At 71.8% G+C, this 108613-nt stretch carries 123 protein-coding genes and 1 tRNA gene (1 of these 124 cut by a window edge); 57 read left to right on the top strand and 67 right to left on the bottom strand.

Features of this window, described 5'->3' with window-relative positions:
* Nucleotides 1–116 precede the first annotated feature (116 nt).
* From AB0C87_RS03110 to AB0C87_RS03120, 3 genes are all read right to left on the bottom strand, one after another.
* Complete coding sequence (locus AB0C87_RS03110) at nt 117–569, bottom strand: hypothetical protein (RefSeq protein WP_345171144.1); 453 nt, start codon at nt 567–569, stop codon at nt 117–119.
* A 141-nt stretch (nt 570–710) separates the two neighbouring features.
* Nucleotides 711–1328: a rhomboid family intramembrane serine protease gene (locus tag AB0C87_RS03115; RefSeq protein WP_345171146.1), complete on the bottom strand. Its 618-nt coding sequence runs from the start codon at nt 1326–1328 to the stop codon at nt 711–713.
* Nucleotides 1329–1401: 73 nt separating this feature from the next.
* Nucleotides 1402–1731 (bottom strand): WhiB family transcriptional regulator, encoded by a 330-nt coding sequence (locus AB0C87_RS03120; RefSeq protein ID WP_345171147.1) that lies wholly within the window; start codon nt 1729–1731, stop codon nt 1402–1404.
* Nucleotides 1732–1880: 149 nt separating this feature from the next.
* Between AB0C87_RS03120 and AB0C87_RS03125 the strand changes: the two genes are divergently transcribed.
* A complete protein-coding gene (locus AB0C87_RS03125; protein WP_353833813.1) occupies nt 1881–2333 on the top strand; it encodes a GNAT family N-acetyltransferase in 453 nt (150 codons plus the stop codon).
* Between the two features lie 23 nt (nt 2334–2356).
* On the opposite strand, the gene AB0C87_RS03130 is transcribed toward AB0C87_RS03125, so the two are convergent.
* Nucleotides 2357–2752 carry a nuclear transport factor 2 family protein gene (locus AB0C87_RS03130; protein WP_345171149.1) on the bottom strand — a complete coding sequence of 132 codons (396 nt, stop codon included), beginning with the start codon at nt 2750–2752 and terminating at the stop codon, nt 2357–2359.
* A gap of 63 nt (nt 2753–2815) precedes the next feature.
* Here AB0C87_RS03130 and AB0C87_RS03135 point away from each other — a divergent pair, with 63 nt between their 5' ends.
* Nucleotides 2816–3373, top strand: a complete 558-nt coding sequence (locus AB0C87_RS03135) for a TetR family transcriptional regulator (protein WP_353833809.1) — start codon at nt 2816–2818, stop codon at nt 3371–3373.
* A gap of 95 nt (nt 3374–3468) precedes the next feature.
* Nucleotides 3469–4965, top strand: coding sequence for a CYTH and CHAD domain-containing protein (locus AB0C87_RS03140; RefSeq protein ID WP_345171153.1), 1497 nt, complete (start codon nt 3469–3471; stop codon nt 4963–4965).
* A 47-nt stretch (nt 4966–5012) separates the two neighbouring features.
* On the opposite strand, the gene AB0C87_RS03145 is transcribed toward AB0C87_RS03140, so the two are convergent.
* The 5 genes from AB0C87_RS03145 to AB0C87_RS03165 are packed head-to-tail and all read right to left on the bottom strand — an operon-like array spanning nt 5013 to nt 9672.
* A complete protein-coding gene (locus AB0C87_RS03145) occupies nt 5013–5810 on the bottom strand; it encodes an SDR family oxidoreductase (protein ID WP_360576272.1) in 798 nt (265 codons plus the stop codon).
* 3 nt (nt 5811–5813) lie between these two features.
* Nucleotides 5814–6266, bottom strand: a complete 453-nt coding sequence (locus AB0C87_RS03150) for an SRPBCC domain-containing protein (protein WP_360576274.1) — start codon at nt 6264–6266, stop codon at nt 5814–5816.
* On the bottom strand, nt 6263–6673 hold the full coding sequence (locus tag AB0C87_RS03155) for a metalloregulator ArsR/SmtB family transcription factor (RefSeq protein ID WP_360576276.1): 411 nt from the start codon (nt 6671–6673) through the stop codon (nt 6263–6265). Before AB0C87_RS03155 ends, AB0C87_RS03150 begins: the two co-directional genes overlap by 4 nt.
* A gap of 49 nt (nt 6674–6722) precedes the next feature.
* Nucleotides 6723–7595, bottom strand: coding sequence for an NUDIX domain-containing protein (locus tag AB0C87_RS03160; RefSeq protein ID WP_360576278.1), 873 nt, complete (start codon nt 7593–7595; stop codon nt 6723–6725).
* Nucleotides 7588–9672 carry an RNA degradosome polyphosphate kinase gene (locus tag AB0C87_RS03165; protein WP_345171163.1) on the bottom strand — a complete coding sequence of 695 codons (2085 nt, stop codon included), beginning with the start codon at nt 9670–9672 and terminating at the stop codon, nt 7588–7590. Before AB0C87_RS03165 ends, AB0C87_RS03160 begins: the two co-directional genes overlap by 8 nt.
* Before the next feature lie 198 nt (nt 9673–9870).
* On the opposite strand from AB0C87_RS03165, the gene AB0C87_RS03170 reads away from it, so the two are divergent.
* Entirely contained in the window at nt 9871–11355 is a 1485-nt protein-coding gene (locus AB0C87_RS03170) for a pentapeptide repeat-containing protein (RefSeq protein WP_360576281.1), read from the top strand.
* Between the two features lie 145 nt (nt 11356–11500).
* On the top strand, nt 11501–11737 hold the full coding sequence (locus tag AB0C87_RS03175) for a hypothetical protein (RefSeq protein ID WP_258944924.1): 237 nt from the start codon (nt 11501–11503) through the stop codon (nt 11735–11737).
* 67 nt (nt 11738–11804) lie between these two features.
* On the opposite strand, the gene AB0C87_RS03180 is transcribed toward AB0C87_RS03175, so the two are convergent.
* Nucleotides 11805–12959, bottom strand: coding sequence for a CU044_5270 family protein (locus tag AB0C87_RS03180; RefSeq protein WP_360576283.1), 1155 nt, complete (start codon nt 12957–12959; stop codon nt 11805–11807).
* Nucleotides 12956–13588: a sigma-70 family RNA polymerase sigma factor gene (locus tag AB0C87_RS03185; RefSeq protein WP_360349775.1), complete on the bottom strand. Its 633-nt coding sequence runs from the start codon at nt 13586–13588 to the stop codon at nt 12956–12958. Before AB0C87_RS03185 ends, AB0C87_RS03180 begins: the two co-directional genes overlap by 4 nt.
* 213 nt (nt 13589–13801) lie before the next feature.
* Here AB0C87_RS03185 and AB0C87_RS03190 point away from each other — a divergent pair, with 213 nt between their 5' ends.
* A complete protein-coding gene (locus AB0C87_RS03190; protein ID WP_345171171.1) occupies nt 13802–15004 on the top strand; it encodes a fused response regulator/phosphatase in 1203 nt (400 codons plus the stop codon).
* On the top strand, nt 15001–16689 hold the full coding sequence (locus AB0C87_RS03195) for an ATP-binding protein (RefSeq protein WP_360576285.1): 1689 nt from the start codon (nt 15001–15003) through the stop codon (nt 16687–16689). Before AB0C87_RS03190 ends, AB0C87_RS03195 begins: the two co-directional genes overlap by 4 nt.
* A gap of 45 nt (nt 16690–16734) precedes the next feature.
* On the opposite strand, the gene AB0C87_RS03200 is transcribed toward AB0C87_RS03195, so the two are convergent.
* Nucleotides 16735–17913: a SpoIIE family protein phosphatase gene (locus tag AB0C87_RS03200; protein ID WP_353833798.1), complete on the bottom strand. Its 1179-nt coding sequence runs from the start codon at nt 17911–17913 to the stop codon at nt 16735–16737.
* 94 nt (nt 17914–18007) lie between these two features.
* Between AB0C87_RS03200 and AB0C87_RS03205 the strand changes: the two genes are divergently transcribed.
* The 3 genes from AB0C87_RS03205 (at nt 18008) to AB0C87_RS03215 (ending at nt 20155) form a co-directional block, all read left to right on the top strand.
* Entirely contained in the window at nt 18008–18481 is a 474-nt protein-coding gene (locus AB0C87_RS03205; protein WP_345171177.1) for a MarR family transcriptional regulator, read from the top strand.
* Nucleotides 18482–18633: 152 nt separating this feature from the next.
* The gene (locus tag AB0C87_RS03210) at nt 18634–19452 is read left to right on the top strand and encodes a L,D-transpeptidase family protein (protein WP_353833797.1); all 819 of its coding nucleotides are present in this window, start codon (nt 18634–18636) and stop codon (nt 19450–19452) included.
* Between the two features lie 46 nt (nt 19453–19498).
* Nucleotides 19499–20155, top strand: coding sequence for a choice-of-anchor P family protein (locus tag AB0C87_RS03215; protein ID WP_345171182.1), 657 nt, complete (start codon nt 19499–19501; stop codon nt 20153–20155).
* A 56-nt stretch (nt 20156–20211) separates the two neighbouring features.
* Here the strand turns inward: AB0C87_RS03215 and AB0C87_RS03220 are convergent, their stop codons facing one another.
* From AB0C87_RS03220 to AB0C87_RS03230, 3 genes are all read right to left on the bottom strand, one after another.
* Entirely contained in the window at nt 20212–20607 is a 396-nt protein-coding gene (locus AB0C87_RS03220; RefSeq protein WP_345171184.1) for an ATP-binding protein, read from the bottom strand.
* Between the two features lie 147 nt (nt 20608–20754).
* Nucleotides 20755–21132 (bottom strand): hypothetical protein, encoded by a 378-nt coding sequence (locus tag AB0C87_RS03225; protein ID WP_345171186.1) that lies wholly within the window; start codon nt 21130–21132, stop codon nt 20755–20757.
* A 32-nt stretch (nt 21133–21164) separates the two neighbouring features.
* A complete protein-coding gene (locus tag AB0C87_RS03230) occupies nt 21165–21524 on the bottom strand; it encodes a DUF1801 domain-containing protein (RefSeq protein ID WP_353833796.1) in 360 nt (119 codons plus the stop codon).
* 121 nt (nt 21525–21645) lie between these two features.
* Here AB0C87_RS03230 and AB0C87_RS03235 point away from each other — a divergent pair, with 121 nt between their 5' ends.
* From AB0C87_RS03235 to AB0C87_RS03245, 3 genes are all read left to right on the top strand, one after another.
* Nucleotides 21646–21852, top strand: coding sequence for a cell division protein SepF (locus AB0C87_RS03235; protein WP_179831795.1), 207 nt, complete (start codon nt 21646–21648; stop codon nt 21850–21852).
* Between the two features lie 94 nt (nt 21853–21946).
* Nucleotides 21947–22432: a MarR family winged helix-turn-helix transcriptional regulator gene (locus AB0C87_RS03240; RefSeq protein WP_345171190.1), complete on the top strand. Its 486-nt coding sequence runs from the start codon at nt 21947–21949 to the stop codon at nt 22430–22432.
* 171 nt (nt 22433–22603) lie between these two features.
* Nucleotides 22604–23512 carry an LLM class flavin-dependent oxidoreductase gene (locus tag AB0C87_RS03245; protein ID WP_360576289.1) on the top strand — a complete coding sequence of 303 codons (909 nt, stop codon included), beginning with the start codon at nt 22604–22606 and terminating at the stop codon, nt 23510–23512.
* Nucleotides 23513–23535: 23 nt separating this feature from the next.
* Here AB0C87_RS03245 and AB0C87_RS03250 read toward each other — a convergent pair whose 3' ends face one another.
* The 3 genes from AB0C87_RS03250 to AB0C87_RS03260 are packed head-to-tail and all read right to left on the bottom strand — an operon-like array spanning nt 23536 to nt 25887.
* Entirely contained in the window at nt 23536–24690 is a 1155-nt protein-coding gene (locus AB0C87_RS03250; protein WP_360576291.1) for an acyl-CoA dehydrogenase family protein, read from the bottom strand.
* A complete protein-coding gene (locus AB0C87_RS03255) occupies nt 24690–25331 on the bottom strand; it encodes a carboxymuconolactone decarboxylase family protein (protein WP_345171196.1) in 642 nt (213 codons plus the stop codon). Before AB0C87_RS03255 ends, AB0C87_RS03250 begins: the two co-directional genes overlap by 1 nt.
* Nucleotides 25315–25887, bottom strand: coding sequence for a VOC family protein (locus tag AB0C87_RS03260; RefSeq protein ID WP_360576293.1), 573 nt, complete (start codon nt 25885–25887; stop codon nt 25315–25317). The genes AB0C87_RS03255 and AB0C87_RS03260 overlap by 17 nt, the downstream gene beginning before the upstream one ends.
* 116 nt (nt 25888–26003) lie before the next feature.
* Here AB0C87_RS03260 and AB0C87_RS03265 point away from each other — a divergent pair, with 116 nt between their 5' ends.
* Both AB0C87_RS03265 and AB0C87_RS03270 read left to right on the top strand, forming a co-directional pair.
* The gene (locus tag AB0C87_RS03265) at nt 26004–26624 is read left to right on the top strand and encodes a TetR/AcrR family transcriptional regulator (RefSeq protein WP_360349741.1); all 621 of its coding nucleotides are present in this window, start codon (nt 26004–26006) and stop codon (nt 26622–26624) included.
* Between the two features lie 7 nt (nt 26625–26631).
* Nucleotides 26632–27951, top strand: a complete 1320-nt coding sequence (locus AB0C87_RS03270) for a phosphotransferase family protein (RefSeq protein WP_360576295.1) — start codon at nt 26632–26634, stop codon at nt 27949–27951.
* Nucleotides 27952–28047: 96 nt separating this feature from the next.
* Here the strand turns inward: AB0C87_RS03270 and AB0C87_RS03275 are convergent, their stop codons facing one another.
* Nucleotides 28048–28491, bottom strand: a complete 444-nt coding sequence (locus tag AB0C87_RS03275) for a lamin tail domain-containing protein (RefSeq protein WP_345171204.1) — start codon at nt 28489–28491, stop codon at nt 28048–28050.
* Between the two features lie 159 nt (nt 28492–28650).
* Entirely contained in the window at nt 28651–29409 is a 759-nt protein-coding gene (locus AB0C87_RS03280) for an SDR family oxidoreductase (RefSeq protein ID WP_360576297.1), read from the bottom strand.
* A gap of 161 nt (nt 29410–29570) precedes the next feature.
* Between AB0C87_RS03280 and AB0C87_RS03285 the strand changes: the two genes are divergently transcribed.
* The 3 genes from AB0C87_RS03285 (at nt 29571) to AB0C87_RS03295 (ending at nt 32029) form a co-directional block, all read left to right on the top strand.
* On the top strand, nt 29571–30383 hold the full coding sequence (locus AB0C87_RS03285) for a helix-turn-helix transcriptional regulator (protein WP_360576299.1): 813 nt from the start codon (nt 29571–29573) through the stop codon (nt 30381–30383).
* A gap of 557 nt (nt 30384–30940) precedes the next feature.
* A complete protein-coding gene (locus tag AB0C87_RS03290; protein WP_360576301.1) occupies nt 30941–31528 on the top strand; it encodes a hypothetical protein in 588 nt (195 codons plus the stop codon).
* Nucleotides 31529–31534: 6 nt separating this feature from the next.
* Nucleotides 31535–32029, top strand: coding sequence for a hypothetical protein (locus AB0C87_RS03295; protein ID WP_360576303.1), 495 nt, complete (start codon nt 31535–31537; stop codon nt 32027–32029).
* Here AB0C87_RS03295 and AB0C87_RS03300 read toward each other — a convergent pair.
* From AB0C87_RS03300 to AB0C87_RS03320, 5 genes are all read right to left on the bottom strand, one after another.
* The gene (locus tag AB0C87_RS03300; protein ID WP_353833785.1) at nt 32015–32770 is read right to left on the bottom strand and encodes an ATP-binding protein; all 756 of its coding nucleotides are present in this window, start codon (nt 32768–32770) and stop codon (nt 32015–32017) included. The genes AB0C87_RS03295 and AB0C87_RS03300 overlap by 15 nt on opposite strands.
* A gap of 342 nt (nt 32771–33112) precedes the next feature.
* A complete protein-coding gene (locus AB0C87_RS03305) occupies nt 33113–33310 on the bottom strand; it encodes a DUF397 domain-containing protein (protein WP_345171216.1) in 198 nt (65 codons plus the stop codon).
* A 7-nt stretch (nt 33311–33317) separates the two neighbouring features.
* Nucleotides 33318–34160, bottom strand: a complete 843-nt coding sequence (locus tag AB0C87_RS03310; RefSeq protein ID WP_345171218.1) for a helix-turn-helix transcriptional regulator — start codon at nt 34158–34160, stop codon at nt 33318–33320.
* A 75-nt stretch (nt 34161–34235) separates the two neighbouring features.
* Nucleotides 34236–34451, bottom strand: a complete 216-nt coding sequence (locus AB0C87_RS03315) for a hypothetical protein (RefSeq protein ID WP_345171220.1) — start codon at nt 34449–34451, stop codon at nt 34236–34238.
* Nucleotides 34448–35275, bottom strand: coding sequence for an SAM-dependent methyltransferase (locus tag AB0C87_RS03320; protein ID WP_360576306.1), 828 nt, complete (start codon nt 35273–35275; stop codon nt 34448–34450). Before AB0C87_RS03320 ends, AB0C87_RS03315 begins: the two co-directional genes overlap by 4 nt.
* Before the next feature lie 156 nt (nt 35276–35431).
* Between AB0C87_RS03320 and AB0C87_RS03325 the strand changes: the two genes are divergently transcribed.
* Both AB0C87_RS03325 and AB0C87_RS03330 read left to right on the top strand, forming a co-directional pair.
* On the top strand, nt 35432–36259 hold the full coding sequence (locus AB0C87_RS03325; protein ID WP_360576308.1) for an MBL fold metallo-hydrolase: 828 nt from the start codon (nt 35432–35434) through the stop codon (nt 36257–36259).
* Nucleotides 36260–36319: 60 nt separating this feature from the next.
* Nucleotides 36320–36673: a PRC-barrel domain-containing protein gene (locus tag AB0C87_RS03330; protein ID WP_360576310.1), complete on the top strand. Its 354-nt coding sequence runs from the start codon at nt 36320–36322 to the stop codon at nt 36671–36673.
* 15 nt (nt 36674–36688) lie between these two features.
* Here AB0C87_RS03330 and speB read toward each other — a convergent pair whose 3' ends face one another.
* The 4 genes from speB to AB0C87_RS03350 form a co-directional block, all read right to left on the bottom strand.
* Nucleotides 36689–37708: an agmatinase gene (gene speB, locus AB0C87_RS03335; RefSeq protein WP_360576312.1), complete on the bottom strand. Its 1020-nt coding sequence runs from the start codon at nt 37706–37708 to the stop codon at nt 36689–36691.
* Nucleotides 37709–37806: 98 nt separating this feature from the next.
* The gene (locus AB0C87_RS03340) at nt 37807–39324 is read right to left on the bottom strand and encodes an alpha/beta hydrolase domain-containing protein (protein WP_360576314.1); all 1518 of its coding nucleotides are present in this window, start codon (nt 39322–39324) and stop codon (nt 37807–37809) included.
* 130 nt (nt 39325–39454) lie between these two features.
* Entirely contained in the window at nt 39455–39628 is a 174-nt protein-coding gene (locus AB0C87_RS03345; protein ID WP_089315210.1) for a hydrophobic protein, read from the bottom strand.
* Between the two features lie 185 nt (nt 39629–39813).
* Nucleotides 39814–40617 (bottom strand): aminotransferase class IV family protein, encoded by an 804-nt coding sequence (locus AB0C87_RS03350; RefSeq protein WP_360576316.1) that lies wholly within the window; start codon nt 40615–40617, stop codon nt 39814–39816.
* 85 nt (nt 40618–40702) lie between these two features.
* On the opposite strand from AB0C87_RS03350, the gene AB0C87_RS03355 reads away from it, so the two are divergent.
* Nucleotides 40703–41059 (top strand): MerR family transcriptional regulator, encoded by a 357-nt coding sequence (locus AB0C87_RS03355; protein ID WP_345171234.1) that lies wholly within the window; start codon nt 40703–40705, stop codon nt 41057–41059.
* 194 nt (nt 41060–41253) lie between these two features.
* Here the strand turns inward: AB0C87_RS03355 and AB0C87_RS03360 are convergent, their stop codons facing one another.
* Nucleotides 41254–42174, bottom strand: a complete 921-nt coding sequence (locus AB0C87_RS03360; protein WP_360576318.1) for a Rieske 2Fe-2S domain-containing protein — start codon at nt 42172–42174, stop codon at nt 41254–41256.
* A gap of 171 nt (nt 42175–42345) precedes the next feature.
* Between AB0C87_RS03360 and AB0C87_RS03365 the strand changes: the two genes are divergently transcribed.
* The 3 genes from AB0C87_RS03365 (at nt 42346) to AB0C87_RS03375 (ending at nt 44156) form a co-directional block, all read left to right on the top strand.
* Nucleotides 42346–42843, top strand: a complete 498-nt coding sequence (locus tag AB0C87_RS03365; RefSeq protein ID WP_353831959.1) for a GNAT family N-acetyltransferase — start codon at nt 42346–42348, stop codon at nt 42841–42843.
* Complete coding sequence (locus AB0C87_RS03370; RefSeq protein WP_360576321.1) at nt 42831–43403, top strand: helix-turn-helix domain-containing protein; 573 nt, start codon at nt 42831–42833, stop codon at nt 43401–43403. Before AB0C87_RS03365 ends, AB0C87_RS03370 begins: the two co-directional genes overlap by 13 nt.
* A 201-nt stretch (nt 43404–43604) precedes the next feature.
* Nucleotides 43605–44156 (top strand): hypothetical protein, encoded by a 552-nt coding sequence (locus tag AB0C87_RS03375; RefSeq protein ID WP_345171242.1) that lies wholly within the window; start codon nt 43605–43607, stop codon nt 44154–44156.
* Between the two features lie 272 nt (nt 44157–44428).
* Here the strand turns inward: AB0C87_RS03375 and AB0C87_RS03380 are convergent, their stop codons facing one another.
* Nucleotides 44429–44848 (bottom strand): MerR family transcriptional regulator, encoded by a 420-nt coding sequence (locus AB0C87_RS03380; RefSeq protein WP_345171244.1) that lies wholly within the window; start codon nt 44846–44848, stop codon nt 44429–44431.
* On the opposite strand from AB0C87_RS03380, the gene AB0C87_RS03385 reads away from it, so the two are divergent.
* On the top strand, nt 44847–45536 hold the full coding sequence (locus tag AB0C87_RS03385) for a methyltransferase domain-containing protein (protein WP_353831958.1): 690 nt from the start codon (nt 44847–44849) through the stop codon (nt 45534–45536). The genes AB0C87_RS03380 and AB0C87_RS03385 overlap by 2 nt on opposite strands.
* Before the next feature lie 299 nt (nt 45537–45835).
* Nucleotides 45836–46102 (top strand): hypothetical protein, encoded by a 267-nt coding sequence (locus tag AB0C87_RS03390; RefSeq protein WP_353831957.1) that lies wholly within the window; start codon nt 45836–45838, stop codon nt 46100–46102.
* Between the two features lie 210 nt (nt 46103–46312).
* Here AB0C87_RS03390 and AB0C87_RS03395 read toward each other — a convergent pair whose 3' ends face one another.
* Complete coding sequence (locus AB0C87_RS03395; protein ID WP_353831955.1) at nt 46313–46906, bottom strand: pyridoxamine 5'-phosphate oxidase family protein; 594 nt, start codon at nt 46904–46906, stop codon at nt 46313–46315.
* 182 nt (nt 46907–47088) lie between these two features.
* Between AB0C87_RS03395 and AB0C87_RS03400 the strand changes: the two genes are divergently transcribed.
* Nucleotides 47089–48114 carry a hypothetical protein gene (locus tag AB0C87_RS03400; protein WP_360576324.1) on the top strand — a complete coding sequence of 342 codons (1026 nt, stop codon included), beginning with the start codon at nt 47089–47091 and terminating at the stop codon, nt 48112–48114.
* 319 nt (nt 48115–48433) lie between these two features.
* On the opposite strand, the gene AB0C87_RS03405 is transcribed toward AB0C87_RS03400, so the two are convergent.
* Nucleotides 48434–48577 carry a hypothetical protein gene (locus AB0C87_RS03405; protein ID WP_353831954.1) on the bottom strand — a complete coding sequence of 48 codons (144 nt, stop codon included), beginning with the start codon at nt 48575–48577 and terminating at the stop codon, nt 48434–48436.
* 335 nt (nt 48578–48912) lie between these two features.
* Here AB0C87_RS03405 and AB0C87_RS03410 point away from each other — a divergent pair, with 335 nt between their 5' ends.
* Complete coding sequence (locus AB0C87_RS03410; protein WP_360576326.1) at nt 48913–49623, top strand: helix-turn-helix domain-containing protein; 711 nt, start codon at nt 48913–48915, stop codon at nt 49621–49623.
* Here AB0C87_RS03410 and AB0C87_RS03415 read toward each other — a convergent pair.
* Together AB0C87_RS03415 and AB0C87_RS03420 are read right to left on the bottom strand one after the other, a co-directional pair.
* Entirely contained in the window at nt 49605–50183 is a 579-nt protein-coding gene (locus tag AB0C87_RS03415; protein ID WP_360576328.1) for a dihydrofolate reductase family protein, read from the bottom strand. The genes AB0C87_RS03410 and AB0C87_RS03415 overlap by 19 nt on opposite strands.
* A gap of 255 nt (nt 50184–50438) precedes the next feature.
* Nucleotides 50439–50909 carry a nuclear transport factor 2 family protein gene (locus AB0C87_RS03420; RefSeq protein ID WP_360576330.1) on the bottom strand — a complete coding sequence of 157 codons (471 nt, stop codon included), beginning with the start codon at nt 50907–50909 and terminating at the stop codon, nt 50439–50441.
* Nucleotides 50910–51154: 245 nt separating this feature from the next.
* Here AB0C87_RS03420 and AB0C87_RS03425 point away from each other — a divergent pair, with 245 nt between their 5' ends.
* Nucleotides 51155–51679, top strand: a complete 525-nt coding sequence (locus tag AB0C87_RS03425) for a hypothetical protein (protein WP_360576332.1) — start codon at nt 51155–51157, stop codon at nt 51677–51679.
* A 39-nt stretch (nt 51680–51718) separates the two neighbouring features.
* On the opposite strand, the gene AB0C87_RS03430 is transcribed toward AB0C87_RS03425, so the two are convergent.
* The 4 genes from AB0C87_RS03430 to AB0C87_RS03445 form a co-directional block, all read right to left on the bottom strand.
* Nucleotides 51719–52171 carry a MerR family transcriptional regulator gene (locus AB0C87_RS03430; RefSeq protein ID WP_360576334.1) on the bottom strand — a complete coding sequence of 151 codons (453 nt, stop codon included), beginning with the start codon at nt 52169–52171 and terminating at the stop codon, nt 51719–51721.
* Nucleotides 52168–52521, bottom strand: coding sequence for a hypothetical protein (locus tag AB0C87_RS03435; protein ID WP_353831949.1), 354 nt, complete (start codon nt 52519–52521; stop codon nt 52168–52170). Before AB0C87_RS03435 ends, AB0C87_RS03430 begins: the two co-directional genes overlap by 4 nt.
* A 117-nt stretch (nt 52522–52638) precedes the next feature.
* A complete protein-coding gene (locus tag AB0C87_RS03440) occupies nt 52639–53196 on the bottom strand; it encodes a dihydrofolate reductase family protein (RefSeq protein ID WP_360576336.1) in 558 nt (185 codons plus the stop codon).
* A 228-nt stretch (nt 53197–53424) separates the two neighbouring features.
* A complete protein-coding gene (locus AB0C87_RS03445) occupies nt 53425–54207 on the bottom strand; it encodes an alpha/beta hydrolase (protein ID WP_360576338.1) in 783 nt (260 codons plus the stop codon).
* A 290-nt stretch (nt 54208–54497) separates the two neighbouring features.
* Between AB0C87_RS03445 and AB0C87_RS03450 the strand changes: the two genes are divergently transcribed.
* Nucleotides 54498–54656 (top strand): hypothetical protein, encoded by a 159-nt coding sequence (locus AB0C87_RS03450; RefSeq protein WP_360576340.1) that lies wholly within the window; start codon nt 54498–54500, stop codon nt 54654–54656.
* Nucleotides 54657–54768: 112 nt separating this feature from the next.
* On the top strand, nt 54769–55503 hold the full coding sequence (locus AB0C87_RS03455; RefSeq protein ID WP_360576342.1) for a class I SAM-dependent methyltransferase: 735 nt from the start codon (nt 54769–54771) through the stop codon (nt 55501–55503).
* A gap of 213 nt (nt 55504–55716) precedes the next feature.
* On the opposite strand, the gene AB0C87_RS03460 is transcribed toward AB0C87_RS03455, so the two are convergent.
* The 9 genes from AB0C87_RS03460 to AB0C87_RS03500 all read right to left on the bottom strand — a co-directional run bounded on the left by AB0C87_RS03460 (nt 55717) and on the right by AB0C87_RS03500 (nt 61810).
* Nucleotides 55717–56076 carry a hypothetical protein gene (locus AB0C87_RS03460; RefSeq protein ID WP_360576344.1) on the bottom strand — a complete coding sequence of 120 codons (360 nt, stop codon included), beginning with the start codon at nt 56074–56076 and terminating at the stop codon, nt 55717–55719.
* 131 nt (nt 56077–56207) lie between these two features.
* Nucleotides 56208–56420 (bottom strand): hypothetical protein, encoded by a 213-nt coding sequence (locus AB0C87_RS03465; protein WP_345171276.1) that lies wholly within the window; start codon nt 56418–56420, stop codon nt 56208–56210.
* Nucleotides 56421–57004: 584 nt separating this feature from the next.
* Entirely contained in the window at nt 57005–57391 is a 387-nt protein-coding gene (locus tag AB0C87_RS03470) for a barstar family protein (protein ID WP_345171278.1), read from the bottom strand.
* Between the two features lie 285 nt (nt 57392–57676).
* Nucleotides 57677–58249 (bottom strand): Uma2 family endonuclease, encoded by a 573-nt coding sequence (locus AB0C87_RS03475; RefSeq protein ID WP_360576673.1) that lies wholly within the window; start codon nt 58247–58249, stop codon nt 57677–57679.
* 480 nt (nt 58250–58729) lie between these two features.
* Nucleotides 58730–59488, bottom strand: a complete 759-nt coding sequence (locus AB0C87_RS03480) for a methyltransferase domain-containing protein (RefSeq protein WP_360576347.1) — start codon at nt 59486–59488, stop codon at nt 58730–58732.
* Nucleotides 59488–59838, bottom strand: a complete 351-nt coding sequence (locus AB0C87_RS03485; RefSeq protein ID WP_345171283.1) for a metalloregulator ArsR/SmtB family transcription factor — start codon at nt 59836–59838, stop codon at nt 59488–59490. Before AB0C87_RS03485 ends, AB0C87_RS03480 begins: the two co-directional genes overlap by 1 nt.
* Before the next feature lie 78 nt (nt 59839–59916).
* Nucleotides 59917–60336 (bottom strand): arsenate reductase ArsC, encoded by a 420-nt coding sequence (locus AB0C87_RS03490; protein ID WP_360576349.1) that lies wholly within the window; start codon nt 60334–60336, stop codon nt 59917–59919.
* Nucleotides 60333–61364 carry an ACR3 family arsenite efflux transporter gene (gene arsB / locus AB0C87_RS03495; RefSeq protein WP_360576674.1) on the bottom strand — a complete coding sequence of 344 codons (1032 nt, stop codon included), beginning with the start codon at nt 61362–61364 and terminating at the stop codon, nt 60333–60335. Before arsB ends, AB0C87_RS03490 begins: the two co-directional genes overlap by 4 nt.
* A 68-nt stretch (nt 61365–61432) precedes the next feature.
* Entirely contained in the window at nt 61433–61810 is a 378-nt protein-coding gene (locus AB0C87_RS03500; RefSeq protein ID WP_360576351.1) for a metalloregulator ArsR/SmtB family transcription factor, read from the bottom strand.
* A 139-nt stretch (nt 61811–61949) separates the two neighbouring features.
* Here AB0C87_RS03500 and AB0C87_RS03505 point away from each other — a divergent pair, with 139 nt between their 5' ends.
* A complete protein-coding gene (locus tag AB0C87_RS03505; RefSeq protein WP_360576353.1) occupies nt 61950–62462 on the top strand; it encodes an ArsI/CadI family heavy metal resistance metalloenzyme in 513 nt (170 codons plus the stop codon).
* 805 nt (nt 62463–63267) lie between these two features.
* Here AB0C87_RS03505 and AB0C87_RS03510 read toward each other — a convergent pair.
* A tRNA-Gly gene (locus AB0C87_RS03510) sits at nt 63268–63341 on the bottom strand.
* 82 nt (nt 63342–63423) lie between these two features.
* Here AB0C87_RS03510 and dcd point away from each other — a divergent pair.
* The 4 genes from dcd (at nt 63424) to AB0C87_RS03530 (ending at nt 67278) form a co-directional block, all read left to right on the top strand.
* Nucleotides 63424–63999 (top strand): dCTP deaminase, encoded by a 576-nt coding sequence (dcd, locus tag AB0C87_RS03515; RefSeq protein WP_353831939.1) that lies wholly within the window; start codon nt 63424–63426, stop codon nt 63997–63999.
* Nucleotides 64000–64181: 182 nt separating this feature from the next.
* On the top strand, nt 64182–65426 hold the full coding sequence (locus AB0C87_RS03520) for a glycine betaine/L-proline ABC transporter ATP-binding protein (protein ID WP_345171295.1): 1245 nt from the start codon (nt 64182–64184) through the stop codon (nt 65424–65426).
* The gene (locus AB0C87_RS03525) at nt 65419–66345 is read left to right on the top strand and encodes an ABC transporter permease subunit (protein ID WP_345171297.1); all 927 of its coding nucleotides are present in this window, start codon (nt 65419–65421) and stop codon (nt 66343–66345) included. Before AB0C87_RS03520 ends, AB0C87_RS03525 begins: the two co-directional genes overlap by 8 nt.
* 48 nt (nt 66346–66393) lie before the next feature.
* Nucleotides 66394–67278: a glycine betaine ABC transporter substrate-binding protein gene (locus AB0C87_RS03530; RefSeq protein ID WP_345171299.1), complete on the top strand. Its 885-nt coding sequence runs from the start codon at nt 66394–66396 to the stop codon at nt 67276–67278.
* Nucleotides 67279–67331: 53 nt separating this feature from the next.
* Here AB0C87_RS03530 and AB0C87_RS03535 read toward each other — a convergent pair whose 3' ends face one another.
* Nucleotides 67332–68069 (bottom strand): ZIP family metal transporter, encoded by a 738-nt coding sequence (locus AB0C87_RS03535; RefSeq protein WP_345171301.1) that lies wholly within the window; start codon nt 68067–68069, stop codon nt 67332–67334.
* Between the two features lie 122 nt (nt 68070–68191).
* Nucleotides 68192–70339 (bottom strand): heterodisulfide reductase-related iron-sulfur binding cluster, encoded by a 2148-nt coding sequence (locus AB0C87_RS03540; RefSeq protein ID WP_345171303.1) that lies wholly within the window; start codon nt 70337–70339, stop codon nt 68192–68194.
* Nucleotides 70340–70613: 274 nt separating this feature from the next.
* Here AB0C87_RS03540 and AB0C87_RS03545 point away from each other — a divergent pair, with 274 nt between their 5' ends.
* Entirely contained in the window at nt 70614–71213 is a 600-nt protein-coding gene (locus tag AB0C87_RS03545; RefSeq protein WP_360576356.1) for a TIGR03086 family metal-binding protein, read from the top strand.
* On the opposite strand, the gene AB0C87_RS03550 is transcribed toward AB0C87_RS03545, so the two are convergent.
* The 3 genes from AB0C87_RS03550 to AB0C87_RS03560 all read right to left on the bottom strand — a co-directional run bounded on the left by AB0C87_RS03550 (nt 71210) and on the right by AB0C87_RS03560 (nt 73674).
* A complete protein-coding gene (locus AB0C87_RS03550; protein ID WP_360576358.1) occupies nt 71210–71911 on the bottom strand; it encodes a hypothetical protein in 702 nt (233 codons plus the stop codon). The two genes, AB0C87_RS03545 and AB0C87_RS03550, sit on opposite strands and share 4 nt — an antisense overlap.
* Before the next feature lie 36 nt (nt 71912–71947).
* Nucleotides 71948–72382, bottom strand: coding sequence for a hypothetical protein (locus tag AB0C87_RS03555; protein WP_345171311.1), 435 nt, complete (start codon nt 72380–72382; stop codon nt 71948–71950).
* 83 nt (nt 72383–72465) lie between these two features.
* Entirely contained in the window at nt 72466–73674 is a 1209-nt protein-coding gene (locus AB0C87_RS03560; RefSeq protein WP_360576361.1) for an acetyl-CoA C-acetyltransferase, read from the bottom strand.
* A gap of 160 nt (nt 73675–73834) precedes the next feature.
* Between AB0C87_RS03560 and AB0C87_RS03565 the strand changes: the two genes are divergently transcribed.
* Nucleotides 73835–75376: a 3-hydroxyacyl-CoA dehydrogenase gene (locus AB0C87_RS03565; protein ID WP_345171315.1), complete on the top strand. Its 1542-nt coding sequence runs from the start codon at nt 73835–73837 to the stop codon at nt 75374–75376.
* 39 nt (nt 75377–75415) lie between these two features.
* Here the strand turns inward: AB0C87_RS03565 and AB0C87_RS03570 are convergent, their stop codons facing one another.
* Nucleotides 75416–76912, bottom strand: a complete 1497-nt coding sequence (locus AB0C87_RS03570; RefSeq protein WP_353831935.1) for a DHA2 family efflux MFS transporter permease subunit — start codon at nt 76910–76912, stop codon at nt 75416–75418.
* Nucleotides 76913–77021: 109 nt separating this feature from the next.
* On the opposite strand from AB0C87_RS03570, the gene AB0C87_RS03575 reads away from it, so the two are divergent.
* A complete protein-coding gene (locus tag AB0C87_RS03575) occupies nt 77022–77735 on the top strand; it encodes a TetR/AcrR family transcriptional regulator C-terminal domain-containing protein (protein WP_345171320.1) in 714 nt (237 codons plus the stop codon).
* Nucleotides 77736–77773: 38 nt separating this feature from the next.
* Here the strand turns inward: AB0C87_RS03575 and AB0C87_RS03580 are convergent, their stop codons facing one another.
* From AB0C87_RS03580 to AB0C87_RS03590, 3 genes are all read right to left on the bottom strand, one after another.
* Complete coding sequence (locus tag AB0C87_RS03580; RefSeq protein WP_345171322.1) at nt 77774–79006, bottom strand: CU044_5270 family protein; 1233 nt, start codon at nt 79004–79006, stop codon at nt 77774–77776.
* Nucleotides 79003–79677, bottom strand: coding sequence for an RNA polymerase sigma factor (locus AB0C87_RS03585; RefSeq protein ID WP_360576364.1), 675 nt, complete (start codon nt 79675–79677; stop codon nt 79003–79005). The genes AB0C87_RS03580 and AB0C87_RS03585 overlap by 4 nt, the downstream gene beginning before the upstream one ends.
* 96 nt (nt 79678–79773) lie before the next feature.
* Entirely contained in the window at nt 79774–83118 is a 3345-nt protein-coding gene (locus tag AB0C87_RS03590) for a S8 family serine peptidase (protein ID WP_360576366.1), read from the bottom strand.
* Nucleotides 83119–83409: 291 nt separating this feature from the next.
* Here AB0C87_RS03590 and dnaK point away from each other — a divergent pair, with 291 nt between their 5' ends.
* The 5 genes from dnaK (at nt 83410) to clpB (ending at nt 90365) form a co-directional block, all read left to right on the top strand.
* Nucleotides 83410–85275: a molecular chaperone DnaK gene (gene dnaK / locus AB0C87_RS03595; protein WP_345171328.1), complete on the top strand. Its 1866-nt coding sequence runs from the start codon at nt 83410–83412 to the stop codon at nt 85273–85275.
* A 73-nt stretch (nt 85276–85348) separates the two neighbouring features.
* Complete coding sequence (grpE, locus tag AB0C87_RS03600) at nt 85349–86002, top strand: nucleotide exchange factor GrpE (RefSeq protein WP_345171330.1); 654 nt, start codon at nt 85349–85351, stop codon at nt 86000–86002.
* Nucleotides 86003–86086: 84 nt separating this feature from the next.
* Nucleotides 86087–87256, top strand: coding sequence for a molecular chaperone DnaJ (gene dnaJ, locus AB0C87_RS03605; protein WP_345171332.1), 1170 nt, complete (start codon nt 86087–86089; stop codon nt 87254–87256).
* A 5-nt stretch (nt 87257–87261) separates the two neighbouring features.
* On the top strand, nt 87262–87708 hold the full coding sequence (locus tag AB0C87_RS03610) for a helix-turn-helix transcriptional regulator (protein ID WP_345171334.1): 447 nt from the start codon (nt 87262–87264) through the stop codon (nt 87706–87708).
* Between the two features lie 59 nt (nt 87709–87767).
* Nucleotides 87768–90365, top strand: coding sequence for an ATP-dependent chaperone ClpB (gene clpB / locus AB0C87_RS03615; protein ID WP_360576369.1), 2598 nt, complete (start codon nt 87768–87770; stop codon nt 90363–90365).
* 52 nt (nt 90366–90417) lie between these two features.
* Here clpB and AB0C87_RS03620 read toward each other — a convergent pair whose 3' ends face one another.
* From AB0C87_RS03620 to AB0C87_RS03645, 6 genes are all read right to left on the bottom strand, one after another.
* Nucleotides 90418–90789: a hypothetical protein gene (locus tag AB0C87_RS03620; protein WP_345171338.1), complete on the bottom strand. Its 372-nt coding sequence runs from the start codon at nt 90787–90789 to the stop codon at nt 90418–90420.
* A 64-nt stretch (nt 90790–90853) separates the two neighbouring features.
* Nucleotides 90854–91315, bottom strand: coding sequence for a roadblock/LC7 domain-containing protein (locus AB0C87_RS03625; RefSeq protein WP_345171340.1), 462 nt, complete (start codon nt 91313–91315; stop codon nt 90854–90856).
* A 46-nt stretch (nt 91316–91361) separates the two neighbouring features.
* Nucleotides 91362–92033 (bottom strand): hypothetical protein, encoded by a 672-nt coding sequence (locus AB0C87_RS03630; RefSeq protein ID WP_360576371.1) that lies wholly within the window; start codon nt 92031–92033, stop codon nt 91362–91364.
* A 1-nt stretch (nt 92034) separates the two neighbouring features.
* Nucleotides 92035–92454 (bottom strand): hypothetical protein, encoded by a 420-nt coding sequence (locus AB0C87_RS03635; RefSeq protein ID WP_345171344.1) that lies wholly within the window; start codon nt 92452–92454, stop codon nt 92035–92037.
* A gap of 165 nt (nt 92455–92619) precedes the next feature.
* A complete protein-coding gene (locus AB0C87_RS03640; RefSeq protein WP_360576373.1) occupies nt 92620–93861 on the bottom strand; it encodes a sigma-70 family RNA polymerase sigma factor in 1242 nt (413 codons plus the stop codon).
* Nucleotides 93858–94208, bottom strand: coding sequence for a YciI family protein (locus tag AB0C87_RS03645; protein ID WP_345171348.1), 351 nt, complete (start codon nt 94206–94208; stop codon nt 93858–93860). Before AB0C87_RS03645 ends, AB0C87_RS03640 begins: the two co-directional genes overlap by 4 nt.
* A gap of 126 nt (nt 94209–94334) precedes the next feature.
* On the opposite strand from AB0C87_RS03645, the gene AB0C87_RS03650 reads away from it, so the two are divergent.
* From AB0C87_RS03650 to AB0C87_RS03670, 5 genes are all read left to right on the top strand, one after another.
* Nucleotides 94335–95321: an NAD-dependent epimerase/dehydratase family protein gene (locus AB0C87_RS03650; protein WP_360576375.1), complete on the top strand. Its 987-nt coding sequence runs from the start codon at nt 94335–94337 to the stop codon at nt 95319–95321.
* A 68-nt stretch (nt 95322–95389) separates the two neighbouring features.
* Nucleotides 95390–97015: an alkaline phosphatase D family protein gene (locus tag AB0C87_RS03655; protein WP_360576377.1), complete on the top strand. Its 1626-nt coding sequence runs from the start codon at nt 95390–95392 to the stop codon at nt 97013–97015.
* A gap of 182 nt (nt 97016–97197) precedes the next feature.
* Nucleotides 97198–98541, top strand: a complete 1344-nt coding sequence (locus AB0C87_RS03660; protein WP_360576379.1) for a sigma-70 family RNA polymerase sigma factor — start codon at nt 97198–97200, stop codon at nt 98539–98541.
* Nucleotides 98542–98817: 276 nt separating this feature from the next.
* Nucleotides 98818–100152, top strand: coding sequence for an NYN domain-containing protein (locus AB0C87_RS03665; protein ID WP_353831926.1), 1335 nt, complete (start codon nt 98818–98820; stop codon nt 100150–100152).
* 81 nt (nt 100153–100233) lie between these two features.
* The gene (locus tag AB0C87_RS03670) at nt 100234–100881 is read left to right on the top strand and encodes a tetratricopeptide repeat protein (protein ID WP_353831925.1); all 648 of its coding nucleotides are present in this window, start codon (nt 100234–100236) and stop codon (nt 100879–100881) included.
* 38 nt (nt 100882–100919) lie between these two features.
* Here AB0C87_RS03670 and AB0C87_RS03675 read toward each other — a convergent pair whose 3' ends face one another.
* Entirely contained in the window at nt 100920–101444 is a 525-nt protein-coding gene (locus AB0C87_RS03675) for a hypothetical protein (RefSeq protein ID WP_345171360.1), read from the bottom strand.
* A 59-nt stretch (nt 101445–101503) separates the two neighbouring features.
* Here AB0C87_RS03675 and pyrE point away from each other — a divergent pair, with 59 nt between their 5' ends.
* Entirely contained in the window at nt 101504–102040 is a 537-nt protein-coding gene (gene pyrE, locus AB0C87_RS03680) for an orotate phosphoribosyltransferase (protein WP_345171362.1), read from the top strand.
* Here the strand turns inward: pyrE and AB0C87_RS03685 are convergent.
* Together AB0C87_RS03685 and AB0C87_RS03690 are read right to left on the bottom strand one after the other, a co-directional pair.
* Nucleotides 102037–102438 (bottom strand): RodZ domain-containing protein, encoded by a 402-nt coding sequence (locus tag AB0C87_RS03685; protein ID WP_345171829.1) that lies wholly within the window; start codon nt 102436–102438, stop codon nt 102037–102039. The two genes, pyrE and AB0C87_RS03685, sit on opposite strands and share 4 nt — an antisense overlap.
* A 72-nt stretch (nt 102439–102510) precedes the next feature.
* Nucleotides 102511–103236 (bottom strand): DedA family protein, encoded by a 726-nt coding sequence (locus tag AB0C87_RS03690; RefSeq protein ID WP_345171364.1) that lies wholly within the window; start codon nt 103234–103236, stop codon nt 102511–102513.
* A 169-nt stretch (nt 103237–103405) separates the two neighbouring features.
* On the opposite strand from AB0C87_RS03690, the gene fbaA reads away from it, so the two are divergent.
* From fbaA to AB0C87_RS03725, 7 genes are all read left to right on the top strand, one after another.
* On the top strand, nt 103406–104428 hold the full coding sequence (fbaA, locus tag AB0C87_RS03695; protein WP_345171366.1) for a class II fructose-bisphosphate aldolase: 1023 nt from the start codon (nt 103406–103408) through the stop codon (nt 104426–104428).
* Between the two features lie 72 nt (nt 104429–104500).
* Nucleotides 104501–104950: a helix-turn-helix domain-containing protein gene (locus AB0C87_RS03700; RefSeq protein WP_345171368.1), complete on the top strand. Its 450-nt coding sequence runs from the start codon at nt 104501–104503 to the stop codon at nt 104948–104950.
* A gap of 212 nt (nt 104951–105162) precedes the next feature.
* Nucleotides 105163–106197, top strand: a complete 1035-nt coding sequence (locus tag AB0C87_RS03705; RefSeq protein WP_360576382.1) for a carboxymuconolactone decarboxylase family protein — start codon at nt 105163–105165, stop codon at nt 106195–106197.
* A 92-nt stretch (nt 106198–106289) separates the two neighbouring features.
* Nucleotides 106290–107141, top strand: a complete 852-nt coding sequence (locus tag AB0C87_RS03710; protein WP_360576384.1) for a maleylpyruvate isomerase N-terminal domain-containing protein — start codon at nt 106290–106292, stop codon at nt 107139–107141.
* Between the two features lie 118 nt (nt 107142–107259).
* Nucleotides 107260–107865: a TIGR03086 family metal-binding protein gene (locus AB0C87_RS03715; RefSeq protein ID WP_360576386.1), complete on the top strand. Its 606-nt coding sequence runs from the start codon at nt 107260–107262 to the stop codon at nt 107863–107865.
* A 51-nt stretch (nt 107866–107916) separates the two neighbouring features.
* The gene (locus AB0C87_RS03720) at nt 107917–108441 is read left to right on the top strand and encodes a GNAT family N-acetyltransferase (protein ID WP_360576388.1); all 525 of its coding nucleotides are present in this window, start codon (nt 107917–107919) and stop codon (nt 108439–108441) included.
* A gap of 39 nt (nt 108442–108480) precedes the next feature.
* Nucleotides 108481–108613 carry the 5' end (the start) of a DUF3151 domain-containing protein gene (locus AB0C87_RS03725; RefSeq protein ID WP_345171377.1) on the top strand. Its footprint extends 290 nt past the window's final position, so only the first 133 of its 423 coding nucleotides appear in the window; the start codon lies at nt 108481–108483; its stop codon lies beyond the right edge, outside the window.

The raw sequence follows: 108613 nt of genomic DNA on the forward strand, positions 1-108613 counted from the left end.
GGACTCCGCGCTCGCGGGGGGGGGTGTCGCCACGGTCCTCGCCGGCGACGCGACCGTCGTTCACTCGTGAGAGGCGGCGGGGCGCCGCCCTGCCGCCCCGTCGCAGGCGGTGCCGATCAGGCGGCGCCCGTCGCCCGCCGCCGTGCCGCGAGCGCGATCCCGCCGCCGGCGAGGACCGTGGCGACACCCCCCGCGGCGAGCGCGGAGTCCATGCCGGTGGAGGTTCCGCCCGCGCCCGTCTCCACGCCGCCGGTCGGAATGACCCGGAGCTTGCGCAGGAACTTGACGTCGATGAACCCGTGCCGGAGCTGGACCGGGACGTTCCCGCGGATCTCGGTGAACCCCTTGGTCTTGCAGTCGGCCCACGGCTTGTCGTGGAACTTCAGGACGCCCACGACCTTCGAATGCACGTTGGGCAGCTCGTGCACGTTGAGTCCGTCCCGCGCCGTGACCAGGTACTCGCAGAGCTGGGTGTCGGTCTGCGCCTCCGCCGCCCCAGCCCCGATCACGACGAACGCCCCGGCCGCCGCCCCCGCGGCGGCCACGGCCATCGCTCTTCGCACGCTCATCCTTCTCCCCTTGCTCGTTCCCCCTGGTGGGCGAGGTCGCCCACCTCGGGGGGACCGATACCCGACGAAGATCAAGAAGAGCCATGGAGACGACAAAACAATGGAGTCGCCAGATTGGCGTCCATTCACTGCAAAAGGCTTTTAGTCGGACATTTTTCGAGACGTCGCGGTCGTGCCGCCGCGCAGGAACCACGAGGCGAGGAGGCCGCCGAGCAGCCCGAAGAGGTGGCCCTGCCACGAGATGGTGGGGTCGCTCGGCAGGACGCCGAGCAGCATCGTCCCGTAGACGGCGACGACGGCGACCGCGATGGCGATGTCGGGCAGCCGCCGCTCGAAGATCCCGCGTCCCACCAGGTAGCCGAAGAACCCGAAGATCAGGATGCTGGACCCGAGGGTGTTGGCGGAGCTGAGGAACCACACCCCGAGCCCGCCGACCACGATGATGATCAGGCTGGCGGCGAGGAACCTGGCGATGCCCCGCGCCGCCGCGGCGAACCCGAGGATCAGGAACGGGACCGTGTTGGCCGTCAGGTGCCCGAAGCCGGCGTGCATGAAGGGCGCGGTGAAGATGTCCGGCAGGTCGTTCACGTCGCGCGGCTGGATCCCGAACCGGTCGAGCCAGCCGTTCGTCGTGTAGTCGAACGCCTCCAGAACCCACATCGCGGCGGTCACCGTGAGGATCAGCACCGCCGACGCCAGGGCCCGGGCGCCGTGTTTCGCCAGGCCCTCGGAACGTTGCCGGTCGGGGGTAAAGCTCATGTCAGCCACCGTAAAGTCTCTGCGTCCCTGACTCCCCCAACGGACGGGACGGGCAGAAGGTGCCGGTGGCGTTCTAGGCGGCCGACGCGTGCTCCGACTCGGAGGCGTCGCCCCGCACCACGATCACCGGCAGCGGCCGCCGCGCCGGGGCGTCGGCCGTCCGGCGCAGGTAGCGCCGCTCCTCGGGGGTCGTCCCGCCCCAGATGCCGTCGGGCTCCCCCACCCGCAGCGCCCACGCGAGGCAGTCGGCCCGCACCGGGCAGTGGGAACAGATCTCCTTGGCCGCGTCCTCCTGTGCCTGGAGCACGGGCGCGGAGTAGCCGATCGGGAAGAACAGGTCAGGATCCGCGCCGCGGCAGATGGCGTGGTCGGTCCAGTGTTCCTCGTTCTCGTTGTTGTGCATTGACTTCTCCCTGCGCGGCGATGAGACCGCCGTCCGAGCCGGGGGGTCTCCACTCAGCGTAGTACTACACACCGTAGTACTACAAGACATGGGCGAACGCTGCAACTTAGCGTCCCGATAGCCTGGAAGGCGTGCAGAGTGATCAAGAAGTGACCTTCCGCGAGGCGACGTTGGACGATCTCCCCGAGATCGTCCGGCTCCTCGCCGACGATCCCCTGGGATCAACCCGCGAAACACCGGGTGAGGAGATACCGGAGGCCTACTTCAGAGCGTTCGCCGCGATCGAGAAGGATCCCAACAACAGCCTGGTCGTCGCCGAGGTGGCGGGGGCGGTCGCCGGCACGCTCCAGCTCACCTTCATCCCCGGCCTCACCTACACCGGCTCCGAGCGCGCCCAGATCGAGGGCGTCCGCGTCGCCGCCGAGCAGCGCGGCGCCGGGCTGGGCCAGCTGATGATCACATGGGCCATCGACCGGGCCCGCGCCCGCGGCTGCCGCGTGGTGCAGCTCACCACCGACCGCCAGCGCCCCGACGCGATCCGCTTCTACCAGAAGATCGGCTTCCGCCCGTCCCACATGGGGATGAAGTACCACCTCGTCTGAGGCACCCGGCGGGCGCCGCCGGTTCACGGGACGAGGGCGTCCCGCCACCGGGCCGTGTCGGTGTACTGGTGCAGCCAGGAGATCCTGCCCTCGGTGACGCGCCAGAGATGCGCGAACTCCGCCTCGAACGAACGGCCCGTCGCCCTGGCCGTTCCGCGGTACCGTCCCGTCACCACGACCAGCCCGTCTCCGGTCTCATGCCAGGTCTCGGCGTGGGGAGCCGTGTCGAACTCGGCGAAGATCGCCCCCCACACCCGAGCGAGGGTCTCCTCGGGGCCCCGGAAGTCGCCGCCCGCACCGCACGGCAGCCCCGGCGCCGTGTGCGCCTCGAACTCCGGATGGAGGAGGGCGAGGATCGCCGCCCCGTCGGCCGCCTGGGTCGCGGTGTAGAAACCCCTGACGATCTCGGAAGCCGACATGGCCGCTCCTTTTTAGAGGCTGTGTTCTAGAATGCTCTCACTACTATCATCCGGGAGGCGCGCGTGGGAAGACCGGCCAAGTTCGACGAGGACCGGATCCTCGACGCGGCGCTCGCGGTCACCGCCGAGGGCGGGCCCTCCGCCGCGACCATCGCCGCCATCGCCGAGCGCCTCGGCGCCCCGTCCGGCTCGCTCTACCACCGCTTCGGGTCGCGCGACCTGCTGCTCGCCACCCTGTGGACCCGCTGCGTCCGCCGCTTCCAGGATGGCTTCGTCGCGGCCCTGGACGCGGACGACGCCGAGGCGGCCGCCCTGCACACGCCCCGCTGGTGCCGCGAGCGCCCCGCCGAGGCCGCCGTGCTGCTCCTGCACCGCCGCCGCGACCTCGCCGCCGCCTGGCCCGCCGAACTCGCCGCACCCCTCGACGCCCTGAACGCCCGGGCCACGGGCGCGCTGAGCGCGTTCGCCCGGCGCCGCGGCGTCGACCGCGAGCGCGTGGTCTTCGCCACGGTCGACGTCCCCTACGGCGCCGTCCGCCGGCACCTGCTCGACCACCGGCCCCCGCCGACGCGGGTCGACGAGCTGATCGTCACCACCTGCCGCGCGGTCCTGGTCCCGTAGGGGACGAGGAGTTTTCGGCCGTTGTTCACTTTGACGTGGAATGCTGGCTATCTGGGTGTGCACCCGATTTGTCGCCCTTCCCTGAGGAGCAGCGCGTGGCCGAGCGGCATCTGGAGATCGAGCAGAAGTACGACGCCCCGGCCGGGTTCGTCCTGCCGGAACTGGACGGGCTCGCGGGCGTGGCGTCGGTCGGGGAGCCCGAGGTCCGGGAGCTGCACGCCACCTACTTCGACACCGCGGACCTGCGCCTGGCGGCCAACCGGATCACGCTGCGCCGGCGGCGGGGCGGGCCGGACGCGGGCTGGCACCTGAAGATGCCGGCCGGGCGGGACGGGGACGGCAAGCACGAGTTCCGGGCGCCCCTCGGCCGCCCCCTGCTCGTCCCGGCGCGCCTGGCCGGGCTCGTCGCCGCGCACACCCGCGGGGCGGAGCTGCGCCCCGTCGCGACCCTGGAGACCCGCCGGACGGTCGTGCGCCTGCTCGGCACGGACGGCGAGGCCCTCGCGGAGGTCGCCGACGACCTGGTGACCGGGCGCGGGCGGGAGGCCGACCCCGAGCGCTGGCGGGAGATCGAGGTCGAGCTCGGCACCGGGACGCCGGAGCTGCTGAAGGCCGCGGGCAAGCGCCTGCGCAAGGCCGGGGCGAAGAGGTCCAAGTCGGCGTCCAAGCTCGCGCGGCTGCTCGGGGACGGCGTCGCGCCGTCGGAGGCGGCGCGGCAGCGGGCCGCGGCCCGGTCGCGGATCACGGAGGCGACCAGCAACGGAAAGGCACCCTCGATCACGACGGGGGAGGTCGTGCTGGCCTATCTCGCCGAGCAGGTCGAGTCGATCCTGCGGTTCGACCCCGGGGCGCGGCTGGGCGAGGACGACGCCGTCCACCGCATGCGCGTGGCCGTGCGCAGAACGAGGAGCGTCCTGCGCAGCTACCGGCCCGTCCTGGACGCGGAGCGGACCGCGCCGCTCGGGCCCGAGCTGCGGTGGGTCGCGCAGGCCCTCGGCGAGGTCCGCGACCTGGAGGTGCTCCGGGCCCGCTTCGCGGACGCGCCGCCCTTCCTGCAGGACGACCTGGAGCGGCACGAGCGGGCCGCGTACCGGCACCTCAACGCCGCCCTGAGGGACGCGCGGTACTTCGCGCTGCTCGACGGGCTCGACAGGCTGGTCGCCGACCCGCCGCTGGCGGCCGTGGCCGGCAAGAAGGCCCGCAAGGAGCTCCCCGCGCTCGTCACGCGGGCCTGGGACCGGATGGCCGGGGACTACGCGTCGATCAAGACGTCCGCCGACCCCGACCTCGCCCGCCACGAGACGCGGAAGGCGGCCAAGCGCGCCCGGTACGCGGCCGAGCTGGCGGTTCCCGTGCTGGGCGCGGCGGCCAAGCGGGTGGTCAAGGACACCAAGCGCATCCAGGAGGTCCTCGGCGCCCACCAGGACGCCGTGATCGCGATGGAGCACCTGGAACGGGCAGCCGCCCGCGCCCGCACGACCGCGGACGCCTTCGCGGTCGGCGTCCTCTACGGCGGGGAGCGGGCGGAGGCGGAGAAGGCCCGCGACCTCCTGGCGACCACCTGGTCACGGACGCTGGGCCCCTCGTTCTGACGGGCCGGCGTCCGCGCCGTCCCCGGTCCCCCTAGTCCACGTTTCCCCTAGTCCACGATGCAGCCGGCGCTCAGGTTGGCGATCACTCCCGTCATCGTCCGGGCGCGGTCCGAGGCGGCGAACGCCGCGTACTCGGCCACGTCCTCGGGCGTCGGCAGGCGCCCGAGCAGTGTCCCCCGCGCGGCGCCGGCGAGCCACTCGTCCGTGGTCGCGCCCGCGCGGCCGGCCATCTCCTCGAAGGCCCCGGTCACATGGGAGGCGCCGACCGACGCGGGGATCGCGTGGGGCCGGATGCAGACCACGCGCACCCCGTCGGGGCCGAGCTCGCCCGCCAGGATGCGGGAGAACGCCTCGACCGCGGCCGACGAGACGCCGTTGCCCAGGAAGCCGCGTCCCGTCAGGCGGGCGCCGGGGGTGGACATCGTGAGGACGACGCCCGAGCCCTGCTCCGCGAGGTGCGGAGCGGCGGCCTTCACGGTGGCGAACAGCGTGCGCAGGTACCCGTCGATCGGGGCCATGAACCGGTCGAGGTCGAGCTCCGCGAGCGGCGGCCCCTGCACGTGCGGGACGCCGACCGCGTTGACCAGGATGTCGAGGCGTCCGGCCCGCCCGGTCACCTCGTCCAGGTGCCGGCGCACGGCGTCCTCGTCCGCGGCGTCGACCAGGGCGGCCTCCGCCCGGCCGCCTCCGGCGGTGACGTCCCGCACCACGCGGTCCAGGGGGTCGCGGGTGCGTCCGGCGACGTGCACCTGGGCGCCTTCACGCGCGAAGGCACGCGCGATCGCTCCGCCGACGGTGCCTCCGCCGCCGTAGACGACGGCGACTTTCTTGTCCAAGGTGGTCACGGTTCAGTCCTCGTCTCGTGCGGGTTCGTCTCGTGTGCGGGAGTCGCCAAGTTCGCGGAGAACGTCCGACCATCCGGCACGGTGCGAGGTCCGGGCCTCCTCGTCCGGAAGCCCGACCTGATGGATCTCCACCACGGTCGCGCCGGGCGAGGGCCGGAAGGTGACCGTCACCACCGAGTCCCGGTGCCGGGTCGCGGGTGAGGACCAGGTGAACACCAGCCGCCGGGGCCGGTCGATCACCCGGTAGGTGCCGGAGTGCAGGATGGACGACTCGTCGTCGACCATGACGATGCGGAACGTTCCACCCTCGCGCGGGTCCGTTTCGGCCCGGGTCTCCCTGATGCCGGACGGTCTGAGCCACGAGCCGAGGCTCCGCGCGTCCAGCCAGGCGTCGAAGAGGACCTCGGGAGAGGCGGCGATCTCCCGCTGGACGGTCACCGAGTACGCGTTCGTCACGACGCCCCCTCCGCGGTGTCACGGCCGGTGTCACGGCCGGTGTCACGGTCAGCGTCACGGTCAGCGTCACGGGCGGCCGCTTCGCGGTCGGCGACGAAGGCTTCGAGCGAGGCGAGCTGCTCGCTCCAGAACGCGCGGTAGTGCTCGATCCACGCGGCCGCCTCGGCGAGCGGCGCCGCGTTCAGGCTCAGGAAGTGCTCGCGCCCCCGCACGTTCCGCCGCACCAGCCCCGCCCCTTCGAGCGTCCGGATGTGCTTGGACGTGGAGTTCAGGGAGATCGGGAATGCTCCCGCGACGTCCGTCACCCGGGCGTCCGACTCGGCGAGCCGGGCCAGGATGGCGCGGCGGGTGGGGTCGGAGACCGCCGAGAAGACCGAATCGAGCAGGTCAGCAGAATATTCACCCATAAGGGTGAATGTACGGGTCGGCCCTGCGCGACCGCAACCCACGCGTTCGTCAGGCCCCCGCCGTCCGGGGCGTGTGGCGTTCGAGGGCGGCCAGCGCGCCGTCGGCGAGATGGGCGGTCCAGAACTCGGCCTTGTCGAGCTTCGTGTCGTCCGGGACCTTCTCGCCCAGCTTCCGGCAGAGGCCGGCGACGAGCTCGGAGACGATCTCGCCGTGCGTGCTCACCAGCGCGGGAGCGCCCGCCATGGACAGCAGCCGCTCCACGGCCTGGTCCGGATTGGTCTCGCCGACCGTGAACGCCGCCTCCGTCTCGACGGGCACGCGGACGCGCCGCGCGTAGGGCAGGACGGTCTCCAAGCACCGGGCGGTGGCCGAGCTGACGGTCCGCATGGGCCCGTAGGAGCGCAGCAGCCCGGCGAGGCCGGACGCCTCGGCGCGGCCAGCCTCGTCCAGCGGGCGCAGCTCGTCGGCCTCCCGCCACGCCTTCTTCTCCCCCGCGCGCGCGTGCCGCAGGATGACCAGCGGCGCGGTGGCGAGCGGGCCCCCCAGGAACTCGTGGAGCAGGTCGACGTCGTGCCGGTAGCTGAGCCGGTCCTCGGCCTCCTCCGCCGGCAGCCAGACCAGCTCGTCCACCTCGTCGTTCGGGGTGAACGCGCTCACCGCGACCGGGCGGGCGGCCCAGTACTCGACCCGCTTGGTCTGCTCACCGAGCGGATAGGTGACGGTCGAGAGGCGCCGCCCGAGGCGGGGGACGACGCCGGTCTCCTCCTCGACCTCGCGGACGGCGGCGCGCAGCACGTGCTCGCCCGGGTCGACCTTGCCCTTCGGGAACGACCAGTCGTCGTGGCGGGGCCGGTGGATCAGCGCGAACTCCGGGCCGTCGCGCCACAGCAGCGCGCCCGCGGCCCTGATGGTCTCAGGCATCGATCGTCCTCCACCGGCGGCTCTTCACCAGGTGGGTCTGGATGTCCCGCAGGGTCTCGCCGGGACGGGCCTGGTTGCGCGTCCAGGTGCCCTCCGCGTCGAGCGTCCAGGCGTGGGTGTCCTCGGCCATGGCCCGGTCCATCAGCGCGAGCAGGTCGTCGCGCTGGGCCCGGTCGTTGACGGTGACGAGGGCCTCGACGCGGCGGTCCAGGTTGCGGTGCATCAGGTCGGCGCTGCCGAGCCACACCTCGGGTTCGCCGCCGTTCTCGAACGCGAACACGCGGGAGTGCTCCAGGAACCGGCCGAGGACGCTGCGCACCCGGATCATGTCCGACAGGCCGGGCACGCCGGGACGCAGCGCGCAGATGCCGCGGACCCAGACGTCCACCGGGACCCCGGCCCGGGACGCCCGGTAGAGCGCGTCGATGATGACCTCGTCCACCAGCGCGTTGCACTTGATCCGGACGCGGGCGGGGTGCCCGGCACGCCGGTTGTCGATCTCGTGCTCGATCCGCTGGACGAGCCCGGAGCGCAGGCTGTTCGGCGCGACGAGCAGCCGGTGGTAGGAGCTCTGCCGCGAGTAGCCGGTGAGGTGGTTGAACAGGGCGCTGACGTCCTCGCCGACCTCGGGGTCGGCGGTGAGCAGCCCGAAGTCCTCGTACAGGCGCGCGGTCTTCGGGTGGTAGTTGCCGGTGCCGATGTGGCAGTAGCGGCGCAGGTGGCCCTCGGACTCCTGCCGGACGATCAGCGCGAGCTTGCAGTGCGTCTTCAGCCCGACGAACCCGTAGACGACATGGCAGCCGGCGGTCTCCAGCTTGCGCGCCCAGGCGATGTTGGCGCGCTCGTCGAACCGGGCCTTCAGCTCGACGACGACCACGACCTGCTTGCCGGCCTCGGCGGCGCTCATCAGCGCGTCCACGATCGGCGAGTCGCCGCTCGTCCGGTACAGGGTCTGCTTGATCGCCAGGACGCGCGGGTCGGACGCGGCGTCCTCGATCAGCCGCTGGACGGTGGTGGTGAACGAGTCGTAGGGGTGGTGGACGAGCACGTCGCGCTCACGGATGGCGCTGAAGATGCTCGCGTCCTCCGGCAGCGCCTCCTTCGACGGGACGAAAGGGGGGTACTTCAGCTCCGGCCGGTCGAGGTCGGCGATGGCGGCGAGGCCGCCGAGGTCGAGCGGCCCGACCACGCGGTAGATCTGGCCCTCGTCCACCCCCAGCTCGGAGGTGAGCAGGTCCAGCACCCCCTCGGAGATCGACTCCTCGACCTCCAGCCGGACGACGGGGCCGAACCGGCGGCGCAGCAGCTCGCGTTCGAGCGCCTGCAGCAGGCCCTCGCTGATGTCGTCGTCGATCTCCAGGTCCTGGTTGCGGGTGACCCGGAACGCGTGGTGCTCGACGACCTCCATCCCGACGAACAGCTGCCCGAGGTGGGCCGCGATGACGTCCTCCAGCGGCGTGAACCGGTCGGGGGACGCCTCGATGAAGCGCGGCAGCAGCGGGGGCACCTTCACCCGGGCGAACATCGTGGCGTCGGTCTCCGGGTCGCGGACGATCACCGCGAGGTTCAGCGACAGACCCGAGATGTAGGGGAACGGGTGCGCGGAGTCGACGACGAGCGGGGTGAGCACGGGGTAGATCCGGTCGCGGAAGAGCCGCCGCAGCCGCTCCTGCTCGGTCTCGGCCAGCTCGTCCCAGCGCAGGAGCTCGATGCCCTCCTCGCCGAGCGCGGGCAGGATCTCCTTGCGGAAGCACGACGCGTGCCGCTGCATCAGCTCGTGCGCGACCACGCCGGTGCGCGCCAGCACCTCGCGGGGCTGGCGGCCGCTGGCGGACTGGACGGCCAGGCCCGTCGCCATCCGGCGGGCGAGCCCGGCGACGCGGACCATGAAGAACTCGTCCAGGTTGCTGGAGAAGATCGACAGGAAGCGGACGCGTTCGAGCAGCGGCAGCCCCGGGTCCTCGGCGAGCTCCAGGACGCGCTGGTTGAACCTCAGCCAGCTCTCCTCGCGGTCGAGGAAGCGGTCGTCGGGCAGCGCCTCGGATTGCGGAGGGACATGTCCTGGATTGACGGTCATGCCAGAATTTTCCCCGATCTAGGTTAACGAAAGTCGAACGTACGGGTTCCACCGAGGTATCCGATAGGTCGATCATTCCCGCGGTTCCCGCAGATCACTCCGTCCCGGCCGTCGCCGCCGAACGTGGCCGGGGGGTTGCAACGACCTGGCCACCAGGAGACCTTCACTGCGCGCCCCCGCGTGGGTAGAACGAAGACCGTGACTCCTCACGAGGCTTCGCCGCCCACGGTGTTCTGGCCGCGCTGCACCGCCGTCGACGGCTGCACCGGCCGGGCCGCGGGCGACCTGGGCGGCTGCCCCGCCCACCTGCGTCCCCGCGAGTTCGAGCGGTTCACGGGCGCGCTGCGCCCCGGAGCCGATCTCGACCTGCGCGGCGTCACCGTCCCGCCGTGGCTGCTGGACGGGGTCCTGGACGCCGTCACCGGGCCCGACGGGCGGCCCCACCTCGGCCGCGCCCGGTTCGACGGGGCCGTGCTCCCGGCGGACGTGGGAATGCGCGGCCTGTGTGTGGAGGGCGACAGCTCGTTCGACGGCGCCCGCTTCCTCGGCGGCGCGTCGTTCTACGACGCGCGGTTCTTCGGCAACGTCTCGTTCCGGGGGGCGCGCTTCGGGCGAAACGCGTCCTTCCACGAGGCCCGGTTCCACCGGCACGCCTCCTTCGAGGAGGCGGTGTTCACCGGCGACGCCCTCTTCGGCGAGACGCGGTGGCACGCCGACGCCGCCTTCCGCGGCGCGGTGCTCATGGGCGCGGCCTGCTTCGACCGCGCCCGGTTCGGGCGGGACGCGGCGATGCAGGGGGCCTGCTTCCGCGGCGACGTGTCGTTCCGGCGCGTCCAGGTGGCGCGCCATGCCCGCTTCGAGCGGGCGCGGTTCCGGCACGGCGCCTGGCTCGGGCCGCTGGCGGCCGGCGGCCGGATCGCGCTGTCGGACGCGACCGTGCACGGCGGGCTGCGGGTGCACGCGGCGGCGCGGCAGGTCATCGCCCGCGGCGCGATCGTCCACGGGGAGGCCGACTTCCGGCTCCGGCACGCCGAACTCGACCTGGAGGACGCGGTGTTCGAGGGCCCGGCCGCCGTCCGGGCGCTGGCGCACCCGATCCAGGGGCTCCCCGAGCCGCCCGCCGGGGCCGGCCCGTCCGGCGTCCGGCTCCTCTCGCTGCGCCGCGCCGACGCGACCCGGCTGCTGCTCGCCGACATCGACCTCAGCGGCTGCGGCTTCCTCGGGCTGCGGCGGCCGGACGCGCTGCGGATCTCGGGCGACTGCGCGTTCGCGACCGCGCCCGGCCGGCGCCGGCTGCGGCCGTGGCGCCGCCGCGACCGGGCCGTCCTCGCCGAGGACCTCGCCGGCGGCGCCGGCCGCGACGACCGGCTGCGCACGCTGTACCAGGAGCTGGCACGCGCCACCGCCGACTCCGACCGCGACCGCCTCGCCCGCGACTTCCGCTACAGCGCGCTGGAGATGCGGCGGCACGGCGAGCGCGACCCGTGGCGCCGCGCCGGCCTGCACCTTCTCTGGATCACCTGCGGATACGGCCTGCGCGCGGGACGCGCCGTGGCCTGGCTCGCGGTCATCGTCGCGCTGCTGTGCTGCGGCGCGTCACTCGTCCGCCACGACGACCGGACGCGGCACGACGACCGCACGGGCGGCGTCCGCGCCGCGCACATGGGCGCCCGCCACACATAAGCGCCTCCGAGGTCCGCTAAAGGCGGGGGTTGTTTTGTCAGACCCACGCGTAATGATTGTTGTTATGAGCAGAGACACCCATCCGGGGGTGCAGTGCCCGCACTGCCAATCCCATCTCGCGCTCGTCCCCGTGACTGGAAACCCCGTGTCCGGAAACTCCGCCGCCGCACCCGTCCCCGTCCTGCCGATCGTGGCGAAGGAGGAATGGCAGCCTCCCCCCGTCGCCGAGGTGCTCGCCGTTTACGCCGGGCGCGCCAAGGACACCGTGACCGCGGCCCGCGGCGCCGCCAAGGTCCGCGAAAGCCTCAACCGCGCCAAGGCGGCCGCCGCGGGCCGCAAAGCCGCACAGAAAACCGCGCGCCGCACTCCCAGAAGCGCGTGATCACAACCCGGCCACTAACGCCGGGAAGGGACGGCACCGCGCCGGCACCGTCCCTTCCCCAATGACGTCAGCGCGGCTGGGAATCGGTCCATTCCGCGCCGATCAAGGCGGTCGAGTTCATCGTCCGCCCCGCCGGGACGCTCGCCCCGGCCGCCGGCGCCACCATGACGTTCATGCTGGCCAGCGCGGCGCCCGAGGTCAGATCAATGATCATTTCCTGCCTGATCACGCCCTGCCGCGTCTTCTCGTCCAGCGCGATGGCGTTCCCCGTCCGCCCCTGCGGATCGGTGACCTTCCCGAGCGACCGCACCGCCGGGAGCCCCGCCAGCATCCGGAACGCGGCCGCCCGCACCGCCGGCTTCACCGGCATCTCCATCACCAGGCCGCGCGCCACCGTGTAGAGCCACAGGTCCGACGCCATCGGCCGGTTCGACTCGGTGTCGTGGCCCTTGTACCAGCGCAGCAGCTCGGCCTTGAGCCGCCTCGGGTCGGACGGAAGCGCCCGCAGGTCCTTCATGGTCACGTTCCGGCCCAGCCAGAACACCTTGTCGCCGTCGACCAGCGCGGAGCCGTTGAAGCTGCGCGGACCGGGCGCGGTCTTCGCCGTGAACCCCTTCAGGCGGCCGTTGACGCCCGGAGCCACCGGAACCTGGACCTTGAAGGTCCCGGGCGACCCCGCGCGCCGCCAGGCCTCCTCGTCCGCCTTGGTCGCGGGCTTGGCCCCCAGCTCCTGCGCCGCGGCCCACGCCTTGCCGCCCGGCCTGCTCGGCGTCCAGCTCTCCGCCTTGCTCCTGACCGTGACGGCGTAACCGCCGCCGCCCTCGCCGACCGTGTACGTGGCGGACGACACCGTCACCTGGTGCCAGAAGGCCCGCATCGTCTCGGTCTGCCCGTCCGCCTTCTCGGCCGCCGCGAGCAGGACGGTCCTCGCGTCGAGCACCCGCTCGCCGCCTCCGCCCGTCCCGGCCGGCTCCGTCCCGCCCCCGCCGGGAGCGACGATCACCGCCGCCGCGGCGACGGCCCCCGCCGCGACCGCCCCGGCCAGCCCCAGTCCCCACACCGGCCGCACTCGCCGCCGCGCGGGCGCGGCGCCCCCGGCCTCCGGAAGCGGCGCCGCCATGGCCCGCGCCAGCTCGGCCCGGCGCACGCCCTCGTCCACCGGCGCACCCGGGTCCATCTCCTCAGGCCTGGCATCCCGCAACACCCGCATCACATCCTTCATGCCGTCTCTCCCTTGATGACTCCGACCTGCGACCGTGCCCCCTGCGCCGCCGCGCCTCCCGGCCCCGGTCCGGGGTCGGTCCGGGCGGGCGGCCTGGGCGGGTCCGGGCGGGCGGACGCGATCCGGGCGTCCGGCTGCTCGTCCTCGGCCGCGCGGACCAGGCGGCGGCGCGCGCGGTGCAGGCGCACCCGCAGCGCCGCCGGCGAGCAGCCGACGACCCGGGCGGCCTCGCGCGGCGTCAGGCCCTGCCAGGCGATGAGGATCAGGATCTCCCTGTCCCCCTCCGGCAGCGACGCCATCGCGCGCAGCACCGCGAGCCGCTCGGCCACGTCCTCGGCGACGTCGCCGGTCCGGCGCGGCGCCCACCGCCCGAGCTCGGCCGCGAACGACTCGCGGCGCACCCGCGCGCGGTGCCCGTCGCGCAGCACGTTCCGGGCGACGCCGAGCAGCCACGGCAGCGCCGGGTCCGGGACGTCGGCCAGCCGCCGCCACGCCACGGCGAAGGTCTCGCTCACCACCTCGTCCGCGACCTGGCCGCCGGCGCGGGCGGCGGCGTAGGCCCACACGCGCTGGCGGCACTCGTCGTAGATCGCGGTGAAGCGCTGTTCATCGGGGGCCTCGTCTGCCACCGCGTGCTCCTCCGTCCGTCCGTTCAGGTCATGTCACGGGGTAGTGGCGCGGGACGCGGCATCGTTACCGAAAGGACAGCAGGTTCCGCCGGAGGAGCGCCGTTCGGCCGTTCCGCGTGCCCCCGCGGCGCCCGATGCCTCTAACATTTGCTCGATGACAAGGGCCTCCCACCTGACATCCACCCGGCCTCGCCGGACAGAAGGAGCTGAGACATGGCCGCGATGCCCAGTCGCGGTGCGGAGCGGCTCCTCGGTGTCGCCGGTTCCCCGCACCTCCTTCTCGTCGAGGACGATCCCGGCGACGCGTTCCTGTTCGAGGAGCTGCTGACCGAGGCGCAGCCCGGCCTGCGGATCACCGTCGCGGCGACGCTCGCCGAGGCCCTCGACGCGCTGCGGCCCGACATCCAGTGCGTCATCGTCGACCTCTCCCTCCCGGACGCGCGGGGCCTCGACGCCCTCCACCAGGTGCGCGAGCACGCGCCGGGCACCGCCGTGCTCGTGCTGACCGGGCTCGCCGACGCGCACGTCGGCGTCGCCGCCGTCGCCGCCGGCGCCCAGGACTACCTCGTCAAGCAGGACGCGGACGGCGCGCTGCTCACCCGGGCGATCAGCTACGCGATCGAGCGCAAGCGCGCCGACGAGTCCGAGCGGCAGCTCGTCGAGGCGCGGGCGCTCAGCAGGGAGAACGCCCGGCTGGAGCGCGGCCTGCTGCCGGTGCCGATCCTGCACGACCGGGCGCTGCGGCACCACACCCGCTACCGGCCGGGACGCGACCGCGCGCTGCTCGGCGGCGACTTCCACGACACCGTGGAGACCGCCGACGGCGCCGTCCACGCCGTGATCGGCGACGTGAGCGGGCACGGCGCCGACGAGGCGTCCCTCGGCGTCCGGCTCCGCATGGCGTGGCGGACGCTCGTGCTCGCCGGGAACACCGGCTCCCGCCTCCTCGACACCCTCGACGCCGTCCTGCAGCACGAGCGGTGGAGCGACGAGATCTTCACGACCGTCTGCATGGTGACGATCGCGCCCGACCGGCGCAGCGCCCGGCTGCACCGGGCCGGGCATCCGTGCCCGCTGTTCTTCTCGCCGGACGGCGTGGAGGCCGTCCCGGACGAGCCGCGGGGCCCGGCGCTCGGGCTGCTCCCGGGCGCCCGGTGGCCCGCCGCCGACCTGGAGCTCGGCGACGAGTGGGGACTGCTGCTCTACACCGACGGGCTGATCGAGGGGTCCGCCGGCGAGGAAGGCGGGCACCTCGACATGGACGGCCTGCTGCGGCTCGCCAGGGCCGCGCACGAGGAGGGGAGGCGCGGCGACGTGCTCGTCGACGGACTCATCGCGGAGGCCGAACGGCTGAACGGGGACGTCCTCGCCGACGATCTCGCCCTGCTGATGCTGAGCCGGGGGGACGACCGGTGACCGGCGAGACGTCCGCCGGGACGGGCGAGGCCGCCGAGCCCGCCGGGACGGCGCGGGCCGCCGGACCGGGCGCCGTGCTGTCCGGGGCGCAGATCCCTGAGGGGCAGGGGATGGGCCGGGTCCGGCTCGTCCAGATCTACCGGATCGGCTCCGCCGTCCTCGGCGCCCTCCTGCTGGCCGCGTTCGTGCAGACCGGCATGGCGATGTACGGGAACGAGCAGGCCCGCGACGTCCTGATCGAGCGCGTCGACCCGGCGACGCTGGAGCAGTTCCGGCTCTCCACGGCCGTCACCGCGCAGGACATCGCCATCCGCGCGTACGCCGAGGAGGGCGGGCGCGAGCACGTCGAGCAGTACCGGGCCGCCGTGCGCCAGGAGGCGGCGTCCGCCGCCCGCATGCGCCGCCTCCTCGCCGGGGTGCCCGGGCACGGGGACGTCGACCGGCTCCTCGCCAAGGCGACCGCCGACTCGCGCGCCTGGCGGACCGGGTTCGCCGACCGGGTCGCGGCCGGGCCCGGCGGCCAGGGCATCGACCGCGGCGAGAGCCGGCTGGCGAGCCGCCTGCTCGTGCAGGCGCGCGGCGACATGACGCCGCTCCAGTCCGGCATCACCACGCTGCACGACCGGGCCGCCGCGAAACTGAACTCGCGCGCGAGGACCGCCCAGTGGTCCACGTTCGCCGCGCTCGCCATGGTCGTCGTCGCCGCGCTGCTGCTCGCCGTGCTGTTCCGCCGGACCGTTCTGACGCCGGTGTCGACCCTGACCGGCCGCGTCCGCGCCGTCTCGGAGGGCGACTTCGGGCACCGCCTCGACGTCCCCGGCCCGGCGGAGATCAACGAGCTGGCCGCGATCATCGACGCGATGCGCGCCCGGATCATCGAGGAGTGGCGCACCAGCGAGGACAAGTCCCGCCGGCTCGACGAGCAGACCGAGGAGCTGCGCCGCTCCAACGCCGAGCTGGAGCAGTTCGCCTACGTCGCGAGCCACGACCTGCAGGAGCCGCTGCGCAAGGTCGCGAGCTTCTGCCAGATGCTCGAACGCCGGTACGGCGACCAGCTCGACGACCGCGGGAAGCAGTACATCGCGTTCGCCGTCGACGGCGCCAAGCGCATGCAGGCACTGATCAACGACCTGCTGAGCTTCTCGCGCGTCGGGCGGATGTCGCGGCCCGAGGACTCCGTCGACCTCGACGACGTCGTCCGGCAGGCGCTGGACAACCTCTCCACCCTGCGCGATGAGACCGGCGCCGAGGTGGAGGTCGCGGAGCTGCCCGACGTGCCCGGCGACCGCACCCAGCTGGTCCAGCTCTTCCAGAACCTGGTCGGCAACGCGATCAAGTTCCGCCGGGAGGGCGTGCCGCCGCGCGTCACCATCAGCGTCCGCCGCGCCGGGGACGAGTGGGAGTTCGCATGCGCCGACAACGGCATCGGCATCGACCCCCGCTACGCCGACCGGATCTTCCTCATCTTCCAGCGGCTGCACTCGCGCGAGGAGTACACCGGCACGGGCATCGGCCTGGCGCTGTGCAAGAAGATCGTCGAGTACCACGGCGGGCGCATCTGGCTCGCCGTCGACGAGGACGCCGAGCCCGACGCGGAGCCCGCCCCCGGCACCACGTTCCGGTGGACGCTGCCCGCCCAGCCGTCGACCGCCGCCGGGGACGACGCCGAAGATCCGGACGACTGAGCGTCCCGGGCGACCTGGGCCGGGCCCGGCGAAGGCCGCCCGGCGTCAGCCGTCCCCGGCGCCCTTGCCGGCGCCCGGGTCCCGGCCCGTCCAGTCAACGCACACGATCACCGCGTCGTCGGACGGCTGGGCGCCCTCGTGGAAGCCGACGTAGTGCCGGACCATGGTCCGGACGGCCTCGGGCGGGTCCTGCAACCGGGTGGCGCGCATCGCCTGGAGCAGCCCCGCGTCCCCGTACACGACCCCGGCGGGCGACCGGGCGGCGTGCACGCCGTCGCTGACGATGACCAGCCGGTCGCCCGGCTCGACGGCGAACTCCTGGGGCACGTAGCGGGTGTCGCCGAACATCCCGAGCGGCATCTGCGGCTCGAACCCGAGCCGGTCCGTGGCGCCGCCCCGCAGCCGGGTGATCCTCGGCGAGCCCGCGTCGATGGCCCGGACCCGCCCGTCGGAGAGGTCGAACTCCAGGAGGAGCGCGTCCACGAGCCGCTCGCCCCGGTGCCGTCCGAACAGCGCCTCGTCGGCGAGCTCGGCCTGCTCCACGATGTCGCCGCCGGACCGGCGCGCGTTGCGCAGCGCGCTGATCGCCAGATGGGTGAGCTCCGCCGACTCGGTGCCCGACCCCATCCCGTTGCTGACGGTCAGGGTGAACCGCTCGCCGGACGTGGCCCAGTCGAACGCGTCGCCCCACACCGCGTAGGCGGGTTCGAGCTGGCCCGCGAAGCTGAGCTCGGACGCCTGGTAGGCGGACGCGGGCAGCATGTCCCACTGCATCTCGGCGGCCAGCGTCAGCCGCGTCCGCCGGCGCAGGCGCCGGTACATGTCGGTGGCCTGGTCGGCGATCTTGAGGGCGCGGGCGAGCACGCCGGCGAAGTCGTCCAGCCAGAGCGGACCGCCGTCCGGAAGCCGCACCGACAGGATCCCGATCCGCTCCCCCTTCACGGTCAGCGGCAGGTGGGCGAGCCCCTCCCCGTCGTCCCGGACGGTCCGCTGCGACGCGAACGCCCGGCCCGGCGGCGTGTTGTCCACGGAGACGTCGTCACCGGCGGAGACCGTCCGGACGAGGAACATCTGCCGGTAGTCGACCATCAGGACCTCGGTGTCCGCGCACCCGTGCCGGCCGAGGACGTCGGCCGCGACGGCGATCACCTCGTTCGGCGGGGCCGCCCAGATCGCCTTCCTGGCCGCCTCGAACGGCCCGTTCTCCGCGCGTGCACCGTGCATCTCGATCCTCGCCCCTCGCCGCACGGCTCCGGCGGCCGGCGGACCCGCAGGTCCCGGGATGCCGTGGGCGACGTCGTGTGTAACAGTGGAGGGCATGGTGGCCACGTCGGGTGAGGACGCCGCGGATCTCGCGGCTGCGCTCGACGATGCGGCCTCCACCCTGCTGAACGTATGGTCGCGCGCCCACAATGCCCCGGATGTCCCTATTCCGTCCACGCAACTGCGCGCGCTGTTCGTCCTGGAGCGGGGGCCCGTCAACATCAGCAGGCTGGCGGGCGAGCTCGGCGCCCTGGTGTCGTCGGCGAGCCGGCTGTGCGACCGGCTGGAGGCCGCCGGCCTGCTCACGCGCGACCCCGGCCGCGACCGGCGCCAGGTCACCGTCCGGCTGAGCGGGGACGGGCAGGAGCTGCTCGACCGGCTCCGGCTGCGGCGGCGCGAGAGCCTCACCCGCGTGCTGGCCGAGATGCCGGCGGCCGCGCAGGCCGCCCTGCTGTGGGGTCTCACCGAGTTCCACGAGGCGGCCACCCGCCCGGACGACGACGGCGGTTCCCTCTCCATGCTCGCGTGAACCGTCCATGGATTCCGTTTTCCCCGAAAAGTCGTGACCCTCCGCAAAGTGCCTTCCAAATAGAGCATTATCTACATTTACAACGGCCGCCCCGGGAGCCTTTTTCGCCATTCTCGATACGGCCGCCTTCACCACTACTAACATCCCCGCTCATGGCGACCATACGTGCCCCTCGGCATTCCCTGCGCGCCGTCACCGCGGGCGGGATCACCGCTGCCCTGCTCCTTTCCGCCGGCGGCTGCGGCGGCTCCTCCTCCGGGCACAGCACGGCGTCGGCCGGGACCGGGAGCGGTAGCACCGCCCCCGCCAACGCCCCCGCCAACGCCCCCGAGGCCACGACCTACAAGACCCTCTCCGGCGCCCCGGCGGACACCACGCCCGACGGCGCCACCGACGGCCTCGTCGTGCACCCCACCAGCCCGGCGCCGGTGTTCGACCGCCCGGCCGGCCACCGCTTCGCCACCCTCCCCACCACCGAACTCGGCGGCCCCACCTGGGTGCCCGTGGTGGAGACCTCGGGCGACTGGCGGAGGGTGCTCCTGCCGAGCCGTCCCAACGGGGCGACCGGGTGGATTCCCGGCACCGCGCTGAAGACCGCGCACACGCCGTACACCGTCCACGTCGACCTCGCCCGCAGGCGGCTCGTCCTGGAGAAGTCCGCGCGGCCCGTGGGCCGCTGGCCGGTCGCGGTCGGCGACACCAAGACACCGACGCCGACCGGCCGGACGTTCGTCATGGCGACGCTCGCCCCGGCCGAGAAGACGCCGAGCCCCATCGTCCTGCCGCTCGGTACCCACTCGGCGACCCTCGACACTTTTGGCGGCGGTCCCGGCACCGTCGCACTCCACGGCTGGCCCGACGCCTCGGTGTTCGGCAAGGCTGTCACGCACGGCTGCGTGCGCGTACCCGCCGACGCGCTGAAGGCGCTGTCCCGGGTGCCGCTCGGTTCCCTGGTGTTCATCTCGGCCTGACCGGCCGGCACCACCCCCAGCTCTCACAGAGAATCGGAGTAAGTTCATGCGTCACATCCCTGCCGCCAAACGGATCGCCACCGCCGGGCTCCTCGCCACCGGCCTCGCCGCGGCAGCCGCCCCGGCCCCGGCCTTCGCCGCCGCCCCCGGGAGCGAGGGCTCCGCGTACGGGCTGACCGTGACCGGCCCGCTCGCCGTCCCGCCGGTGCCCGCCGTCTCCTCCAGCACCGGCACCGTCCGCAAGAGCGTGCTCCGCGAGGACCGCACCAAGCTGGTCAAGGCGTCCGCGCTGGACGTCGACGCCTCCGCCGCCCGGGCCCGCTCGGCCGTGACGCACCTGTCCGTCCCGTCCGCGAAGCTGCTGGCCGACGCCGTCACCGCCAAGTGCACCGCCGGGCGGGGCGGCGCGCGTCTCGCCGGCGCCACGCTCGCCGGGAAGCACCTCGACTCCACCCCGCCGCCCAACACCACCGTCCCCGTCGACGTGGACGGCCTCGGCCGGACGGCCCTGGTCCTCAACAAGCAGCAGCGCATGGCCGACGGACGCCTCGCCGTCACCGGCATGGAGCTGGCCCTGCCCGGCAACAAGGGCGCCATCCGGGTCGCGTCCGCCACCTGCGGCAAGGCCGCCGGGCCCGCACACGGCCCTGCCGAGGCCCCCGCTCCGCGACCGGTCAAGCACGACCTGCCGGTCACCGGCTGACCGGTCACCGAAGACGCGGCCCGGCGAGCGCCAGCCCGCCGGGCCGTTCCATGCCGTCAGGTCGCCAGCGACTTCTCGAAATGCACGACCGACCCGTTCCGGTGAGCGCGCGCGGCGATCTGGACCCCCTCCGTGAACGCCCGCATCAACCGGAGCCCCCGCCCGTGCTCGGCCAGCGGCGGCGCCTCCACGCGCTCCCACGCCGCGGCCCCGTCCGCCCCGTCCCCCGAGCCCCCGTCGATGACGTCCACGACGCACCGTGCCCCGTCCATCCGCGCCCGGACCTCGTACTCTTTTCCGGCCGCGGCATGCTGAATGACGTTCGCGCACGCCTCGCCCAGCGCGAGCGCGATATCGGCACGGACCTCGGAACCCACTCCGAGCCCGCGGAGAGAGGCGTCGAGCGTGTGCCGCACCAGCGGAGCGCTCTCCGCGTTCCTCGGCAGGGTCATTTCAAGAACGACCTCCATGCCAATCGCCTCCGTTCCCTCTAGCACACAGATTTCCCAGAGCCAACGGAGAGAAACTCTTTGACGCCTATTGCGATGGACTCCCTCTTCGAGCCGAACAGCCTCGGGGAGGTGCGGCCCTTGCGACTTTTACTCGTTCGCGTCGCCGGCCAGGCGGCGGGCGGCGGCGACCTGGTCCTCGTCGAGGCCCTGGTAGTCGCTGCGGCGGTTCTCTTCGGCCTGATCTTCAATCCACTTGCCGTGCGCTTCCCAGGCGGCCTGCTTGCTGACGCCCATCGCGCCGCCGATCTGGGCCCAGGAGGCGCCCGCGCGGCGGGCCGAGCGGACGGCGAGCTGCCGGCCGTAGACCGCCTTCCGCGCGATCACCTCCCCGAGCGCGAGGAGTTCCAGGACCTCCTCGCGCCGGAGCGGCGGTTCGGCCACGGCGTCCCGGAGCCACAGCTCGTCGTACCGGGCCGCCGCGCTCGTCAGCGTGATGTCTCGCTCGATCCCATCCGGAGTGACCATGATGCGAGTGTGCGCGTCAAGCGGTCCTGACGTCAAGCCTTCTTGACCTCCAGGGCGTGCGCCTGCTTCACCCAGTCGGCGAACAGGGCGGCGTCGATGTCGTCCAGGGCACGCAGCTTCACGCCGGCCATCTGCCGGGACATGGCCTCCAGGCGGCCCGAGCCGTCCTCGATCAGCTGGCCGTTCCAGAAGCCGAACGTCACGTACTTCGGGTACGCCTTGAGGAAGCACACGGGCTGCTCGCCGACGCTCCAGGTCGGCTGGCCGTGCCACAGCGCGGGCTCCACCTCGGGCATCGCCTCGCCGACCACCGCGAGCGCCTTCTCCAGGACGTCCCGCAGGCCCTCCGGCACGTCCGCCGCGTACTCCTGAACATTCGCGTGCTTACCCATGTCGATCCCCTTTCGTCGCCAACGCGTCGCTCGGCGGGCGGGAGGATCGACATCCGGAAGAGATTTCTTGCATGTGGCGTGGGTCACTTGACCCTGGGAAGGCGCCGGGCAGACTGGGGCCGTGGTCAAGTCGCTGCGTCCCCAGAACTACAACGAGGTCCTGTACGTGGGGCACTTCTTCCGCAAGGGCGTGCCCGTGCTCATGGACCTGACGGACCTTCCGGACGGCGACGCCAAACGCCTCGTCGACTTCGCCACCGGCCTGGTCTTCGGCCGCGGCGGCGCCCTCGACCGCGTCGACCGGAAACTCTTCCTCCTCCAGCCCTGAGTCCGGCCGGGCCGCCGCGGCGGCCGCTGAAGCCGCCGGGCGCGGCATAGTTCGTCATACGAATTGCCGGGCACCTCGCTGTTACGCTGGCCCAATGGTGAAGCCTGATGACGGCCCGATCGGAATCGCGGCCGCACTGGTGCGGTCCTCGTTCCTGGTGAACGCCGTGTACGCCGAGTCGGGCCGGGAGCACGGCCTGACCTCGCAGCAGGGCCAGTTGCTGTGCGTGCTGATGGCGCGGCCGTACGGCATGAGCGAACTGGGGGCGACGCTGCGGCTGGCCAAGTCGAGCCTCACCGGCCTGGTCGACCGCACCGAGCGCAACGGCCTGGTCCGGCGCGAACCGGATCCGCATGACACGCGCGCGGTACGGGTGTCGCTCACCCCTCGGGGCGGCAAGCTCGCGGACGAGTTCTACACCGAGACCTGCCGGCGGATCGAGGAGCTGACCGGCGGTCTCAGCCAGGCCGAACGCGGCGCGCTCGCCGCCCTCCTCGGCCGCGTCGTGCTGGAGAACGAGGTCCCCGCGGTCTTCCTCGAACCGGGCGAAGGAGGAGCCTCCGGCGCCCATGGCGGCTGACGCGCGACACCGCACCCCTGGAGAGACTTGCGGTTCGTAGTACGAACTATTACGGTTCGTACTACGAACTTTGAGTTTCTTCTGTGGAGCCGCCCCCGATGTGCACGCCTGGTGACGCCTTCCCGGCCCTGACCGCGTGAGCATCGGTGAACGAAAGGCAGAACCTTGTCCGTGCATGATCTCGTCTTCGGTTTCGGTGCGCACAGCACCTTCGACGACGGCCCGGAGCTGCTGCGCACGGCCCGCCAGGCCGACCGCGACGGCCTGGACCTCTTCTCACTGTCGGACCACCCCTACATCGGCGAGCGCCTGGACGCCTACGCGACCATCGGGTTCGTCCTCGGGGGCACGCGGCGCCTCGCCGCCCTGGCCAACGTCACCAACCTGCCGACCAGGCCCGCGCCGATGCTCGCGCGGACGGTGGCGGCGCTGTCGGCCCTCTCGGACGGCCGCATCGTGCTCGGCATGGGCGCGGGCGGGCTGTGGGACCGGATCTCCGACATGGGCGTGCCGCGGCTGTCGCCGTCCGACGCCGTGGACGCCTTCGAGGAGGCGATCGTCCTGGTGAGGAAGCTGTCGGGCGGGGGCCCTCCGGTCACCCACCGGGGGCGGCACTACCGGGTGGAGCGGATCGAGCCGGCCCCGGTCGCGGCGCCTCCGGTGTGGACCGGCTCGGTCGGGAAGAAGTCCCTGGCCGCCACGGGGCGGGTGGCCGACGGGTGGATCCCCGGGCACGCGGCGGACTGGCTCAGCGAGCGCTACCGGACGTCGCGGCCGGTCGTCGACGAGGCGGCGGTCGCCGCCGGCCGCACCCCCGGGGACATCCGCACGGTGTTCAACCTCCCCGGGCGCATCACCGACCGGCCGCTGCCGGCCACCCGCGACCGCGACGGCCGCTGGATCGGCGGTTCCGTCGGGCAGTGGGTCGAGGAGCTGACCGGCGCCGTGGTCGAGCACGGGGCGTCCGGCTTCACCCTCTTCTCGCCCGAGGGCGGCACCCAGGACATCACGTCGGTCGGCCGCTGGGCCGCGGAGATCGCCCCCGCGGTGCGGGAGGCGGTCGCGAAGGAACGCGGCTAGCGGCCGCCACGGGACCGCTCCGCTCAGCCGAGCCGTTTGAGGATGCGTCTGGCGGTGCTCTGGATGTGGACCTCGTCCGGACCGTCGTAGATGCGGGCCTCGCGGGCGTGGCGGTACATGCGGGAGAGCGGGGTGTCGTCGGTGAGGCCGGCGGCGCCGTGGACCTGGATGGCGCGGTCGATGACGTTGTGCAGCATGCGGGCGCCGACGACCTTGATGGCACCGATCTCGATGCGGGCCTGGTCGCCTGCGTCGATCCGCTCGGCGGCCTGGAGGGTGAGCATGCGGGCGGCCTGGATCTCGGTGTAGGAGTCGAAGACGTGCTGCTGCATCAGCTGCTTCGCCGAGAGCGGCTCCCCGAACGCGACGCGGGAGCCCAGGCGGGCGCACATCAGCTCGAAGGCGCGCTGGGCCTGGCCCAGCCAGCGCATGCAGTGGAAGATGCGGCCGGGGCCGAGGCGCTCCTGCGCGATGACGAAGCCGTGGCCGCGCGGGCCGAGGAGGTTGTCCGCCGGGACCCGGACGTCGTCGTAGGCGACCTCGTAGTGGCCGCCGCTCAGCCCGAGGACGGGCGTCTCCCGGACGATCTCGTAGCCGGGCGTGTCCGTCGGGACGATGATCATGCTGAACGAGCGGTGCGGGGGCGCGTCCTCGGGCTCGGTGCGGCACATGACGGTGGTGTAGGCGGCCTCGCCGGCGCCGGTGGTGAACCACTTGCGGCCGCTGATGACCCAGTGGTCCCCGTCCAGGACGGCCGTCGTCCGGAGCTGGGTGGGGTCGGAGCCGGCGTGGGCGGGCTCGGTCATCGCGAAGCTCGGCGAGACCTCGCCGGCGACCATGGGCGCGAGGTAGCGCTCGCGCCAGCGGGGGCTCGCGTACCTGTGCAGCATCAGCGAGTCCTGGAGGGTGAACGTGCCGAGGGCGAGCTGCCCCCACTCGCTGCGCCCCTGCACCTCGTTGACGTAGACGTAGTCGAGGAACGGCATGCCGCCGCCGCCCAGTTCGGCGGGGTGCCCCAGGGCCCAGAGGCCCTCGTCCTTCGCCTCCTGGCGCAGTTTCAGGAGTTCGTCGCGGTCGCCCGCGTTGAGGGCGGGCTCGGCCGGTTCTACGCGTTCGGTCATGAAGGCGTGGACGGCGTCGCGGACGTCCCGGACGCGGTCGGGCACGGGGAACAGCATCAACCCTCCCCGGTGAGGTCGGCGGAGATGTCGCGGTCGCCGTACCCCTCGGGCGCAGCGACCTCGACGACCGGTTCGGGGCGGTCGTCGAACTCCAGCCGCAGGGCACGCGACATCGTCGCGTGCATGTCGTACATGCAGGTGATGTAGGTGAGCTGGAGGATCTCCTTCTCGGGGAGGTGCTCGCGCAGGACCTCGAAGACGCCGTCGGGGACGCGCCCGCCGTCGAGGACGAGGCAGTCGGCGTAGGCCAGCACGGCGCGTTCGAGGGGCGAGTAGCAGTCGGCCGTCTGCCAGTGCGGGATCGACTCGATCTTCTCCTCGGGCATGCCGAGGGCGCGCATCTGCTTGCAGTGCTGGGAGAAGACGAACTGGCTGCCGCGCGCCCACCCGGCCCGGCACTGGCCGAGCTCGCGCAGGACGGGGTCGAGGTCGGCGCCCCGGTACAGGGCGAAGCCGCGGACGGCGTGCCGGAACACGTCCGGGGACTGGGCGAACACCGTCCACCAGTCGCCGGGCGAGCCGGTCGCGGTGCCGTGGTCGACGGCCGGGTCGCGGTCGGGCGCGAAGAGGCGGTCGTAGAAGAAGAGGATCTGCTCGTCGGTGACTTCGGCGCGGGGGACCTCACGCAGTCGCGGCATGCCTGTCCTTCCCGGCGGTCCGGTCGGCGGCGGTCTTCGGTTCGTGGGAGACGTCGGACGCGTCGAACGTGCGCGTCCAGCAGGCGAACTCCAGCAGGATCCCGTCCGGGTCCTGGAAGTAGAACGACCGGACGAAGACGCCGTCGTGCACGTCGGCGGAGACGCCCAGCGGGCTGTCGTCGTGGTTGAGGACGGGGCTGACGGTCACGCCCTTGTCCCTGAGCCGCCGCCGGTACTCGTCGAACTTGTCGGTCGGGACGTGGAACGCGACGTGGTTCATCGATCCGACGGCGCTGAGCAGTTCGCCCTGCTCGGGCCGCCCCCTGGGGGCGGAGACGCCGGGGACGCCGTCCGGCGCGTCGGGGAACCAGAAGAACGCCACGCAGTCGCCGCCGCCGCAGTCGAAGAAGAAGTGCTGCCCCATCCCGCCCGGCAGGTCGATGGTCTTGATCAGCGGCATGCCGAGGACGCCGGAGTAGAAGTCGACCGTGCGTCGCATGTCCGACGACACCAGCGCCAGATGGTTGATGCCGCCCAGCTCGAACTCGGTGTTCATGGAACCTCCTTGCGGCGGGAGAGCGCCGCGGAAGCTGACTTGACAGTCATATCAACTTGCCTGATGCTCGGATACCGTTCCCGGGTTGTCAACCCCCGGCGAGAGGAACCACGGCGATGACCAGCGGCGACGACCCCGGCGCCCGGCCGCTCACCGAGCGCGGCGCCCGGACCAGGGAGCGCCTGCTCGCCGCCGCCCGCGAGGTCTTCGAGGAGCGCGGCTTCCTGGAGACCCGGGTCGCGCACATCACCCGGCACGCGGGCGTCGCCTACGGCTCCTTCTACACCTACTTCCCCACCAAGGAGGCGGTGTTCCTGGAGGTCGCCGACCGGCTGTTCGAGGAGATGACCGACCACGCGCTCGTGCCGTCGGCGGGGCCGGGCCCCGCCGACCGGGTCCGCCGCGCCAACCGCGCCTACTACGAGGCCTACCTGCGCAACGCGCGGATGATGGCGATCATCGAGCAGGTCGCCACGTTCAACGAGGAGTTCCAGGAGCTGCGGCGCAAGCACCGGGCCTCCTCGGTCGGACGGTCCGCGCGGGTGATCGCGCGCTGGCAGCGGGAGGGGCTCGTCCCGTCCGACATCGACGCGGAGACGGCGGCGGGCGCGCTCGCCACGATGGTCGACCACTCCCTGTACCTGTGGATCGTCCAGGGCAGCGATCCGCAGGGCGCCGAACGCCTCCTGGAGACCCTGGACACCCTCAGCGTCCGCGCCCTCGGCCTGCCCGACTAGGAGAGCCATGGAACCGACCCGCGACCTCGCCGCCGCACTGGGGGACCGGCTCGGCGCGCGGATCACCGGGCTGCGCCGGCTGTCCGGCGGCGCCAGCCGGGAGACCTGGGCCTTCGACGCGGACGGCCGCCCGCTCATCCTGCGCCGCGACCCGCCCGGCTCCCTCGACCCCACCGCCCTGGGCCGCGAGGCCGGCCTGCTCGCCTCGGCCGCGCGGGCCGGCGTCCCGGTCCCCGGACTGACCGACCACGGCGACGACCTGGACGGCGCCCCCTACATGGTCATGGAGCGGCTGTCCGGCGAGACGATCCCGCGGCGGCTGCTGCGCGACGAGCGCTTCGCGGGCGTCCGCCCCCGCCTCGCGCGCGAGCTGGGCGGCATCCTGGCCCGGCTGCACACGATGGCGCCCGTTCCCGGGCTGCCCGACGACGACGCCCTCTCGGCGCTCACCGAGCACTACGCGGCGTTCGAGGCCCGCCCGGCGGTGGAGCTGGCGCTGCGCTGGCTGGAGGAGCACCGCCCGGCCCCCCGCGGCCGGACCGTCGTCCACGGCGACTTCCGCGACGGGAACCTGATGATCTCCCCCGGCGGCGTGACCGGCGTCCTGGACTGGGAGCTCACCCACCTCGGCGACCCGGCCGAGGACCTCGGCTGGCTCTGCGTGAAGGCGTGGCGGTTCGGCTCCCCGCACCCCGCCGGCGGTTTCGGCACGCGCGAGGACCTCCTCGCCGGCTACGCCGCGGCCGGGGGCACGCCGCCCACGCTCGAAGAACTCCACTGGTGGGAGGTCTACGGCACTCTCCGCTGGACGATCCTGTGCCGCCACCAGGCCGAGCGGTTCCTCAGCGGCTCCGACCCGTCGATCGAGTACGCCGTCCTCGGCCGGAAGGTCTGCGAGCAGGAGCACGACCTGCTGCTGGCGCTGGGGCTGACGGAGCCGGCGACCGTCCGGGATCCGTTGGAGAGCGCGGCCCCGCCGGACAACGCACCGCACGACCGGCCGGACGCCCACGCTCTCATCGACGCCGTGGGCGCGTTCCTCGTGCAGGCCGAACAGCCCGACGACCGGCTCCGCTTCCATGCCCGCGTCGCCGCGTCCGCCCTGCGCATGGCCCGCAGAGAACTCCTCCTGGGCGAGGCCCACAGGATCGCCCACCGGAACCGGCTGAAGCCTCTCGGGTGCGCGACCGACGCCGAACTCGCGGAGGCCATCCGGACGAGCGCTCTCGACGACCGGATGGACGAGGTCGTGGCCGCGGTACGAGCCTCGGTGACCGACAGGGTCACGGTCGCGAACCCCCGCCACCTCTCCCTCCCCGGCGGCTGACGGCCCCTCCACTGCCCGCGGCCGGTTCGGGGCCGAAACGGCGGCGAGCCACCGGCCCGAGGGCCGGTGGCTCGCCATCAGGGCGACGCGGACCGTTCAGCAGTACTTCGAGGAACCCGTCCGACCCCACGAGCACTTGTCCGCCACCCGGCCATCGGGGTAAAGGAGGTACGCGGTGTCACCGGTGTTGTTCCACACGTACCACTTCCGGCCCCAGTAGCGGTGCGTCGCGCTGTTGGAGCCCCTGCCGGTGTGAAGGTAGACCGACTTGCGGCCCTTCAAGGTGAAGGACCCGAAGGTGTACGTGTATCCGGTCTTGTCGCGAACCTTGACCCCCTTCAAGCTCCTGGACGTCTTCGACGTGTTGAACAGCTGCACCCATTCGCCGTTCAGCGACGTGTTCGACCCTTTGTCGCTTCCGGGCGAGTCGTAGTACACCCGGTAGATCTGCACGGCGCTCGCGGCCTCCGCCGGCGGCGCCACCAGCACCCCGCCCGCCACCGCGACGGCGGCGGCCCCCGCAACGAGAAGCTTCCTCACCCCAGGGCATCCTTCCGATCGACGAATCCCTAGATGTACCGGTATTCACCGAACCGTGGGGGGTTCTGGCCATGTCCGGGCCGGACGCCAACCGCGGGCCGCGACCGCGCGTCCCACTTGCCGCGTTGTCCCAGGTGGTCCGGGGAAACACGGGGGTTCTCAGGCCTCCTCGGGATCGCGGCCGACCGCGTGCCGGCCGCCGTCCACGGGCACCACGGCGCCGTTGACGAAGCTCGCCTCGTCCGAGAGCAGATAGGCGACGGCGGCGGCCACCTCCTCCGGCCGCCCCACCCGCCCGACCGGATGGAGCAGGCGCATCTCGTCCTCGATCCGCGCGGCCTCCGCGGGCTCCTGCCGCCGCAGGAGCCCCTCGTACCGCTCGGTGGTGATCGACCCGAGCGCGACGACGTTCGTCCGGACGCCGCGCGGCCCGTAGTCGACGGCCAGCGCGCGGCTCAGCCCCTCCACCGCCGCCTTCGCCGTGGCGTAGGGCAGCGAACCGCGCACCGGGCGCTGCGCCTGATGCGACGAGACGTTGACGATGGCGCCGCCCGTCCCCGCGGCCAGGAAGCGCCGGACGGCGGTCACGGACCCCACCACCGCCGGGTCGAAGTTCAGCGCCACGAGTCCGAGCAGCTCCCGCGGTGACGGATCGGCGGCGTCCCGGAACACCGCCGCGTTGTTGACCCAGCCGGCGAGCGTCCCCGCCTCCTGCGCCGCGTCGGCGGCCCGCTCCGCGACCTCCTCGTCCGCCGCGCTCCCCACGACCACCGTCACGTCCGCCCGGTCCCGCGCCCAGCCGACCGCCTCCGCGTCGATCTCGACGACGACGACATGCCCGCCGTCGGCCGCCAGCCGCTCCACGATCGCCCGTCCGACCCCGCGCCCGCCGCCGGTCACCACGTAAGTCCGCTTCACGCCGCTCCTTCCCCTCGACCCCCTCCATGATCGCCCGGCCTGCGGGGCCCTGGGCGGCGGTGCGTCCTCTTCGGACGTTTCCGCTGATGCGGCCCGCGTCCCGCACTCTCCGCGATAGGTTCGCCACGTTCCGGAATGGATCGCGATGAACCGGAGGGGCCATGCATGCCCGGGACTCACTGGACCCGTCACGTTCGATGTGGCATCTCATCGCGGTCCATCTGCGCCGCTATCGCGAGGCGAACGGCATGTCGGGGCAGGCTCTCGGCGACGCCCTCGACTGCGACCGCTCGACCGTCTCCAGGTACGAGTCCGCGACGCTGCGCATCAAGCCGTCCCACGCCGAGGCCGTCGACCGCCTCTGGAACACCGGGGGGATCTTCACGAACCTGGTCGGCTTCGCGGGCCTGACGGACGAGGGCGACTGGCTCTTATCCCTCGCCGAGTTCGAGCGGCGCGCGTCCCGGATCCGCATGTGGGAGCCGACGGTGGTCCCCGGCCTCCTCCAGACTCCGGACTACACCCGGGCGGTGCTGACGGCCGGGCCGGCAAACGGCCTGGACGCCGACCTGGAGCGACGGAAGGCGCGCACGTCCGCCGTTCTCGACAGGGAGACGCCACCCCGGTTGACCGCGTTCCTGAGCTGGGCCGCCCTCGCGCAGCTGATCGGCTCGCGCGAGATCATGCGCGACCAGATCGCCCACCTGCTGGCTCTCGGGGAACTGCCGCACATCACCCTCCGCGTGGTCGAGAACCAGGCGGGAGCCCATCCGGGCCTCGACGGGCCGATCACCGTCCTCACGGTGGACGAGCGCGATCTCGCGTACGACGAGGCGACGACGCGGGGACGGTTCCTGATGGATCCGCTCGCCGTCCAGGAAGTGATCGTGAAATACGACTCGATCAGCGACATCGCGGCGCCGGTCGGCCCTTCCCGGCTCCTTCTGGAAGCAGAACTGGAGCGCTGGGCGTGACCTTCCGGCGCAGGTCGAGCCGCCGCGGCAGACGTGGAACCGGCGACGCGCCTTGATGCGCCCTCCATCGATTCAACCGCCATGGCGATTCCGGTTCGGCTCGCCATGTGCCCGCGCCGGAGCGCCTTTTCGTGAACACGGGTCACGCCAAGCCAGGGCGACATCGGACACCAGTTCGACCGCGACGTTATCGCGCGACTCCGGAAGCCATCGAGTACGCGCGAGCGGGGCCCAACCAGGCCGCCGCTAACGCCCTCGTTGAAGGTTTTTCACCGTCCGGGCATCCGGACAGGATGAAGTTTCACACTCGTGACCTGCGCGGACTCGCGCCGCCGTCCATAAAGGTCCCGCTGGCGGGACCTTTATGGGATGTGCCGTAAATCGCGCCGCGACAGTATCCAGGATCGAATGGAATAAGTCGAGTCATGGCGGGATCGGCGGGACCGGCCGGACCGTCCACCTGTGGCCGCCGGCCAGGGCAATTCGAAAGAGACTCTCATCTGCGATACGTGTTGAGATGAGGAAGGTTCCCGTCATCTCGTGGAAGGTGATCGCCGGTGGCGAACGTACTGGAAGAACGCGGCGGGCTGCGGTCGGTGGTGCATTTGCTCAACACGCGTCACCACCGCGCGGCCCTGAACATCTACGCATTCATCGTCATCGCCCACTGGGCCGAGCACATCGTCCAGGCCGTCCAGATCTGGGTGCTCGGCTGGCCGGTGCCCGAGGCGCGCGGCGTGCTGGGCGTGCCGTTCCCGTGGCTGGTCACCTCGGAGTGGATGCACTACGGCTACGCGCTGATCATGCTGATCGGACTCGTCCTGCTGCTGCCCGGGTTCACCGGACGGGCCCGCACCTGGTGGGGGATCTCCCTCGGCATCCAGGTCTGGCACCACTTCGAGCACCTGCTGCTGCTGGTTCAGGCGATGTCCGACTCCTACATCGCCGGACGTCCCGCGCCCACGAGCATCATCCAGCTCCTGGTGCCCCGCGTGGAGCTGCACCTGTTCTACAACACGCTCGTCACCATCCCCATGGTGGTGGCGATGTACCTGCACCGCAGGCCGAACGCGTCCGAGCGCGAAGCCATGCGCTGCTCGTGCGCCTCACCGCTCCAGCGCAGGCCCGTCCCCGAAGCGGCGTGACGGCCGGTGACCCTCGAAGAGTCGCGGACCGCGCCGGCCCGGCGCACGCGGGGGGTCACGCCGTTCGGCGTGCTCATGGCGGTGTTCGGCCTGCTCCTGGTCTTCCTGGTGATCCCCAACGCCGGGCCCGTGCTGCGCGCGTCGCGGGCGGGCCAGGGCACGCCCGGCGTCTTCACCGCGCGCGAGCGGAGCTGCGTCCGGCACCCCGGCCATGAGGCGTGCACGCTGCGCGGGGCCTTCCGCTCCGACGACGGCTCGGTGGATCGTCCCACCGTGGCCCTGTACGGCAGCGGCAAGGGCCTGCGCGAGGGGGGCACCGCCCGCGCCCGGGACGTCGGCCGCTCGGGGACGGTGTACCTGCGGGACGCGTCCCACGAGTGGATCATGAATGTGCTGCTGCTGGTGGCCGGCGGTCTGCTGATCTTCGTGGGCCTGCGCCGGCTGCCGGCGCGCCGCGGGCAGCGGTCCGGGTCAGGCGAGTCCGGATCAGGCGGCGGGTGAGGCCTCGCAGAGTTCGACGATCCGCTCGCAGGCCTCGGTGATGTCGGTGACCGGGAGGCATCCGGTCTCCCCGGCGCCGGTGCGCCATCGGAACCGGGCCTCCTCGCACCAGACGGTCAGGCCGCGGCCGTCGCTGAGGGCGGCCCGGTCCGCGCCCTCCGCGGGCTGGAAGTGGCCGAGGCCCCGCTGGACCAGCAGGGTCCGGAGGTCCTTGGTGGCGTAGGGGCCCTCGACCCTCCACACGTCGCGGCGGCGGACGGTGCGCGGGAGCGGCAGGGCGAACCAGGTCGCCTTGCCGCGGGCCGCCGGCGTCCGCAGCCGCGACCGGGACGGGTGGTGTCCCCACCGGCCCTGCGTCAGGAGCTCGACGATCTTCAGGCCGCGGCCGTGGTCGGACCGGTGGGGGGCGGTGCCGGAGGCCGGCCAGTCCCGGTGGGTGTCGAACGCCTTGACGACCAGCTCGTCGCGGCCCTGGCCGTCGCCGCGCTGGTAGACCCAGAGTTCGGCGGCCGAGGCGCCTTCGTGCGGCATGGCGTGCTGCAGGACGTTCGTGGCGAGCTCGCTGACCATGAGCTTGATGTCGTGGACGTCCTGGACGGACAGGCCGAGCGCCGGGAGGAGGGCCGTGACGTGGGAACGGGCGACGCGGGCGATGGAGTCGTCGGCGGGCAGGGGCAGTGCCGCGCAGCCGCCGTCCTCCAGTCTCCAGGGGATCTCGCACATCGTCGCGGTCTTCGTCATGGCGCCCACCTCGGGATAGCGGAGACATTCGCATTTCAGACAATCGCGACATGAGTCTTTTGCTTCGCGAGTCGCTATGTGTGAATCACAGATCTAGCCTTGCACATCTTCGGCCGCCGGGCCCGCATCATGGCAAGAAAGTTGCATCTGAGAGTGAGACGTTCACTCATGCACCCAAATGCCCTCATAACACCCTTCGGCGCCGCGTCCCCCGCGCGTACCGGCGGTACCGGGACGGCCCGCCCCGCGCGCTGTAGCGTGGTCGGCGCCTGAGAGAGGGCCGCGCACAAAGAGAGATCCCCCGGGGGTGCAGCCCTGGGGGATCTCGTGTGCGGCCCGGCCTCAGCGGTCGTAACGGCCCGCCCGCACGTCGTCGAAGAAGGCGGCGAGCACGGACCGGGAGACGACGTGCACCCCGGCCTCCGGTGTCCTGCTGTCGCGCAGCGCCGCGGCCGTGTCGAGATCGGCGACCTCGACACAGCCCCCGTTGCTGCTGGCGCTGGCGGTCGCCTTGACCCACCGTGCCTGAGAGAGGTCCATGTCGGTGCTACTCCAGGGTTGAGATCACTTTCCTCAGATGCTCCGCGGTGTCGGCGGGACCGAGTGCCGCCTGGCGGATCTGCTCGAAGATCTCGTCATAGGCCTCCACGTCGTCGGGGGTGCCGATCTCCTGGACGTCCGCGTCGTTCTCGAGGAAGACCATGGGCGGCTCGCCGCCGGGGAACCGGAAGACGTTGACCAGCGTGGACATGCCCGGGTGCATCCCGTCGGCGAGGCGCAGCAGCCTCAGTTCCACGTTCGGGCGCTCGGACACGGCGAGCAGGTGGGCGAACTGGGTGCGCCGGTCGCCCGGGTCCCCCCACTCGTACAGCAGGGACGCCTCGGTGATGACCGCGGTCAGCTCCGGCGCCGTCCCGTCGCCGCGGTCGAGGATCTGCTGCCGGCGCAGCCGCGCCCGCATCGCGCGCTCCCGCCACTCCGGCGTCCTCGTCCCGACCGACAGCAGGGCCTGCATGTACGGCAGGGTCTGCAGGAGCCCGGGCAGGACCAGCGGCATGACCACCCGGATGCTCGACGCGTCGCTCTCGAAGCCCGGGAACTCGTTGCCGAACACCTCGGGGTAGTCACGCCACCAGGCCCGCTGCCGGGCGCGGCCCGCCAGTTCCTCCAGCTCGTCGAGATCGCTGCCCTCGTAGATGCGCGCGAGGTCGCGGATGTCGCTGAGCTCGGGCCGAACCCAGTTGTTGGCCTCGAACCGGCCGACCTTTCCCCGTCCCCAGTTCAGCCGGTCGCAGACCTGGTTGGCCGTGTATCCGGCCTCGACGCGCAGCTCCTTCAAGCGGCGTGCCAGCCCCCGCTTGGCGATGGTGGCCCCGTAAGCGTCGCTCACCGGCGCCACCTCCCTCGACCTACGGCCGGCATCAGCATACGCCTTCCGAATTTGTGAATCACAGATCTGGCCGGTTCAGGAAACGGCGTGGTCGAACTCCCCTTTCCTCACCCCGTCGAGGAAGCAGGCCCATTCGTGCTCGTCGAACACCGAGATCAGTTCCCCGGACGTGCGCAGCAGCGTCCACTCGCCGGCGAAGGCGACCTCGATGCCGCCCTCGTCGGTCTGCGAGCGCCGCCACTCCAGGTCGCCCGGGTCGACGCCCAGCTCCTCGACGGACGGCTTCCTCATCCTGCCCTCCTCGCCACCGCGCAGTACGCCCACCGCGAGCCGTCGCTGTCGGCCGCGTCGGGGTCCTCAGCACCCCATTCACCGATATAGCAGACCTTCGCCGCCGCCCCCTCCCACGGCGGGACGATCTCCATACCGGTGAAGAAGCGCTCGACCTCCGCACGCGACCGCAGGTGGACGCTCGCGGTGGACCGGGCGTACACGTCCCTGACCGTGCCGACGGCCCGGTCGGCCTGCCGGTCGCCGGTGCCGGCGGACAGCACCAGGTAGCTGCCGGGCGCGAGCCGGTCCATGTACCGCCGGACGAGGCCCCACGGGTCGTCCTCGTCGGGGATGAAGTGGACCAGCGCCACGACCAGCAGCGCGACGGGCCTGGTCAGGTCGATCATCCTGCCGGCGGCCTCGTTCCCGAGCACCCCGTCGGGGTCGCGGAAGTCGGCCGTGACGAACGCCGTCCCGGTGGAACCCGCCAGTAGCCTCTCGGCTTGGGCCCGCACCATCAGGTCGTTGTCGACGTACAGGACGCGCGCGTCGGGGGCGACCGCCTGGGCCGCCTCGTGGGTGTTGTTCATCGTCGGCAGGCCCGCGCCCACGTCGACGAACTGCCGGACGCCGCGCTCGGCCAGCCATCGCACCGAGCGCTGCAGGAAGCCGCGGTTCGCCCACGCCGCGTCCCCGGCCTCCGGCATGTTCGCCAGGACCTTCTCCGCCGCCTCGCGGTCGACCTCGAAGTTGTCGGTGCCGCCCAGGTAATAGTCGTACATCCGGGCTGGGGTCGGAACCGTGGTATCGACTCCGGGCGGAGCCTGCTCGGTGTCGCTCACGCATCGCTCCTTGCCGCAACTTGTGATGCACGAATTATGAAGCAAGGGTCGTCCTTCCCGGGCCGCTTCCGCAAGGGTTCCCTGACTCCTCTCGCCGTCCCCCCGCGGGGTTCGCCCTTCCTTTGAGGGGCATGACCGGCCCAAAGGGGGAAAGGCATGAAGACCGAATCGGACCTCGCACTACGCCAACTCTCGCTGCAGTTCATCGGCAACGCCACGATGCTCCTGCGCTGCGGACCGTTCACCCTGCTGACCGACCCCAACTTCCTGCATCGCGGACAGCGGGCCTACCTCGGGTTCGGGCTGTCCACCCGGCGGCTCACCGACCCCGCGCTCCAGGCCGGCGACCTCCCGCGCCTCGACGCCGTCGTCCTGTCCCACCTGCACGGCGACCACTGGGACCGGGTCGCCCGCGCGAAGCTCGACCGGGGGCTGCCCATCGTCACCACGCCTCACGCGGCCCGGCGCCTCCAGGGATGGCACCGCTTCCGCCACGCGGTCGGTCTGCGCACCTGGGAGGCGCACACCCTCGTCAAGGACGGCGCGCTGCTGCGCATCACGTCCATGCCGGGCCGGCACGCCCCCGGCCCCGCCCAGTGGCTGCTGCCGCCGGTCATGGGGAGCCTCCTGGAGTTCAGCCCTGCGGACGGCGACGTGCGGTTCCGCCTCTACATCACCGGCGACACCCTGATGTTCGACGGCATCCAGCAGATCGCCCGGCGCACCTCCGACATCGATCTGGCCGTGCTCCACCTGGGCGGCACCACGCTGCCCGGCGGGCTCGTGGTCACCATGGACGGCGCCCAGGGCGCGGACCTCGTCGAGACGATCCGCCCGGCGTCCGCGGTGCCCGTCCACTACAACGACTACACCGTCATGAAGTCGCCCCTGGACGACTTCCGGCGCGAGCTGGAGCGTCGTGGACTCGGCGACCGGGCCACCTACGTCGGGCCCGGGGAGACCCACGCCTTCCGTCGCCCGTGAGCCCGACTCATCCGCTGTGAGCTGGGTAAATACCTCAGAGAACCTATGGTTGGACAGGACATGTTCGAGATCGAGGACATCCGTCAATGGCGCGGGCGGAACGTGATCGACCCGTCCGGGAGCAAGATCGGGCCGCTGGAGGCCGTCTACGTCGACACGCTCACCGACCAGCCCTCGTTCGCCACGGTCCGGATCGGCCTGCCGACCCGGCAGCGCCTGGTGTTCGTGCCGCTGGCCGGATGCACGCTGGGCCCGGACCACCTCCGCGTCGCGTACGACAAGAAGCAGGTCAAGGGCGCTCCAGGGATCGACATCAACGGCGAGCTGTTCGCCGACGCCGAACCCGAGGTCTTCGCCTACTACAAGCTGCCCTACAGGGCCGCGCCGGAGGAGCGGCTCCTCGCCCGCCGCTGACGCCGCCCCGGGCCGCTAGCGTCCGTCGAGGAGGGGGCGGCGTGGGTCCCACCGCGTCCCGTCGCGCCGGTCGCGGCGGCGCCGCGCGATGCCCGACAGCGCCTCCAGCACGACGCGGTTGGCCAGGGCCGAGGTGATGTCGGCGTTGTCGTAGGGCGGGGAGACCTCCACGACGTCGACCCCGACGACCGGCAGCTCGTAGGTGACGCGCCGGACCGCGTCCAGGAGCTCGCGCCCGGTCAGCCCGCCGGGCTCGGGCGTGCCGGTGCCGGGAGCGTGGCCCGGGTCGCACACGTCGATGTCGACCGACAGGAACACCCCGTCGCACTCGTCGGTGGCGATCTCGAACGCCTCCGTCAGGCACTCGTCCAGGCCGCGGGCGACGATCTCGGACATCTCGTAGGAGCGCATGCCCTGCGCGGCCATCCACTCCAGCGTCTCGGGGCCCGGCCAGTACCCGCGCAGGCCGAGCTGCAGGAACCGGTCGCCGCGCACCGCCCCGGACTCGATCAGCCGCCGCATCGGCTGCCCGTGCCCGACCAGCGAGCCGAGGTTCACGTCGCCCGTGTCGGCGTGCGCGTCGAAGTGCACCATCGAGACCCGTCCGGCGCCGAGGTGGTCGGCCACTCCGGCGGCGTCGGGCCACGCGATCGTGTGGTCGCCGCCGAGGACGAGCGGGATCTTTCCGGTACGGGCGATCGCGTACACCGCCTCCTGGAGTGATCGGACGGAACGCTCGGCGTCCCCGGAGTACATCTCGACATCGCCGGCGTCGTAGACGGTGAGGTCGCCCCGGAGCCCGTCCACCCGCAGGGCCAGGGACGGACGCGAGCCGTCGTGGGGCAGGTAGCAGGACTGCCGGATGTACTGCGGTCCGAAGCGGGTCCCCGGCCGGTGGGACGTGCCGCCGTCGAACGGCGCCCCGAGGATGACCACGTCGGCGTCCTCGTACGTGGACGGGTCGGACCAGGTGCAGCGCGGCACCCCGAGGAACGTGATGTCAGGACCGAACTGCGAACCGTACCTTCCGGGCATTCGCCACCTCCACCGTCTCCCTTCCCCCACCGGGCCCGTCCGATGTGCGGACGGCCCCGTCCCGGACGGATCCCGGGACGGGGCCGCGACGGCGGGCGTCAGCCGCCGACGCCGGAGCCCTCCGCGGCCGCGACGATCGCCGTCGCGTCCTCGGGCAGCAGGTGGCCGGCGTTCACCGACGCCTGCACGGCCGCCCGGACCTTGCCCACGTAGTCGGCGTGCGTCGGGTACAGCACGCTGAGCACGGGCTCCGCCGTCAGCGGAAGGGACGGGTCGGACGGGTCGCCCGCGTCATGCCGGTCCCAGGGGTCGGCGCCGCCGTTCCACGGGTCCCGGGCGCCGTACAGGCCACAGAAGACGCCGCTGCCCGCGGTGTCGCGCATTCCGGTGAGCGTCCGGGTCGGCACCGCGACGTCCGGCAGCCGGACTCCCCCGGTCGCCAGCCCGGTGCGCGGGTCGCGCAGCACCGTGTCGAGCGGCGCCCCGGCGGCCGGCCGCGCCCCGCCGCGCGCCCACGCGGCCAGACCGCGCAGCGCCGCGTTCATCGAGTAGTGCCCGGGCCCGTCGTTGAACGGGGCCGATCCGGCGGCGCAGCCGGCGTCCGGCGCGGCCGACCCCGCCGACTTCTGCAGCGTCGGCTGACCCAGGTCGTAGGCCCACTGGTCGCCGTGCGAGGTGCCGGCCAGCTCCCAGTGCACGACCCGGTCGGTGTCCGGCTGCCGCGCGGCCGCCGCCAGCGGGACGTCGGTCTCGGTCAGGACCACGAACGTCGGAACGGTCAGGTCCGTCCGGATGCGGGACGGGTTCGGCATCCACAGGGTGTCGGACAGCTCGCCGCTGATCGGGGCCCCGACCGCGCCGTTGCTGTGGATCATGAAGCCGTCGTAGACCCGCGACACCGGCTGGACGGCGTTGGCGTAGGTGGTCATGAGCCCGGCGGACTGCGACTCCCCGTCCGCCAGCAGCGTCCGCACCGCCAGCCCGCCGAGCGGGTCGGGGCCGTCGGGGCTTCGCAGCGCCCGCCCGGCCTGGGAGAAGATGTCGTAGGAGAAGGCGTCCCCGGGGTGCACGAGGCTGCCGTAACGGGCCGGGTCCCACCCCTTGAGCCCGTGGATCTCTCCGAGCCCGCCGTTGACGCCGACCGCCTGGGCCGAGACGCCGACCCACGCGTATCCCTTGCGCAGCAGTTCGTCGCGCGTGAACCAGTAGTCCGGGGACAGGTCCATCTGGCCGCTGACGTTGAGCCACTCGACCACGACGGTCCCGTTGAACTTCGCCGGGTCGGAGGGGCGCCGGACCAGGAGCCTCGTCCGATACGGGGCCTGCCCGGACGCCCGCACGTCCCACCGGCCGTTCGACGTCCACAGGCCGGACTTGGCGTACGAGGTGGCGGTGCCGGTGATGAAGTACTCGCTCTCGGTGTACCCGAACGACCCGAGATCCTCGGCCGCCGCCAGGAACGGGAAGCCGTGGGCGCCCGGCGGCGGGACGGTGACCACGGGCCCGGAGGACTCGGCCAGGGCGGGCGGCGAGGCGCACAGCAGGGCGGCGAGCAGCCCCGCTCCCGTCGCCGCGGCGGCGACGCGCCGCCAGGGAACCCGCAGGGAGAAACGCACGGTGACCTCCACGATGTCAGGGGGCCACAGTGTCCGCCGCCCGTCCCCTCCTCCACATCGCGCGAATCACCGGCCGCGGAAACGGCGCCGCCCCGTCCAGAGCCTGGACGGGGCGGCGCCGTTCACGGTGTTACCAGCGGTACCAGCGACCGCGCTTGCCGGACGGACCGGCGCTGCGGAGCACGAAGCCGAGCAGCCACAGGATCAGGACGATCGCGGCCACCACCCAGAGAATCTTGAGCGTGAAGCCGACGCCGAACAGGATCAGTGCCAGTAGGAGCACCAGGATCATCAGCCAAGGCATTGGGGGTCCTCCTCGGGTATCTGCCGTTGGTTCGTTCGGGCCGATTTGTCCCCGGCAAATGGAGCTTGATGCGCGACAAAGGTCTCATTTCGGACACGCAACGGAATGGTCCCCGGCGCGACACCGTCACCACCGGTCCAAGGCCGCGGATCCGGACCTCACCGGACACCTGGGCTGAAGCCCGTCTAGAAATCGGTGAGGGGTTCGGCCTGGTAGGCGCGGTGGAGCAGGTCCAGGAAGCGTGGGGCCGCGGGGACGCGGGTCACGCCGATCTGGTGGACCGCGACTCCCGGGGTCCAGGAGTTCATGACCACGGCACCGGCCAGAGCGGGTACGTCGGCGGGGGTGACCTGCCGGACGCGCTGGGGGACGCCGAGGCGGTCCAGTTGCCGGCGGACGATGCCCATGGTGGTCCCGACCAGCATCTCGGCCTCCGGCCACACCACGGCGTCCCCGTCCCAGAAGGCCAGGTTCCAGATCGTCGCCTCGCTGAGGCGCCCCCGGCGGTCGACGAAGGCGGCGTCGTCGAAGCCGTCCTGGACGGCCCGGCGCATGAGGTGGGTCTTGGCCACCTCCCCGACGTGTTTCACGGCGGGCAGGTACCGGTCGTACTCGACCGTCGCCAGCGCCAGCGGCCCGTCCGGACCCGACGCGGGCGGCCCCGTCCGGACCAGGACGTCGGGCCCCACCGGCTCTCCGCCCCCGGTGAACTCTCCCGGGGACGAGTACATCGTGGCCGTCAGCGAGACGTCCGCGGGCCCCGCCTCCACCGCCGCACGCAGATGGGAGCGAACTCGCTCGTCCGGCATCGCTTCGCCGAACAGCTCCATCGAGGCGGACCGCAGCCGCTCCAGATGGAGGTCGAGCCCCCGGACCTTGCCGCCACGCACCTGCAGGGCGGTGAAGTGGGCGAAGCCGGCGAAGGCGAGCGGCGCGAGCTCGCCGGCGGTCGCCTCGCGGCCATTGCGTTGGACGACGAGCGTGGACATGGGCCTCTCCAGCCGTGCGGAATGATCGCCTGCAGGGCGACGTTAGGCACTCACACTGGTGAGAAGGTCAATCCAGGACGGTGACATGCTGATCGGGGAGTTGTCCCGGCGGACGGGGGTCAGCCCGCGGCTTCTGCGGTACTACGAGGAGCAGGGCCTGCTCCAGGCCGAGCGCGGCTCGAACGGCTACCGCCGCTACGGCGAGGACGCCGTGCTGACCGTGCGGAAGATCCGCGTGCTGCTGGACGCGGGCCTGTCCTCCGAGGTGATCCGGCAGGTGCTCCCCTGCACCCGCAGCGACCAGCCCGACTTCGACTGGTGCGAGGGCATCCGCGACGTGCTCGACCGCGAGATCGCGGCCCTGAACGCCCGCATCGAGAGCCTCCAGCGCAACCACCAAGCCCTCACCGGATTCCTCACCCCCCGCACACCGGCCGAGTAGCCGCCGCCCGGAGGCGAGCCCCTCGCCCGATGACTTCCGCCCCCAAGGACGGGCCAGACGTGGTGGTCGTGGACCCTGACGGCAACAGTCTCTCCCTGGCCGAGGCCCCCAGGAGTGATTGCGGCGTGGCGGGTCGTCTCTCCTCGTGCGGACGACCCGCCGCGTCGCTTCTCCGCCCACCGCGCTGGGGCGGGTTATGAGGCGGGGGTTCGCGTGGGGAGGTGGCGGGTCTTTCGGTGGTGGGCGCCCTCGCCGGCCATGTCGGACTGGCCGCCCGGCGGCGGGACGCGGACCTCGATGCGTCCGTTCTGGACGCGCGCCTCGTAGGACGGCTGCGGCGCGCTGGCCGGGCCGCGTTCGATGCCGCCGTCGTCGAGGCGGAACGTGCTGCCGTGCCACGGGCAGGTGACGCAGCCGTTCTCGATCGTCCCCTCGCCCAGCGGGCCGCCCAGGTGGCTGCAGGTGGCGGCGATGGCGTGCAGCTTCGTGGCCGTCCGGTAGAGCAGGACCCGGACGCCGTCCGCGTCGGCCGTGCGGTGCTCGCCCTCGGCCAGCTCGGATGCGGCCAGCACCGGAGTCCACTCTTCCGGGCCCTGCTGCCACGCGGTGCGGTTGACGTTGACGCCCCGGGTGAAGGTCAGGTGACCGCCGAGGTAGGCGCTGATCCCCATCGCCGCCATGCCGGCGAACCGCAGTGCCTTGGCCTTGCGGGAGCGCGCGCCGAGGGACGCCGCGTACAGCGCGAGCGCCACCGTGTTGGCGCCGGCGTGGACGAGCCCCACCCGCCGCTCCGCCCCCAGGGTGTCGGCCCAGTCGTTGAGCCCGCTCAGGGCGGTGGGCACGGCCGCGACCACGCCTGCCGCCGTCAGCAGGTCGGCGGCCGGTTCGGCGTCGGGTCCCCCGGCGACGTCCAGCAGCCCGGCCATGCTCCACGCGCCGATCACCACGTCCGTCAGCACCGGGTGCAGCGGGTGCCCCGTATTGGTCCCGCTGAGCAGATTGCGGACGAGGCGCGGCTGGACCGCCCGCTGGACCACGGAACTGACCGGTTCGGCGACCTTGTCCAGCGCCTCCGCGTTCTCCAGTCGATGGACCGCCCTGTGCGGCATGCTCATAACGCCCTCCCCCAGGCACGACTACACGTTCGCTCCCTATCCCCCTAAGCACCTCTGAAACCGTCCACACCAGCCACGGGCGACGTCGCGGCCTCTGCCTTAACTCGTGGAGAGTGGACAGACGTCCACTATGATGGACGCGGGCGGATCGGGTGATGCGGAGGCTGGACGATGGTGCGCTTCGAGCTCGACGACCTGAGCCGGCCGGAGGTCCGCCGGCTGCTGGAGGAGCACCTGGCCGACATGCACGCGACGTCGCCGCCCGAATCGATCCACGCGCTGGACCTGGAGGAACTGCGCGACCCCGCGGTCGCGTTCTGGTCGGCTTGGGAGGGGCCGGAGCTGCGCGGATGCGGCGCGCTCAAAGACCTCGGCGGCGGCGACGCCGAGCTCAAGTCCATGCGCACCGCGGTGGCCGCGCGGGGGGCGGGCATCGGATCGGCCATCCTCCGGCACCTTCTGGCCGTCGCCGCCGAGCGCGGTCACCGGCGGGTCCTGCTGGAGACGGGAAGCCAGGATTTCTTCGCCCCGGCCCGGCGGCTCTACGCGCGGCACGGATTCACCCAGTGCGAGCCGTTCGCCGACTACGTGCACGACCCCAACAGCGTCTACATGGAGCTTCGCCTCGACGCCGGAGCCGGCCCGGAGGCGACGCCGTGTCCACTTTGATGGACGGTCCGAACGTCCTCGGACAGCGCATCAAGGCGGAGCGCGCACGGCGCGGCTGGTCGCTGGCCCGGCTCGCCGACGCCTCGGGGGTGTCCCGAGCGATGATCAGCAAGGTCGAGCGCGGTCAGAGCAGCCCGACCGCCGCCCTCCTCGGCAGGCTGTCCGCCGCCCTGGAACTGAGCATGACCGAGATGCTGTCACCGGCGGACGGCTCCACGCCCGGCCACGTGCGGCGCGCGGCCGACATCCCCGACTGGACCGACCCCGGGTCGGGTTACCTGCGACGGCAGATCTCGGGGCCGGGTTTCCCGGCCGACGTCACCGAGATCGTGCTGCCCGTGGGCGCCCGGGTGCCCATGCCGGCGGCGTCCTACGCCTTCATCGCCCAGCTCGTCTGGGTGCTGGCCGGCAGGCTGAGCCTCGTCGAGGAGGCGGCCACGCACGTCCTCACCGCGGGCGACACGTTCGAACTCGGCGAGCCCCAGGCACGCGCGTTCGTCAACGACGGCACCGGAGAGTGCCGTTACGTCGTGGTCGTGACCCGCAAGGCCACGGCCTGACTCCCGACGGAACGGCGCCGCGTCGCCCCCTGCCGCTGCTGGAGATCGGCGCGAAAAAAACTGCCGGGATTGTTCTGGTTCACCCCGGAACCAAACGGCCGTCGCAGACATCACATATGGCGAGAAAGGTGCAACGGCACCCGGCAGTCCCAGACTGCGGTACCTTGCACGCTCCCCCCATTCCCAAGCATGGAGGAATACATGCGGCGTGTCGCCATCGTGACCGTCCTCTCCGGCGCCCTGGCCGCCGGAGTCCTCGCCGCGGGTCCGGCCGCGCAGGCGGAGACCAAGCCCGCCGACAGGCTCGGTAAGGAGGTGACCACCACCAGCCAGGGGGCACTCTCCAAGAAGGACCTCATCTCCGAGGCCCAGACCTCCGGTCAGCCGCTGACCGCCAAGGAGAAGGCCTCGGTCCAGGCCGCCGAGTACTGCCGCTACTACCAGCGCACCCGTGGCCGGAAGGCCTCCAACGGCAAGTGGATCATCGCGGTGACCAACCGCCTCACCTGGTGCTACAACGGCTACACGGTCACCCGTTACCGCGCCAACTTCAAGGCCTACACCTACAACAAGTACAAGTGGGTGTGGAAGGGCTGGGTCCTGAAGAAGGTCACCCACCCCAGCAACTGGGCCTACGCGACGTCCTACGCCCAGGGCGCGTTCCGTTACACGGGCAACGGCTACACCTACAAGCCGTACGTCATCATCCGCGGCTACAAGAACGGCGCCTACAAGTACAAGTACGGCGGCTGATCCTGCCACGCAGGACCTCACCATGAGCCGCCGCTCCGTTCGCCGGCAGTGGGCGACCACTGCCCCGGGGCCGGCCCGGGCGACCGAGCCGGCGCCATGGTGAGGAACGCCGATCACGCGGGCTGATTCACAGGCCGAACACGGCCCGCACCAGGTGATCACCGGAAGCTCCTGGCGGCCGGGGTGTGCGCACACCCTGGCCGCCAGGAGCTTCCTGCTTTTCCGCCGTGCGAACGGCGCCGCGGGTCATCCGCTCGGACGCCGGCGACCGACTATGCCGGCGCGTTCGACGACCGCAGTCGATCAGCCAGGAGTCCCTGGAAGCGCGGGCACGTCATGATGTCGTCATGCGGGCACTCACCCTCGATCATGTCGAGTGCGGCCTGCGCCCGGGCGATCCGGACCAGCAGCCTCTCGCGGTGCCGGACCGTCACCTCGTGGCGCTCCGACGTGGACCGGGCGGCCAGCATCGCCCGGATGTCCGCGAGTTCGAATCCCGCCTCCTTCGAGATCAGGATCGCCGCCACCCGGTGCACGTCGGCGTCGGTGTAACGGCGACGGTCCCCTGCGCGGGCCGGCGCCAGCAGACCTTCGGCCTCCCAGTACCGCAGCACGTGCGTCGGCAGCCCGAACTGCGCCGCCACCTCGCCGATTGACTTCATGTCGACATTAAGTCGCACACTGGCGGCCATGTCCAAGCTGCTCACCGTCCTCGACGCCTTCGACGATCTTCCCCAGGCTCGTGACCTGCGAGAACTCACCTACGATGGGCTGGGCGCCACCGTGGTCGACGTCGGCTGCGGCAGTGGCCGCGCCGTCGGGGAGCTGGCCGCCCGCGGGGCGCGGGCCATCGGCGTCGACCTGGACCCCGCCATGGTCGAGGTCGCCGCCGAACGGTGGCCGGGGAGCGAGTTCCACGTCGCCGACGCCACCGCGCTGCCTCTGGACGACGGCTCCGTCACCGGCTACCGCACCGACAAGGTCCTGCACGTCCTCGCCGAGCCCGAGCAGGCCGTCGCCGAGGCCCGCCGGGTGCTGGCCCCCGGCGGCCGCGCGGTGCTCGTCGGCCAGGACTGGGACACGTTCGTCATCGACTCCGACGACCCCGAGCTCACCCGCTCACTCGTCCACGCCCGCGCCGACGCCATGCCGAACCCGCGGGTCGCCCGCCGCTACCGGAACCTCCTGCTCGACCACGGGTTCACCGACGTCACCGTCGCCGTCCACACGATCGTGTGGACGGACGCCTCGTGCCTGCCGGCGCTCGCCGGCATCGGAGGGGAAGGCACCTGGTTCGACGCCCAGGTCGCCAGGGCACGCGACGACCGCCTGTTCGTCGCCATCCCGCTCTTCGTCGCCTCGGGAACCCGCGCCGCCTGATCTCCGGCTCACCACGACCCGTCGCCGCAGTGGCCGACGCGCCTGCAAGGCGCGTGGTCCAGCGCCGCTAGTTCTTTCACAGTTCTCGAAATCGACCAGGTGGTGCCCGGCCGGCCGGAGCGAGGGCGCCCCGCAGCCCCTGGCCCGACGGCGCGCGGCCACCGGCGACTTCACCTCCGGTTTGGTCGTCACAGTTGCCGTCACCGCCGAAAACCTGACGGTCTTCCCCAACGCACGTCCTAGGGGCGTGCGTCAAGGAAGACGCCTTCGAGGCGTAACTGCAACCGAAAGAGTCCGCCATGAACGTTGCACTCATCGTCCTTGTCCTGCTGGGCTTCCTGGCAGGCGACGGCGTGAAGAAGAACGAGAAGGGCAAGAGGAACACGCGGGCCATCGCCCCGGCCGTCGCGGCCACCGCGATCTTCTGGGTCACGGGGATCCCCTTCGTCCCGCTCGTGCTCGCCGCCCTTGCGGGAGGTGCGGCAGGTCGGATCGTGAAGAAGGACGGGTGGGTCATCCTCCTGTCCATCGGCGCGGTCATCGTCGCTCTCTCGCTGGTCTCCTGACCAGCGGGAGGACCTCTGAGGACCAGTAGTCCCATGGTCCATTCCGGTCCGTGATCACCGCGGACCGGGCGTACCGGGTGTCCCGGCGGAGAGGCTTCGCGCCTCCTGCCGGGACATTTCGTCGTTAAGCCCGGCCACCACGCTCAGCGCGGGCGTGCGCCGGGGTGTTCGGTGTACATCGCGATCGCCGGGAGACCGTCCGGCTCCGTCCTACTCGACCGAGGGAAGCGGTGGCAGCGGCAGGGGCAGCCCTGGCAGCCCGTCGATGCTGGCCGCGATGTGCGCCTTCTTCTGGAAGTAAGCGTCGAGCGACTCGTCGGTCTCGCGCGCGAAACGCGATGCGTGCAGCGGGCGGTCCTGTTCGTAGGTCATGAACGGGACGCCGTATCCGCAGGTATCACGGATCTTCTCGGCGGTCACGACGATGATCGCTCGCAGGCCGTGCAGGGTCGGGTCGATGTCGGGGAAGTGGCCCATCAGCTCGGCCCAGCGCGCGTCGTCGCGGAAGACCGGCTCCCCGCGGCCGTGCACGCGCACGATGTTGGGCGGGCCGTCGAAGGCGCACCACATCAGGGTGATGCGGCCGTTCTCGCGCAGATGGGCGATGGTCTCGGCGTTGCTGCCGGCGAAATCGAGGTAGGCCACGGTGAGTTCGTCGAGCACGGCGAACGAGCCGTCGAGCCCCTTGGGCGAAAGGTTGACGGTGCCGTCGCCGGCCAGCGGCGCCGTCGCGGTGAAGAAGATGTGCTGCGACTCGATGAAGGTGCGCAGCCTGCCGTCTATCCGCTCATAACTCTTTCCCATGGATCGAGTATGACCGCACGGTGATCCTCCCCTTTGCCCGGCGTCCGTCCCTGTCACGAGGGGACGGAGCAGCGAGGGCGCGCGTTCAGAAGTCCACCCGGCGAACATTGCTGATCTTGGTCTGCCGGGGACTGTAGGGAGAAAGTGGCCCAAGCGGCCATGGACTCTCGACCAGGAAGTCCATGGCCTCGCTCGGCCATGGACTGTCCCGGCTAGGCCAGGACCAGGAGAATCAAATGAGAAGGACCAAATTGCCCACCCTTGCCGGTCCCCGGAAGGGTGCTTTCCTGATGGTGGGCTCGGTCGTGATCGTCGGGGTGGGCTTCGTGTTCACCCGGGTGCTGTCGGCCCCTCTCCAGGGGACGATGGGGATGACCGTCTTCGGCGGCGGCATCCTCGTCGCCATCGCGCTCGCGCGAGACGGCGTCCAGGGGCTGGACCCGCGCAGGCTGACTCCGCGTCAGCGGAGGGGCATGCTCCAGCACGCGCTGACCAGCTCGCTGATGAAGATCGGCGGGCCGATCGCGTTCGCCCACATCGGTGCGGGCCCCTACGCCAGCATCACCGCCCTCGGAAGCCTCCTCGCGGGGCTTCCCAAGACCACGTGGACGGGTCGGGCCCTTCGTGTCCCGATCTTCCTCGCCGTACTGATCTCGACCGGCGCCCTGATCGGCGTACAGAGCGTCAGCTATCTGGGGATCGGTGCCGCACTCGCCGCGGCGACGCATCCCTTCAACCTGCCGAGCCAGGCCAAACTGCTCGGCGACAAGCGCGACCAGGGTGTCGCACAGGCCAACGTCATCTGCATGCTGGTCGTCATCCCGGTGTGCTTCCCGTTGGCCGAGTACCTCGGGACTCCGGTCGGGACCTGGACATGGGGTCCCACCGAACTCGTCGCGATGCTGGGCGCGGGGCTGTTCGCAACGGCTCTCGCCGCCGTCATGCAGACGCGGGCAGGCATCTACCTGACCCGTGGCGGCATGGGGGTCTGGGCCGCGACGGCCCCGGCTCTCCAGCCGATGGTGGCCGTGGCCCTGGCGCCCGTCCTCCTCAGTCTGTTCGGCGTCGCGACGGTGATCCCGGATGCCATCCAGTGGGCGGCCTTCGGAATCGTCACCTCCACGTCCGCCATCACTGCACGGCTGGACGCGGAGGCGGCCGAGGCCGAGGCCGCACAGAAGGCGAAGGCACCGACAAGGCAGGAGTGATCCCGCCCTACCTGTTCTGGTGGCGCCACGACGACTCCGTCGCCGCGCCACCCGGATGACCGCAACACGAGAGCCCGGTCCCGCCGGGCTCTCACGTTTTCGCCCCGGACCTGAAGGCCGACGCGCGATCCCGTCCACGACTTCCCGGCCGCGGGAGCCCATGCGTTCAGGTACGTAGCGGGCATGACGGGCAGCGAACGAAAGAACCCCGCCCGCAAGAGCAGTGCGTCTGCTCAGGCGGGACGGGGCTCTGGTCAGTGTCGACGAGCGGCCCCCCTTGGGGGAGGGCCGCCGACTTTACGGCCGAGAAGACCGCGACTCAGTTCTCCGGAAGGATGGCCTCGGAAGCCTCGATGGCCGCCGCCTCGGAGCCCTCTGGCGATGCCAGGACCTCCCGGTAAATCCGGTCACTCTCGTCGAGGCGCGCCAGTCGCGCCTGTTGCACTTCCTCACTTTCGGACATACGCCCTCCTGGTTTGCGAATAAACCTGCGCGTTCGTGCTACAGGTCGCAGGAGACCGTCCGCGCTTGCTCGATCTCCGCACCCCTGCGGCGTGGTCCATTGCTTCGCGAAAGCGTGCAGATGACCTCGGACGCGCTTGGAGAGCCTGTCGCAGGAGGCCCAAGCGAGCAGCCCCAGAACGGGCACGGCGTGAGGGGAAGAATTCGGGCACGTAGCGGGGCCCGGTGGGCGAGGAACGAGAGCGGCCAGCGTCAGCGATTCGTCGCTGACGCCGGCCGTTGTCGTGGGGAGCGGGTGGCGGAGATCGAACTGCCGACGCGACGTATGCTGCGCCCGTGAAGCTGCGCTTTGAGACGCGCCGGTCCGACTCGCCGTGGATCGACACCGTCTGGACCTGCGTGAATGAGCAGGTCCAGACGATGACGTCAGTCGCGGGGGTGCGCTGGGGCCTGGTGTTCTGGGAGCAGGACGGCCGGGCGTACACGGCGATCACCGGTCCCGGGACCCGGACCGGCACGGCGCCCGTGCCAGAAGGCGCGGCCTTCACTGGCATCGAGTTCGCCGTGGGCACCTCGTTGCGGGCCGTCCCCACGTCGACGCTGGTCAACGGCGGCATCGAGCTCCCCGACACCACGCGCCGGACGTTCCGGCTGGACGGCGGGCGCTGGGAGACGCCCGGACCCGACGACGCCGAGAACCTCGTCGGACGTCTCGTCCGGGCCGGGGTCGTGGTCCGTGACCCGCTCGTCGCCGAGGTGCTGCGGGGTCACCGCCCGGCCGTCTCGGGGCGAACGGTCGAACGCCGATTCCGCGCCGTGACCGGGCTGACGCGGGGCGGCGTCCGGCAGATCGAACGGGCCCGCAGGGCTGCGGAGCTGCTGGCGCTCGGCGAACCGGTCGCCGACGTCGTCACCAAGCTCGGCTACTTCGACGAGTCGCACCTGGCCCGGGCGCTGCGCTCCTACGTCGGACGCACCGCCGGGCAGCTGCGCGAGGGCGCCGGCGGCGCGATCGCCCTTGACCTGGATCAGCGCTTGACGTCGTAGACGAGCTTCAGGATCCCGTTCGAGTAGCTCTCCGACTCCCGCAGCACCAGCATCTGCTTGTCGCGGTCGGCCCGGCCGAACAGGCTCTTCCCGGCACCGAGCAGCACGGGGAAGACGAGCAGGTTGTACTGGTCGACCAGACCCGCGTCCGACAGCCGCCGGGCCAGCTCCGCGCTCCCGTGGATGAAGATCGCGCCCCCTTCGCCCTCCTTGAGCGCGGCGACGTCCTCGGTCGAGCGCAGGATCGTCGTCGGGCCCCACCCGTCGACGAGGGCGTCATCGGCCAGCGTGGTCGACACCACGTACTTGGGCAGTTCCTTGTAGTCGGCGTGGTCCTCCGAGCCGGGCCAGACCTGCGCGAACGCCTCGTAGCTGCGGCGGCCGAACATCAGCGCCGTCGTGTCGGCGAGCTCCTCGCCCTTCAACGACCAGGCTTCCGGGACGAACTCGAGGTCCTTGAACACCCATCCGCCGCTGCGGTGCTCCTCCCCCGGCCCGCCGCCAGGCGAGTCCACGACGCCGTCGAGCGACATGAAACCGGTGTAGACCAGGTCACGCATTGTGTTGTCTCCTCATGTTCGGATGAGTCGCTGGGGCCACGCTAGTTCGTGACCGCGGCGGCCGTCTTGGACGGAAACGACAGCGGTCTCACCTTGGGGAACAGTGTGACGCCCCAGCCCCTCCGCGAAGGTCCTGGGCGCGACGGCCACTCCAGGCTCTCTGCCCGTATGAGTCCGGCGGCCCGGCGGCGAGGCGTGTGTCCGGCGCCACTCGCCCTGCGAATGATCAAGCCGCGAGTTCGGGGATCACGTCCCTCACTCCGGCGTTCCGTGGTGCTCCCTGACGGCGGCGAGGACATCACCCAACTGACCACGTGCTCGGGCAGAACGCAGGTGGTCCAGGTAATCACGGGATTCGATGATCTTTCCGTCGCGGACCCGCATGACGAAGACCGCCGGAATGATGAAGGGCTGACCGGTCTCCACCACAGTGCCCTCGTACCGGAACTCGGCCACGATGACCTCGGGATCTGCGGTCTCGTGAACATTGATTCCGGCCGGACGACGGCGAAGCGCATGCCCTTTGTAGGTGCCAGGTGGCACGCCGATCCCAAAGTGCGCACGCAACTCTTCAGGCGATCGCAGCGGGGGCGCCGCGAGCGGATGGAAAGGGTGCTCTACGTGAGTCTGCTCGGCGTAGAGCTCGATCACGTCTTCCCAGCGTTCTTCGCAGACGCCGTGCACCAGCCTCAGAAAGACCTCGCGCGGAGTCAGGGGGTCGGGCATGAGACTTCTCCCATCAGAGATCGCCTACGTCGGCCGCCCGCACGTCCGCCGATGGACGAGTGTGGACAGGGGTCTCAATGTAGTTCGCTGAGGAATTATTCGTCAAGGAACTACCCGTGCCCGCTCCTTCGGCGGCCCGGCTGCCTCCACCTCAGGCGCGCGGCCCCGAGCAATCGAACCCGCGCCGGCGGCTCAGGAAGTGCACACTCCGCACTACCGCAGCCGGGAATTGATATTGTCAAACGGTGTCATCATTCAGCGGCTGGGCCGTTATCGACCTGAAGGACGGGCGGGACTCCGAGGAATTCGCGCTAGCGCTCGCGGCCGCCCACCAGTCGGCCGTCGACGTCGCCGCTCAAGGGTCGAGGGTTTTCGTTTTCTCCGACTTCGGCGTGACATTGTCATCGGTGGTGGGAGACCTGCTGCCGGAGTGGGGTGTGCGGGCGATCGCGGCCTCCGATTTCGACGAACACGGCGTGATCAACGAGGTTCTCGGCCCCGACGGCGCGGCCGTGCACGTCGCCTCGATCGATGAGGAGGGCGATGGCCTCCCTGACAACGACACGGCGGAGAGCCGGCGGGCTGCGGCCGCGCTGTTCGGCGCGGAGCCGTCCGCCCTCGACGAGGTGTCGGAGACCTGGAGCGACGAGGGCGCTCAACCGTCGGTGCTGGGCGTGCCTTATTTGAAATGGTGGACGGCCCTCGGCGCCCCCTGGCCGCACCCGTTCGAGTCGACCACGATCGACCCCCGGACGGCGTCCAGCTCCTGAACTGCGCCACCACTCAGGCGGCTGTCCTGAACTCGGACTTCACGGGCGATCCCCTTCGGGCCCGGGCCGGACGAGTTCCGCGAACGGCAACGGGCAGCATGGCTGGTCGGCGCACGTCATCAGGTCGTCGCACCCAGCATTGATCGCTTCGTGCAGAGCCGAACGGATGACCTCAAGGTCGGCCATACGCTCCTCGACCTCGATCACCTTGAGCCGTGCCCGCTCCCTCAAGCCGCCGTCGCGTCGCCCGTGCCGGTGCTGGGCCGCCTCCAACAATTCGGCGACCTCGTCCAGGCTGAATCCGAGCCGTTGCGCAGTCTTGATCACCCGCAGGACCGTGACCGCCTCGGCGGGATAGAGCCGATGCCCGCCCAAGGTCCGCTCGGGCTCGGCCATCAGGCCGCGCCGCTCGTAGTAGCGCAGGGTCTGCAGGTTCACCCCGGCCGCCTCGGCGACCTGGCCGGATCGCAGTCCCTCGTACTGACCGCTCATCCCGTCCAGCCCACTGCCACGACTTCCGGCGGGGCGGTGCGCTCGGCCAAGGCCTGCATCCCGTCCAGCGTCGGCCCCGCCTCCGGCGGCGCGGTCACCTCCACCCTCAGACCAGCTCCAGTGCGCTCGAACGCGAACCCCAGGAACGCACAGCACTGCTGTTCGGCCTCGAACACTTCGCGGAGTTGCGCCTCGCGCGCCTGGTCGGCGTCGAACATCAGGCACAACCGCAGCGGCTCACGTTCCACACCGGTCAGTGACTCGGCGAACAGCGACTCGAACTCTGCCAGCCGATCCACCATCTTGTTCGGCGACAGTGTGCACACGATCGGCACTTCAGAATCGAGCATCCCAGCTCCCTCATCACGGTGATTGCTGCCCTGGCGGGGGCCACACCTCGACGGTAAGCCTGTATCCAGGTACAGGATGCAACCCCTATGAGGTGACTGAGCGTCGCCTGCTGGGCCCTACTTGTCGGCTGCCGCGTACGCCAGTTCGAGGGTGCCGGACGGGAAGGGCGTGCTCTTCAGCAGGCGCAGGTTCGCGGGCCGCTCCAGCTGGGGGAACAGCGGAGCGCCCTTGCCGGTGGCGGCGGGCAGCACCCACAGCCGGTACTCGTCGACCACGCCGAGTTTGATCAGGGAGTGCAGGAACGCGGTGCCGCCGGCGGCGACGAGATCCTTGCCGGGCTCGGCCTTGAGCTTGGCGATCTCTTCCGCCGTGTCACCGCCGGCGATCCGGGTCTCGGGCCAGTCGTCGGCCGACTCCAGGGTGCGGGAGAACACGACCTTGGGAATCTCGTTCATGGCCTGGGCGGAGGGGTGGTCGGAGCCGGGCCAGTATCCGGCCATGATCTCGTAGGTGGTGCGGCCCATGAGGAAGGCCCCGGCCTCCCACAGCCGGCTGACGAAGTACTTCTCCTGCTCGGGGTCGTCGATGCTCGTCATGACGTCCCTGATCCTGTTGTCCCCGTCAGCGCTCTTGCCGTCGAGTGAGATGTAGAAAGACAGAATCAACTTGCGCATCCGGTGCCTCCATGTGCTTCTTCCGCGCCGGGACGTTCTCAGCGTCCACCGCTCGGGTCGCTCGTGCTCAGTGGCCGACCATTCACACACTCAGACCGCCGGTCCCACCAGAACTCATCGCGCTCCGGGCGTGGAAACCTCTCACACTTTCGCCCACGGCGACGACGGAGGAGTTTCCGCAGGTGAAGAAGGTGGCGTTGTGAGGCTCCGCAGGCAACGACCGTCCTCTCACCCCGGCCCGCACCGCCAAAGGTCGCGCAGTGCGTCGTTGACCGTGCTGGGCTGTTGTACCTGCGGGTAGTAGCCGGGCACCTTCAGGTACCGGGCGCCGATCCGGTTGGAGATGAACTCCGCGGCGGCGATCAGCGGCTCGCCCGCATACCGGCGGTAGAGCTCGGGGGCGTCCTCCCAGGTACCCGAGATCACCAGCTTGGGCCACGGCGCGGCGGCGAGCCGGTCCAGCGGGATGTCGGCGTCCCAGCAAGGCCGCTCGCGCATCGCGGCGCGCACCGCCCGCAGGCGTTCCGGCGTGGCCTCCGGCACGAGCATCCCGATGCCCTCGGTGGCCGCCCGCAGGTACTCCTCCGGGGTCATCTCCGGTGGCAGCCCCGCAGTGCTGGCGCGAGCGCGTTCCAGTGCCTCGTCCACCACCGGATGCCCGGCCGCGGGACGCAGGGTGCCGGGTTGGATCAACGTCAGCGACCGCACCAGGTCAGGGCGGCGCGCGGCGGCCAGCATCGCACCCGCACCGCCATAGGAATGGGCCACCAGATGGGCCCCGTCCCCGAGCAGGGCGGTGATGTCGTCCGCGTCCACCTCATAGTCGCTGCCCTCGATGTCCGGGCTCGCCCCGTGACCGCGCCGATCCATCATGACCAGCCGGAACTCATCCTCCAGCGGCCGCTGATTGCCGAAGCCGTACACCTCGTCGGCGCCCCAACTGAAGATCCCGTGAACGAAGACCGCTGAGACCGCACCATCTCCCCACACCGTCGCCTGCACGTCCGCCACGAATACCCCTCCCCGCCAGACCATACGCCGCCATTTATCTAACCGTTTAAGTCCCACGAGACGGCCAGGCCCCGGGGGGCGTGACAGAGAGCTTCGCGCAGGCATGACCTCAGCCTGCGGGGGCTGGGGAGCCCGGCTTCGCGCACGATTGGTTGCCGCAACGGTGGTTGGGCGCACAGCGAGTGCTGAGAAATAACGGCCGCGAAAGCAGTCCCAACTGAGAGTCGCAGGCCTTCACACCCTCCGCGAGGGAGATCAGGGAGGCCCACGACCTCGGCATCCTGACTTACTTGTCGGGCAATGTCGACCACTACGGGCATACCCGCGCGTTCGCCTCACGCGAGCAGGTGCTGGAGGCCCACCGCCTCGGCATCCAGGTGTACGAGTACGCGCGGCTCCGCGACCGCTTCTCAGCCCGGCGCTCGTCCGCACGTCGCCGTCGCGGATGAAGACCGGGTCGGCGTCACCGCGATGTCGGGTACTCGGCGGCGATCTGATCGGCGGTGGACCAGTGCTTTGTAGCCACCCCCCGAGCGGCCGGTTCGTGGCAAAGTGGCGGGTATGCCTGGCGCGCGGTACGGGATGGATGCGCCCTACGGATTCGGCTTCGTGGGCTTGGTGGTGTTGGGGTTCTGGGTGACCGGGCTGGTGATGGCGGTCACCGCCGATCTGGCCGCCGCGCTGCCCGCGCTGGTCTCCGGCACGCTGCTGGCGGGATGCCTGGCCTTGAGCCTGCACGCCACCCTCCGCGGCAAGTTCCTGGTCTGGCGGGACGTGCTGGACGAGCTCAACCTGCGTGGCGACGAACGGCTGCTCGACCTCGGCTGCGGACGCGGCGCCGTCCTGCTGGCCGCAGCCCGGCGCCTCCCGCAGGGCCGGGCGGTCGGCGTGGACCTGTGGCGCGGACTGCACCAGTCCGGTAACACCCCGGCGGCGACCCTGCGCAACGCCCAGGCCGAGGGGGTCGCCGACCGCGTCCATGTGCAAGGAGGTGACCTGCGCAAACTCCCGTACGCGGAGGGAAGCTTCGACCTGGTCGTGTCCAGCCTGACGGTGCACACCATCTTCAGCGCGGACGCCCGCGCCCAAGCGATCACCGAGGCGTACCGGGTGCTGCGGCCGGGCGGCCGCCTGCTGATCGCCGACCTGGCGCGGACCCCCCGCGAGTACGCCGCGGTGCTGGCCCGGCTGAACGCCCAGGACATTCGCGTGCGCGGCCTCGGCTGGCGCGTGTGGTGGGGCAGTCCGTGGGTCCCGACCCGCCTACTCACCGCCCGCAAACCAGCCACCCCCTGAACGCACCGCAGCACCGTGACCTGGGGACTGTGGAGCGGTGACGGAAATCGAACCCGCCCTGTCAGCTTGGGAATGATGGCGAAACTCGGCCGTCACCCTCACTGACCACCCCTAATGGCACGCTGATGGCACGGCACCCGTGCCGGGTCTGGGTTGTGGACGTCCTCGACGGCACATACCGCACGTGTGCGCGACGCTCCGGGATCTCCTGCTTCAACTCGCGGCGCGGACGACGTGCAGCCGGCGGGCCACCGGGGTCGCGGTCAGGCCGTACAAGGTCACCGTTGCGACGATCACCAGGAAGGCGACGGGCAGGATCTTGGCGGCGCCGCCGATCCCCTGCGCGGCGAGTTGGACGGAGAATGTCGAGGCGGTGGCGGCTGCGACTATGCCGCGCGGGTCCATCCAGCCGATGAAGCACCACTCGCCGGTCGTCAGGTCCGTTCCACGCGTGGACAGGTAGGCCAGGAGGGGTCTGACGATCAAGACCAAGGCGGCGACCAGCCCCAGGGCGGAGCGCAAAGCCGGCCACGGCCCGAGCACCGGAAGCCGCGTGGCAGCGATCGCCCCCAACCACGCAGTCCACCTCAGCCAAGCTGTGACGATCGTAGGGCTGAGCCGCGGACTACCTGCTTACAAGCAAGATCGGCACTGTCCAGACCGTCCTCATCCATCCCCTGACCCGGGCCACGCTTGGTCCTCGTTCACCGATCGCTGTACGAGTCGTACGCGAGGTACTCACCGAACTCGTCCGGGAGCCATGTGGGAGTTCCCCATCGCCCGCCATGTTCCAGCGAACCCTTGTACTCGATCTCCAAAACGCTGCCATGCATATGGTCCATCATCCCGAGTCGCCGGTTCCTGCTGTAGAGGAAGAGCGAAACGCTGGTGTGAGGCTTCCCGTTGATGAGCTCCATCCCCAGCACTCCTTCCCAGCAAAACTGGAAGCCGTTGCCTTGCGGGGGCGAGCTACGGATGGGGCAGGAGAACGAGAACCCCTCGTCGTCCAGCAAACACTTATCCAAAGGCTCCGCAAGCGTAATCTCTTCCTGCAGAAGCGTGCTCAACTCCGTGACGAGCCGACTAATCCATCCCGGTCGGGGGTCATCTCTGCCGACCACCTGGTAAGCCTCCGATCCACTACTGAAGCTCAGGGCACCAACTGTAAGAGTTGGGCGGCGGCGGCCGGGCTGCGAGACGGGACCGGACGAAACAGGCCGCATGCCCGACGCGCCGAGGTGGGCGGCCGCCGACGACCGCGGGACGGGCCCCTTGAAGACTTAAGGAACTTCTCATCCGCCCCGGAGCGCGAGGTGTCAGGTCTCATGACCAGCGGGACAGATCGTTCTCAGGACCTGTGTGAAGTTGCTGGCCGCCGGGGCAAGGATCCCCCATCGCCCGGTTCAAAGCCCGCAAGCCAGAGGGGCCCAGGTAGCTCCGCAGCTCCGGCGGTTCTGCACCGTCGCCTCCGGCAATCAAGGCCACCGCAACACGATGACCGTCAACACAGGCGGAGCTTGCCGGGTTGTTCCTGCTCGAAGATCTCAATGAGCCAATCGAAGACCGTGGGGCCATGTTCTGCACGAGCGGCTTCGAGCTTCGCTCGGACCGATGGCCGGTTCGTCGGATGACAGCGCGCCAGTCTCAACTCCAACTGCCGCACCGTCTCGGCAAACCCCAGGCATCGCCGGCACAGTTCGTGATCACGCCACTCGACCACGAAGTCATCGTCATCGGGCGTTCCAAATCCGCCACGCAGGCAATCCGTGAAAGCGTCGACGTTCCGGCCGAAGTACCCGCCAGGGCCGTTCACCGATTCGCCCATGACCCGCCAGAAGTCCTCCAGATTCTGGATCTTCGTGCCGTCCACGACATAAACCACCGTCATCAGACGCACGATAGTCGACCTCGCAGTTCGGCCCTCACCGCAGTCCCTGCCGACCTCCGCCGCCGCACGCATCACGCTCAAGCCGCAGCATTATCCTCAACCCAACAGGATAAAGATCATCTAGTTGGAGCTCACCCACGTCTCGAGGCGGATCTGTCACACACCTCCTGAGCCCTGACACCCCGGAGCGCGGGGCTGACCTCGGGCTTTGGCTGAGTGGAAGCCGCGCGGCAGCGATCATCGCTTGCCCAAGCGGCTGTCCTGGCTGCCACGCGCTACACGATGTCAGCGTTCGCGAACGGACTTGAGGTCGATGTCGAGGGCGAAGGGCTGAGTCGAGTTGATCCGGTCGTGGTGCACGCCGGTGGCGACGTATGCGCCGGTGGAGTCGTCCAGCTCATAGGTGTAGACCGCGAACGCTGGTGCGGTCTGGTCGGTCTCCACGCGCCAGTAGTGCCTGATGCCGGCTCCGGCGTACAAGGCCGGTTGCATCCGCCGGTCCTTACGCTTGGTCGACGGGGATACGACCTCGGCGACGAGGGTGACCGACTCGGCAAGGATGGGACGGTCATAGGCGTGCTCGGTTGAGTACACGACGATGTCAAGGGCGATCTCGACCGGTTCTACCTCGTCGTCGTCCAGGAGCACATCCACATCCGTGTCCACCTGCCACGCGTCGGGAGCAGCGTCTTCGATGCGGGTCGCCAGGCGCCGCGCGATGCGCTGGTGGATCGGGCGGGGCCGTGGGCTCACGACAAGTTCTCCGTGGATGAGGCTCACGCGTACTGGAAGGTCTTCGGGCAGCGCCTCGTAGTCCGCCCGGGTCCAGGTGTCACCGGACGGCAAGGGGAGCGTCATCGCGGGCACGGCTCCTGGTGCCTCCGGTCGGGTCGGTACGGATACTCACCCAGAGTACCTTCGGCACATCTCCCCAAGGCTTCGCCGTGGCAGCTGCCCCGGCGCCAGTCTCGGGCTTCGCCTTCGCCCAGGGGCGGGAAGGAGGCTGGCCATGAGGGGTGAGACGGTGGCGGGGACGGCCTCTGGTGCCGGTGGCCTAACTGCACGTTTAATTGCCCGGCGGCGTTCTGAGGCGAAAACGATCAAGGCCCAGGGACGGGGATCATGTCCCTGGGCTGGGCCTTCTGGGTGGAGCGGGTGACGGGAATCGAACCCGCGCTGTCGGCTTGGGGATAGTCCCGACCCTGCCTCTTGGTGCCCCTGACCTGGCGTAGCGCCGTACCGCAAGTGACCGTGAATGCCCTTCGATCACCCTGGTTAATGGCCCGCCGCCGCGGCCGCTGACCTGCGCCACGTCGTCCTGATCCGAACGGCGAGGGGCTAGCCGGCGGGCTTGGCGGCCTGGACGATGGCGGCGTGTAGCCCGTCCCCAGTGTCGGCAGTGGGGGTGATGGTGATGGTGGTGAACCCAGCGGCGCGCAGCTCGCGGCGGTACTCCTCGGCGGTGAGGGTGGAGGCAGCACATCCGATGCGCTGCTCTGCGGCGGCGCGCTCGTCGGGGTCGAGGCCGGGCTCGGCGATGATGTCGCTGACGCCGAATCGGCCGCCGGGACGCAGGACGCGGAAGGCTTCGGCGAGGACGCGGGCCTTGTCGGTGGCGAGGTTGATGACGCAGTTGGAGATGACCACGTCCACGCTTCCGGCTGGTAGCGGGATGTCGTCGATGTGGCCGCGCAAGAAGTGGGCGTTGTCTGCTCCGGCCTGGGCGGCGTTGGCGCGGGCGAGGGTGAGCATGTCGTCGCTGGCGTCCAGGCCGTAGGCGGTTCCGGTCGGGCCCACGCGACGGGCCGACAACAGCACGTCCAGGCCGCCGCCTGAACCGAGGTCGAGCACGGTTTCGCCGGGGTTCAGCTCGGAGACGGCGAGGGGGTTGCCGCATCCCAGGCTCGCGCGTAGGGCGGCCTCGGGGACCTGGTCCTCGGCCTGGTAGGCGGCGGCGCCGAAGCAGGATTCGCCGCCCTCGTCGCTGTCGCCTCCGTCGTGCGGGGTGGCGCCGGCAAGGGCGGCTCGGGCGAGGCCCGAGTAGCGGGCAACGATCTCGTCGGTAGTGGGCGTGCCGGTGGTGTGGGCCTCGGGCATCACTCGTCTCCTTCGGGTGGGCAACTCGGCGCGGCCGGTGCGGGGCGTCCCATGACCAGGTCGGCGGCGGTGGGGAAGCACTCCACGCACGCGGTGTTGATCCGGTAGAAGCGGGAGGTGCCGTGCTGGTCGACCAGCACGAACCGGACTTCGGCCAGCACCTTGAGGTGCGCGGACACCGTCGACTGCCCGACGTGGACGGCGTCGACGATTTCTCCGACGTTCATCGGCCGTCCCTGCCGGGCGAGCAGGGACACGATCTGTACGCGCGTGGGGTCGGCGAGTGCCTTGAACCATGACGCGTACTCGGTGGCGGTCGGCCGGTCGAGCGGCCCTTTCTCCTTGTTCATCTTCTCCTTGTTCATCGTTCATCGACGATAGACGATGGAGTCGACGTGCGGAAGACCGATGACCGATGCCGGGGGCGGTCAGGCGTCGGCGGGCAAGAGTTCGGCGAGCAGGGCGCGGACGCGGGCGTCGATCTCGTCGCGGATGGGCCGGACGTTCTCGATCGGCTGGCCGGCGGGATCGTCAAGCTGCCAGTCGAGGTAGCGCTTGCCGGGGAACACGGGGCAGACGTCGCCGCAACCCATGGTGATGACCACGTCGGCGGCCTGGACGGCTTCGCCGGTGAGGGGCTTGGGGAACTCCTTGGACAGGTCCAGGCCGAGTTCGGCCATCACCGCGCGGACGGCGGGGTTGATCTCGTCGGCAGGTGCGGACCCGGCCGAGCGGACGCGGACCCGTCCGGCGGCGTGGTGATCGAGCAGGGCGGCGGCCATCTGGGAGCGTCCGGCGTTGTGGACGCACACGAACAGCACCTCGGGCACCTCGGCGGCCTGGGTCATGGGGTCTCCTGCGGGGTGAGGCGGCGGCGCAGCGCCAGCGAGACGTACACCAGGCCCACCAGAACGGGGACCTCGATGAGAGGACCGACGACTCCGGCCAGGGCCTGACCGGAGGTGACACCGAACGTTGCGATCGCCACCGCGATGGCCAACTCGAAGTTGTTGCCCGCGGCCGTGAACGCCAACGTCGCGGTGCGGGGGTAGCCGAGCCCGGCGGCGCGGCCGAGCGCGAAGGCTCCGGCCCACATGACCGCGAAGTAGACCAGCAGCGGCAGGGCGATCCGGGCGACGTCCCAGGGCCGGGAGGTGATCGCGTCGCCCTGGAGGGCGAACAGGACGACGATGGTGAACAGCAGCCCGTACAGCGCGGCCGGGCCGATGCGCGGCAGGAACCGCTCCTCGTACCAGGCCCGGCCCCGCGTGCGCTCGCCGAGACGGCGCGACAGGTACCCGGCGACCAGCGGGACGCCGAGGAAGATGAGCACGCTGCGGGCGATGTCCCACGCCGAGACGTCCAGTTCCGCCTGGTCCAGGCCGAGCCATCCGGGCAGGATCCGCAGGTAGAACCAGCCGAGTCCGGCGAACGCGATCACCTGGAAGACCGAGTTGAGCGCGACCAGGACGGCGGCGGCCTCCCGGTCCCCGCACGCCAGGTCGTTCCAGATGATCACCATGGCGATGCAGCGGGCCAGCCCGACGATGATCAGTCCGGTGCGGTACTGCGGCAGGTCGGGCAGGAAGATCCACGCCAGGGCGAACATGACCGCCGGGCCGATCACCCAGTTCGCCACCAGCGACGGGATCAACAGGCGCCGGTCTGCGGTCACGGTGCCGAGCCGGTCATAGCGGACCTTGGCCAGCACCGGGTACATCATCACCAGCAGGCCGAGCGCGATCGGCAGGGAGATCCCGTCGACCTTCACCGACTCCAACGCATCGTTCAGGCCCGGGACGGCGCGGCCGGCGAGCAGGCCGAGCGCCATGGCCGCGCCGATCCACACCGGCAGGAACCGGTCCAGCACCGACAGGCGGGCCGCTACGGCGTCCGCAGGCTGGGAGGCGGCGGGCGCGGCCTGGACGTCCGGTTCGGTGCCGGTCACGAAACAGCCGCGGTGACGCGCGGCCCGAGAATCGCCGACAGCCGCTCCAGGACCCCGGGATTGAGCCAGTAGTAGACCCACGTCCCGCGCCGCTCGGAGTCGATCAATCCGGCCTGCTTGAGAACCTTCAGGTGATGACTGATCGTCGGCGCCGTGAGGTCGAACGCGGCGGTCAGGTCGCACACGCACGCCTCGCCGCCCTCATGGCAGGCGATCAACGACAGCAGGCGCAACCGGACCGGGTCGGCGATCGCCTTGAACAGCGGCGTCAGCTCGGCCGCCTCAGCCTCACTCAAGGGCTCGCAGACCAGGGGCGCGCAGCACACCCCCTCGGTGTCGACAGGATTCAAGATCGGCAACTGCTGCTTAGACATGCCTCTAATTTGACATCCATCTACGCACGGATGCAAACTCGGGCCACCGACTGCTTAGACAGATATCTAAACAGCGTTCACCGGGGCACCTGCCGACCGGCGACCGGCCGACACCGCCCACGACACGAGGAGGAACCGCATGTCCCGCGTCCAGCTCGCTTTGCGCGTGTCCGACCTGGAAGGCTCGATCGCCTTCTACTCCAAGCTGTTCGGCACCGAGCCGGCCAAGCTCCGGCCCGGCTACGCCAACTTCGCCATCACCGAGCCGCCGCTCAAGCTCGTCCTGATCGAGGGCGAGGGCGGCGAGCCGACCCGTATGGATCACCTCGGCGTCGAGGTCGAGGACGCCGGGCTCGTCACCGACGCGGCCAAGCGTCTGACGGACGCCGGACTCGTGACCCTGGAGGAGAACGACACCTCCTGCTGCTACGCGCTGCAGGACAAGGTCTGGGTTCATGGCCCCGGCGGCGAACCGTGGGAGGTCTACACGGTCAAGGCAGACGCTGACACCCTCGGCAAGAGCGCAGCCGACTCGACGGACGGCGACGCCTGCTGCGGCACCTCAGCATGCTGCACCCCCGACGAGCAGGCCCTCAACCCCACTCAGACTCCCGCTGAGGCCAAGGCCGCGTCCGGTTGCGCCTGCACCTGATCAACCGCCCAACGACCGTCCAGGGGCCGCGTGCTCGATCCGCGCGCGGCCTCTTCTCGTCCTCGGGGGGACCGCTGTAGTTCATCGGCCTTTTTCGCCATGGTTCGCACTATTGCCAAGCTCCGCGCGTGCTCTGACGAAGAACTGATCAGGGAACATGATCAGAAGGCGGGAAATACTTCGGTCGGCACTGCTTACTACGTCGACGAGCTGAACAGACGAGAGAACGCCCGGACGATTGAGTCGGCACACAAGCCGGCTCGTTGGACCTTGTACATGGCGACTGCCAGCATCGCGGCAGTTGTGATCTCGCTCGTTAAGTAGGGCTCGTTTGGGTGGGCGGACGGGCGACGCGGCGGGACCGGACGGGACAGGCCGCGTGCCCGGCGCGCAAGGCTGACCTCAGGTCTTGGGTGACTGGCACTTCACGTTGAGCAGGGCTCGCAAGGTCTCGGCCGGGGTCATGCATCTAAGGCCGGTGTCATCGTTAAGGCCGCTGCGCTTCCCACCCTCTCGGCAGTCGACTCCCGCGGAAGTCCGCTGATTGCGCCGGGAGTGGATTTCGCCTCCCGGTCCGCAACTGCCTTCTCCCGCTCCTGGGCGCTGGGCAGACTTGGCGAGAGTCCGCCAAGACCGATCAGACCATCGCAAGCGGAGTCGACGCGCTCGTCCAGGCAGAGCAGACGCAAGATAGCGACGGTTCAGCCGATGCCCGCGGCCGGTGACCTAATTGCACGGTGGCGTTCTGCGTCAGAAACGATCAAGGCCCAGGGGCGGGATCGTGTCCCTGCCTGGGCCTTCTGTGTGGAGCGGGTGACGGGAATCGAACCCGCGCTGTCAGCTTGGGAAGCTGAAGTTCTACCATTGAACTACACCCGCGTCGGGCTGCCTTGGGGGTGCCCGTGCCCTGGTTACTGTACCGGATCGTCGGTGGGGGTGTGGCGTGGGATAGCTTTCTGGGGTGCTGCTCTCCGATCGCGACATCAGGGCCGAACTCGAGTCCGGGCGAGTGAAGATCGACCCGTTCGAGCCGGTCATGGTTCAGCCGTCCAGTGTGGACGTGCGGCTGGACCGGTACTTCCGGGTGTTCGAGAACCACCGCTATCCGCACATCGATCCCGCTGTGGAGCAGCCGGATCTGACGCGGCTGGTGGAGGTCGAGGCCGATGAGGCGTTCGTGCTGCATCCCGGGGAGTTCGTGCTGGCCTCGACGTACGAGGTGTTCGGGCTTCCCGAGGACCTCGCGGCGCGGCTGGAGGGGAAGAGCTCGCTGGGGCGGCTGGGGCTGCTCACGCACTCGACCGCGGGGTGGATCGATCCAGGGTTCAACGGGCACGTGACGCTGGAGCTGTCGAACGTGGCGACGCTGCCGATCAAGTTGTGGCCGGGGATGAAGATCGGGCAGATGTGCCTGTTCCGGACGAGCTCGCCGGCGGAGTACCCCTACGGGTCGGCGAAGTACGGGTCGCGGTACCAGGACCAGCGGGGGCCGACGCCGTCGCGGTCGTACCAGAACTTTCACCGCACGAAAGTGTAGTCAGTTCGTTACCCGGGCGTGACGGAAGTCACCAAAAGATGAAACATGTTCTCTGGACGGGTAGTTTCGGGCGACGCACAGGCATGGCGTCTGGTTGACAGCCTCTTCAGGTGAGGTCCGGGCGCCTGGACGGACGAGGCGACCCGTTTCCGCGCAGCGACGTGGAAACCCGGAAGGAGATCGTGTCAGTACTCCGCGCGGAAAGCGTCACCAAACTCTTCGGCCGTAGGACGGCGGAGGCTCAGCGGAAACTCGGGGCGGGCGCCGATCTGTCGGCGGTCCGCGAGCTCGGGGTCACACCGGCGGTGGTGGACGCCACGTTCGAGGTCCGGCAGGGCGAGATCTTCGTGGTCATGGGCCTGTCGGGGTCGGGGAAGTCGACCCTCATCCGGATGCTGAACGGGTTGCTCGGCGCCACGTCCGGCCGTGTCGAGATCGACGGTCAGGACATCGCGAAGCTGTCTCCGAAGGCGCTGCGCGCGCTTCGGCAGAACAAGGTCAGCATGGTCTTCCAGCACTTCGCGCTGTTCCCCCATCGGACGGTTCTGGCCAATGCCGCCTACGGGCTCGAGGTCCGCGGCGTTCCCAAGGAAGAACGGGAGAAGACCGCCAGGGAGTTCCTGGCTCTGGTGGGTCTCGAAGGCTGGGAGAACAAGCTTCCCGGTGAGTTGTCGGGCGGAATGAAGCAGCGGGTGGGGCTCGCCCGCGCGCTCGCTTCGGGGACCGACATCATCCTGATGGACGAGGCGTTCAGCGCCCTGGACCCGCTGATCCGCCGGGAGGTCCAGGACCTGCTCCTGGACCTGCAGAACCGGTTCGGCAAGACGATCGTCTTCATCACCCACGACCTGAACGAGGCCATGCGCATCGGCGACCGCATCGCGGTGATGCGGGAGGGCCGGATCGTGCAGATCGGGACGGCCGAGGAGATCCTCACCGATCCCGCCAACGACTATGTCGCCCAGTTCGTCGCCGATGTGGACCGTACCAAAGTGCTGACGGCGGCCTCGGTGATGGAGAAGCCGCTGGTCACGGTGCCGGCGTCGACCGGGCCCCGGACGGCCCTGAGGACGATGCGCGAGCAGCAGACCTCGGCGGCGTTCGTGGTCGGGCGGGACCGCAGGCTCGTCGGACGGGTGCGGGCCACGGTCATCGCGGACGCGGTGCGCGACGGCGTCCAGACGCTGGACGGCCTGATCGACCCCGAGGATCCGGAGCCCGTGGCGCCGGACACGCCGGTCGCGGACCTGTTCGTCCGCGTCGCCGAGAGCGACCTGCCGGTGCCGGTCGCGGACGAGAAGGGCACGCTGCTCGGCGTGATCCCCCGGGTGACGCTGCTGGCGGCGCTCGGCGCGATCAACTCCCATGTGGAGGAGATGGTCGAGGAACCGGAGCCGGTGCTGACGAAGGAGGGCGGCGATGAGTGACGCGGCGATGAAGCTGCCCCGGATCCCGGTCGGCGAGTGGTTCGACGGCCTGGTGAGCTGGTGCACCGACAACCTGTCGTGGCTGTTCGACGGGATCGGGTCGGCGATCGAGGCGTCGGTGGACGGGCTGACGAGCGTCCTGAACGTCCTGCCGCCGCTGGGGCTGACGCTGGTGCTGGCCGTGATCGCGCTGGTGCTGAGCGGCTGGAGGCTGGCCCTGTTCACGGTCCTCGGGTTCGCGCTGGTCGACAGCATGGAGCTGTGGGAGCCGGCGATGGACTCGCTGGCCCTGGTGCTGGTGTCGGCGGTGGTGTCGACCGTGGTGGCGATCCCGATCGGCGTCGCGGCGGCGCGCAGCGACGTGGTCAGCCGGATCGTCCGGCCGGTCCTGGACTTCATGCAGACGATGCCGGCGTTCGTGTACCTGATTCCGGCGATCTTCTTCTTCAGCATCGGCTCGGTGCCCGGCGTGGTGGCGACGGTGATCTTCGCGATGCCGCCGGGGGTGCGGCTGACCGAGCTCGGCATCCGCGGTGTGGACCCGGAGATGGTCGAGGCGGGCGAGGCGTTCGGCACGCCGCCGGGCCGGATCCTGACCCGGATCCAGATCCCGCTCGCGATGCCGTCGATCATGGCCGGGGTCAACCAGCTGATCATGCTGTCGCTGTCCATGGTCGTCATCGCCGGGATGGTGGGGGCGGGCGGCCTCGGCGGCGAGGTGCTGGAGGGCATCAACCGGGTGGACGTCGCCAAGGGCTTCGAGGGCGGCATCGCCGTCGTGGTCCTCGCGATCTACCTGGACCGCCTGACCGGCGCCCTGGGCGACGGGCCGGGGATGCTGCGGGCGCTGTTCTCGCGCCGCCGGGCCGCCGCGCCCGCTCCGGCCGCCGTGGCCTCCGCCGCGAGCACGTCCGGCTGACCTCCCCCGCTCCCCTGCTTCACCATGCAAGCCGACGAAAGGATGCGCATGCGCTCCAAGTTCAAGGGCCTGACGGTCGCCGCGCTGACGCTGACACTCGGGCTGGGCGCCGCGGCGTGCGGCGGCTCCGACTCCGGGGGTGGGAACGACAAGGAGATCACCATCGGCGTGGTCTCGGGCTGGGCCGAGGGCGAGGCCGCCACGGCCCTGTGGAAACGGCTCCTGACCGACAAGGGCTACAAGGTGGAGGTCAAGAACCTCGACACGGGACCGCTCTACGCGGGCATGTCGAAGGGCGACGTCGACCTGTTCGTGGACGCCTGGCTCCCGGGCACACACGAGGACTACTGGAAGCAGTACGGCGACAAGCTGGAGAAGGTCGGCGTCTGGTACGACTCGGCGCCGCTCACCATCGCCGTGCCGAACTACTCCCCGCTGAAGACCCTCGACGACCTGAAGGGCAAGGGCGGCCAGTACGGCGGCAAGATCGTGGGGATCGAGAAGAGCTCCGGCCTGTACCGGGTGTCGCAGGAGAACATGCTCCCCGCGTACGGTCTGAAGGACGAGTACAAGGTGACGACGTCTTCCACGGCGGCGATGCTTACCGAGCTGAAGAAGGCCGTCGACGCCAAGAAGGACATCGTCGTCACGCTGTGGCGCCCGCACTGGGCGTACACGAAGTACCCCATCCGCGACCTGCAGGACCCGAAGGGCGCGATGGGCAAGCCGGACGGCATCAACACCATCGCCCGCAAGGACTTCGGCAAGGACCAGCCCGAGGTCACCGGCTGGCTGAAGAAGTTCAGGATGGACGACAAGCAGCTCGGCTCCCTCGAGGACCTGATGGAGAACCAGTACAAGGGCAAGCCCGACCAGGCCGTCGACGCGTGGCTCAAGACGAACCAGAGCTACGCCACGTCGCTGACCGGCTGACGCCGGGAACGTTCCCAGAGAGAAGGCCGTCCGGGTTTCCGGGCGGCCTTCTCTCAGCTCGCGAGCCCGACGCTGAGCAGCACGGCGAGGAGCCCGAGCCCGGTGGCGGCCAGGGTCATGACCCGCGGGTGGACGCTGTGCGCCTCGGGCAGGATCTCGGCGGCGGCCAGGTACAGCAGGACGCCGGCGAAGACGCCGAGGTAGGGACCGAGGACGGCGTCCGGGACGGTGGCCAGCATGCCGACGGCGGCCCCGGCGACGGGGGCGGCGGCGTCGGCGAGCAGCAGCAGGACGGCGGGGCGCCGGTCGCCGCGGTACAGCGAGGCGGCGGTGAAGGTGTTGAACCCGTCCGCGAAGTCGTGGGTGACGACGGCGAGCGCGACGAAGACGCCGGTCTCGGTGCCGGTCTGGAAGCCGAAGCCGATGCTGAGGCCGTCCACCAGGCTGTGCAGGACGAGGGCGGACGCGGCGAGCAGCCCGCCGGAGCCCGAGCCGCGGGCGTGCTCGTGCGGGGCGTACTCCTCCTCGTGGGCGCGGTGGATCGCGACCGCCTGCTCGACGACGTGCAGGAGCACGAACCCGGCCGCGAAGCCGATCATGGGCGCGGGGACGCCGAAGGGGCGGTGGCGGGTCAGCGCCAGCGACTCGGGGAGCAGGTCGAACGCGACGACGCCGAGCATGAGCCCGCCGGCGAGGCCGAGGACGAGGTGCCGGTGGTCGCGGACCCGCATCGCGGTGAGGCCGCCCGCGAGCGTCATCAGGAACGCGAGGAGGGACGCGAGCACGGCCATCCCCAGGTCTTACCAGCGAGCCCGCCCCCTCAACCGCGGCGGGAGCGCGGAACGGCCCGCCAGACGCGGAACGGCCCCGCCCCCGCCTGAGCGGGAACGGGGCCGTCGCGGAGCAGGCGCCCCTACTCGGCGGCGACCGCCTCCTTCTCGGGGGCGGTGCCCTCGCCCTTGATGGAGCGGATCAGGAGCTGGGAGACGTCGACGACCTCCAGCGACTCCTTGGCGTCGCCCGCGTTCTTCTTCTCGTTGATGGCGTCGCCCAGCATGACCAGGCAGAACGGGCAGGCGGTGGAGACGGTGTCGGGGTTGGTCTCCAGCGCCTCGTCCACGCGCTCGGTGTTGATGCGCTTGCCGATGCGCTCCTCCATCCACATCCGGGCGCCGCCGGCGCCGCAGCAGAAGCCGCGGTCCTTGTGCCGGTGCATCTCCTGCGTCCGGACGCCGGGGACGGTCGCCATGATGTCGCGCGGCTGCTTGTAGACCTTGTTGTGGCGGCCGAGGAAGCAGGGGTCGTGGTAGGTGATGTTCTCCTCGATCGGCGTGACCGGGGTGAGCTTGCCCTCCTCGACCAGGTGCGCGAGCAGCTGGGTGTGGTGGACGACCTCGTAGTTCCCGCCGATCTGCGGGTACTCGTTGGCCAGGGTGTTGAAGCAGTGCGGGCAGGTCGCGACGATCTTCTTGACGCCCGCGTCGTTCAGCGTCTCGACGTTCTGCTGGCCGAGCATCTGGAAGACGAACTCCATGCCGAGGCGGCGGGCCGGGTCGCCGGTGCACGCCTCCATGGGGCCGAGAACGGCGAACTTGACGCCCGCGATGTGCAGGAGCTCGGCGACGGCCTTGGTGGTCTTCTTGGCGCGGTCCTCCAGGGCGCCGGCGCAGCCGACCCAGAACAGGTACTCGGTGTCCTCGGAGACCTTGTCGTCGACGACGTCGACCTCGAAGTCGAGCTCCTCGATCCATTCGAGGCGCTTCATCTCGGACATCCCCCACGGGTTGCCCTTGTTCTCCAGGTTCTTCAGCATGACGCCGGCCTCGGAGGGGAACGAGGACTCGATCATGACCTGGAAGCGGCGCATGTCCAGGATGTGGTCGATGTGCTCGATGTCGACCGGGCACTGCTCGACGCACGCGCCGCAGTTGGTGCAGGACCACAGGACGTCGGGGTGGATGACGCCGTCGTCGCCGACGAGGGCCTTGTCGACCTCCATGGCGAGCTTCTGCTCGTCGGTGAACCCGTTGCGGGCCTCTTCCGACGCGGTGAAGTAGGGCGCCTTGGCCAGGGCGTGGTCGCGCAGCTCCAGGACGAGCATCTTGGGCGACAGCGGCTTGCCGGTGTTCCAGGCGGGGCACTGCGACTGGCAGCGACCGCACTCGGTGCAGGTCGCCATGTCGAGGAAGCCCTTCCAGGTGAAGTCCTCGATCTTGCCGCGGCCGAAGACGTCCTCGTCGGGGTCGGCCTCCTCGAAGTCGAGCGGCTTGCCGCCCGACATCATCGGCTGCGCGGCGCCGAGGCCGTCGGGGCGGCGCTTGAACATGACGTTCAGCGGCGCCAGGAAGATGTGCAGGTGCTTGGAGTGGACGACGAAGACCAGGAAGATCAGCGCGACGGCGATGTGCAGCAGCAGGCCGACCGACTCCAGGACCTCCAGCGTGTGGTCGCTCAGCCCGTCGAACAGGTGGCCGACCAGGTAGGAGAAGTAGGCGCCCTTGCCATAGGGCAGGTTGCCGCTGGCCCACTCCACGCCGCGGAAGAAGAACATCGTCCAGATCACGTTGAAGATCATGAACAGCGTCATCCAGGCGCCGGACAGGTGCGAGCCCTTGAACCGGGACTTGCGGCCGATGCGCTTGGGCGAGTTCTTGATCCGGATCGCGGTGAAGACGAGCAGGCCGGCGGTGCAGGCGAGGGCGATCGTGTCCTGGACGAATCCGATCGGCGGCCAGGTCTGCAGGCCGGGGATCTTGGCGTCCAGCCCGAACAGCAGCGCGACGGCCGCCTCCAGGTAGACGGTGATCAGCAGGATGAACGCCCACATGACCGCGGCGTGCGAGACGCCGGCGAGGGTCCACTTCAGCAGCTTGCGCTGGCCGAGCACCTCGACGGCCTGGCCCTCGACGGCCTTGGCGGGCTCACGCCTGACCTGAAGCGTCCGCTGGGGATCGGGCTGCCCGCTCTTGGCGATCGCGTACAGGAACAGCACTCGCCTCCCGGCGAGCGCCAGCGCGACCGCCGCTCCGGCGAGCCCGATGACCAATGTGATCCAGAACACTGTTCCGTCCTCCTGGGGTACGGGCGATGGCAGCCAGCGTAGGGCTCGCGTCGGACTGCTCTCCATCCGGGGCCCGAATACTACTCGGTAGTAGCTTACGCGTCACATCCCCTGGTCAGAACAGCCCGCGCCGACGTCGGGACCGCCGAGTCCTTCGATCTTGATTCTTACCCGTGTGGCGATGAGTATCCGGCGGGTTCCGAGTCCATATCACCGAGCGGGGCGCGTCCACCGGCGTCCCGTCCAGCGGTATGCGAGACGGAAGGATGCACCTATGACCTCGACTCCCGACCTCGGCCCCGCCGCCCGGCGGATGGCCGCCCTGCTCGCGGACGTGCGCGACTCCCAGCTCACGGGACCCACGCCCAACGGCGGCATGCCGCTCGGCGCCCTCATCGACCATGTGGACGGCCTGGTCCTGGCCTTCACCTGGGCGGCGGCGAAGGACTTCCCGGAGGGCCCGTCGCAGCCGCCGTCCGCCGACGCCGCCCGGCTCGCCCCGGGCTGGCGCACCCGCATCCCCGAGCGGCTCGACGCGCTGACCGCGGCCTGGCGCTCCCCGGAGGCGTGGCAGGGCATGACCCAGGCCGGCGGCGTCGACCTGCCCGGCGACCAGGCCGGCCTCGTCGCGATGAACGAGCTGGTCGTGCACGGCTGGGACGTCTCCCGCGCCCTCGGCCGGTCCTACGACGCCGGGGCGGACGAGATCGAGGCGTGCCTGGGCTTCGTCGCCCCGGCCGTCGAGCAGAGCGGCGGCCAGGGCGTCCCGGGCCTGTTCGGCCCCGCCGTCGAGGTGGGCGATGACGCGTCCGCGCTCGACCGCCTCCTCGCCCTGACCGGCCGCGACCCGTCCTGGACGGCGGAGCGCGGCTAGCTCTCCGAGGGCTCCGAGACGTGCACGAGGAGGTCGTGGACGAAGTAGGCCTTCATCGGGCGTCCGTCGAGCTCGAACGGCACGACGTGGTAGTACATGTTCGGGTACTGCGTGGGCTCCCAGCCGAAGAACGCCTCGGCCTCCGTCCGCAGGATCGCCCAGGGGCGCATGTCGTCGACCGACCGCATCGGCTCGCCCGACCTGCGGACGAACCGCTTGTCGACGACGTAGTCGCCGACCTCGGTGTCCATGCTGCTGTGCTCCAGCCAGAAGTCGGGCCAGAGCGGGAGGGCGAACCGGTGCCGGGAGGGGCCGCCGCTGACCGGCTCGCCCAGGATCACCGCCATGTCCTTGATCTTCAGCAGGTCCGGGCTCCTCCACTCGGCGGCCTCCTCCACCAGGGCCTCCGGCGGGTCGTCGTAGGGCGCCGGCAGTTCCGGGAGGGACGGGCTGACACCGCGCATATCGTTGAGGAGGGACAGCTGATAGCCCTCCACGGTCGCCGAGCGCGAGGGCCGGGGCTCGGGGTCGGCGAAGCGCTCGCACGACCAGCACCACCAGGGCGCGGGCGGGCCCATGCAGCCGCCGGTGTAGTAGATCTCGCGGCGCTCGTGACGCCGGTACGGCGTGTCGTCGGCGGGCATGCCGTACTCGACCGGGACCAGCGGACCGTCACACTGTTCGCACTTCGGACTCATGCCACCTCAGACGCCACCGGCGGCCCGTGTGTTCGATCAGATGATCCCGCTGGTGTAGATCTTCGTGTAGGACTGGCTGCCGACGAAGGGGTTGTTGACGGCCCACAGGTAGCCGTTCTGGTATTCCGGCACGTCGAAGTCGCACATCACCCAACCGCCCGCCTCACCGCGGTTGTTGAAGCACTCCCGGTACCACGACGAGGACGGTTCGTTGTCCTGGAGCGTTCCGGCGGCGGACGCTCCGTTCGCCGCGGTGTCCTTCACCCACACCTTGTCCCCGTACTCGGCGAAGCACGCCTTCGCGCCGCTGGTCGACACGCACCAGACGCTGGAGCCGTCCGCCGCCGGCGGCGCGCCGCTCGGCGTGCCCGTCGCGGCCGACGCCACGCCCGCCGTCAGGGCCGCCGTCCCGGCCGTGACGAGCACCGCCGTCGCGGGAACCACCGTCAGTGCGCGCAACAACCTGTTCATGCGATTCCCCTCGCTACCTGGCGAATTCATCGATCTCGTGATGACTCGCGACATCCAACCACGAGGGTGATCGGGGGTCCCGGTCAGGCGCGCTCGAAGATCGCGGCGAGGCCCTGGCCGCCGCCGACGCACATGGTCTCCAGGCCGTAGCGGGCGCCTCGGCGGTCCATCTCGCGGGCGAGGGTCGCGAGGATGCGGGCGCCGGTCGCGCCGACGGGGTGCCCGAGGGAGATGCCGGAGCCGTGCACGTTGACGCGGTCCCAGTCGGCGTCCTTCAGGCCCCACTCGCGGGCGACGGCGAGGACCTGCGCGGCGAACGCCTCGTTCAGCTCGACGAGGTCGATGTCGGCGAGGGTGAGGCCGGCGGCGTCCAGGGCCCTGGCGGCGGCGGGGACGGGGCCGATGCCCATCGTCTCGGGCGGCACCCCGGCGCGGCCCCAGGAGACGAGCCGGACGAGGGGCCGCAGGCCCAGGTCGGCGGCGCGTTCGGGCGTGGTGACCACGCAGGCGGCGGCCGCGTCGTTCTGGCCGCTGGAGTTGCCGGCCGTGACCGTGGCCTCGGGGTCCGCCTTGCCGAGGACGGGACGCAGCTTCGCCAGCCCCTCGACCGTGGTGCCGGGACGCGGGTGCTCGTCGGCGTCGACGACCGTGCCGCCCTTCCGCGACCGGACGGTCACCGGGACGATCTCCTCGGCGAAGACCCCCGACCGCTGGGCGGCGACCGCGCGCTCGTGGGACCGGGCGGCCAGCTCGTCCTGCTCGCGGCGCCCGATCCCGTACTCGCGGCGCAGGTTCTCGGCGGTCTCCAGCATCCCGCCGGGAACGGGATGGCGGACGCCGCCGGCGGTGACGCGTCCCCGCGCGAGCGCGTCGTGCAGTTCGAGGGACGGCCCGCGCACGCCCCAGCGCGCCGCGGTCGTGTAGAACGGCGCGCCGCTCATGCTCTCCGCGCCGCCCGCGATGATCACATCGCTGACCCCGGTCTGGATCTGCATGGCGGCGTTCAGGACGGCCTGGAGCCCGGACCCGCACCGCCGGTCGAGCTGGGTCCCGCCGACCGTGACCGGGAGCCCGGCGTCCAGGGCGGCCACGCGCCCGATGGCGGGGGCGTCGGAGGTGGGGTAGCAGTGCCCGAGGATCACCTCGTCGACCGCGTCCCCGGGCAGGCCGGTCCGCTCGACCAGGGCGCGGACGACCGCGGCGGCGAGCTCGGCGGCCGTGACGGTGCTGAGCGCTCCGCCGAACCGGCCGATGGGGGTCCGCAGCGGCTCGCAGATCACCGCGTCGCGCATGGTGGTCTCCTCGGGACGGGGGCGCGGGCACTTCGCAGGGTACGGCCCGTCGCCGGGAGGCGGCGTCCGGGCTTCCGCGCGGTGGAGTTGAATGCTGGGTACCCATGGCGGTGGCGAACCGGGACGTGGGCCAGAGGGCTGGGCGAGCGCGGGAGGCGACGTGGAGCAGTGGGCGGGCCGGGCGGCGACGATCAGGGTGATCGGCGCAGGGGCGATGGGGCGCGGGATCGCGCAGCTCGCCGCGGCGGGCGGGCTGACGGTGGAGCTGGCCGACATCCGGACGCAGGCCGTGATGGAGGCGGCCGAGCACGTCGGGGCCATGTTCGACAGGCTCGCCGCGAAGGGGCGCATGACGGCGGCCGACGCGGAGGCGGCGAAGGGGCGGCTCCGGCCGGTCGGCGAGCCGCTCACCCCGTTCCAGGACTGCGACCTCGTCGTGGAGGCCGTCCGGGAGGACATGGAGACCAAGCGGGAACTGTTCAGGTCGCTGGAGAAGGTCTGCCCGGAGCACACCGTCTTCGCGACCAACACCAGTTCGCTGCCGGTGACGGCGATCGCCGCCGCGCTGGACGACCCGTCCCGGGTGGCGGGGCTGCACTTCTTCAATCCGGTGCCGCTGATGAAGCTCGTCGAGGTGATCCCGGGGGCGCGCACGGCCGAGTGGATCCCGGACGCGCTCGCCGACCTCGTAAGGCGTCTCGGTCACACTCCGGTGCTCGCGCCCGACGCGCCGGGGTTCCTCGTCAACCACGCTGGGCGCGGCCTGGTGACGGAGGCGCTGCAGATCCTCTCCGAGGGCGTCGCCGAGCCCGTGGACATCGACCGCATCGCGCGGGACGTCCTCGGCCTGAAGATGGGGCCGTGCGAACTTCTGGACCTGACCGGGATGGACGTGTCGCACCCGGTGATGGAGTCCATCTGGACGGGCTTCTACACCGAGCCGCGGTTCCGTCCGTCCAGGATCGGCAGGGCGCGCCTGGAGGCGGGGCTTCTAGGACGCAAGACCGGCGAGGGCTTCTACAAGTACGTGGACGGGGTGAAGCAGGAGCCCGCCGAGCCCGGCGCCCCGGCCGTCGACTTCCGGCCCGTCTGGTTCCAGGAACCGCAGCACCGCGAGACGCTGGGGATGCTGCTGTCCGAGGCCGGGGTGGAGGTCGAGGCCGGTGACGAGCCGTCCGAGGAGGCCGTCCTGCTGGTCGACGCCGCGACGGACATGAGCGTCGCGGCCCAGGTCGGCAACGGCCTCCCCGGGGAGCGGACCCTCGGGATCGACGGGTTCTTCGGGTTCTTCGGCCGGATCACCCTCACCGTGCAGCCCGCGCTCGACCCGGACGCGGGCCGCGCGGCGCTCGCCGCCCTCCTCGCCACGGGACGGCCGGTGACCGTCGTGCGGGACGCGCCCGTCGCCGTCGCGCCGCGGCTGCTGGCGTCGATCGTCAACGTAGGCTGCGGCATCGCCGAGCAGCGGCTGGCCGTTCCCGCCGACGTCGACACCGCCGTCCGGCTCGGGCTCGGCTACCCGCGCGGGCCGCTGGAGTGGGGCGACCACGTGGGCGCCGGGCGCGTCCTCGACGTCCTGGAGCAGATGCACGAGGCGACCGGCGACCCGCGTTACCGTCCGAGCGGCTGGCTGACCGAACGCGTCGCGCTCGGCCTGCCGCTCACCGAGACGGGCACCGCCCCGTCCGACCTGCTCGCCTAGCGCCTCAGCCGGTCGGCTCGACGGGGTACGGGGACCTCTTCACGCGGGCTCGGCGACCTTCCCGGCGGGCGCGGGCGCGGGGCGGCGGGCGCGCACGACGAAGGCGGCGAACAGGGCGGCGGCCAGCATCGCGCCGCACGCGGCGAACGAGGCGGCCGACACCGCGTGGGCGAAGGCGTCGCGCGCGGCGCGGGCGAGGCCGGGGTCGCCGGTCGCCAGGGCCTCACCCAGCGAATGGCGCGCCGCCGCGGGCGCGGCGCCGGGGAGGTCGCGGGCGTAGACGGCGGAGACGACGCTGCCGAGGACGGCGACGCCGAGCGCGCTGCCGAGCTCCTGACCGGCGTCGTTCACCGCCGAGCCGACCCCGGCCTCCTCGGGCGGGACGGCGGCCATGAGGGTGCTGTAGGCGGGCGGTGTGCCGAGCCCGGCGCCGAAGCCGAGGACGGCGAGCCCGACCGCGAGCACGGCGTAGCCGTCGTCCGGCTCCGCCAGGCCGAGGGCCAGGAAACCGGCCGCGGTGACGGAGAAGCCGGCGACGAGGGCGGGACGGGCGCCGAACCGGGACTCCAGCGACGCGCCGACGCCGTTGCCGACGCCCGCGGAGACGGCGACCGGAAGCAGCGCCAGCCCGGCCTCGAGCGGGCCGTAGCCGTGCACCGACTGGAGCAGCTGGGTCAGGGCGAACAGCGTCCCGGCCAGCGCGAAGCCGAACAGCGCGATCATGACGGCGGCCCCGGAGAAGTCGCGGTCGCGCAGCAGGCGCAGGTCGAGCATCGGCTCGGGGTTGCGGTGCTGCCAGGCGGCGAACAGGGCGAGCGCGGCGGCGCCGGCGGCCAGCCCGCCGAGCGTGCGGGCGCCGGTCCAGCCGTGCGCGGGGCCGGAGATGACCGCCCACACCAGCGCCGACATGCCCGCGGTGGACAGCGCGGCGCCGGGCACGTCGGGGCGGCGGCGCGGCCCGCGCGACTCGGGGACGAGGAGCAGCAGCCCGGCGACGGCGGCCGCGGCGACGGGCACGTTCACCAGGAAGACCGAGCCCCACCAGAAGTGCTCCAGCAGGAACCCGCCGAGCGTCGGCCCGGCGGCGAGCCCGACCATGGACGTCGCGCCCCAGATCGCGAACGCCTTCGCGCGCTCGTCCGGGCCGAACACCTGCGCCATGATCGACAGGGTCCCCGGCATGAGGAGCGCGCCTCCCACGCCCATCAGCGCCCGCATCGCGACGAGCTCGCCGGGGGATCCCGCGAAGGCCGCGAGCAGCGACCCGGCGCCGAAGAGCGCGAAGCCGGCCAGCATCGCGCGGCGGCGCCCGTGCCGGTCGCCGAGGGCGCCCGCCGTGATCAGCAGGCCGGCGAACGCCAGCGAGTAGGCGTCGATCACCCACTGGACGTCGGACGTGGTGGCGTCCAGGTCCCGCAGGAGGGACGGGATCGCCACGTTGAGGATCGTGTTGTCGACCACGACGACGAACAGGCTGAGGCACAGCACGCCGAGGATCTGCCAGCGCCGCGGATGCGGGGCGATGGGCTCGTCCATGACCACTCCGGGTTTCTCGTACAGCGTTCGATGTGACTCGCACACCGTACGACTTCACTCGTACAGTGTTCAAGTCCCGGTACTCTGTACGGGAGCGAGGAGGGCACGCATGGCCGAGGAGAGCAGGGCGCCGTCCGTCTGGGTGCGGCCGGAACGCGCGCGGCGGGGCCGGCCCGCCCTCGGCCGGACGCAGATCGTCGACGCCGCGCTCGACCTGCTCGACGCCGAGGGGCTGGACGGCCTCAGCATGCGCCGCCTCGGCACCCGCCTGAACGCGGGGGCGACCTCGGTCTACTGGCACGTCGCGAACAAGGACGAGCTGCTGGAGCTCGCCCTCGACCGGGTCATGGCCGAGGTGGCGGTCCCGGCCGGGGACGGCTGGCGGGCCGCCGCGACCGGCTACGCGCGCAGCCTCCGCGCGATGATCCACCGGCACCCGTGGACGGTGACGCTGTTCGGCGGCCGCCCGATGATCGGCCCGAACGCGACCCGCGTCCTGGACGAGGTGCTCGCCGCGTTCGGCTCCGCCGGGTTCACCGGCTTCGACCTGGAGTACGCCTGGTCGGCGGTGGTCGACTACGTCATCGGCGCGGCCGGCAGCGAGGCGAGCTGGCAGCGCGCCCAGCCCGGCACGTCCGCCGCCGACTGGGTCGAGAACCTCGGCCCCTACCTGGACCGGCTGGACGAGGAGCGCCCCGGGCTCGCGTCGCACATCCGCGAGATCTGGATGAAGGAGACCGGCGACGTCCTGGAGGGCCGCTTCGCGTTCGGGCTCGCCTGCGTCCTCGACGGCCTCGAAGCGCGCAGGCCCCCCGCCCGGTAGCGGGCGGGGGCTGCGCGCGCGACCCGGTCGAGGACGGATCAGAAGGGCAGCTCCGCGGGCGGCTTCGGCTTGGCGTCGGTCCAGCCCGCCGAGCGGACGGCCTGGTACTCGATGACGAAGCCCGGCTTCATCCGCGCGTACGGGCCCCCCGGCCGGGTCAGCACGTACTGCCGGGACAGCAGCGCGCCGGTCCGCTCGTCGAAGACGATCGTCTGGCGGGCGCGGTAGGTCCCCTGCTCGGCCTTCGGCGTTCCGTACTCCGCGGTGATCGTGACATCGCGCTCCCCGGCCGCCAGCGCGACGCCCCGGCGGCCCAGCGGGTCCGTGACGTGGCCGATCGCGTGGATGCCCGGCTGCGCGGCCAGCGCCTTCATCAGGCCCGCCCGCACCTTCGGCGGGAGCGGGGTGCCGAGCAGCGCCGACACCCGCATGATCTTGAGGGTCGCGGTCTGGGCGGGGCCCATGCGCAGCGCCTCGGCCATCGCCTTCTTGGATTTCGGGTTCAGGCCCGCGGCCCGCCCCATCGCGTCGTCGTCGAGGAACATCGCGGCGAGCCTGGCCGGGTCGGTCGGCAGGTTCCGCAGCTCCTCAACCGACTTGTCCAGGAACACCCCGCCGCCCTCCGGGTCGACGCCGACCTCGGGGCCCTCCGACCGCCACTTCGTCGCCTTGGTGCTGTAGGTGTAGTAGTGGTCGTTGGACCAGACGCGGATGTTCGACGGTGACCCGGCCTTGCGCCACAGCGCCTCGTCCGCCGGGGTCTGCGGACGCGCCGGCAGGTCGCGGCTGTAGTACGCCTCGCCCATCCCCTTCTTCGCGCCGGTCCAGTTGAACGTCTCGTCGTGCGCGCCGAAGATCGCGTACGTTCCCGTCCGCGCCCGCACCACGTAGGCCTGACCGCTGAGCCTCTCCGCGGACCAGTAGTTGCCCGTCGGCTGCTCGGCGGCCCTGTCCGCCGCCACCAGCACCGCCTGCCTGCCCAGGTCGACGGAGGCGGGCGGCGCGTCCGGCGGCGAACCCGGGGAGCCCTGGCCGGTGGCCACGATGGCGACGGCCGCCGCCGCCCCGGCCGCGACGAGCCCCGCGCCCAGGTGGAGCGGCCGGCCGAAGCGCCGCCGCCCCGCCCTGGAGGGCCGGAGGTGCCTCCCGCCCGGCGCCATCGCCTCCTCCAGCCGGGCCAGCGCCCGCGCCGACGCCTCCGCCGACGGGGGCGGCGGCTCCCCCAGCAGCCGCCGGACCCGGGCCGTCTCGTTCATGTCGATCTCGTTCACGCGGGCGTCTCCTCAACGATCAGCGCGGGATGGGTTCCGCCGAGCGACTCCCTCAGGCGGCGCCGGGCGCGGTGCAGGCGGGACGCGACGGTGCCCGTCTTGAGGCCGAGCGCCTGGCCGACCTCCTCGTAGGTCAGGTCGGCCAGGGCCACCAGCAGCAGGACGTCGCGGTCGCCGCGCGGCAGCCGGGCCAGCGCGTCGGCGAGGTCCGCGCCCGCCCCGCCGGCGGTGACGCGCGCCGTGACCCGGTCCTCGTGGCCGTCCTGGACGTGCTCGGCGGGGGTGCGCGCCAGCGCCCGGTAGCGGCGGCCCTCCGCGCGCCGGTGCAGCCCGATCAGCCGCGTCGCGATCCCGTACAGCCACGGGCGGACCGTCCCCCGGTCGGGGTCGAAACGGCCGCGCTTGTTGAACGCGGCGAGGAAGGTCTCGGCGGCGATGTCGTCCGCCGCGTCGACGCCGAGGCGCCGCGCCGCGTACCCGTGGATCGCGGAGAAGTGCCGGTGGAAGATCTCCGCGAACGCGGCGGGCTCGCGCCGCGACCGGACGATCGCCGCCGCGTCCGAGGCGTCGGAGCCGGACGCGCCCGGCTCCGCACCGGACCGGGACCCGGGGTCCGGCGGGTGGTGGTGGGCCATGGAGTGATCCTCGTCGTCGGGGGAGTGCTCGGTCACCCCGCTCTCAACCGATCCCCCGATCACCCTTCACGCGCACGCGCCCCCCGCCCGGACGACCGGACGAGGGGCGCGTTCGGCCCTTTCGCGGCGCGGCTACCGGACGCGGTAGGCGCGGATGACGCGCTGGTCGACGCCGCTGCCGCCCGCGTCCTGCGCGGTGACGCGCAGCGAGACGGCCTGCCCCTTGACGGGCGCCGGGAGCGGCGCGGCGAACCGCCCGCCGCCGAGCGGCCTTACCTGGACGTCCTGCCAGGTCCCGCCGTCGTCAACGGACGTCCGGAAGCGCAGCCCGGTGACCTCGGCCTGGCCGGAGCCCGCCATCCGCGCGACGGTGAACACGGCGGGCTCACCGGACGGCTGGTTGCGCAGGTCGAGGTTCAGGTCGTAGTCGACGAGCAGGAGCGGGAGGTTGGCGCTCCTGCCGCCGCGCGGCTCGCGGGAGCGGAACGTCCAGGACGTCGACGTGCGGGTCGACACCGGGAGGATCGCCGACGCGTCGTTGTCGTATGTCAGCCGGTAGTCCGCCTCGCCGGACGGGACGGTGAACTCCCCGAACGGGCCGTCCTTCTCGCCCACCTTCTGGTCGCCGGCGAACAGCGCCATGTGCCCCTTCACCTCGTGCATGGCGCAGTCGAACCCGTCCGGGCGGGTCTGGAGGTCGACGAGCGCGACGCGCATGCTCTGCCCGGTGCGGGCCGCGGGGTACCGGGCGCAGCCGCTGGGCGTGACGCCGGTGCCCGAGTAGGGTCCGGGGCGCAGCGGCTGGAGGCCCCAGCGGGCGGAGACCCGCTCGCCCGGCTCCAGCTTGCCGAAGGGTCCTTGGTCCACCCAGAACTCCTCACCGAACTTGACGAACCCCTCGTCGCCCCACAGCATGCCGGGGACGGTCGAGACGTAGTCGGTCCGGGACGTCCCGGGCTTGACGTCGCCGGCCGCGTCGAAGGTCAGCAGGCCCTCCGGGCTGATGCCGTAGCGCTTCTCGCTCATGGGGATGCCCGGGTCCCCGTCGAAGGCGGCGAACTCCTGGTCGACGCGGGCCATCCGCTTGAGCTCGGCGCCGGTGACCACGTGCGTCGGGTCGGCGGGGATTCCGCCGCCCAGCGGGTGGACGACGTCGTAGACCGTGCCGGGCGCGGTCAGCCGGTGGTTGGTGTACGCGCTGAACGTCCCGGTCTGGACGCCGCCCATCGGCTGGGCGTACACGGGCGCGTTCGCGGGATCGAAGGAGTAGGCGCTGAACCACCACAGCCCCTGGCCGGCGTCGCGGACCATGTCCGCGGACATCATCGTCTGCTCGGTCTCGACGCCCTCGACGCGCGCGCCGACCTGCACGGCGGCGGCGCCGTCGAGCGTGACGGTCGCGGGCCCTCCGACGACCACCTCGGGGTCGCCGGCGAGGGCCGAACGCCAGTCGCCGAAGTCGTCCACGTTGCCGAGGACCGCGTAGCGGCCGTCGGGGACGCGGACCTTCGCCGTTCCGGTGGCGTCGACCCACTCGGAGAACAGCGCCATGTCGGCCAGGTCGACCACCGTCGCGGAGGCGGAGAAGTTCGCGGGGTCGGTGCCGGGCAGCGGCGTGGCCCTGATCGTGAGGTCGTGCGACGGGGGCTCGACGTAGAACGTCACGGGCGTTTCGAGGACGGCGCCGCCGCCCTTCGCCGTCACCACGGCCGTGTACAGGCCGGGACGGTCGGCGAGTTCGGCCGCGTTCACGGTCAGCGGGGCCTCGCCGGCGCCGCCCGCCGGGACGTCCACGGCCGCCGGGACGCTCGCCGCGCCGTCCGCCGCGTGCCCGCGGCGGTCGACGACCTTCACGCTCAACCGCAGGCGGACGGGGCCGGACGACTGGGACGTCCAGCCGAGCTTCGTCGACAGCGCGCCGTGCTCGGGGAACCGGGACGTGCCGAGATCGACGATGCTCTGCGCGGCGAGGACGGGGCTCTTCGCGGCCTCCCCGACGTCGAGGCGTCCGGCGCCGCGCTCGTAGGCGTCGCCGCCGGTCGCGGGGTCGGCCGTCCCGACGAGGGCGGCCTTGAGACGGGCCGGCCCCCAGTCCGGGTGCCTCGCGGCGAGCAGCGCGGCGGCGCCGGCGACGTGCGGCGTGGCCATCGACGTCCCGGACGACTTCGTGTAGGCCGCCCCGGTCGGCGTGCCCATGGCGGTGCCCTCGGCGCGGGCCGCGACGATGTCGACGCCCGGCGCGACGATCTCCGGTTTGGCGGCGCGGCCGCGCGGCCCCCGGCTGGAGAACTCCGCGAGCCGGTCGCGGGCGTCGACCGCCCCGACGGTCAGCGCGGCGTCGGCCGTGCCGGGCGAACCGACCGACCCGACCAGGCCGTCGTTGCCGGCCGCGACGACGAACAGCGTCCCGTGCCGCTTCGTCAGGTCGTTCAGGGCCAGCGAGAGGGGGTCCGCGCCGTCGGTGGGGGCGCCGCCGAGGCTCATGTTGACGACGTCGGCGCGCGGCGCCGCCCACTCCATTCCGGCGATCACGCTGGAGTCGGTGCCGGAGCCCTCGTCGTCGAGGACCTTGCCGATCAGCAGGTCCGCGTCCGGGGCGACGCCCTTGCGTCGCCCGTCGGAGGCGGCGCCCGTCCCGGCGACGGTCGAGGCGACGTGCGTGCCGTGCCCGAACCGGTCGGCGGTGCCGGCCGACTCGGAGAAGTTCCTCGTCTCGGCGATGCGTCCCTTGAGGTCGGGGTGCCCGGCGTCCACGCCCGTGTCCAGGACGGCGACCTTCGCGCCCTTGCCGGTGTATCCGGCGCGCCAGGCCTCCGGCGCGCCGACCTGCCGCAGGTTGCGGTCGAGCCGCCCGGCGGCGGGGGCGGTCGGGGCGGTGTTCGCCTTGACCTTGCCGTCCAGCCAGATGTGCCGGATCCCGTCCGTCGCCTTCAGGGAGGGGCCTCGCATCCCGGCCAGCGTCCTGCCGAGGGCGCTCGCGTCGCTCTTGGGCTGCCGCACGGCGACGGCGCCGATGCTCGGCAGGTCCCGCGTCTTGTCGAGCGTCCCTCCGAGCGCCGACAGGGAGCGCGTGTCCTTGTCGCGCTGGACGATCAGCGGCAGGTCCTTGCTGCGGGCGTCGTCGTAGCCCTGCGCGACCAGGGCGGTCACGTCGAACAGCTCGGGGTCGATCAGCCGGCCGACCAGCCCGGCGACGTCGATCGGGACGACCACGACGTGCCCGTCCGGGCGGATCTCCTTGCGGAACGCGCGCTTCTCCCGCCCGGGTGCGGGGGTCACCGAGACGAGCGGGGGCCTGCCCCTGACCGTCCGGACGGCGACCACGTCCCCGGTCAGCAGGGTCACCTTCCAGGAACCGCGGGTGTCCAGGCCGCCCGAGGGGCTCGGCGCGGCGTGCGCGGGCGGCGGGACGGCGGCCAGCGCCCCGGCCGCCGTCAGGAGGCCGAGCAGGGCCCGGCTCCGGCGTCTGTGGGTCATCGAGTCTCCTCTGCCATCGCCGTCCCGCGATGGGACGGTCGATGTTGATCACCCGCAGAGGCCGATCGAGTTCACGGCCGGCGCGGGCGCCCGCGGGACCGCGCCGGGAACCGGAATAGGGCGCTCACTCGTCCTGTTGTAAAGGTCGTCAGCAAAGTTGAGTCCGGCCGACTCAAGTCATTTGACAAGGATGAGATCGCCGGGCAACCTAGCGGGCAGAAGACTCAACCGGCCGCGCCTCGGGGGCGACCGGGGCTGCGATACCACCGGATACGACGGAGGACGAGAAACATGGCACGTGCGGTCGGCATCGACCTCGGGACGACCAACTCGGTCGTCGCGATCCTGGAGGGCGGCGAGCCCACCGTCATCGCGAACGCGGAGGGGTCGCGGACCACGCCGTCCGTCGTCGCCTTCGCCAAGAACGGCGAGGTCCTGGTCGGCGAGGTCGCCAAGCGCCAGGCGGTGACCAACGTCGACAGGACGATCCGGTCGGTCAAGCGCGAGATGGGCACCGACTGGAAGACCAAGATCGACGACAAGGACTTCAACCCGCAGCAGATCAGCGCGTTCGTGCTGCAGAAGCTCAAGCGGGACGCCGAGTCCTACCTGGGCGAGACGGTCACCGACGCGGTCATCACCGTCCCCGCCTACTTCTCCGACCACCAGCGCCAGGCCACCAAGGAGGCCGGCCAGATCGCGGGCCTGAACGTCCTGCGCATCATCAACGAGCCGACCTCGGCGGCGCTGGCCTACCACCTGGAGAAGGAGAACGAGGCCACCATCCTGGTGTTCGACCTCGGCGGCGGCACGTTCGACGTGTCCCTGCTGGAGGTCGGCGACGGCGTGGTCGAGGTGAAGGCCACCAGCGGCGACAACCACCTGGGCGGCGACGACTGGGACAACAAGGTCGTCGACTGGCTGGTCGAGCGCTTCAAGAACGCCAACGGCGTCGACCTGTCCAAGGACAAGATGGCGCTGCAGCGGCTCCGCGAGGCCGCGGAGAAGGCCAAGATCGAGCTGTCCGGCTCGTCCGAGACGCAGATCAACCTGCCCTACATCACCGCGTCCGCCGAGGGCCCGCTGCACCTGGACGAGAAGCTCACCCGCGCCGAGTTCCAGCGGATGACCTCCGACCTCCTGGAGCGCACCAAGGCGCCGTTCCAGCAGGTGCTGAAGGACGCCGGCATCTCGGTGAGCGAGATCAACCAGGTCGTCCTGGTCGGCGGCTCCACCCGGATGCCCGCGGTCTCCGAGCTGGTCAAGGAGCTGACCGGCGGCAAGGAGCCGAACAAGGGCGTCAACCCCGACGAGGTCGTCGCGATCGGCGCCAGCCTCCAGGCCGGCGTGCTCAAGGGCGAGGTCAAGGACGTCCTGCTGCTGGACGTGACCCCGCTGAGCCTCGGCATCGAGACCAAGGGCGGCATCTTCACCAAGATCATCGAGCGGAACACCACGATCCCGACCAAGCGGTCGGAGACGTTCACCACCGCCGACGACAACCAGCCGTCCGTGGAGATCCAGGTCTACCAGGGCGAGCGCGAGATCGCCGCGTACAACAAGAAGCTCGGCACCTTCCAGCTCACCGGTCTGCCGCCGGCGCCGCGCGGCGTCCCGCAGATCGAGGTCACCTTCGACATCGACGCCAACGGCATCGTGAACGTCAGCGCGAAGGACCAGGGCACCGGCCGCGAGCAGTCGATGGTCATCACGGGCGGCAGCGCGCTGCCCAAGGACGACATCGAGAAGATGATGCGCGACGCCGAGCAGTACGCCGAGGAGGACCGCCGGCGCAAGGAGGAGGCCGAGGTCCGCAACCAGGCCGACACCCTCGCGTACTCGACCGAGAAGTTCCTGCGGGAGAACGACGAGAAGGTCCCCGCGGAGCTGAAGACCGAGGTGAACGACGCGGTCGCCGAGGTCAAGAAGGCCCTGGAGGGCACCGACGTCGACGCGATCAAGGGCAGCGCCGAGAAGCTCGCGCAGGTGAGCCAGAAGATGGGCGCCGCGATGTACGCGCAGAACCCCGAGGGCGCCCAGGCCGGCGCCGAGGACCACGGGCCGACGGCCGGCGCCCAGGGCGGCCAGCCGCAGGACGACGAGGTCGTCGACGCCGAGATCGTCGACGAGGACAAGCCGAAGGAGGAGGGCCGATGACCGCAGCGAAGCGAGGATCTTCGGCCCTCCACCCCGGGGGTCTGGGGGGCGTCCCCCAGAAGGGTGGTGCGTCGTGACGTCCTCTCCCAACGGGGGCGAGGAGAAGGAGGGCCCGGTGATCCGCGACAAGCGGCGCATCGATCCCGAGACGGGGGAGGTCCGGGCGCAGGCGGGGGAGACCCCCGCGGCCCCGGAGGCCCCGGTGGACGGGGCCGGCGCCAAGGCCACGGGCGAGGAGGACTCCTCGCTGAAGACCCAGCTGGCGGAGCGGCTCGCCGACCTCCAGCGCCTGAAGGCGGAGTACGACAACTACCGCAAGCGCGTCGAGCGCGACCGGGTCGCCGTCCGCGAGCAGGCCCTCGGGCAGGTGCTGTCCGAGCTGCTCCCGGTGCTGGACGACATCGGCCGCGCCCGGGAGCACGAGGAGCTCACCGGCGGCTTCAAGTCCGTCGCGGAGAGCCTCGAGGCGGTCACCGGCAAGCTCGGCCTGGAGCGGTACGGGGAGAAGGGCGAGCCCTTCGACCCGGTCGTGCACGAGGCGCTGATGCACTCGCACTCGGCCGAGGTGACCGAGACGAGCGTCACCGACGTCCTGCAGCCCGGCTACCGGATCGGCGAGCGGGTCCTGCGGCCCGCCCGCGTGGCGGTGGCCGACCCCGCTCCGGACTCCGGAGCCGGGGAGTCCGGCGGCGGGCCGGACGAGGCGGACGACGAAACGAGCGAATGATCCCCATGGGGCCCGCCCGCGAGGGCGGGCCCCGCAGGGGCCCGAAGACATGTGGCATGTGGCGATAGCAGAAGGCGGGGCGCCGTGAGCACCAAGGACTACCTGGAGAAGGACTACTACAAGGTCCTCGGTGTCGCGAAGTCGGCCTCGCAGGAGGAGATCAAGAAGTCCTACCGGAAGCTGGCGCGCAAGTACCACCCGGACGCCAACAAGGGCGACGCCGAGGCCGAGGACCGCTTCAAGGAGGTCTCGGAGGCCTACGACGTCCTGTCGGACGAGAAGCGCCGCAAGGAGTACGACGCGGTGCGCTCGATGCCGGGCGGCTTCCGCGGCCAGCAGGGCGGCGGATTCGGGTTCGACCTCGGCGACCTGTTCGGCCAGACCGGCGGGACGCAGCCGGGCGGCGCCGGAGAGCGCATCGGCGACCTGTTCGGCGGCCTGTTCGGCGGCCGCGGCGGCGGTGGCACCCGCACGGCGGGGACGCGGCGCGCGCGGCGCGGCGCGGACGTCGAGACCGAGGTGACCCTGTCGTTCGGCCGCGCGATGAACGGCGTCACCGTTCCGATCAAGCTGACCAGCGAGGCGGCCTGCGACGGCTGCCGCGGGACGGGCGCCAAGGCCGGCACCGTGCCGCGGGTGTGCCCGAGCTGCGAGGGCACCGGGCACGAGACCCGCAACCTCGGCAACTTCGGCTTCCAGGAGCCGTGCAAGGAGTGCCGCGGACGGGGCCTCGTCGTGGACGACCCGTGCCCGATCTGCCACGGCAGCGGCCGCGCGACCGGCACGCGGACCATCCAGGCCCGCATCCCGGCGGGCGTCGCGGACGGGCAGAAGATCCGGCTGAAGGGCAAGGGCGCGCCCGGCGAGAACGGCGGCCCGGCCGGCGACCTGTACGTGAACATCAAGGTGCTGCCGCACCAGGTGTTCGGGCGCAGCGGCGACAACCTGACGCTGACCGTCCCGGTGACGTTCCCCGAGGCGGCGCTCGGCGGCGAGATCCGGGTGCCGACCTTCCAGGGGCAGCCCGTCACGCTGAAGCTGCCCGAGGGCACCCCGAACGGCCGCAAGTTCCGCGTGAAGGGCCGGGGTGCGCCGCGGCGCGACGGCACGAAGGGCGACCTGCTGGTCACGGTCGACGTGCACGTCCCGCAGAAGCTCGACGAGCAGGCGCGCGAGGCGCTCGACCGGCTCCGGACGGCGGGCGCCGGCGAGGACCTGCGCGCGGACCTCCTCCAGCAGGCCAGACAGGAGTGATCTTCATGGATCCCTTCGGCGACGACACTCCGGTCTACGTGATCTCCGTGGCGGCGCAGCTGTCCGGACTGCACCCGCAGACGCTGCGCACCTACGACCGGATGGGCCTGGTGTCCCCCGGCCGGACGGCGGGCCGGGGACGCCGCTACTCGATGCGGGACATCGTGATGCTCCGGGAGATCCAGCGGCTCTCCCAGGAGGAGGGCGTCAACCTGTCCGGCATCAAGCACATCCTGGAGCTGCAGCGCGACAACGTGCGGCTCCGCGAGGAGCTCGGCAAGGCGCACGCGGCGCTGGAGGACCTCGCGAACGAACTCGAATCGACCCGGGCGGTCGCGGCGCGGCTCGCGCAGCAGCGGCGGCACGGGGAGCCGGGCGGCACTCCCGGCGCCGACCTCGTGCCCATCAGGCGCACGAGCGTCGTGGTGTGGCACGAGCGCGACTCGGACTGAACAAAGGCAGTGTCGGGGGTCTGGGGGTTGCCCCGGAAGGAAGAGCACGGGGTGGGGCGATGGACTACAAGCTGACGCAGAAGAGCCAGGAGGCGCTGTCGATCGCGGTCCGCAGGGCGGCGGCCGAGGGGCACCCCGAGGTGGACCCGCAGCACCTGCTGGTGGCCCTGATCGGGCTGCCGGACGGGACGGCGGTGCCGCTGCTGGAGGCGGTCGGCGCCGACTGGCAGGTGATCCGGCGGCGGGCGGAGGAGCAGCTCGCGGCGATGCCGAAGGCGCAGGGGTCGACGGTGGCGACGCCGCGGCTGTCCGGCCAGCTCCAGCGGTCGGTCAACACGGCGGCCAACCGGGCGCAGCAGCTGGAGGACGAGTACGTCTCGACCGAGCACCTGCTGGTCGGGCTGGCGGCGGACGGCGGTCCGGCGGCGGGCCTGCTGAAGGAGTTCGGCGCGACGCCCGAGGCGCTGCTGGAGGCGTTCGAGAAGGTGCGCGGCCACGCCCGCGTCACCAGCGAGAACCCCGAGGGCACCTACCAGTCGCTGGAGAAGTACGGCGTCGACCTGACGGCGGCGGCCCGCGACGGCCGGCTCGACCCGGTCATCGGCCGCGACCCGGAGATCCGCCGGGTGATCCAGGTGCTGTCGCGCCGGACGAAGAACAACCCGGTGCTGATCGGCGAGCCCGGCGTCGGCAAGACGGCCGTGGTGGAGGGCCTGGCCCAGCGGATCATCGCGGGCGACGTCCCCGAGTCGCTGCGCGGCAAGCGGCTGGTCTCGCTGGACCTCGGCGCGATGGTCGCGGGCGCGAAGTACCGCGGCGAGTTCGAGGAGCGGCTGAAGGCCGTCCTCACCGAGATCAGGAAGAGCGAGGGGCAGGTCGTCACGTTCATCGACGAGCTGCACACCGTCGTCGGGGCGGGCGCGGCCGAGGGCGCGATGGACGCCGGCAACATGCTGAAGCCGATGCTGGCCCGCGGCGAGCTGCGGATGATCGGCGCGACGACGCTGGACGAGTACCGGGAGCGGATCGAGAAGGACGCCGCCCTGGAGCGCCGGTTCCAGCAGGTGTTCGTCGGGGAGCCGACCGTCGAGGACACGATCGCGATCCTGCGCGGGCTGAAGGGCCGGTACGAGGCGCACCACAAGGTGCAGATCAACGACTCGGCGATGGTGGCGGCGGCGACGCTGTCCGACCGCTACATCACCTCCCGGTTCCTGCCGGACAAGGCGATCGACCTGGTGGACGAGGCCGCGTCCCGGCTGCGCATGGAGATCGACTCCCGGCCGGTCGAGGTCGACGAGCTGCAGCGCGCCGTCGACCGGCTGAAGATGGAGCAGATGAACCTGGAGAAGGAGACCGACGAGGCGTCCCGGCAGCGCCTCGAACGGCTCCGCGCCGACCTCGCCGACCGGCAGGAGCAGCTGAGCGGCCTGAACGCCCGCTGGGAGCGGGAGAAGGCGGAGCTGAACCGGGTCGGCGAGATCAAGGAGCGGATCGACCAGCTGCGCGGCGAGGCCGCGCGGGCCGAGCGCGACGGCGACCTGGAGACGTCCTCGCGGCTCGTCTACGGCGAGATCCCGGCGCTGGAGAAGCAGCTGGAGGAGGCGTCGGAGGCGACCGAGACCCGCGACACGATGGTCAAGGAGGAGGTCGGCCCGGACGACGTCGCCGACGTGGTCGCGTCCTGGACGGGCATCCCGGCGGGGCGGCTGCTCGAAGGCGAGACCGCGAAGCTGCTGCGCATGGAGGACGAGCTCGGCAGGCGGCTGATCGGCCAGGAGACCGCGGTCCGCACGGTGTCGGACGCGGTGCGCCGCGCCCGCGCGGGCATCTCCGACCCCGACCGGCCGACCGGCTCGTTCCTGTTCCTCGGCCCGACGGGCGTCGGCAAGACGGAGCTGGCGAAGGCCCTCGCGGAGTTCCTGTTCGACGACGAGCGGGCGATGACCCGCATCGACATGAGCGAGTACTCCGAGAAGCACAGCGTCGCCCGCCTGGTCGGCGCGCCGCCCGGATACATCGGCTACGAGGAGGGCGGCCAGCTCACCGAGGCCGTCCGGCGCCGCCCGTACTCGGTGGTCCTGCTGGACGAGGTGGAGAAGGCGCACCCGGAGGTCTTCGACATCCTGCTGCAGGTGCTGGACGACGGCCGCCTCACCGACGGCCAGGGCCGCACGGTCGACTTCCGCAACACGATCCTGATCCTCACCTCCAACATCGGGTCGCAGTTCCTCGTCGACCCGACGCTGGAGAACGGGGCCAAGCGGGAGGCGGTGTGGAACGCCGTCCGGAACTCGTTCAAGCCGGAGTTCCTCAACCGCCTGGACGACGTGATCCTGTTCGACGCCCTGTCGACCGACGAGCTGACCCGGATCGTCGACCTCCAGGTGGACCGGCTGGCCGACCGCCTCGCCGACCGGCAGCTCACGCTGCGGGTCACGCCCGCGGCCCGCGAGTGGCTGGCGCTGACCGGCTACGACCCGCTGTACGGCGCGCGGCCGCTGCGCCGGCTGGTGCAGACGGCGATCGGCGACCAGCTCGCCCGCGAGCTGCTGTCCGGCGAGGTCCGCGACGGCGACGAGGTGGTCGTCGACCTCGACGAGGCCGCCGACCGCCTGACCGTCCAGCCGTCGAGCGGCCTGAAGATGACGAAGTGACCGCGCGAAGGCGGCCCGGGGATCCTTTTCCCCGGGCCGCCTTCGCGTTCCGTCAGACCTCGAGGTTCTCCTCGATCTCGCGGAGGCGGTGGCGGGCGAGCGCCAGGTTGCCGCGGGCGCGGTCGAGCGCCATGTAGAGGAACAGCCCCTTGCCCTTGCGGCCGGTGACCGGCCGGATGACGTGGTACTGGCTGGAGATGCTGATGAGGATGTCCTCGATCTCCTCCTTGATGCCGAGCTGGTCCATCGTGCGGAGCTTGGCGCGCACCACCTCGGTGTTTCCGGCGGCCGCGACCTGCAGGTCGAGGGCCTTGGAACTGCCGAGCTGGCCGAGGGCCATCCCGCTGTTGTAGTCGACGACGGCGACGCCGATGGCCCCGTCGATCGTCATCATGTCCTTGAGCGCGAGATCGAGGTTGGACATGGTGCTCCCTTTCCTTGTCGTGTGCGCTTCGTTGTCGTGCGCTTCGTTGCGTGGCGCCGCGCCGTCAGGGGCGGCGCGCGCCCGTGAGGTGGGCGGCGATGGCGCGGGCGGCGGGCCGCGACTCCAGATGGAGGCGGCCCACGTTGACGTCCGGGTCGGCGAGGACGGTGAGGGACGCGGTGGGTCCGGCGGCGTAGATGACCACGTAGCCGTCCACGCCGCGGATCACGACCTCGTGGAAGGCGCCGCCGTGCGCGGTCTGCGCGATCCGGTGGGCGAGGGACAGGCCCGTCGCCGTCACGGCCGCCATGCCGGCGGGCTCGACGGCCCCGGGCAGGTCGTGCGCGATGAGCAGCCCGTCCACCGAGGCCACGAGGCTCCCGTCGAGCCGCGGGACACGGGTCCGCAGCGACCTCAGCTCCGCCGCCACCGCCTGCTCCGTCGCGCGCACCGCCGCGGCCCCCGCGGCCGGTGCGCCCGGCGTGCCCGGTGCGCCCGCCGGGCCGGCCCCCGCTCGTTTCGCCACCTTCGCCAGCCTTTCGATCAAGTGAGCCACTCGGTCCCCAGCACGGTCAGCCGAACTCCACCAGCGCCGCGTGGAGCCGGACGAGCAGGTCGTGGTCCGCGGGCGCCCAGTCGGCGGGGACCTCCTCGCGGACGGGCGGGGCGCCGGGCCCGTCCGGCGGGCCGGTCCGCACCAGCGACGCCGCGGCGAGCCCCCGCACGGCGAGCAGGCACGCGAACACCGTCCGCCCGAGCTCGCGGGCCAGTTGGGCGGGGGTGCGCCTGTCGTCGGCGTTGAGCAGGATCTCCGCCTGGAGGCCGGTCAGGATGACGCGCTGCCTCCGGACGCGCCGGACCGGCACCACCGGCGCGACGTCGACGCTCCCGTCGGGCCAGGCGGCGTCGAGGAGGGCGCGGCGGCGGCGCTGCTCGTGGACGAGCGTCGCCACGGTGACCCGCCGGGGGCCGCCGCTCGGCGGTCCCTCGGTGAACGCCGGCTCGGCCCGCGAGGCGAGGAGGAGGCAGGCGGCGTCGAACATCGCCAGCAGACCGGCCAGTTCCCGGTCGGGCCCGTCCGGGAGGTCGCCGAGGCCCGGCGTGTGCCGGCTCTCGGCGAGGGTGACGGCCCCGCGGTCGACGTGGAACGCGCCGTCGCCGCCCACCCACAGCAGGCCGGTGGCCTTCTCCCGTTCCAGGGCCGCCAGGGCCCCGGCGACCCATCCCGCGTTCGCGTCCGCCATGTCATCCGCCCGTGATCTCGCCGAGGAGATCGCGCACGCGGAGCCGGGCGAGCGCGATGTTGCCCCTTTCCCGGTCGAGCAGTAAATGGACGAACAGATGTCCGTCGAGATTCGCTCCGGTAAGGGCCAGCAAATGATATCCGTCCGTTCCGCAGACAATGATCTCCTCGACGTCGTCCCCCGCCGCGGTGGCGCTGAGCGCCGGCGACGCCAGCACCGCCCGCACCACGTCGGTCGCGCCGGCGGCGTCCTCGTGCTGGTCGAGGACGTCCTCCCGGCCGGCCGCCGCCACGGCGAGCCCGCTGGCGCAGTCGACCAGCGTGACCCGCCGCGCCCCCGGAATGGTCATCATCGACGCGAGGCACCCGTCAATGCCCAAGCCCATTTCCCCACCGAATGAGAGTTGCAAGGACTCGACCATAGCCAGAACATTGCCGCTCGCAAGACTTATCCGCAATTTTCCCGAGACAATCATGTATGGGGTATAAATACCGCCCGGTATGACGGGCGGTCAGGGTCGGTGCGAGGCGTCGCCCCCGGAATCGGTTCCCACCGCCCCACCGGTTGGGGGTCGTCCGCAACCGCGTCAGCCCGTGCGCCGGACCTCGCCGAGCCGGCGGGCCAGGTACCGGCGGTCGGCGTCGGCGCGGGCCAGCGCGAGCGCCTCCCGGTAGGCCGCGGCGGCCTCCTCGGACCGGCCGAGGCGGCGCAGGAGGTCCGCGCGGGTGGCGTGGAGCAGGTGGTAGCCGTCCAGTCCCTCGATGCGGTCGGCCAGCGCCAGGCCCGCCAGGGGCCCGTCCGCCATCGCCACCGCGACGGCCCGGTTGAGCCGGACGACGGGCCCGGACACCATCGCTTCGAGCCTTCCGTACAGGGCGGCGATCTGCGGCCAGTCGGTCTCGCCCGCCGTGCGCGCGGCGCCATGGCACGCGGCGATGGCCGCCTGCACCTGGTAGGGGCCGGGCTCGCCCCGGCGGAGGGCCTCGTCAACGAGCGCGGCGCCCTCGGCGATCGCCGCGCGGTCCCAGCGACTCCGGTCCTGGTCCTCCAGGGCGACCAGGTCGCCGGCCTCGTCCGTCCGCGCGGCGTGCCGCGAGTGCTGGAGCAGCAGGAGCGCGAGCAGCCCGGCGACCTCCGGGTCGTCCGGGGCCAGGCCGCGCAGGAGCCGGGCGAGGCGGATCGCCTCCGCGCACAGGCCGGCGCGCACCGGGTCGGCGCCCTCGGTCGCCGCGTACCCCTCGTTGAACAGCAGGTACACGACGCCGAGGACCGCCGCCGTACGCTCCGGCAGCAGGTGCGCGGGCGGCACCCGGTACGGGATGCCCGCCTGGCGGATCTTCCGCTTGGCCCGGACGAGGCGCTGCGCCATCGCGGGCTCGGCGACCAGGAACGCCCGCGCGATCTCCCCGGTGGTCAGGCCGAGGACCGTGCGCAGCGTGAGCGCCACGCGGGCCTCGACCGGCAGCGCCGGATGGCAGCAGGTGAAGACCAGCCGGAGCCGGTCGTCGGGCAGGCCGCCCGGGTCCGGCCCCTCCTCCGCGTCCGCCATCGTCCCCAGCTCCCTGAGCTTCGCGGTCTCCGTCGCGCCGCGCCGGATCCGGTTCAGCGCGTGGTTGCGGGCCGTCGTGGTCAGCCAGGCGCCCGGCCGGCGCGGCACCCCGTCGTCCGGCCAGCGTTCGAGGGCGCGCGCGAACGCCTCCTGGGCGCACTCCTCGGCGAGGTCCCAGTCGCCCGTCATGCGGATGAGGGTCGCGACGACCCGGCCCCACTCCTCGCGGAAGGCCGCCGCGACCGCACGTCCCGCGTCCGTCACTCCTGTCTCCGTCACTCCTCCCCGAACGGCCAGAGGGGCCGCACCTCGATCGAACCGCGCCGCGCCGACGGGTGCCGGGAGGCGACGTCGAGCGCCTCCTCCAGGTCGGCGCAGTCGATCAGGTCGAAGCCGAGGATCTGCTCCTTGGTCTCGGCGAACGGCCCGTCCGACAGCAGCGTCTCGCCGTCCCGCACGCGCACGGTGGTCGCGGTGTCGGTGAGGCGCAGCCGGTCGCCGAACCTCCGGACGCCGCGGCCGTCCATCTCCTTCACCCACGCCTCGGTGTCGGCGATCATCGCGTCCTGCTCGGCGGGGCTCATCTCCTGCTCCTCGACCCCGCAGATCAGCATCAGGTAGTGCATCGTTCCTCCTCCTGTAGGTGGTGACCCTCGCCGGCTCCGAAACTCGTCGCCGGGGGCCGTCACTCTGTCGACACTCGGGCCCACCCGATTTCGACACCCGGCCGGTACGGAAGGCAGAGTTCTTCCATGAGGCTTCTGATGCTGGGCGGGACGGAGTTCGTCGGACGGGCGATCACCGAAGAGGCTCTTGCCCGCGGCTGGGACGTCACGGTCTTCCACAGAGGGCGCCACGAGCCGCCCCAGGGAGTCGTCTCGCTGCACGGCGACCGCACCGCGGAGGGCGGTCTCAAGGCGCTTGAGGACGGAGAGTGGGACGCCGTCATCGACACCTGGTCCGCCGCACCGTTCGTCGTCCGGAACACAGCGCGCCTGCTCGATGGACGCGTCACGCGGTACGCCTACATCTCCAGCCGCTCGGTGTACCGGTATCCGGAACCGTCCGGGCTCGGCGAAGAAGCCGAGGTGGTGGACGGCTCCCCGGACGACGGCGACGTCGACTACGCAGAGGCGAAGCGCGGAGGGGAACTCGCGGCGCTCGACGTCTACGGGGACAGCGCCCTCCTGGTCCGGGCAGGCCTCATCCTGGGCCCGTACGAGAACATCGGGCGGCTGCCCTGGTGGCTGACGCGCATGGCACGGGGCGGCGACGTCCTGGCGCCCGGCCCGCGCGACGCCGGCCTGCAGTACATCGACGTGCGGGACCTCGCCGTCTGGACCCTGGACGCCGTCGAACGCGGGCTCGGCGGCCCCTACGACCTGGTCAGCCCACCCGGCCACACCACGATGGAGGAACTGCTCCAGTCCTGCGTCGACGTGACGGGGGCGGAGGCGAATCTCGTCTGGACGGCCCCCGAAGCGATTCTGGAAGCGGGCATCGAACCGTGGACCGACCTTCCCGTCTGGCTCCCGCCCGGAGAGGCGTACGACACCCTGCACCGGGGCGATGTCGGCAAGGCTCTCGCCGCGGGGCTGCGGTGCAGGCCCGTCCAGGAGACGGTCGCGGACACCTGGGCCTGGCTCCGGTCGATAGGCGGCAGCGCTCCGCAGCGTCCCGACCGTCCCGTGGTCGGTCTGCCCCCCGAGAAGGAGGCCGAGGTCCTGGGCTCCCGCTGACCTCCGGTGCGGGCGCGGGCCGGCCGCGCTGTGGACACATCGGCGCCCGTCCGCTAGAGAGGCGTTCTATGACCGCTTTGGTACTCGGCCCCCACCTCCGGCACGTGAGTCACCGCACCGCGACGATCTGGGTGGAGACCGATCGTCCGTGCGAGGTCAGGGTCGTCAACCGGGAGCATGGGGTGGACGCCGCCGCCCGCACCTTCACGGCGCACGGCCACCACTACGCCGTCGTCGAGATCGACGGGCTGGAGCCGGGGGCGCGGATCCCCTACGAGGTGGAGGCGGACGGCGAGACCGTCTGGCCCGAGGCCGGCGCCGGGTTCCCCCCGTCCCGCATCAGGACGCTGCGCGAGCACGGCGAGCTGCGCATCTCCTTCGGCTCCTGCCGCCGCTCGCCCGGGACCGTGGAGGAGTACGGGCACGACGCCCTCACCGCGTTCGCCGACAGGCTCCGGACCGGCGGGGAGGACGCCGTCTGGCCGGACGTCCTGCTCATGGTCGGCGACCAGGTGTACGCCGACGAGCTGACCCCCCAGATGCGCGAGTTCATCAGCGGCCGCCGCGCCCCGGGCTCGCCGCCGGACGACGAGGTCGCCGACTACGAGGACTACACCCAGCTCTACAAGCTCGCCTGGCACGACGACCCGGCCGTCCGGTGGCTGCTGTCCACCGTCCCCACCTTCACGATCTTCGATGACCACGACATCCGCGACGACTGGAACACCTCGTACACCTGGCGCCGGGAGATGTGGTCCCAGCCCTGGTGGAAGGCGCGCATCACCGGCGGCATCGGGTCGTACTGGATCTACCAGCACCTCGGGAACATGTCGCCTCAGGACCGGGCGTCCGACCCCGTCTTCGCGGCCGTCCGGGCCGCCTCCGACGAGACCGGCGACGCGGGCGCCGTCCTCGACGCGTTCGCTGAGAAGGCCGACAAGCAGCCCGAGACCATGCGCTGGAGCTACGCCCACGACTGGGCCGGCACGCGCCTGATCGTCGTCGACAGCCGGTGCTCCCGCCTCCTCACCGACGACCGGCGCGGCATGCTCGACGACGAGGAGTTCGACTGGCTGGACGGCCAGTGCCAGGGCGGCATGGACCACCTCCTCATCGCCAGCTCGCTCCCCTTCCTGCTTCCCATGGCCATCCACCACGCCGAGTCGTGGAACGAGGCCGTGGCCGAGGGCGCGTGGGGCAGGCGCGGCGCGGCGGTCGGCGAGAAGATCCGCCAGGCCGCCGACCTGGAGCACTGGGCCGCGTTCGAGAGGTCGTTCCGCGCCGTCGCCGCCGGCGTCGTCGCCGTCGGCCGCGGGGAGCGCGGACCCGCGCCGGCGAGCATCTCGTTCCTGTCCGGCGACATCCACTACTCCTATCTGGCGCGGATCACCACGCCCGCCACCCAGTCGAAGATCACCCAGATCGTCTGCTCGCCCCTGCGCAACCCGCTGGAGGGCAAGTTCCGGTGGGCGAACCGCATCGCCTACTCGCGGGCCGCCGGCCGGCCGTTCCGCGTCCTGGCGAGGCTGGCGAAGGTGCCCGCGCCGCCGATCCGGTGGCGGATGACGAACGGCCCCTGGTTCGACAACGCCATCGCCACCGTCGAGCTGTCCGGAAGCGCCTGCGGCGTGCGGTGGGAGACGCCCGGGACCAGCGGCACGATGTCCGAGATGGGGCGCACCGAGATCACGTGACGGACGGGTGCGTTCGTTTCACCCCCTCGATGAAACGAACGCACCCGCCGCGTGGACGACCCCGCCCAGACGCCGTCCACACCCCTCCAACGGCGCCGTGTCCCGGCTATGACGCGGCTCCCGCAGATATCTGTGACCAAAATGAGCGACAACAGGTGGTCAATCAGTCACAATGAGCAAGCATGGGACCAGGGGACGAGGTGGCGGCGCCCGGCGGCGCCGAGCCGAGCGATGCCGCACTCATCTCCCGGACCCGCGAGGGCGACGACGCCGCCTACGGCACGCTCTACCAGCGGCACCTGCCCGCCGCGCGCGGGCTCGCCGGCCATCTGGCCGGGCGCGACGCCGCCGAGGACGCCGTCCAGGACGCGTTCGCCAAGGTCCTCTCCGTGCTCAGGCGCGGCGGCGGGCCCGACTCCGGCTTCCGGCCCTACCTGCTCACGGCCGTCCGGCGGACGGTCTACGACCGGCAGCGCGCCGACCGGCGCGTCCACCACACCGGCGACATCGAGGCGTACGAGGTCGAGGAGCCCTTCGACGACCCCGCGGTCGAGAGGCTGGAACGCTCGATGGTCGCGCGGGCCTTCCTGTCGCTGCCCGAGCGGTGGCAGACCGTCCTCTGGCACACCGAGGTCGAGGACGAGAAGCCCGCCGACGTCGCCCCGATCCTCGGCCTGACCGCGAACGGCGCCGCCGCGCTCGCCTACCGGGCCCGCGAGGGGCTGCGGCAGGCCTACCTCCAGATGCACCTCGACGGCCTCGACCCCGGCGACGCGTGCCGTCCCGTCCTGGACAAGCTCGGCGCCTACGTTCGCGACGCGCTGCCGGGCCGCGACTCCCGCCGGGTCGGGCGCCATCTGGACGGCTGCAAGCGCTGCAAGGGCCTCCACACGGAACTGGCGCAGGTGAACACGGCACTGCGCGACGTCATCGGGCCGCTCGTCCTGGGCTCGGCGGGCACCGCCTACCTGGCGTCCAAGGGCGGCTTCCTCCTGTGGGCACGGCATCTGCCCAAAGGCCGCCAGCAGGTGCTCGCGGGGTCCGTGGTGGCCGCCGCCTGCGCGGTGGCGCTCGCCCTGACGCTCGTGTCCGACGACCGGCCCGTCCCCCCGCCTCGCACACCGCCGCCCGCCGCCGCCGAGCCGGTCGCCCCGCCCGCCGTCCGGCCGCCCGCCGCGAAACCGCCCGCGGTCAGGCCGCCGGCGGCGAAGCCGCTCGCGAAGAAGCAGGCCCCCGTCCGGCCGGCGGCCGCACCCCGGGCCACGCCGCCCCGCCCGGCGCCGAAGCCTCGGGTGAGACCGCCGCACGTCGGCAGGCCCTCCGAGTCCGCCCCGGCCCCGCCCAGTCCCGTCGAACGCCCTGGAGGCCTGCTGGTCCACATCGAACTGCGGGTGCCGCTGCTGCCGGTCGAGGTGCGCGTCCACCTGGACCTCGACACGCCAGGCGGCGACATCCGCTTCATACGGCACCGCGCCGCCTCCCACGGCGATGCCCGCGGTCACGGCCGCCCTCCCGGGTTGAAGTGAGGGTCGCGGGCACGCCTGCACTGACCCCGCCATCTGATTCTTCCCGTAAAGATCCTTCGGAAGGGCCGGACGGAGCCTGAAGGGCTGGTAGCGTCCGCCGCGGCTCCCGAATCCTTGTTACCGAGGAGTCGCCAACCGGCGGCTTGCCATGAAAGAGTGGCGAATCGCCGTAACGGCCTACCGGGCAGACGGGCTTCACTACGCTATAAGCGCCCGGGGTCGCTACGCCGAAATGGGCACGCTGTGAGCTCCCGTGTTGAGGAAGGGCGGTGCCGCATGGATCGCTGCGCCCTGTTCGTGGACGCCGGCTACCTGCTGGCGGACGGTGCCATGGCGGTACACGGCACGCGCCATCGCGAGACCGTCTCGTGGGACTTCGGCGGCCTCCTGCAACTCCTCGGCAACCTCGCCAGGGAGCGCACCGGCATGCCGCTGCTGCGCTGCTACTGGTACGAGGCGACGGTCGAGGGGCGCCGCAACCCCGAGCACGACGCGCTGGCCGACCTGCCGGGCCTCAAGCTGCGGCTCGGCCGCATCCGCCCCGGCCGCCGCGAGGGCGTCGACACCGAGATCCACCGCGACCTGATGGCCCTGGCCCGCAACTCGGCGCTCGCCGACGCCGTCCTGGTCAGCGGCGACGAGGACCTCGCCCAGGTCGTCGCGGACGCGCAGGACCTCGGCGTCCGCGTCACGGTCGTGCACGTCGCCGTCGACGGCAACTGGACGATCTCCCGGGTGCTGCGCCAGGAGTGCGACGACCTCATCGAGATCGGCTCCAGCCACCTGCGCCCCTACGTCAACCTGCTCACCGGCGTCGACGGGGGCTCCTCGCTCGGGACGAGCCCGCTGTCCAACGGGCACGGAAGCACGAACGGGCACGCCTCCTCGCTCGGCCCGCTCCAGAGCCCCGCCGGCAACGGGCCGCCGCCCGCGTCCCCGCTGAGCATCCCGCCCGCGACCCCGGCCCCCGCGCCCGCCCCTTCGCCGGCCCCGGCGGTCCGCGACCTCGGCCCGGCCATGACCGGCGGGCTGGGCGGCGGGTCCTCCCCGACCGGCGGGCACGGCATCGGCACCGGGCCCATGCCGCTGCCCGGCGGCACGGGCGGCGGGCTCGCCGGATCGTCCTACGGCACCGGCGGGCTGCCGCTCCCGCCGAATCCCGCCCCGGCCGGGCCGTCCTCGACGCAGGCCCCGTCTCCGCCCGCGCCGCCGGCCCCCAGCCCGCAGTACACCTCGTCCCCCATCCCGGCGCCCTCCCCGCCGCCTCCCCCGCAGACGCTCCAGCCGCAGCCGTCGCCGTCCGGCGGCCAGCACGGCCCCTACACCGGCCCGCAGCAGATCTCCCCCGTCCCGGTGCAGCAGACCCCGACCCTCTCGGACGCCGTCAAGGCCGCCCACCAGGAAGGCCAGGACTTCGGCGAGTCCGTCGCCCGCGACGCCCCCGCGCTGTGGCTGGAGGCGGTCCTCGCCCGCAAGCCGCGCATGCCGTCCGACCTCGAGGCCCGGCTCCTGCAGGGCTCCTCGCTGCCCATAGACTTCCTGCTGCACGACGAGGTCCGCCACGCCCTGCGCCGCGGCTTCTGGGACGCGCTCGAACGTTCCCGCAGGTGACCTGACGTCGTTAGCCCCGGTATTCCACGATCATCATCGATTCGCCCGCTTCGGCCGGGCGGCGCCGGGTAGCGTTGAACCGTGACGCATGTGACGGAAGACGATCTCGACGACCTGGAGTTCGACACCCTGCGCACCGGCGATCACATCTCGGCGGCCCGCAGGCTGTCCGAGCTGGCCGAGTCGGTGTCCGGCGGAGTCTCACGCGCCAACGTCCTGCTGCGGGCGGGCGAGCAGTGGCAGCACGCCGGCGACCACGCCCGGGCCGCCGAGCTGTACCGCCGGGCCATGGAGGACGGCGGCGAGACCTACGGCGACCCGCGCGCCTACCTCGCCGACGCGCTCTTCGAGCTGGGCCGCGGGGACGAGGCCCGCGCCCTGGTCGACCAGATCCGCGCCGACAAGCCGCGCGACCCCGAGGTGTACCGCGCCGTAGCCGAGGTGCTCTACGCCCAGGGCGACGCCACCGGTGCCCACGAGTGGGCCACCAGCGGGGCCGACGTCGTCCTCGAACTCCGCGACCGCGCCGTGGGCACGGGCATGGGCGGCGGCCCCGACGAGGCGCCGTCCCCGGACGCCGACTCCCTCACCCCCGGCCCGGACGACGTCGCCTTGGCCGAGGACAGTCTTGAGGCCCTCCTGCGCCTCCGCTACCGAGCCCGCATCGACCTGGGCCGAAGCGAAGACGACTACGACGCCCTCCTCGACGACCTTCTGAAGAACGGGTAACTCAGGGCCCTGTCACGAGCCGCCCCGTTCAGGCTTCCTCACAAGCGGGCTATGAGTTCGCTCAGGGATTGGGCGGCGGCGGTGGGGGGTTCGTGTTCGGTCACGGGCCAGCCGCGTAGCCGAGCCTCTCTGACGGCCTGGTCGTGCTCCGGGGATGCGGAGCGGTCCGCATGGGTCCGGAGGTACCCGCAGGGCGCCTCCGGCCAATCTGGGGCCGTGGGGAGGTCGTCCTGCGGGGCGTCGTGGTCGTGCCGGGCCGGGCGGGGCAGATCGGCGTCGACGAACACGTAGCCGCCCACGGCGCGGTGGGCGGCGCGCTGCGCCAGGCCGATGCCGGGCAGCAGGGGGCCGGCGGCCCCGTGCGCCACGAGGACGAGCGGCGGCACCGGGGCGGTCGCGGTGATGGTGAGCGAGACGCGGGCGATGTAGCGGGGGCCGGAGTCGTCCGGGACGTCCGGCGCCACGACGTCCAGGCCGTACGAGCGGAGCATCTCGGGAAGGTCGCCCCAGGAGGCCGCGGTGGCGCCGGGGGCGTGCAGCAGGACGACGGTTCCGGGTGTCACCCCGCGAACCGTACACGGCGGGGACGGAGCGCGTACGCAGGGTCAATAGGGTTCTGCACGTGAGCGATCGTGATGAGCTGCTGCAGAAGATCAAGGACAAGGCCGTGGTGCACGGCGACTTCGTGCTGTCCTCGGGGAAGCGGGCGTCCTGGTACGTGGACCTGCGCCGGGTGACGCTGGACGGGGCCGCGGCCCCGCTCGTGGGACGGGTCATGCTGGACGCGACCGCGGACCTCGACTACGAGGCCGTGGGCGGGCTGACGCTCGGGGCGGACCCGGTGGCCGCCGCGATGCTGCACGCGGCGGCGGCCCGCGGCCGGGCCCTGGACGCGTTCGTCGTCCGCAAGGCGGGCAAGGCCCACGGGCTGCAGCGCCGGATCGAGGGGCCGGACGTGGCGGGGCGCCGGGTCCTCGCCGTGGAGGACACCTCGACCACCGGAGGCTCCGTCCTCACGGCGGTGGAGGCGCTGCGCGAGGCGGGGGCGGAGGTGGTGGCGGTCGCGACGATCCTGGAGCGCGGCGCGGCCGGCCGGATCGCCGAGGAGGGCCTGGAGTACCGGCACCCCTACGAGGTCGCCGACCTCGGTCTCGGCTAGCGGGCCTTGACGAGCCACTGGGCGCGCTGGCCGTTCGGCTCGCGCGGCTGGACCTTGCCGTAGATCGCGACCTGCAGGGAGCCGCCGTTGAGGGCGACGACCTGCAGGGGCGCCTCTTTGAACTGGAGGGTGTCGCCGGTGTTGAGCGTGCTGTTGGCGAGCACCTTGCCGCCGGCGTCGGCCACCCGGACCACGACGGTCGTCGGCTGGCCGGTCACGCGGATCACCAGGGGCAGCGGCGCCGTCGGCGACGTGGTGGTCTCGTTGCTGCTCGGTGTGGTCCGCCCGCCGTCACCGGATGGCGATGCCCCCGTCGCGGGTCCCTTCTTGTCGGGCTCGCTCATGATCGCGTTGACCAGGGCCATGCCCCCGACGATGAGCAGGGCCAAGGCGGCCATCACGGCCAAGGCCGCGATCAGTATGCGCGCGAGACCCCTAGGGTCCGACCGGTGACGTCCCACATGGGGAGGTTAGCGATAACTGTCACCGCTGAGCGACGGACGGGACTCTTCCGGACCATTCTTATTCGGACCGTGGTCCGCTTTGCGCCCCTTCAGGACCTCCCGAATGATCGGAATGACCGAGAGAACCAGGATGACCGCTACGCCCGGGAGGATGTATTTCTCAACGTCGGGCACTTCGGACCCGAGGAAGTGGCCGAGGAGGAACAGCGCGTCCGTCCAGACGATGCCGCCGATCGCGTTCCAGACGAAGAACTTCTTCGCGTCCATGCCCAGCATCCCGGCGAGCGGGTTGAGGAACGTCCGGACAATCGGGATGAACCGGGCAAGGACCACCGCCTTCGCGGGGCCGAACCGGTTGAAGTAGTACTCGGCCTTCTCCACCCACTCCTGTTTGAAGATGCGCGAGTCCGGCCGGTCGAAGAGCTTGCGGCCGTAGCGGGCGCCGAGGAAGTGGCCGAGCTGGGCGCCGGCGATCGCCGCCACCGGCCCGCCGATCAGCAGCCAGGGCAGCGACAGCGGCTGGAAGTCCTGGCCGTTGACGGTCGAGACCGCCGTGAGGATCCCCGCCGTGAACAGCAGCGAGTCGCCCGGAAGGATGCAGCCGATCAGCAGGCCGGTCTCCGCGAAGATGATGGCGAGCACGCCGATCGTCGCGAATGTGCCGAAAAGCTGCAGCCATGCGGTCGGGTGCAGCCACTCGGTGATGTCAAGGGGAAGGGCAGTGAGATCCACACAGCGAGCGTACCTTTCCCCACGCTCCGATTAGGCGAGATACTGGGCGCGGACGGCATGCCCGACCCGGAAACCGCGTGACCTGGGCAGTCACTGGGTACGCGGACGTCCGGGAGCTACCGCCCGGCCGGATGCCCGGCGGCACCCTGCGTATGAAAGGACGCTGACAATGCCCATCGCAACGCCCGAGGTCTACGCGGAGATGCTCGACCGTGCGAAGCGCGACGGCTTCGCCTTCCCCGCGATCAACGTGACGTCCAGCCAGACGCTGAACGCCGCGCTGCGCGGTTTCGCGGAGGCCGAGAGCGACGGCATCGTGCAGGTGTCCACCGGAGGAGCCGAGTACCTGTCCGGCTCCACGGTGAAGGACATGGTCACGGGCGCGACCGCGCTGGCGGAGTACGCCCGGGTCGTGGCGGCCAAGTACCCGGTGAACATCGCCCTGCACACCGACCACTGCCCGAAGGACAAGCTGGACGGCTTCATGCGGCCGCTGGTGAAGATCTCGCAGGAGCGGGTGGCGCGCGGCGAGGAGCCGCTGTTCCAGTCGCACATGTGGGACGGGTCCGCCGTCGAGCTGCACGAGAACCTGCGGATCGCCGCCGAACTCCTGGAGGAGTGCGCCAAGGCCCGGATCATCATGGAGATGGAGATCGGGGTCGTCGGCGGCGAGGAGGACGGCGTCGCCAACGAGATCAACGAGAAGCTCTACACGACGCCCGGCGACGCGCTCGCGACCGCCGAGGCCGTCGGCGTGGGCGAGAAGGGCCGCTACATCCTGGCCGCGACGTTCGGGAACGTGCACGGCGTCTACAAGCCGGGCTCGGTCAAGCTGCGTCCCGCGGTGCTCAAGGAGATCCAGGACGCGGTCGCCGCCAAGTACGGCAAGGACAAGCCGTTCGACCTGGTGTTCCACGGCGGCTCGGGCTCCACGCTGGAGGAGATCCGGGAGGCGGTGTCGTACGGCGTCGTCAAGATGAACATCGACACCGACACCCAGTACGCCTTCACCCGCCCGGTCGCCGATCACATGTTCCGCAACTACGACGGCGTGCTGAAGGTCGACGGCGAGGTCGGCAACAAGAAGCAGTACGACCCGCGCTCGTGGGGCAAGGCGGCGGAGGCCGCGATGGCCGCCCGCATCGTCCAGGCCGCCGAGAACCTCCAGTCCGCCGGCCAGAAGCTGAAGTAGCGGAGCGGGCCGGGGGCCGCAGGGCCCCCGGCCATGCCCGTTGCCTGACGAAACGCGGGTAGGCTCCGAAGCGTGGCACTGCCCCGCACGTACGACTCGCAGAACTGCTCGGTCGCCCGCTCGCTGGAGGTCGTCGGCGACCGCTGGACGATGCTGGTGATCCGCAGCGCGTTCCAGGGCGTGCGGCGCTTCGACGACTTCCAGCAGGCCCTGGGCGTGGCCCGCAACGTCCTCACCGACCGGCTCAACCGGCTCTGCGACGAGGGCATCATGCGCCGCGTCCCGTACCAGCAGCGGCCGGAGCGGCACGAGTACCGGCTGACCCGCAAGGGCGTGGAGCTGTGGCCCGCGGTCATGACCCTGATGATGTGGGGCGACCGCCACTACGCGCCGGAGGGCCCGCCGCTGATCATCGGGCACCGGGGCTGCGACGGCGCGCTGACCCCCGCGTTCACGTGCGGCTCCTGCGGCGCGCACCTCGGCCCCGCCGACGTCGCCCCCCGCCCAGGCCCGAGCGCCTAGGCCGTGTTCCGGAGTCCGGGCCCCCTTCGAGCCAGGCCCTAGTTCCGCCGGACGCCCCCGAGCCGGTCTCCCGTCATGGCGGTCCCTTTCCGGACGGCCCGAGATGCTCCCGGAGTGCTCGCGGCCGTCGCGGGGGCGGCTGTGCTTTCCGGCCTCCGTCGGTACCATCCGAGCCCAGGCGCGCACCGAGGACGGCAGGGCGTGGTTCGGCGATGAACAGCAGTCTGGTCCGGGCGGCGCGGCGCGGGGCGGAAGCGCAGGTCGCGCACGTCTCAGTCGTCCGGCACGCGGCCGCCCGGGGGCTGGTCGCGCGGGTCTACGGCCAGCTCGAACGGGACTTCGGCATCCTCGCGCCGCCGGTGATCCTGCACTCCCCCGTCCCCGACCTGCTCGCCGCCGTGTGGACGATGCTGCGCGAGACCCTGGTCGTGCCGGGGGAGGCCGACCGCGCGGCCAAGGAGGCCGCCGCCGCGGCGGTGTCGCTCGGCAACTCCTGCCCCTACTGCGTGGCGGCGCACAGCACCACGCTGCACGGGCTCGTGCGCGGGCGCGACGCCGCCGCGATCGCCGCGGGCAGGCTCGGCGAGGTGGGCGACCCGCGCATCCGCGCGATCGCCGAGTGGGGCGAGCGGTTCGGCACGCCCGGGGCGCCCGGGCGCCCGTTCCCGCCCGAGCAGGCGCCCGAGATCGTCGGCACCGCCTTCGCCTTCCACTACTACAACCGGATGGTCAACATCTTCCTGGGCGACTCGCCGTTCCCCCCGAGGGCCCCGGCACGGGCGCACGGCGCGATCAGCCGGGTGGTGGGCCGCCTGATGGCCGCGAGCTCGCGCGCCCGGCACGCGCCGGGCGACTCCCTCGACCTGCTGCCGGCCGCGCCGGCGTCCGGCGCGCCGCCCTGGACGGCGGGCAACGAGGTGATCGCCGATGCGCTCGCGCGCGCGTCGGCCGTCATCGACCGGGCGGGCGAGCGGGTGGTGCCGGCGCCGGTCCGGGACCTACTGGCCGCCGAGCTCGCCGGGTGGGACGGGCGCACGGCCGAGCCCGCGCGGATCGACGCGGCCGTGGCCGGGCTTCCGGCGGCGGACCGTCCCGCCGGACGGCTCGTGCTGCTGACCGCGCTCGCCTCGCACCGGGTCGGCCCGGCGGTCATCGCGGAGTTCCGCCGCGACGACGGTGCGGACGCCCGCCTGCTGGAATGCCTCGCATGGGCCGCGTTCACCGCCGCGCGGGCGGCGGCGGCCTGACCCGGGCCGCCGGAGTTACTGGCCGTTTCGCGGAATTCGGTCCCCCTTTTTGAAAGCTTGCCGGGCTCGATGGAAATTGCGACCATCTGGCCATGGTGGTTCGGCTTACGGAAGAGAACTGGGCGGCGACCCGGAAGTATCTGCGCGAGACCGGCGACCGGTTCGCCGAGCTGCTGACCTCGCCCGGTTCGGACGCGAATGCCACCGCCACCTGGACCGTCACCGATACGGCAGCGCACGTCGCCACTCTCGCGCGGTTCTATCACCAGATGGTCGATCCCGCCGGGTGCGACGATCCCCTGGCCGTGCCCGATGAACTCGTCCGGAGCACGATCGTCGATACGGTCGACGCCGCGAACGAGGAATTGCTGCGCCTTTTCCCCGAGCGCGATCCGCGGGCGCTCGCCGACCTCCTGGTCCGCGATGTCGACCGGATCCTGACGGCGACGCGGGGCGCGGATCCGACGACGGCGCTGCCCTGGCTGGGCGGCTCGCGCGTCCCGCTCGGCGGGCTGCTGGCGCACCTCCTCAACGAGCTCCAGATCCACGGGCGGGACATGGCCCGGCCCATGCGCAGGCCCTGGCACGTCCCGTCGCGGGAGGCGGCCCCCTTCTTCGAGATGTTCCTCGTCGGGGTGACCGAGTACGGGTACGGACGGCTGCTGGACGGCCACGGCCCCGCGCCCGCCGGGCGGATCTCCGTCGAGTTCCGCTCCGACCACACCGCCCCCGTGGTGATGGCGATGACCGACGGGTTCGTCACCGTGGAGGAGCCGGACGGCCGCCCCGACGTGCGGCTCTTCTTCGACCCGACGGCGCTCAACCTGATGCTGTTCGGACGGATCGGCAGGGCGCGGGCGGTGCTGAGCCGCAAGGTCGTCATCCGGGGCCGGCGGCCCTGGGTCCTCCCCGCATTCCTACGGATCGTGCGTCTTCCCTCGTAAACGGCGACGCCGCGCTTTTCATCGCCCCCCTCACGAGGGGACCGGCAACGGCCGCCGATGATTTCTCGCCCCCGCGCGGGTCTGTACATGTGATCATCCCGGCGAGGTGAGGAGCCGAATGCGTGAGGCGACCGGCGCATCGGCGCCACTGCGATCCGACGCGTGCATCCTGGAGCGCTCGATCGGCTATCTCCTGACCACCGTCCAGCACGTCGCGCGGCCGATGCTCACGCACCCGACGCCGTGCGCGGCATGGAATCTCAACACGCTGCTGCTGCACATCGGCGACTCCCTTGCGGCGGTGCACGAGGGCTTGGCCGCGGGCCGGGTCGGCATCCGTCCGGCCCCGGTCGACCCGGCCGGCGACCCGGTCTCGGCGCTGCGCGTCCACGCCGTCCGGGTGCTGCGCCACACCATGGCCTCCTCCCGCCGCCCCGACGGCGCCGCGGGGACGGCGGCGATCGGCGACCGCTGCCTCCCCGTGGAGGCGGTGGTCGGCGCGGGGGCTCTGGAGGCGGCCGTGCACGGCTGGGACGTGGCGCAGGCGACCGGCGCGGCACGGCCCATTCCTCCGGACCTGGCCACCGATCTCCTGGACGTGTGGCGGACCCTGGCGCCGCCCTGCGGCCGCCTGCCGCTGTTCGGCGACCCGGTGGACCCCGGCCCGCACGCGACGCCCGGCGACCGTCTCGTCGCCTTCCTCGGCCGCCGTCCGGCGACCTGAGAACGCGCGCCGAGGTTGCTTCACACAACTTTCTGCGATCCAATGAGTTGTGTGAAGCAACTCGATGGGCGCGCCGTCGCCCGGATGGACACCGTGCTCGACGACGTCCGGATCCGCCCGTACGGCGTCACCGACCGCGACCGCGTCCGGCGCATGTCCGACCGCCTGTCGGCCGCGAGCCTCTACATGCGCTTCTTCTCCGGCACGCCCCGCCTGCCCGACCACTACGTCGGCCTCCTGGAGGGCCTCGACCACTGGGACCGCGAAGCCCTCGTCGCGCTGGACGGGGACGAGATCCTCGGCATCGCCGAATACGTCCGCGACGCGACGCGGGCCTGGCGCGCCGACCTCGCCGTCCTGGTCGCCGACCCCTGGCAGCGCCGGGGCCTCGGCCGCGCCCTCGTCGGCTGCCTGTCCGAGCTCGCCGGACGGCGCGGCGTCACCGAGTTCGGCGCGGACGTCATCCTCACCAACCGGCAGGCGCTCATGTTCGTCCGGAGCGGCTGGCCGGCGGCCCGCTCCTCCAGGGACGGCGGCTCCGCCCGCTTCCGCCTGCCGCTTTCCGTGCCCACCTGACCCCGGCCGGTTGAATCCGGTGGGGGGCGCCCGCTTACCATGACCGGCATGACCCAGAACCTGCTCGGCGGCCCCGCTCCGACCGAACTTCCGGACAACCCCGAAGCCCGGACGGCCCTGGAGGAGGGCGTCGACCCGTTCGAGGTCGCCGCGCGCCACCCGGACCACCCGG

Source organism: Actinomadura sp. NPDC048021 (assembly GCF_040653135.1).
Classification (GTDB): Bacteria; Actinomycetota; Actinomycetes; order Streptosporangiales; family Streptosporangiaceae; genus Spirillospora; species Spirillospora verrucosospora.

What these genes read in the sequence shown, in the direction of transcription:
- AB0C87_RS03210 (WP_353833797.1), top strand. Translation starts at nt 18,634, where the DNA reads ATGGCGACCATACGTGCCCCTCGGCATTCCCTGCGCGCCGTCACCGCG.
- AB0C87_RS03130 (WP_345171149.1), bottom strand. Translation starts at nt 2,752, where the DNA reads ATGTCGGCTTCCGAGATCGTCAGGGGTTTCTACACCGCGACCCAGGCG.
- AB0C87_RS03390 (WP_353831957.1), top strand. Translation starts at nt 45,836, where the DNA reads ATGAACGTTGCACTCATCGTCCTTGTCCTGCTGGGCTTCCTGGCAGGC.
- AB0C87_RS03165 (WP_345171163.1), bottom strand. Translation starts at nt 9,672, where the DNA reads ATGACCGTCAATCCAGGACATGTCCCTCCGCAATCCGAGGCGCTGCCC.
- AB0C87_RS03255 (WP_345171196.1), bottom strand. Translation starts at nt 25,331, where the DNA reads ATGCCGCGACTGCGTGAGGTCCCCCGCGCCGAAGTCACCGACGAGCAG.
- speB (WP_360576312.1), bottom strand. Translation starts at nt 37,708, where the DNA reads ATGCCCGGAAGGTACGGTTCGCAGTTCGGTCCTGACATCACGTTCCTC.
- AB0C87_RS03470 (WP_345171278.1), bottom strand. Translation starts at nt 57,391, where the DNA reads ATGACGGTGGTTTATGTCGTGGACGGCACGAAGATCCAGAATCTGGAG.
- AB0C87_RS03685 (WP_345171829.1), bottom strand. Translation starts at nt 102,438, where the DNA reads ATGGCCGCCTTGGCCCTGCTCATCGTCGGGGGCATGGCCCTGGTCAAC.
- AB0C87_RS03305 (WP_345171216.1), bottom strand. Translation starts at nt 33,310, where the DNA reads ATGGACCTCTCTCAGGCACGGTGGGTCAAGGCGACCGCCAGCGCCAGC.
- AB0C87_RS03375 (WP_345171242.1), top strand. Translation starts at nt 43,605, where the DNA reads ATGCGGCGTGTCGCCATCGTGACCGTCCTCTCCGGCGCCCTGGCCGCC.
- AB0C87_RS03160 (WP_360576278.1), bottom strand. Translation starts at nt 7,595, where the DNA reads ATGCCTGAGACCATCAGGGCCGCGGGCGCGCTGCTGTGGCGCGACGGC.
- AB0C87_RS03415 (WP_360576328.1), bottom strand. Translation starts at nt 50,183, where the DNA reads ATGCGTGACCTGGTCTACACCGGTTTCATGTCGCTCGACGGCGTCGTG.
- AB0C87_RS03110 (WP_345171144.1), bottom strand. Translation starts at nt 569, where the DNA reads ATGAGCGTGCGAAGAGCGATGGCCGTGGCCGCCGCGGGGGCGGCGGCC.
- AB0C87_RS03190 (WP_345171171.1), top strand. Translation starts at nt 13,802, where the DNA reads ATGGCCGCGATGCCCAGTCGCGGTGCGGAGCGGCTCCTCGGTGTCGCC.
- AB0C87_RS03180 (WP_360576283.1), bottom strand. Translation starts at nt 12,959, where the DNA reads ATGAAGGATGTGATGCGGGTGTTGCGGGATGCCAGGCCTGAGGAGATG.
- AB0C87_RS03575 (WP_345171320.1), top strand. Translation starts at nt 77,022, where the DNA reads ATGGCCGAGGAGAGCAGGGCGCCGTCCGTCTGGGTGCGGCCGGAACGC.
- AB0C87_RS03220 (WP_345171184.1), bottom strand. Translation starts at nt 20,607, where the DNA reads ATGACCCTGCCGAGGAACGCGGAGAGCGCTCCGCTGGTGCGGCACACG.
- AB0C87_RS03355 (WP_345171234.1), top strand. Translation starts at nt 40,703, where the DNA reads ATGCTGATCGGGGAGTTGTCCCGGCGGACGGGGGTCAGCCCGCGGCTT.
- AB0C87_RS03315 (WP_345171220.1), bottom strand. Translation starts at nt 34,451, where the DNA reads ATGAGGAAGCCGTCCGTCGAGGAGCTGGGCGTCGACCCGGGCGACCTG.
- AB0C87_RS03535 (WP_345171301.1), bottom strand. Translation starts at nt 68,069, where the DNA reads ATGGCCGTGCTCGCGTCCCTCCTCGCGTTCCTGATGACGCTCGCGGGC.
- AB0C87_RS03285 (WP_360576299.1), top strand. Translation starts at nt 29,571, where the DNA reads ATGCATGCCCGGGACTCACTGGACCCGTCACGTTCGATGTGGCATCTC.
- AB0C87_RS03475 (WP_360576673.1), bottom strand. Translation starts at nt 58,249, where the DNA reads ATGACGCTCCCCTTGCCGTCCGGTGACACCTGGACCCGGGCGGACTAC.
- AB0C87_RS03500 (WP_360576351.1), bottom strand. Translation starts at nt 61,810, where the DNA reads ATGTCTAAGCAGCAGTTGCCGATCTTGAATCCTGTCGACACCGAGGGG.
- AB0C87_RS03205 (WP_345171177.1), top strand. Translation starts at nt 18,008, where the DNA reads ATGGTGGCCACGTCGGGTGAGGACGCCGCGGATCTCGCGGCTGCGCTC.
- AB0C87_RS03660 (WP_360576379.1), top strand. Translation starts at nt 97,198, where the DNA reads ATGGGACCAGGGGACGAGGTGGCGGCGCCCGGCGGCGCCGAGCCGAGC.
- AB0C87_RS03250 (WP_360576291.1), bottom strand. Translation starts at nt 24,690, where the DNA reads ATGCTGTTCCCCGTGCCCGACCGCGTCCGGGACGTCCGCGACGCCGTC.
- AB0C87_RS03490 (WP_360576349.1), bottom strand. Translation starts at nt 60,336, where the DNA reads ATGACCCAGGCCGCCGAGGTGCCCGAGGTGCTGTTCGTGTGCGTCCAC.
- AB0C87_RS03465 (WP_345171276.1), bottom strand. Translation starts at nt 56,420, where the DNA reads ATGGAGCTCATCAACGGGAAGCCTCACACCAGCGTTTCGCTCTTCCTC.
- AB0C87_RS03225 (WP_345171186.1), bottom strand. Translation starts at nt 21,132, where the DNA reads ATGGTCACTCCGGATGGGATCGAGCGAGACATCACGCTGACGAGCGCG.
- AB0C87_RS03215 (WP_345171182.1), top strand. Translation starts at nt 19,499, where the DNA reads ATGCGTCACATCCCTGCCGCCAAACGGATCGCCACCGCCGGGCTCCTC.
- AB0C87_RS03440 (WP_360576336.1), bottom strand. Translation starts at nt 53,196, where the DNA reads ATGCGCAAGTTGATTCTGTCTTTCTACATCTCACTCGACGGCAAGAGC.
- AB0C87_RS03505 (WP_360576353.1), top strand. Translation starts at nt 61,950, where the DNA reads ATGTCCCGCGTCCAGCTCGCTTTGCGCGTGTCCGACCTGGAAGGCTCG.
- AB0C87_RS03380 (WP_345171244.1), bottom strand. Translation starts at nt 44,848, where the DNA reads ATGGCCGCCAGTGTGCGACTTAATGTCGACATGAAGTCAATCGGCGAG.
- AB0C87_RS03665 (WP_353831926.1), top strand. Translation starts at nt 98,818, where the DNA reads ATGGATCGCTGCGCCCTGTTCGTGGACGCCGGCTACCTGCTGGCGGAC.
- AB0C87_RS03155 (WP_360576276.1), bottom strand. Translation starts at nt 6,673, where the DNA reads ATGGGTGAATATTCTGCTGACCTGCTCGATTCGGTCTTCTCGGCGGTC.
- AB0C87_RS03405 (WP_353831954.1), bottom strand. Translation starts at nt 48,577, where the DNA reads ATGTCCGAAAGTGAGGAAGTGCAACAGGCGCGACTGGCGCGCCTCGAC.
- AB0C87_RS03200 (WP_353833798.1), bottom strand. Translation starts at nt 17,913, where the DNA reads ATGCACGGTGCACGCGCGGAGAACGGGCCGTTCGAGGCGGCCAGGAAG.
- AB0C87_RS03230 (WP_353833796.1), bottom strand. Translation starts at nt 21,524, where the DNA reads ATGGGTAAGCACGCGAATGTTCAGGAGTACGCGGCGGACGTGCCGGAG.
- AB0C87_RS03300 (WP_353833785.1), bottom strand. Translation starts at nt 32,770, where the DNA reads ATGACGAAGACCGCGACGATGTGCGAGATCCCCTGGAGACTGGAGGAC.
- AB0C87_RS03550 (WP_360576358.1), bottom strand. Translation starts at nt 71,911, where the DNA reads ATGAGTCCGAAGTGCGAACAGTGTGACGGTCCGCTGGTCCCGGTCGAG.
- AB0C87_RS03435 (WP_353831949.1), bottom strand. Translation starts at nt 52,521, where the DNA reads ATGCTCGATTCTGAAGTGCCGATCGTGTGCACACTGTCGCCGAACAAG.
- AB0C87_RS03265 (WP_360349741.1), top strand. Translation starts at nt 26,004, where the DNA reads ATGACCAGCGGCGACGACCCCGGCGCCCGGCCGCTCACCGAGCGCGGC.
- AB0C87_RS03650 (WP_360576375.1), top strand. Translation starts at nt 94,335, where the DNA reads ATGAGGCTTCTGATGCTGGGCGGGACGGAGTTCGTCGGACGGGCGATC.
- AB0C87_RS03485 (WP_345171283.1), bottom strand. Translation starts at nt 59,838, where the DNA reads ATGAACAAGGAGAAAGGGCCGCTCGACCGGCCGACCGCCACCGAGTAC.
- AB0C87_RS03620 (WP_345171338.1), bottom strand. Translation starts at nt 90,789, where the DNA reads ATGTCCAACCTCGATCTCGCGCTCAAGGACATGATGACGATCGACGGG.
- clpB (WP_360576369.1), top strand. Translation starts at nt 87,768, where the DNA reads ATGGACTACAAGCTGACGCAGAAGAGCCAGGAGGCGCTGTCGATCGCG.
- AB0C87_RS03455 (WP_360576342.1), top strand. Translation starts at nt 54,769, where the DNA reads ATGCCTGGCGCGCGGTACGGGATGGATGCGCCCTACGGATTCGGCTTC.
- AB0C87_RS03715 (WP_360576386.1), top strand. Translation starts at nt 107,260, where the DNA reads ATGCGTGAGGCGACCGGCGCATCGGCGCCACTGCGATCCGACGCGTGC.
- AB0C87_RS03525 (WP_345171297.1), top strand. Translation starts at nt 65,419, where the DNA reads ATGAGTGACGCGGCGATGAAGCTGCCCCGGATCCCGGTCGGCGAGTGG.
- AB0C87_RS03350 (WP_360576316.1), bottom strand. Translation starts at nt 40,617, where the DNA reads ATGTCCACGCTCGTCGTCCAACGCAATGGCCGCGAGGCGACCGCCGGC.
- AB0C87_RS03395 (WP_353831955.1), bottom strand. Translation starts at nt 46,906, where the DNA reads ATGGGAAAGAGTTATGAGCGGATAGACGGCAGGCTGCGCACCTTCATC.
- AB0C87_RS03630 (WP_360576371.1), bottom strand. Translation starts at nt 92,033, where the DNA reads ATGGCGGACGCGAACGCGGGATGGGTCGCCGGGGCCCTGGCGGCCCTG.
- AB0C87_RS03610 (WP_345171334.1), top strand. Translation starts at nt 87,262, where the DNA reads ATGGATCCCTTCGGCGACGACACTCCGGTCTACGTGATCTCCGTGGCG.
- AB0C87_RS03325 (WP_360576308.1), top strand. Translation starts at nt 35,432, where the DNA reads ATGAAGACCGAATCGGACCTCGCACTACGCCAACTCTCGCTGCAGTTC.
- AB0C87_RS03480 (WP_360576347.1), bottom strand. Translation starts at nt 59,488, where the DNA reads ATGCCCGAGGCCCACACCACCGGCACGCCCACTACCGACGAGATCGTT.
- AB0C87_RS03360 (WP_360576318.1), bottom strand. Translation starts at nt 42,174, where the DNA reads ATGAGCATGCCGCACAGGGCGGTCCATCGACTGGAGAACGCGGAGGCG.
- AB0C87_RS03260 (WP_360576293.1), bottom strand. Translation starts at nt 25,887, where the DNA reads ATGAACACCGAGTTCGAGCTGGGCGGCATCAACCATCTGGCGCTGGTG.
- AB0C87_RS03645 (WP_345171348.1), bottom strand. Translation starts at nt 94,208, where the DNA reads ATGCACTACCTGATGCTGATCTGCGGGGTCGAGGAGCAGGAGATGAGC.
- AB0C87_RS03365 (WP_353831959.1), top strand. Translation starts at nt 42,346, where the DNA reads ATGGTGCGCTTCGAGCTCGACGACCTGAGCCGGCCGGAGGTCCGCCGG.
- AB0C87_RS03120 (WP_345171147.1), bottom strand. Translation starts at nt 1,731, where the DNA reads ATGCACAACAACGAGAACGAGGAACACTGGACCGACCACGCCATCTGC.
- AB0C87_RS03400 (WP_360576324.1), top strand. Translation starts at nt 47,089, where the DNA reads ATGGCCTCGCTCGGCCATGGACTGTCCCGGCTAGGCCAGGACCAGGAG.
- AB0C87_RS03590 (WP_360576366.1), bottom strand. Translation starts at nt 83,118, where the DNA reads ATGACCCACAGACGCCGGAGCCGGGCCCTGCTCGGCCTCCTGACGGCG.
- AB0C87_RS03115 (WP_345171146.1), bottom strand. Translation starts at nt 1,328, where the DNA reads ATGAGCTTTACCCCCGACCGGCAACGTTCCGAGGGCCTGGCGAAACAC.
- AB0C87_RS03655 (WP_360576377.1), top strand. Translation starts at nt 95,390, where the DNA reads ATGACCGCTTTGGTACTCGGCCCCCACCTCCGGCACGTGAGTCACCGC.
- AB0C87_RS03635 (WP_345171344.1), bottom strand. Translation starts at nt 92,454, where the DNA reads ATGGTCGAGTCCTTGCAACTCTCATTCGGTGGGGAAATGGGCTTGGGC.
- AB0C87_RS03555 (WP_345171311.1), bottom strand. Translation starts at nt 72,382, where the DNA reads ATGAACAGGTTGTTGCGCGCACTGACGGTGGTTCCCGCGACGGCGGTG.
- AB0C87_RS03385 (WP_353831958.1), top strand. Translation starts at nt 44,847, where the DNA reads ATGTCCAAGCTGCTCACCGTCCTCGACGCCTTCGACGATCTTCCCCAG.
- AB0C87_RS03430 (WP_360576334.1), bottom strand. Translation starts at nt 52,171, where the DNA reads ATGAGCGGTCAGTACGAGGGACTGCGATCCGGCCAGGTCGCCGAGGCG.
- AB0C87_RS03570 (WP_353831935.1), bottom strand. Translation starts at nt 76,912, where the DNA reads ATGGACGAGCCCATCGCCCCGCATCCGCGGCGCTGGCAGATCCTCGGC.
- AB0C87_RS03420 (WP_360576330.1), bottom strand. Translation starts at nt 50,909, where the DNA reads ATGCCCGACCCCCTGACTCCGCGCGAGGTCTTTCTGAGGCTGGTGCAC.
- AB0C87_RS03710 (WP_360576384.1), top strand. Translation starts at nt 106,290, where the DNA reads ATGGTGGTTCGGCTTACGGAAGAGAACTGGGCGGCGACCCGGAAGTAT.
- fbaA (WP_345171366.1), top strand. Translation starts at nt 103,406, where the DNA reads ATGCCCATCGCAACGCCCGAGGTCTACGCGGAGATGCTCGACCGTGCG.
- AB0C87_RS03530 (WP_345171299.1), top strand. Translation starts at nt 66,394, where the DNA reads ATGCGCTCCAAGTTCAAGGGCCTGACGGTCGCCGCGCTGACGCTGACA.
- AB0C87_RS03345 (WP_089315210.1), bottom strand. Translation starts at nt 39,628, where the DNA reads ATGCCTTGGCTGATGATCCTGGTGCTCCTACTGGCACTGATCCTGTTC.
- AB0C87_RS03240 (WP_345171190.1), top strand. Translation starts at nt 21,947, where the DNA reads ATGGTGAAGCCTGATGACGGCCCGATCGGAATCGCGGCCGCACTGGTG.
- dnaK (WP_345171328.1), top strand. Translation starts at nt 83,410, where the DNA reads ATGGCACGTGCGGTCGGCATCGACCTCGGGACGACCAACTCGGTCGTC.
- AB0C87_RS03705 (WP_360576382.1), top strand. Translation starts at nt 105,163, where the DNA reads ATGAACAGCAGTCTGGTCCGGGCGGCGCGGCGCGGGGCGGAAGCGCAG.
- AB0C87_RS03545 (WP_360576356.1), top strand. Translation starts at nt 70,614, where the DNA reads ATGACCTCGACTCCCGACCTCGGCCCCGCCGCCCGGCGGATGGCCGCC.
- AB0C87_RS03270 (WP_360576295.1), top strand. Translation starts at nt 26,632, where the DNA reads ATGGAACCGACCCGCGACCTCGCCGCCGCACTGGGGGACCGGCTCGGC.
- AB0C87_RS03330 (WP_360576310.1), top strand. Translation starts at nt 36,320, where the DNA reads ATGTTCGAGATCGAGGACATCCGTCAATGGCGCGGGCGGAACGTGATC.
- AB0C87_RS03560 (WP_360576361.1), bottom strand. Translation starts at nt 73,674, where the DNA reads ATGCGCGACGCGGTGATCTGCGAGCCGCTGCGGACCCCCATCGGCCGG.